Source organism: Paenibacillus sp. FSL W7-1088 (genome assembly GCF_037969855.1).
Lineage (GTDB): Bacteria > Bacillota > Bacilli > Paenibacillales > Paenibacillaceae > Paenibacillus.
Window position 1 is genome coordinate 4783277 of sequence record NZ_CP150216.1, and the last position, 115343, is coordinate 4898619.

The window sequence follows — 115343 nt, forward strand, 5'->3', positions numbered from 1 at the left end:
GCATCTGAGCCAAAGAGGCCTCTGCGATCAGTTCCGTCACATGGGTACCGATCATATGTACACCCAATATATCATTCGTCTTGGCATCCGCGATTACCTTCACGAACCCATCCCGACTTCCATGAACCAAAGATTTTCCAATCGCCTGGAACGGAAACTTGCCTGTCTTCACTTCATAACCACGCTCTTTGGCCTCGCGCTCCGTGAATCCGATACTCGCTGCTTCCGGACGAGTATAGACACAGCGCGGGATTCGATGTGATTCGACGGCATGTACCGTTTCACCCGCCAGATGATTCACTGCCAAAATGCCTTCATGGCTCGCTGCATGCGCCAGTTGTAATCCGCCGATGACATCGCCGATTGCATAAATATGTCCCTCACCCGTTTGCAGATGTTGATTCACAGCAATAAATCCGCGTTCGAGTTTGATATCCGTATTTTCGAGTCCGATATTTTCGACATTGGCCTGACGCCCAACCGACACCAGCATCTTGTCCGCTTTCAGGGTCTCTTGCTTCTCATCCCCCAGCTTGACATCAATCTGAATACCGTCTTTCTGTATGCTATATGTCTCTGTCAGAACGCTAGCGCCTGTTAGGAAGCGAACACCGCGTTTCCCAAGCAGTCTCTGCATTTCCTTCGCTACATCTTCATCCTCTGCTGGCAATACATGAGCAGCGGCTTCAACAACTGTAATTTCGACGCCAAAATCATTCAGCATGGAGGCCCATTCGAGGCCAATCACGCCACCACCAACAATGATCAGGGATGCCGGTAATTCGTCCATTCGCAAAGCTTCATCACTGCTCATGATGTATCGGCCGTCTGGCTCAAGACCCGGCAATACCCGCGGGCGAGACCCGGTAGCAATAATGAGATTGGTTGGCACAACCGTATCCATCTCGCCATCTTCAAACTCGACAGCCACTGCACCGCTCTGAGGAGAGAAAATGGAAGGTCCGATCACGCGCCCTTTGGCATGTACGACCTGAATTTTATTTTTTTTCATTAAATACTGCACACCTTGATGAAGCTGCTCCACAATTGCATCCTTGCGCGCCTGAACCTTCGGAAATACAAGTGTCGCTCCAGCTGTTTCAATTCCATACATTTCGCTCTCTTGGATCTCTGCATACACTTCCGCACTTCGCAGCAACGCCTTGCTCGGAATACAGCCACGATGCAGACAGGTGCCTCCGAGCTTATCCTTCTCGATAATAACAACCTGTTTTCCTAATTGTGCGGCACGGATGGCAGCAACGTACCCTCCCGTTCCTCCTCCAAGAATGGCAACATCACATGTAATTGGCATCTTTAATGTTCTCCTCTATCCATATAATTTCAATACAATTTCAATATATTTGTAAGATGATAATTCAAATGATTCTCTTTTTCATAGACGTTATCTATATTCCATTGTACTCCCCTTGAGCAGTCAACTCAAAATTTGAGCCTGAAACGCATGGACAGCTTCTGGAAACCAAGCTATGATGGAATCAGGTATGACCTGTAAGCGCAACCTTTATTTTACGTCAACCTCAGGCAGAAGGAGTTTAATGGTGATGAATACTAGACTGATCTTTGCACGATTTGTGGCGATTATTGTTCTGGTCATTCCCGGGTTAATGGCAATGAAGGGTTTTCTGATGATGAAGGACGCCCTTTTCCTGTATTATGCCGAGCATGGGAACGAGCAGATCTCACCAGGTTTTCAATGGCTCTCCTTTGGTGGAGGACTTGTCCTGTTCGCCGCAGGCATGAGTTTTCTGGGAGGCTGGATTCTGTTCCGTGACCGCAAGCGTAATTATGTAGGCCCCCGTTTTCGTTCAAAAAGCGCACCCTCAGCCGACAAAGCAGAGACGCCCGGTACGACTTCCTGAGTCCGGGCTTTTTGTCATTTTTTCTGGCTACGCAACATTTCAACTTCCGAACTTTACATCTGCCTTTATATACGGTACTCGATCAGGTATAATGCTTATTTATTCAAACACGTATTTTGCATAAATTCAGAGTTAGCATCTTGAATATGCACAATGCCCACTCTTCCATAGACAGGATGGATCAACATGGTCTCATTTATCATTACGCTAAAAAGATTGCTTAAAGGCATTTTTCATGCCTTCAAGGACCAGAAGTTCCTGGCTCTGTTTGTATTAACTGCGGCGACACTTCTCTCGGGCACGTTATTTTATACCCGCGTTGAAGGGCTGCACTGGATTGATGCCCTCTACTTCTGCGCAGTAACGCTAACCACGGTGGGACATCCGGATTTTGTACCATCAACCGGATTCGGCAAGGCTTTTACAGTCATCTATATGTTTGCAGGTATCGGCCTCACCTTCGCCATGATTGCCAGAATTACAGCAGGTATTCTATTTCCCCGCAAATTGCAGACAGAAGAGAACCCGGAGTAGTCCCCGGGTTATTCGTATAATGCATCCCGCAGCTTTGTAGACATACGCGACTCTTTGGAAGAGGACTTCAGAATCGTTCTGCGTAACGTCAGATTACTGGCTTGCAGCCGCTCCGCTTCAGCGAACAAGTCTGCAAACAACGCCTGCGCAGCTTCGTCCAGGACTGACTGTCCTTTCAAACGTTCATATCGTTCTTGTAATTCGGATAATGCTTCACTCATCGTTAACACCTCTTTTCAATCGCTCCTGGCTTATGCACTACACTGCCGTAACCAACAGCTTAACAATCCATATAGTAACACAAAGCTGCTCAGATTAGTTCTGGCTCTTACTAAAGATTTTGTGGTACTCTGTAATGGTCGCTTTTTTTTGTTGAATCCCGTATGTGAGAGGAGTAGCAGAACTGTGCAAACAGGACGAATTACCGTAATTACAGGACCTATGTTTAGTGAAAAATCCGGTGAACTCATTCGCCGTTGTCAGAAATTAATTCAATTTGGCCGTAAAAAGGTCGTTGCTTACAAACCTGCCGAAGATGATCGGTTTGCCCAAGACGAGATTGTTAGCCGTATCGGCTATCGTCTGCCTGCTCATTCCATTCCCCGGCAATTGACCCCGGAATCCGTAGAAATGATCCTGACTCAAACCAAAGATGCTGATGTTGTTGCCTTTGATGAAGTACAATTTTTCAGCAGTGCCATCATGGAACTGGTCTCCGAGCTAGCCTACTGTGGCAAACATGTCATTGTGGATGGATTGAATATGGATTACCGTGGCAAGGAATTTGGATATGTAGGCGGTTTGCTCGCCATGGCGGATGACATTGAGAAACTGTCGGCATTCTGTGCCGTATGCGGAAGCCCGGATGCGGCTTTCACCCAGCGTATCGTTAATGGAGAGCCTGTAACGCTTGGACCAGTCGTCATGATTGGCGATTCAGAAGCTTATGAGCCGCGCTGTCGCTGCTGCTTCATTCCTCCTCACAAAGTTGAATGCTGAGCTGATTCAGTTTTTCAATGATCAATCTATAGGTTCTGATCGGCGGTATCTGCTGCTACAGGTTTCCTGAGATTTCAAAAAAAGCCCCTGAGGGCTTTTTTTATTATATCTCCATTTTACCAGCATACCCTTAATATACCTCTCCTTATCTTCGTCATTAGCCCTTTCTGTGTACACAAAAAAGCACCGCCTCACAGCGATGCTTCCCATACCTCATCTCCCGCTAGTCCCGGGAAACAAAATATTTGTTGGTCATGTAGTAAGCGTCGCCACGCGACGTTTCTACCATTCCTTTTTTGGCATCCAAAAATACAATTTCTTTGCACTTGGTGCAATACCATTTGGTGCGCTTATATGGAGATTCCGTAACATATGCCGTGCCACATTTGCAATCAATCTTCATTAATAACTCAGTTGATTTATATGCGCTGGACAAACGTTCCATGTTATCCTGCTGCTGTGTAGGCATAATCGTCTGCTGATAATCCGATAAATGATTCTGAACTTTGAAATCTGCTACCAACCCTGCATTCAATCCAAAAAACTCCTTGCCGATTTCGGTCACGAAGCGCTTCTCATTTCTGTAGCAATCCAGCCACTCAATAATCTGCTTATTTGACAGTGGAACCGTACCCTTGATACCGCTGTTTAAGGTGTAGGTCATGATGTATAAAGTATCGTCTTGTCTACCTGAGTACATTAGAATCCTCCTTCGAATACATTTGCTAATGTACTACAAAAACGCTCATAAATCAAAGCAATGTTATTTCCTGAGCGTATCTCTTCCTTATTAAAGGGGCAACATTCCTCGATGTTCCGCCAATGATTTACAAGAACTGCATACACCTGTAACATTTCCCTGGGAAGTCGCATAATGCACAATAGACTTCACTTTTTTACTACAGATGGAACAATAATACCTCCTTTCCTTCCTGGGAGTATAGTCGGATAGGTTTACTACGTTTGAGGTTGATTTGAACCTGCACATAAAGTTGAGCCATTTCATCTCTTTCTCTCTCTTCCTTGTTTGCCTTCTAAGGGGTGAATTGCTTATGTTTAGGCAAAAATTGATCCTGCATTGGTTATGTATACGATTCCAAGTTGTACATGCCTATCTCATATTCTATTCGACGTTTTGAGCCTTTTTCCTGTTTTTGATCTCTATGCATACAAAAAAAACCGACAGAACCCGCCCCTTCCTCTTGTAAAAGTAAGGAACTTCCGTCGGTTAACTAGCCTTATTTATAAAACGTTCCAAGAACCTCCAGCGCGGGTGAGCGCTCAATTCGAAACGGATAGATATATCCCTGATTCAGCTTCACAAACTTTCGGCTCCACAGATCAAGTCCAGATGTAAACTGGTACGCCTGATATATAAATTTGGAACAATAGTTTCGTTCAATGCTGCGCAGATTCGTCTGCAATCGATAGAATTTCACCTGCTTATAATGATCATGCACCCACTGCGCTGCCTTCACACCAGCCTGATTCAAACGGGAACGAAATACAATGAAACGGTCCCCCTCATAAAAGCGGGTAACGTACCATTCCAAGGAATCGGCAAACACAGGTCCATAAGGGTGTACGTGATACACTTTACCGTCGAGTCCAATAATCCCCATATGCCCGGCGTAATAAGTCGATTCCGAACTTGGCGTATATAAAATATCTCCCGGCTCCAGCTTCATCTGGCCCAAAGCGATAATAGGCAAATCCTGATGCAGCCTTCTGGCTGCTGAACGTACGCGCCGGCCTTCCACCAGAAGTCGGTGCATTTTCCCAGCAACAGCGAGATAGACTTCCGACCATTTGATGCGTTTTTTCTCAGGGCCTTTGAACCACCGATGAATGAATGTGGATATACGTTGAATTTCTTTTTTCATAATTGTGCACTCCACTCTAATCTGTTTAACGTTTCTTGATGTTTCTCCTCACTTCTAAGGCTCATTATAGACAGTTGATGATGCATGTTCAATTCCGGTGCCTGTTCTATGTTGTGCAATTTGAGGAGGTTCATACCGAAAATGGAAACAAAAAAAGCAGTTCCGACATCAGCCAGAACTACTTCGTTTGATTTGAACAATTGGAGTTGAATTATATGAAGAGATTCTATTCTTCCACAACACCAAGTGCTTTATTTTTCTCCTTGAAACGGCTGTTATGGGAAGACACATAGGCAACTTTCTCTGCCTCAGGGTCCATATACAGTTTTGCACTGTTTACCGCGAGGGCCGCATCCGTAAATGTACCAGCAATCAGATACAGTTTACTTCCATAATCTACAAAGTCTCCTGCAGCGAAGACGCCTGGAATATTCGTTTGCAGCTTCTCTGTTGTGGTGACATGCCATTCACCAAGATCAAGTCCCCAATCCCGGATCGGGCCAAAATCACTCTTCATGCCATGGTTGACGATAATCGCATCCACATCAAGAACTTCACTCTCACCTGTCTCAACATGGGATATCGTCACCTGTTCGATGATCTCCCCACTTTGACTATGTAGGGTATCAACGGCGTATGGTGTCCGAATATCTACTGAGGATTCTCTCATCCGCAGTACATTGCGCTCCAATCCACCAAAGCGGTCACGACGATGCACCACCGTCACTTGTTCTGCCAGTGCTTCAAGCTCATTGGCCCAATCGACAGCGGAGTCACCCCCACCAGAGATCAGTACCCGTTTGCCACGGAAAGGTTCAAGCTCCTGTACTGTGTAGTGAAGGTTCGTAACCTCATAACGGTCAGCGCCTTCAAGCTCCAGTTTGGCCATTTTATATATACCATACCCGATCGCCAATATGACGGTACGTGTCCAGTGTTGTTCTCCTGTATGCGATGTCAGCAGAATTGTGCCATCAGGCTGACGTTTGAATCCTTCAATTTGCTGTTCGAACACAATCGTTGGCTCAAACGTTCTCGCCTGTTCTTCCAGCTGTTTAATCAAATTTTCACACAGAATCGGGGTAACGCCGCCAACGTCCCAGATCATTTTCTCTGGATAAAAGAGCATGCGACCACCCAATCTATCCTTCGCCTCAATCAACTTGGTCTTCATATCACGCATCCCGCTGTAAAATGCAGAATACATGCCGGCAGGTCCCCCGCCGATAATTGTTACATCATATAATTCCAAATGCTGATCCATGTAGTTACCTCCATCAGTTCGATCCAAACCACTCGACTATTTGATATCGATTCTCATTATCACTCTTTTCCTAGTCTAATGGGAAACTTATCAAATTACAATGGCTAAAATTCAAACATTTCTTATACAAAACTACCATCGGTTTGATTATCTGTTGATTACTTTACTTTGGGAGCTGCGAGTAGATGCTCGACAACAAAATCGATTTGCTTGTTGATGGAATAGATATCCGAGTAATAGAAGAAATCAAAATCAATCTCGATTAGACGGCCTTCTTTGATAGCGGGTATGCTATTCCAGATTGGATTATCGTTAAGGTTATCTGCCCCTTCATATACCGAACGAAACACGTAGTCTCCCATATACTCAGGAAGAACTTCCATGGACAAGGTCGAACCTGCAGCGTCGGAAACGGCGTCAATTTTTTTCTGGACCGCTTCAGGTGCTTTCATTTCCAAGTACTCGTATATAGCCTGAGATCCTCGGCCGTATTGCTTACTTTCTACAATGACCATCTCTTTCAGCCCACCCTCGACGATGGAGGCCGTTTTGTCCAGTATACCTGCATCAGCAAGTTTTTTCTTGCTCTCTTCAACTTTACTGTTAAGATTGTCGATTAAAACGTCTGCTTCCTGTTCTTTGCCGAAAATGCTAGCGATACTATGAAGTCTTTCTTCCGTTGTCATTTTCTCATATGGGACATACACAGTTGGTGCAATATCTTTTAATAGCGTGTAAGTCTCTTCTGAAGGAACAATGATCAAATCCGGGTCCAGATCAATGACAGCCTCAGGGTTTGGTTCGAACCAGGTGCCTAGTGAATTTACCCCTTCAAGCTCATTCTTATATGCAGCCCCATCAAATACGTCAGACGTCGCAATAGGCTTAATTCCAAGCGCTACAACATCTCCTTGAAGATAAAGTACAACCACCCGTTTAGGATTTGCCGGGACAACAACATCACCTTTAACCGTGGAGACCGTGCGTGTTCCATTTTCATTGTTCGTTTGACTACCTGAATCTGATGATGAAGATGCGGCTGTGCTCGTAGATGAGTTCGTATTCGTACCTTCCCCCGTAACTGTTGTTGTTGCAGAGCCAGCGGAGCATGCCGATAAAAGCATTGTGATGCTTAAAAGTGCAACCAAAATCATGCTGGAGCTTGTTTTTCTTCTTTTCATTGATGTAGACCCTCCGTCTATATATTGATAATGATTCTCATAATCAATATATCCTCGCTTCCATCTCCAGCCAATGGATGATTCGGAGAATTGTAATGGACGATCCTCTGCCAGGGTCTGGTTCCTTATTTTCTGCTGATAGAGTGTGGGGGACAGGCCCACATGTTTTTTGAAAATACGGCTGAAATAATACACATCCGTGTATCCCACTTCTGCCGCGATTTCGCGCAGGGTGGCATCGGATCGCACAAGCAGATTCCGGGCCTTGGTCAGTCTCGTTTGAATGAGATAATCAATCGGACTGTGTCCTGTCTTTCTTTTAAATTGCATAGATAAATGACGGGAGCTGTAGTTGAATTGTTCAGCCAGAAAATCCAGAGTCACCTGTTCCCTATAATGCTCCTGGATGTAGCGAAGTGTTTGCTCAATAGGGTCTGGAAGCACTGTTCTGACTTCCTGCTCTGCCAATTGAAACAACAGCTCATGAATAAATTGGTAGAACAAACTTTTTACTTGTAGCAAGTCCAGTCTGCTCGCCTGATCCCACGCTTTCTCCAGTTCTTCAAAATAGCGCAATATAGCAAGAGGATTGCTCGGCGTAAATCCATATTGCAAAGAGAAAGGAGCAATCTGAGGAGGTTGTGACAACCGCCATGTTTTACGATGAGTTGGGAACGCAAGGAATGCCCTGTAGAACAGCAAGTAATATTCAAACTTTTCGCTCACCCGAATATCCAGTGATGATCCTTTACCACCATGGAGAATATAGAATCGCCGTGCTTCGTGTGTTTTGCCATCCAATTTAAGTTGAGCTGCACCCCGAATGCTGTAAATAAAAGCGTTTGCCGGAAGCAAATAGGATTCCTGTATCTCCCCTGCCTCCAGGACGATTCGGCGTATATCCAGAATTTTAACAGCCGCGTGATTCCAGCTATTCATCTGTTCGTTTAATTGCATCGATTACTCTCCAATCCCAGTCTTACCAGGAACAAAGACCTTGTACAAGTCATTATTCTGCCAACCATCCTTAACTGAAGCGTTATGGTGGTTCACTATTATTCCTACATTATAGTTGATAATAATTTTCATTATCAACTGTATTTTGACCAGGACTCAATTTCACCAACTAGTGATCCGAAAGATTTACTTTTTTTCCGTTGTCTTTGTAAACCAAGCTGCCAATTCCTCGGTCTGATCCAACGTTGCAATGGGGTCAAAGTACCATGAACGATCCGGGCTCCAGATAAACACACGATCATTCTTGACGGCATCAAGCGAACTCCATACCGGCTTGGATTTCAATTCCTCTACAGTCAGGTTGTCTGCCGTAAGAATAATGTAATCACCAGCAAATTCGGGTATGGATTCGGACGAGACTTCAACAAGCTGATCTTTCATTAAAATCTCTTTTTTGTCAGCCGGAGGATTCAATCCGAGAGCACTGTACACAGCCTGACCTCCACGCCCAAAATTATCACCAAAGGCTAATGGTGCTTTATCATAAAATTGCATAACTGATACTTCTGCATCTGCGTCGATTGCTTCACTTACACGCTTCTTGGCATCCGCAATTCGTCCGTCGTAATCGGCCAACCATGACTCAGCCTCTTTTTCTTTGTTCAACGCTTTACCGAAAAAAGCGATCTCTTCATGGGTATTTTTCAACTCTCCATAAGGAACAACAAGCGTAGGCGCAATTTTGCTAAAAGAATCAAACAAGTCAGGATCACCCGTGACAATCAGGTCTGGTTGAAGTTCCAACACCTTTTCAAGAGAAATGGTTTCGTATTCACCAATATTCTCTACGTCCTCAAGTGATTTGATAAAATAGGGATTCTTCAGATTCATTTCCGGTGTACCGACTGGTTTGATTCCCAAAGCAATCAGACTTCCCAAATATAAATCCACCACAATTCGCTTAGGTTCAGCCGGGACCGTGATATCTCCTTTGACCGTCGAGATAATCCGAGGCTCGGAAGTGCTCGATTGGCTGTCTGCCGTTACTGTGCTGGTGGCACTCGAAGTCCCTTTGCTTCCGGCTGTTTCTCCTCCAGAATTACTAGTTGCCCCTGTCGAGCAGGCACTCAGCAGTAAAGTGAGACTTAATAAAATACTAAGCAGCATTCCCGTTCTTGTCTGTCTATTCATGTACAATGACCCTCCGTGTTTATATTGATAATGATTATCATCATCGTTATAAACATACCTTCCAGCTCTTCCACTGGAAATGTCATTTCGCGCCAAGGTCGATGTCAGATCAGGCCATTTTAGGGTTACAGATGTTTTCTCCTTGAACTGAAGCGGAGAAACACCTGTATGTTTTTTGAACATACGTCCCAGATAATATCCGTCCGGATAACCGATGCCTGCTGCAATCTCATCCAATGTAGCGTCGGTATGCAGCAGCATCTCCTTGGCCTTGAACAAACGGAACTGAATCAAATAATCGATTGGACTATAACCCGTGGCCTGCTTAAACTTGCGGGACAGACTTCTGGGACTGCTGCCAACCTTCTCTGCCAAAACATGCAACGTCAATGGCTCCGCATAAGATGATTCCACAATTTCGATGACTTTGCTGACCTGATCCGTAACGGAATAGCGAGATGCAGCATGAGGAATTTGTGCTGATACTTGCTCTACAAAAGGATAAAACAGGCTTTTTGCCTGAAAATGATGTATGGGGTTCTTTTGATTCCATAACGTGTATATCTGTTTTACTTGCTCATACAGCACAATTGGTGACTTGGGGGCAAAACCATAGGTTAGCTGAAATGGGTTCATGTGCTCCATCATGTTGCCCAAATCGGTTCTTCCTCCACTTGGCAGACTTACTTTGTACATAAGGTAAAACAGGTTCAATCCGGATTGTCCAGCTTCAATATGCAGCACGCTTCCCTTTCCACCATGGAGAATATAAAAACGACTCACTTCATGCTTCTGGTCGTTTATGGTCACATAGGCTTTACCCTGGATGGTGAACACAAATGTGCTCGCAGGAAATTTATAGGTTAGCTCCTCAGTTGGCCTTAACTCCATATAACGTATATCCGCAATACTCACAGCAGCATAGTTCCAGAGTATGTAATAATTATTCCACATTTCATTAACCCAACTCCGTCTAATAAATTGACTAAACAGTCCTTCACTCATTGATAACCATTATCATTTATTATTAACAAGTAAGCAACACACAAGTGAAAGTCAACTTATTCGTCAGGGTATCTTCATTTGCTTCTCGTAACATTTCATATATGTAAGTAGCCACGATATAACTATGAAAGGGAAAAGATTATGAATTCAATTTGACCTGCCTCCAAAAGCAGCTTCACCTCAGGGAGTCAAGTCTCCAGTAGAGATAAGGAAATTCAGGGACTTATGAAACAAAAAATCAGGCTTAATGAAGAACTGCAATCTGTCAAATCTAATGATCAGTTGGACTCCATAATTTAGGCAGAACGAGTTAAATCTATAACGAGTTTCATCCAACAGGTCGATAATCAAATCGCTCAAATCAAAAGTGAGGAGATTACAAGAAAAAATAAATTGAAACAGTCTGAGCAACCCAATTAACAACAGCCTCAACCCTCTGAGCTCACTGACGAAAATCAGGCTCCGGCAATGGGGCATCTAATCAAACATAGCCAGACTTATGATCAGTTAGGCAAACTGGTTGGTTTGCGTGATCGCATGCACGGGTCCATTCAAACATTAGAAGGAGAAACCCGCTTAGACCGGATCGTTCTCGATTATGACACAGGAAACGACATGGGCATGTCGATGATGCTGGAGAACGCAGAACAAACTGTTTTTCAAATGAAACGTGAGATGGTCCAAGAGATTGATTCTCAAATCCGTAAGGTTGGTTGATCAGTCTATCGGGGAAAAATTAAAAGAAATCAACCAACCGGTACCAACAAAAAGCTATCCATTCTACTCCACCATCTCATGCAGATGAAGATCAGGAAGTAAATAAAGAGAACAAAGCTGAAAATAAATCGAAGATTTCCAATGCTATGCAGAATGATAAAGACCCAGGAAAAATTCAAGAGACTCAATCCAATGCATCCCCTGTTCCATCCTATACATCGCTCGGCATTCGGGTTTAATTAGATTACATAATGGATAACTATTCTCCAATAAAAAACCGTTATTTACAGGTCTCTTCTACCTTTAAATAACGGTTTTTTCCGTATCTAATGTTTTTCCCGACATTACTGGTTATACGGCTTCCTCATTCCCACAAATAATGCTGCCATTTACCGATTTACATACTTTTTTAATCCGGGTCGCCTCACTTACAATTTGATCAATGTTTTCATACTGTTTTCTACGGTTCGTGACCACAGCGATCGACACCGATACAAGCGGGATAGCTCGGTTCAGTCCAGAACGCCCTTCGCCCAAAACATACTGTTTATCCAAGTCCTCCTGATTGTAAAACGCTCCCTTGATCTGCTCAAAACCTGTTATCACCTCTTCACAAACGTGCCTAAATTCATGATGATTTAATATCACAATAAAATCGTCTCCACCGATATGGCCAAGAAAAGCCTCTGGAAAAACAAAAAGCTTCCGGAGCAGGTTAGCAGTAGCTTGAATAAGCTGATCCCCCATTTTGAACCCATAGCTATCATTGTAGGATTTAAAGTGATCCAAATCTATGTATAGAACACTAAAATAATCAAGCTGTAGTAACTGATCCAATCGTTCATCTATAATTCGGTTACCTGGAAGACCTGTCAAGGGATTCATGAATATCGCCATCTCGGCTCGAACATCCGCAACAGCAAGCAGCAGACGCCGGATACTAACTGCTCCATACAAAACGCCTTCAGCTGTTATAAGCACTAGATCGTATAACTCTTCTTCAGATCGATTCATAGCCAGAACGCTTACGTCCGTAATCTGTTCAGCGTAATCGACAACCAGTGCCCGCGCGTTCATAACCAGTTCCACCGGGCGACCCATATACAAATTATAGCCGTACTGTGTACCAATCTGCTGGAAGAAACGAGCTCGCATCATTAATGACACCCCTTGTTCCCCCATAACCGCCACACCTTCCAGATTGGGATTTGATTTAAAAAGATTGTAGACGATATCACATTTTGTTTCAGGCGCTACTACAGGAATCGTATCGGCTATCTCACCTATTTGCGTAAATATACCATTCGCCTCCTCTATACCTAGCCATACCATCTACTTTTTAAATCCTTAATTACCCGGGAAAAGATAAGGGAGACGGCCTTAATACTGTATCAGGTCTTCCGAGTGCGTAACCCTGACCGTATTCGATACCTTCACGTCGCAAAAATTGAATTTCCTCGTAACGCTCGATGCCTTCCGCAATGATACTGGTCCCCGAGTCGACAGCAAATTGTTTAAGAATCCTTACAATGTGCTGCTGATCCGAATGTGTGTCCACTCGACTAATCAGCGCTCTGTCCAATTTAATAAAATCAGGTTTTAGACTTACAATCGCCTTCAGACTGCTATACCCGGAACCCGCATCATCAATGGCAATCCGAAAGCCCTGTGAGCGATAATTCGAGAGTATGCGTTCGAATTCTACATAGTCCTGGACTGCCTGTTTTTCGGTTAGCTCGAAGACCACTTGCTCAGGGGATAGACCATAACTGTTCAATAGACTGATTGTTTCTCCGCTGCGGTAAGTAGAATCCGCTAAAACTTGAGGATGTATATTTAAAAAAACAACGGTACTGTCGGGATAACATTCTGTAGTTAAAGAGTCTCTGAATCTTTCAATCGAAATCTCACGACAGAAGCGTTCAAATGTGAACACCTGATCCGTATGACCAATGAATTGATAAAAAGATTCTGCATTTGGAAAAAGATCAGATATGGGAGGACGGTTTAATATCTCGTATCCAAGACATCGCCCGTCCTGCAGATTCAAAATTGGCTGAAAATATGTAGTAAGCATTCTATTACGCATAATTTTTTGCAGTCCGGTGAATTGTCTGTAACTAAGCATAGAATGTTGAAGTGATTTATGTACATATTTCAGCGAATTGTATAGTTCATTTATGTAGGCACAGAAAAAAGTCGTTCTCTTCATATAATTCATCCTTTATACCTATAATGTGGATCTTGTCAGTGGTCACATCGTACCACTTTCTTGCTGAGAAAGCGTTAACTGCAAGTAAAAGTTTGTAAAAAATTTCACCATTCAAAAATTTATATCTGAGAAAGCCTCACTACAGCCACTCCTGTTTAATAAAGATTGCTTCATTTTTCTAAAAAGGAATTCCATATTATTCGCGCAAAAAAACACCACGTTCTAATGGTCTTGGAAGACTCAATAAAAACGTGGTGTTCGCTTATGTGTAAATAAGTATTTATTGGGTTCAGGTGATCGTTATTCCTGATCCTTTCAGGACACCTTATGCTCAATTCTCAGCTTGTCAGCAACCATCGCGATGAATTCGGAATTCGTCGGTTTCGACTTGCTGATGTTGATCGTATAGCCAAACAGGTGGCTGATGCTGTCGATGTTGCCACGTGTCCAAGCCACTTCAATGGCATGACGGATGGCTCGTTCGACGCGAGACGGCGTTGTTTTGAACTTTTCGGCAATCGCTGGGTACAGGGTTTTGGTGATGGCACCCAAAATTTCGATATTGTTATACACCATGGTGATGGCTTCGCGTAAATACTGATATCCTTTAATATGCGCAGGAACGCCGATTTCATGTATGATGGACGTAATGCTTGCATCCAAATTTTTGTGTTTACCCATCGGTACTACGTTGGACTTGTTCATAAACATCGATGAACCGCCACCACCACCTGTGGAGATCGTAGTTTGCGTGCCCACCAGTTGACGCACACGATTCGCGAGCACTTCCATGTCAAACGGTTTCAGGATGTAATAAGAAGCTCCGAGTTGCACGGCACGCTGCGTGATATTCTCTTGTCCGAAAGCCGTAAGCATAATGACTTTGGGCTGTGGAGACAGATTCAGGTTGCGCAGACGCTCCAAAACACCAAGTCCATCCAGGTGAGGCATAATAATATCCAGAATGAGTACATCCGGTACATCGCGAGTCTGCTCCAGCAACTGCAGCACTTCTTCTCCATTGTATGCAATTCCGGTTACTTCCATATCTTCCTGTTCGGATATATATTCGGCAAGCAAATTCGTAAATTCACGATTATCATCGGCCAGCAATACCTCAATTTTTTGCAAAACGGTATCCTCCTTTAATTTAAACATCGTTTCGTACATTTCCTTACAGGTTAAATTTTCGACACAGGGGAGGAAATTCCTTCTGTCGAAAATTATTTTTCTTTATTTTTTTTTCGCATTGCTATATAATAAATAATTTATTTCATTATCCGATATTATATGTTTCCATTCGACAAAAAAACCTTAAGGAGGTTAACCCGCCTTAAGGTTTTTCGCATGTTCCTTTTTCATCATGACTCCTGCATCCTGTAGCATCCACTCAATGAAGCAGCCATAACCTGATTTCGGATCATTGACAAACACATGGGTCACAGCACCAATCAGTTTACCGTTTTGCACAATGGGGCTGCCGCTCATGCCTTGCACAATGCCTCCGGTCTTATCCAGCAGCTTCGGATCTGTGATTCGAAGCACCAGGCCTTTGGTTGCCGGTTCGGATTGGTCTGCTACGTGTACAATATCAATCGAGAATCGTTCCACCTGCTGGCCCTCAACGACAGTGAGAATTTCCGCAGGACCTTCTTTTACTTCATGGGAAAAAGCAACGGGAATGCCTTTTGAATACAAGCTATGTTCAGGATTACCGGACATTTTACCAAAGATACCAAAAGCCGTATTACGTTCAATATTGCCCAGAATTTTGCTTTCTTTCAGGAAATGAGCTCGTTTTTCCCCCGGATCACCGGACTCACTCTTGGAGATCGATGTTACATTAGACTGAACAATCTGACCACTACCAACAACGATGGAGGTCTGTGTGTTCATATCCGTAATAACATGTCCCAGAGCGCCATATACGCCCTGATCCGGAGCATAAAAGGTTAATGTCCCTACACCTGCAGCAGAGTCACGAATGTACAATCCCAGCCTCCAGGCTTTGTCTTCGGCATCATAAGCCGGTGTCAAACGCGTCTTAACTGTTTCTTTGCCGCGTTTTAACACCACATCAATTCCTTTTTTGCTCTTGCCTGCAAGCTCAACAGCTTCAGCTACGCCCGATACACCATCAAGACGTTTACCGTCCATATGAGTAATCAGGTCCCCGAGCTTAATCCCTGCTGATTCTCCAGGGGATACACGTTCATCTTGTCCAGAACGGACCAGATGGTGCCCCACAACCAGAATACCTGCAGATTTTACTTTGACGCCAATGGTTTGTCCCCCGGGTACTACACGCAAATCCGGAATCACGTTTACGTTAACCGTTTTCACCGGAATTTTGCCCCACAACTTCAACGTTAATTTGGCATGTCCCGTTTGTTGGGGATGAAGATGCAAAGGTTGTTGCTTCGTTACATGGACCGCAGTTTCCTTTCCATCAAAACCAATGATGTCAGGACGGTCCACAACAGCGCTTGAAGCAGCCGGTACAGCGAGATGAACGTCAGCTTGCCTGCCTGCAAATACCTGAAGTTCATCAGGCAATGAAGCATAACTTTGCACAGGCTGAATGACCTGGCTGATCACACATAGAAAGAAGGCAAATAAAAGACCTAGCAATTTCTTCCTGAGGGGGGAATTCAATGGCTGTCACACTCCCTTTGCTTCTTTCGCTTGACGAAAGGTGGTCGCCAATTGCGTACCTATAAGATAACCTCGCCCCCAGGCTTTTATTACTGTCAATCATTACGCCAGCCGCTCGTTTCACCCTTTTTTGGCTTCCGCCAAATTCAACATTTCCTGTGCATGATGCAGCGTTTTTTCTGTAATTTCCACTCCGCCCAGCATACGTGCCAATTCCTTCACTCTGCCTTCGTCTGACAGCGACTCCACTTGTGTCATCGTGCGTCCATCATACACATGCTTTTCGATGAGATACTGATGATCCGCCATACAGGCGACCTGTGGCAAGTGAGTAATAGAGAATACTTGGCAAGTGGAGGACAGGCGATATAATTTCTCCGCAATGGATTGTGCTGCTCTTCCGCTTACCCCCGTATCCACCTCGTCAAAGATCAACACAGGAATCCGGTCATGACGTGCGAAAATACTCTTCATCGCCAGCATCATTCGGGACAACTCACCACCGGAAGCAATCTTGCCGAGCGGACGTAAAGGCTCACCTGGATTCGGAGAAATCAGGAATTCTGCATTATCTGCACCCTGACGCGTAAGACGAATGCGACGCCCATTCCATTCAATCCCTTTTGCATCTTCAAAAGGCGTAATCTGAACGCGTAACGTCGTTCTCTCCATCTGCAGATCCTTTAGCTCACTCTCCACCTGCGCTGCAAGTTCCTCGGCACATTGTTTACGAACCCGGCTGAGCTCCTCCGCAGACTCCATGACTAATTTGAGCAATTTGTCACGTTCATTACGCAGCTTCTCCAGACGTTCATCCTTGTTCTCCAGCTGGTCGGTCTCATGGCTAATTTGTTCATAATAATTCAAAATAAGTTCCACACTGTCGCCGTATTTCCGTCTGAGGCCAGAAATCAGATTCAGCCGCTGTTCCACTTCTTCCAATCTACCCGGGTTAAATTCGATCTTCTCCCGATAATCACGCAACTGAAACGTCGCGTCCTCCAGCTGATAAAATGCAGACTGGAGCTGTTCAACAATAGGCTGCAAGCCTTTGCTGTCATATCCTGATATATCTTCAATTCGTGACAATGCGATACTTACAGCTTCTAACCCACGTTGACCGCTAAGCAAATCATATGCACCAGCAACACTGTCCATCATTTTCTCGCTATGGGATAGTTTGACCCGTTCTTCTCCGAGTAATTCATCCTCACCCTGCGTTAGAGAAGCCGCTGCAATCTCTTCAAGCTGAAAGCGATACATGTCCAGCAATTGATACGCACGTTGACTGGATTCCTGAAGTGCACGCAGTTCTTTTTCCGCCGTAATAAATTTACTGTAGCGTGCCTGATATTCCGTTTTGACTGGACCGATGATTGCTGCCCCGTATGTATCCAGAAGCCCCAGATGACTTTCTGCGCGCAACAAACTTTGATGTTCATGTTGTCCGTGAATATTAATTAATTTCTCTCCAACTTCACGGAGCATCGTTAAATTGACCAATTGGCCGTTAATACGAGATGTACTTTTGCCTTGGGTATTCAGTTCACGGCGAATCACGAGATGCTCCTCCGGCTCACAATGGATACCAAGCTTCTCCAGCGTTTCCCATACCGGATGGCTTGGCTCCATTTCAAACAGAGCCTCCATCTCGGCCTTCTCACATCCATAACGGATCAGATCGGCAGAGCTTCGTCCACCTGCAATCAAACCCAGGGCATCAATAATAATCGATTTACCTGCTCCCGTTTCACCAGACAAGACATGGAAGCCCGGGTGGAAAACCACATCAACTTCTTCTACAACAGCCAGATTACGAATCGACAATGTTACTAACATCTGCAAAAACACCTCCGGATGACTCACTCAGAAATTATGTTTTTGAACCATTATATTCTAGGAAATATAACCCATAATCCGCTCGATTACGGTCACACTGTTACTTTCCGTCCGGCAGATAATGAGTATCGTATCATCTCCACAGATGGTGCCCATCACTTCAGTCCACTCAATATTATCGAGCAAGGCAGCAATGGAGTTAGCTGTGCCAGGCAAACACTTCATCACGACCAGATTGTTTGTATGATCGATGTGTAAGAAGTTATCCACGAGGGCCCGTTTCAGTTTCTGAATCGGATTATATCGTTGGTCTGTAGGCAGCGAATACTTATATCGTCCATCATCCATCGGGATCTTGATTAAAAGAAGCTCCTTAATATCCCGTGATACCGTGGCTTGAGTCACCTGAAATCCGGATTTCCGCAAAGCTTCAACCAGATCATCCTGGGTTTCAATTTCGTTTTGACTAATGATTTCACGTATCTTAATGTGTCGTTGTCCTTTCATACATGCCTCCAGTTAAAAGTTCAATGTATTGCATCAAATGACTAATTCTAATTTCCTTAAAGTTTGCCATCCATTATTCCTCATTCGTTATATAAACAACTTTCAGGCTCCATAAGTACCCTTAGTCCAGATCATCTCCATCGTACACGTCTTCCTGATAGTCCATGAGTCTGATGACCTTGATATCCAATTCCTCCATGTCCACATACAGCAGCCCTTCACAGCCGGGATATAACAATAAATAATACAGGAAGCGATCGCGCAGGGAGGGCCCAGTAAATTCAAGAGGTTGCCTGCGACGGGACGTCTTCACCAGATATCTCTCATCATCACGCTCGGCTACATAATCAATGAACAGCCTGCTGTAATAAACGGATTCATCCGCTTCAATAGCTAAAGGAACTTTCATTTTACCTCCGATGACTTCATATCCTTCCGCTTCAAGCAGATCGACTGCCGGTGAATCCTGAATTTCTGAATTCAGTTGCATACCCGACAAGCTTACCGGAATCGGACGATTAACCCAATTACGAAAGCCAAAGAACAGCCAAATAATCAAGCAGACAGCAAGTACACCAATAACCATTGTGTCATATTGCCCATCCATCATCGCTCACCTCGAAGACATATTCGAGCTTCGACAACCGATTTCCTTTTATAATGTCACCTTTCCAGCGAAAAGAAACCCATCCTATGATGAGTTTCCTGTAAAAGTATGGGCAGCTTCCATTGCAACTTGATCTGCAAGTGCATCAAGTGAAGCCTGAACGTTCTCTTGTAGTGTTGCTTCTGGTTCTTCCAGACGCCAGTGAGCGAGAAATTCGATATTGCCTTCTCCGCCTGTAATCGGCGAAAATGTTAAACCGTTCAGCTTTAATCCAAGTTCATTGGCGAAACGAAGCATCGTCTGCAAAACGTCCTTGTGAACCTTAGTATCACGAACAACACCTGACTTGCCAACTTTCTCACGGCCTGCTTCAAACTGGGGTTTAATTAAGGCTACAATGTCTGCCGGTTGCTTCAGAAGTGCCAGCAACGGTGGCAAAATAATTCTCAGCGAAATAAAAGATACATCAATACTGGCAAAATTCGGCACAGGTCCATGTAGATCTTCTGGAGTCACATAACGAAAATTGGTTCTTTCCATTACAGTAACCCGTTTATCATTACGGAGTGACCAATCCAGCTGATTATAACCTACGTCGATGGCATATACATGAGATGCGCCATGTTGTAAGGCACAATCGGTAAATCCACCAGTGGATGAACCGATATCGAGCATCACAAGTCCATTCATGTCGAGATCGAAGTGACGGATCGCTTTTTCAAGCTTTAATCCGCCTCTGCCGACATAGGGATGTACTGAACCCTTTACTTTCAGTTCGGCTTCCCGTGGAATCTTCATGCCCGCTTTTTCAATCCGCTCATTGTTGGCATATACCAGACCAGCCATGATTGCAGCTTTTGCCTTCTCACGACTTTCGTAATATCCCTGCTCAACCAGCAGAACATCAATTCGTTCTTTCGGGAGTGACATGTCTTTCTCCTATCATCTAGTAATCCTAATTAATCAATAATGTGTTCCAGTTTCTCTAATTGTTCCTGTTATGAAGGGAACCGAGTTCTGGACATACCAAATGAAGATTGGGCTGCCATGCTGCGCAGCTCCGAACTCACATTCTCAACCGTGAGTCCCACTTCAGCTCTTTGATCCTCAATACTGCCATGTTCAATGAATCGATCCGGAATGCCCATCAGTTGCACATGAACATCATGCAGCCCTTGTTCTGCGTAAAACTCCAGAACTGCACTGCCCATACTGCCTGCTTGGGAAGCTTCTTCAAGCACAATTAACTTCGTGCCTCGAACTGCCAGATCACTCAGCATCTGCTCATCAAGCGGTTTAAGGAAACGAGCGTTAATTACACCAACCGTAATCCCTTCTCTTTTAACCGTTTCGGCAGCTTCTTCAGCAAGCTGTACCATTGATCCCGAAGCGATAATTGCATAGCCTTCTGATGGACGAAGCTGTTCCCATGTACCGATTGGAATCGGAATGAGTTCATCGTCAAGAGGCACCCCTACAACATTGTTTCGTGGATAACGATAAGCAATCGGGCCTTCGTTATATTCAAGCGCCGTCTTCATCATATGGCGCAGTTCATTCTCATCCTTAGGCATCATCAGTACGATATTCGGAATATGACGCATAAACGCTACATCATACACACCTTGATGTGTTTCACCATCCGGACCGACAAATCCGGCACGGTCAATGGCGAACATGACATTGGCGTTATGACGACAAATATCATGTACAATTTGATCATACGCACGTTGCATAAATGTCGAATAGACCGCAAATACCGGCTTTAACCCTTCCATAGCCAGTGCTGCACACATGGTTGCTGCATGCTGTTCGGCAATACCCACGTCAATCATGCGATCAGGGAATTCATTACTGAAAGGAATGAGACCCGAACCTGTTGGCATGGCCGGTGTTACCGCTACAATTCGTTTATCCTGCTTGGCAAGATCAATCAACGTTTTACCAAAAACTTCCGTATACATCGGTTTGCCCACAGCTTTGAGTACTTGACCTGATTCAATTTTGTACGGAGAAATTCCGTGCCATTTGTGTGAATCGGCCTCAGCCGGCTGATAGCCTTTACCTTTGGTTGTCAGTACATGAACCATTACAGGCCCATCTACGTTATCCGCCTGTTTGAACGTTTCAATCAATTTCGGAATGTCGTGTCCATCAATAGGTCCCAAATAGGTGAAGCCCAGCTCTTCGAACAGAACCCCTGGAACCATCATATATTTGACACTATCTTTAATCCAGCTCGCCGATTTGGCCAAACGATCCCCGATGGCAGGAATTTTTTTGAGCATTCCTTCCACGTCATCCTTGGCTTTCAAATAATGGCGATCCGAACGAATTTTGCTCAAATATTTATGCATTGCCCCAACATTCGGAGCAATGGACATTTCATTATCATTGAGGATAACCATCAGCTTTTTCTGTTCATGACCAATGTGATTGAGAGCTTCAAAGGCCATACCACCTGTAAGCGCTCCATCCCCGATCATAGCGATAACCTGATTGTTTTCACCCTTAAGATCACGGGCAAGCGCCATGCCCATTGCAGCAGATAACGATGTACTGCTGTGGCCCGCTTCCCATACATCATGTTCACTCTCGTTACGTTTAACAAATCCGCACAAGCCATTATGCTGACGCAGTGTATCGAAGCGATCCATCCGCCCCGTTAGAACCTTGTGCACATAAGCCTGATGCCCTACATCGAAAATCATTTTGTCCACTGGACTGTTATAGCAATAATGCAGGGCTACCGTGAGCTCAACCACTCCTAAGTTGGGTGCGAGATGGCCCCCTGTAACGGACAGCTTCTCAATCAGAAACTGCCGGATCTCTGCCGACAAAAGAACAAGATCATCCTGAGACATCGACTTTAGATCACTGGGTTGTTTAATTTGTGGAAGCAGCACGAGAATCTCCCCGCTTTCCTAGATTGTTTGATTTGGTGTAATCCATATATACACAGTTTATTAAATAACATTAAAACATTATAACATAAAAGAACAAGAATCATAATTTACGGCACTTTACTCCAGATAACGAGTATTTTCGCCAGCATGGTTCGTATGATCTTCCTCAATATGTATTCACATACCTACTTGGACCAACCCTTCCTCATGAAGCCCAGAAAAAGCACATTAAATTGATTACACGATTCCGAATGATTTGAAACAGTTACCCTCAACCAAAACTAATGATCTCGACTCATCAGATAATCTGCGATCTCCATCAGTCGGGAAGGGTCAGGTAACTCCGCTCTAACAAGTGCATCTTTAGCTGATTGCGTCAGGGACTTCACCTCTTGAAGAGAGGCATCCATGCCAATAAAATAGGGGTATGTGACCTTCTGCTGATTCACATCACTTTGCGTTTTCTTTCCCATTTTCTGCTCGTCACCCGTCAGGTCCAGAATATCGTCCTGAATCTGGAATGCCAGCCCCAGGTCTCTGCCAAATACACGCAGCGCCTCCAACTGTCCTTCTGTCGCACCACCAATACGAGCGCCAGCAATGAGGGAAAACACAATTAAATCTCCGGTCTTGTGCAGATGAATATATTGCAATTGGGCAAGATCTGTCATGCCCTGCTCGCCTTCCATATCGGCCACTTGTCCGCCAACCATGCCTCTTGCTCCAGCCAGTTCGGACAAATCCTCCACAATGGACAATAATGCGTCTGCTGACACACCACTGTGACGACCTGCCTGAACGATACTATAAAAAGCATGCGTTAACAGTGCATCGCCAGCCAATATAGCAGTCGCTTCACCAAACACTTTGTGATTCGTTAATTTTCCCCTGCGATAGTCGTCATTATCCATAGCAGGCAGGTCATCGTGGATCAACGAATACGTATGAACCATCTCCACGGCGCAGGCTACCGGCAATGCAGCTGTACGCTGTGCACCGAAGGCTTCCGCCGCAGCAACGACCAGAAGTGGACGAAGGCGTTTGCCCCCGGCCATAAGTGAATACTGCATCGCGTCAACCAGTGACTGAGGCACATCCCAGTGAACAGGAAGAGCCTGCCTCAACTCTCCCGTCACTTCAGCTGTAACTTCCTCAAGATACGTTTCAAACGAAGGACGATTACTCATTGACTTCACCGCTTTCGTCGACGGCAGCGCCGAACGGTTTCTTGCGAAGTTCCCCATCCTCTTCTACGATCATCTCGATCTTACGTTCCACTTGTTCCAGCTTCAAACCACAAAGTTGGGAAAGCTTCATTCCGCGCTGAAACAAATCGATGGCCTGTTCCAGTGGAACATCACCATGCTCAAGCTGACCTACGATGTCTTCCAATGCCGCCATTGCCTCTTCAAAATTCAATTCCGGTTCATTCGCCATGGGTATTGTCGTCCTCCTTCATTCCCCAAACCTGACAGTCCAGCTGTCCGTCTGTTAATTTAATCTTTATCGAATCTCCAGGCTGTACATCCTTCATCGATTTGATCAATCGTTGCTCCTGCTCGTCGTATACAAGGCTGTATCCGCGTGACATAACTTTGAGCGGGCTTAGCGCATCCAAATGACGTACAGATGATTTCCACTGCTGCTGCTTCGCTCTCGTGATGGATCGGATTGCAACCTCCAGCTGACGCCGGGCTGATGCATTCTCACGTCTTGCAGCATTCACCTGTTCACGAGGATTGAACCGCTGCAGCGCTGCACGCAAACGCTCCTGTTTCTCGGTCGTCCATTTCATACGTGTATCTACAGTTCGCAGAAGACGCTGCTGCAGCATATCCAGCCGCTCCGTATGCTGCATTAAGGTACGTCTGGGATGCACAAGCACAGGTGATCGTTGCAATCTGGCCAGTCGCTCCCGATTATGAACAGCACGCTGACGTAAACTGTGCTGCAGCTGACGCTGGCGCTGAGCGATCTGATCAAGCAGCTCAGCTCGATTGGGTACTGCCAGTTCGGCAGCAGCCGTAGGTGTCGCCGCCCGCAGATCAGCAGCAAAATCGGCAATCGTAAAATCCGTTTCATGCCCAACCGCTGAAATCACAGGAATGGCAGAACCCACAATTGCTCTTGCCACGATCTCCTCATTGAAAGCCCATAGCTCCTCCAGTGATCCGCCGCCTCGTCCAACAATCAGCACATCGACTTCTCCCATTCGGTTAAGGTTATTGATGGCCTTCACAATGGATGGAGCCGCACCTTTACCTTGAACGAGTACTGGATATAGAATCACTTGGGCAGATGGATATCTGCGCTGCAATGTAATCATGATATCCCTTACCGCAGCACCTGTAGGTGAAGTAACCACACCAATCGTCTGTGGAAAACGGGGAATCGGCCTTTTCCGTGATGCAGAGAACAGCCCCTCGTCTTCCAGCTTTTTTTTCAGCTGCTCATAGGCCAAATACAGACTTCCAATACCGTCCGGTTGCATGTGTGTGGCATAGAACTGATATTGTCCATCCCGCTCATATACCGAAACATTACCACGAGCAATAACCCTTGCACCCTCCTTCGGTACAAAGGGCAATCGTTGATTATGGGAAGCAAACATAATGGACTTAATTCGGCTGTCCTTGTCCTTCAATGTAAAATACATATGACCGCTGGAGTGATGTGTAAAATTGGAGATCTCTCCGCGCAGCCATACATCCGACAGTACCTGATCCGATTCCAGTTTCATCCGGATGTATCGGTTCAGGTCTTTGATGGAGTAGATCTTTTGATCTGCCACAGACAGTTACCTAGGCCAATCCGTGAGCGCGTTTGGCTGCGATCAGTGTATTTTGCATCAACATGGTAATTGTCATTGGACCAACGCCACCAGGAACTGGAGTAATTGGGCCAGATACCATCTTCACGCTTTCGAAATCTACATCCCCAGCCAGTTTGCCGTTATCCAAGCGGTTCATTCCCACATCGATTACAACAGCACCCGGTTTGACGAAATCGGCATCCACAAAGTTTGCACGACCGATAGCAACCACAAGAATGTCTGCCTGACGGGTGATCTCTTTCATGTTCGCTGTACGGGAATGACACATGGTTACCGTTGCGTTCTCACGTTGAAGCAGCAAGGATACCGGTTTGCCCACAATATTGCTGCGACCGATAACTACGGCATGTTTGCCTGACATTTCGAGACCCGTACGCTTGATTAGCTCAATCACGCCCGCAGGCGTACATGGCAACAAACTATCGTCTCCAATGACGAGGTTCCCCACATTAACCGGATGGAATCCGTCCACATCCTTGTCCACGGCGATTGCATCAATCACCGCTTTCTCTTCGATATGTTTCGGCAATGGGAGCTGAACCAAAATACCGTTAATGGATTCCTGTTTGTTCAGCTTGTCCACCAACGCGAGCAGATCCTCTTGGGACGTGCTTGCATCCAAACGATGAACTTCGGAATAGAAACCGAGGTCATGACATGCTTTTTCTTTGTTACGCACATATACTTGGGATGCCGGATCTTCCCCGACGAGCACAACAGCCAGGCCAGGTACTACCCCCTGTTCGCTAAGCTGTTTCACTTCTGTTGTCATGCTTGCGCGCATTTCTTGGGATACTTCTTTTCCGTTAATAATAGATGCTGTCACTGTACTCTCTCTCCCTTATGTGAACATATTTTAGAGGTTGTTCAAAAAGTCAGCTTTTGATTACGAAGGATGCCTATCGGCATCATCAGCATCGAATATGAAATTCAGCCGAAATGTCCGTTGCTCACGTAGTTTTCCCTACGCTCCGCTACTCCATTTCTAGCTTCATCCCATCTTCTCGGTACTGAAAATCGGTCTTTTTGAACACGCACTGTAGTTAATTGTAACTTAAGACAGTTTTGCTTTGATGGTGCTGACTTCCTGAATCATGCGCCCAAGTACGCCGTTAACGAACTTACCCGATTCATCTGTACCAAAATACTTGGACAATTCAATCGCTTCGTTGACAGATACTTTTGCCGGAATATCATCACGGAACACCATTTCATACGTGGAAAGCCGTAAAATCTGGCGATCTACACGTGACAGACGGCTAATCTGCCAGCCTTTCAAATAATCGACCAACAATCCGTCAATCGCTTCTTTATTGTTCCATGCGCCCTGTACCATTTCGGTCACGTAGGTACGCATTACATCTGCATCATGAATAACCACTTCAGTTTCATTGTCTTCAGCGGCTTCATTGATCAGCATATTCACGGCTTCAGCTGCGCCCACTTCATTCATTTCCATCTGATACAGACTTTGTACTGCAATTTCCCTTGCCAAACGTCTTTTCATGTCCTGCCTCCTGCAGCGCTCCCTGTGGAGCGTCATCATGCTTATTTTAAAATATAAAATCTTTGATGGAATCAGAGATCTTATTATATTGTTATCCCTTTTCACAAAAAAACCTGCAATCGTTTCCTCCAAAAAACGGGCAACCTAAACTACAGCTCTATTTTCGGAAGAAACATATTGCAGGGTTCAGGTGGCTCACTTAAAGGGACGCCAGCGATCACCAAGCCATTGCCCCCATTCCCTCCAGGGAATGAACGAGCCCAGCTTCGAGTCGCTTCGTCTGCCTAACGTATAACCGATGAACACCAAGAGTGCAAAGAACAACATATCCCAAAAACCGATCCATACATAAAGAAATCCAAAAAAGATGCCGCCGACAATTCCAGTAATTCGGCCTCTGTGACTATCCCAAATCTCTCTCCACAGCATCAGTGAAACTCACCTCATTCCACTCGACTCTTGTAGTTAGGCGACTGGGTAACGTTGGCAATATACACGGTGACAAAAGAAACCGGGATACCCGTAATCTCCTGTACATGATCATGTATTGCCTTCTGCAGTTCGGCTGTCAGCGTCGGGATTGGCGTCTCGCCATCCACTACTGCACGGATCATAATCTCCAGTCCGGATTCAACCACACGAATACGAGCTTTGACATCACGAACTCCCCGGAAACGGGAAGTTGCTTTGAGACAGAGATTTTCAATCGTTTCCATCGAAATCTGCACATCACCATACTCAGTACGCTGATCTACAGATGGCAATGAAGCACGATCACGCCGAACCGAGATGTAGAAAAATCGCAAACTCAGGATAAACAAAATCGCTGCTGCAACTACCGCCGCAATAATGACGTTTTGTTCCTGCTGGTAATTCAATTCGTAAGGCAGCACACCACTGATAAGAAGTATGACTGCTGCCGATATTGCTCCAACGCTTATGCTGTATATAAACAACAGAAGCCGATCCAGTATTTTAGCCACGAACTGCACAGCCTCCCTTGCTCACTAACATGGCTTAACCTGCCCTTTGGCAAAAGGATAACCCTCAGGTGCAAGCTTACGCTTATTATGAAGACCTGTCCAAGACGGGATAACCCCCGGCAGTGATGCCGGGGGAATCTGTCTTCTTTTATTTTACGCGCTGACTGTTCAGGTCGATTTCTTCCACTTTCTCGGTGCTCTTGAACTGAACGTCATGAATGTGCACATTCACTTCATTCACATTCAATCCTGTCATGTTCTCAATGGAGCGCTTCACGTTCTGTTGAATTTCGGTAGCCACCTGTGGCAGACGGTAACCATATTCAATAATAACGGAAACATCCACAGCAGCTTCACGCTGACCTACTTCAACCTTAACGCCTTTGGAAAGGTTTTTGCGACCAAGCAATTCAGCAAATCCACCAGCGAATCCACCGCTCATGCCTGCAACACCTTTAACTTCAACTGTAGCCAGTCCAGCGATCACTTCAATAACTTCAGGTGCGATCTGGATTTCACCGATATCCGTTCGTTCAAATTCTGTCGGCAGTGTACTCATAACTGTTCAACACACCTTTCGCGAAATAAGTTTGCGGCCATCCGTCAGGGCGCTGGTGCTCAGGCCTACCTGGCCTTCAGAACCCTTCCGGTCCGGCTTTACCGGAACTCCTGCAACTTCATCCGCGTATGTGCGGCGGCGTTATCCTCTGCAGGAGACATGCGCTCTTATTATTACATACTATATCATTTGGGCTACATTATGACAAACAAGCCCAATATACCTTTTAAATCTCATTTTCCTCAAGAAATTTGATATCAAAGTCCCCACGAACAAACGTTGGATGCTCCAGCAATTTCTGATGAAAAGGAATCGTTGTGGAAATGCCTTCAATCGCAAATTCAGCCAAAGCACGCTTCATCTTCGCGATAGCCTCTTCACGGTTTGCTCCCCACACGATCAATTTGGCGATCATGGAGTCATAATAAGGAGAGATCGTGTATCCCGGATAAGCTGCACTATCTACACGTACACCCGGTCCTCCTGGTGCAAGATAGAAACCAATTTTGCCTGGTGACGGCATAAAATTACGGTCCGGATCTTCTGCGTTGATACGGCACTCAATGGACCAGCCATTGATCACAACATCTTCCTGACGGAATGAAAGCGGATTGCCTTCAGCTACCGAGATCATTTCGCGGATCAAATCCACGCCAGTAACCATTTCAGTTACAGGGTGTTCAACCTGAATACGTGTATTCATTTCCATGAAATAGAATTCACCGTTAGGGCTGAGCAAGAACTCAAGTGTACCTGCTCCCGAGTAATTCACCGCAAGCGCTGCCCTTACTGCGGCTTCTCCCATCAATGTACGCACATCTTCGGAGATGATTGGACAAGGTGCTTCTTCCACCAGCTTTTGACGTCGACGCTGAACAGAACAATCACGCTCGCCCAGATGCACTGCATTTCCATGTTTGTCTGCAATGATCTGAATTTCCACGTGCTTCATGCCTGTCAGGAATTTCTCCAGATATACTCCGGCATTGCCGAAAGCTTTCTGTGCTTCCTGCTGGGCAGCTGTAATTTGTTTGATCAGCGCCTCTTCATCTTCAGCAATACGAATCCCTTTACCTCCACCACCAGCGGTAGCTTTGATAATGACAGGATATCCAATATCTCTAGCAATCATAATGGCTTCATTCATATTTTCAACCAAACCGTCGGATCCCGGAATGACAGGAACACCTGCATCCTTCATCGTTTGTTTGGCGACAGCCTTATCACCCATTTTGGTAATGGCTTCTGGAGAAGGGCCGATGAACGTAATATTGCAGGAACCACAGATTTCTGCAAAATCAGCGTTCTCTGCCAGGAATCCATAACCTGGGTGGATCGCATCACATTCTGTCAGTGTAGCTACACTCATCAGGTTGGTGAAGTTTAGATAACTGTCTTTCGAAAGTGTAGGCCCGATACAATACGCTTCATCTGCGAGACGAACATGCAGGGAGTCTTTATCCGCTTCCGAATAGACTGCTACCGTCGAAATGCCGATTTCACGACAGGCACGAATAATACGTACCGCAATTTCGCCACGGTTCGCAATCAGTATTTTTTGAAATTTCATTTCGTTATTGTCCTCCTTCGAAGCTCATGCAGTTGCCGTTATGCGGTTATAACCGTTATTCCGGTTTCACCAGGAACAGGGGTTGTCCATACTCAACCAGCTGTCCGTTCTCAACCAGCACTTCAACGATTTCTCCCTTGATGTCAGCATCAAGCTCGTTCATCAGCTTCATCGCCTCAATGATACATACCGTTGTTTTCTCAACAACTTTATCACCAGCGCTTACAAAAGGACCCGCTTCCGGCGAGGAAGCTCTGTAAAAAGTACCCACCATCGGGGATACAATTTTATGTAAATGACTTGTAGTATCGACTTGAGGAGCAGCCTCAGCCACCACTGCAGCGGGTTGCACCTGTGGTGCAGCAATCATTTGCGGTTGAATAGCAGCTGCCTGAACATACTCGGTTTTACCCGGTTTGCGAATCGACAACCGTGATCCTTCGTTTTCAATTTCCAACTCTTGAACGGAACTTTCATCTACCAGTTTGATCAGCTCTTTGATCTCACTCAATTTAAACATTTCCATTATTCACTCCTTCGGCATCATGCCAGTCTCACTAGGACGGTCATATGGCTTTATGTATTATATCATAATCATTAAAAATGGAAAGAGCCCGAGATCTGATCCAGTTCTCGGGGCTACTTTTCCATTTTTTAGATTACTGTTCTGTCACGTATTGCACGCTGATTTTATTTTGGGATACAGCCAGTTCTTTCATCACCAGATCCACAATGGAAACCGCCTGTTTTACATCCAGTTTGTCACTGAGAACAACAACTTTATACTTGTCGGCATCCTCCTGAACGATGGCATTGGCAAACTGTTGTGACAGGGTTTCTTCGATGCCATTGATTTTGGCTTCTTTTTCTTCCAGCGTACGAAGCTGCTCTGTTGCTTTGGCATTTTCTTCTGGTGTTTTGCTCAGATCACCCGCAACGGTCATAAGTTCTTCATACTTGCGATTGTTGCTCTCCTCACGCTGCCACTGGTAGTTCTGGAACTGGCTGCTCGCAGACGCTGCCGTATTCTGCTCCTCCATCTCTTTGAGAACGTCCTCATCGGTTTTCGTTGCGCTGCCTTCTGTTCCAGTACTTGTCTCAGGGGTGGTTACTGCGCCTTTGTCTGTACCTTTGTCTGTACCTTTCTCGCTGCCTTTACCCGCTTCACCTTGTTTCTCGCCGGATTCCGCAGCTGGTGATTTCTCGGTGTCTCCAGCTTCTTTACCGTCTACAACCGCAGGATTATCCACAGATTCAGCTGCCGTTTGATCTCCTTCAGTGCCTGTAACTTCGCCGCCATTCACCACTTCATTCACAACCAGACCTTCTGTCGGATCAAGGATTCCAGCCGTTTCCTTCGCTTCTCCTTGCTTCATACCATCCACCTGGGTGCTGTCAGCTACAGGCGTATTAATCGGACCGGAATCTTCAGTGAACAGGTAATAGGCGGACAAAATGACCATCAGACTCAGCATGGATACGAGCCATACCGTTTGACGTTTGTTATTCATTAGAACTTCCTCCTCGAATTGGCTTCATTCTTATGACAATCAAATTTTGTGATACATGTTCTGGACTAATCCTGCTTGCGCGGAACAACCGAAATCCGGTAGGCCGCAACATTCAGTCCTTTTTCCACAGCATCTGTAATCAGGTCCTTCACAACCTTGTTCTCTGCACCTCTGGCAACGACAAGCACGCCCCGGATCTGCGGTTTGAGCTTTTTCGTGACAATCGGTGTCTGATCCCCTGATATTTCATACGTTATAATTTCGCCATCCCGGGTATATTGCGTCATATGTCGCTTTCCCCCGTTTGCATCCGTTTCTTCGGTGAGCTGCTGCGAATCCTTCACATTACGCTGTACAACAAGCTCCTCTGTAGAATCCACGGTCACCATCACATCAACAGTTCCCACACCAACGATATTTTCCAGCACACCCTTGATCTTGTCCTCAAATGCGATCTCTATCGCCTGAAATGGATTCTGATCCGTCGGATCCGCCTGTATGGATGCCATGGATGTAGCCGGATCAGGAGGCTCGCGACCGATATTTTCGGAATCAATCTTTTTGACATTGACGAAAGAGTTGAACAGCATAATTCCGACACCGATCAAACCAAGGATAATCAGCCAGCGAAAGGTTTGACTGCGCCGCTGCCCGCCTTCTCCTCCGCCGAGCCAGCTTTCCATCTTTTTGAGCCATTGCCTCATCGGATACCCTCCTTCTTACAGCGCCGAAGCGCTTTTCTTTTCTTTCACCTGTACTTTGTTGGCATCGATATCCCACTTCTCTGTCAATAGCGTAATTATTTGTACTGCTCGTTCAGATCGGGAGGACGTCTGTCCTTGCTGAGAGTTTGTCTCTGCCTGCCCACCCGACACAGGTGTGGAGTCAGCTCCCTGTCCATTTTGCGGTTCGCCAGAGTTACCCTTACCCATGCTACTTTCATGATTGCTGCCACTGTTCACCTCGATCTGTACATCAGGGACCTCAATCTGACCAATCTGGATTGGCTCCTTTACTGGAGGTGATTCAGTGGCTTCGGATTCCGGGTCAGATTCGAATATCGGTGTTGTCGTTGCCGCTGCTTCCTGCTGATCTGTGTTGAGGCTGACTTTCCCCGCTGCTGCCTCACCTGTCATCTCCACCAAAACATACTGGATCACCGGAAGTTCCACCGAGGAAGTCAAGTCCGTCTCCGGCTTAGTAGTATTCATGGCGAGCTTTACCTCAACAGACTGCACTCGCTCCCCGGTTGTTTCTTCAATTTGCCCTTTCATTACGTTAGCCAGCTCTTTGGCTGTCCATTGCAGCGATTGTTCCTGTTCATTGGATTGCAGCCGCCTGCCCTGAGCCAAAATCTGTTCAAGTGTTGCATTTCCATCAGATGGCGAATCCATGGCGGTCATCGCTCGCTTAAGCTCGCCAACAGGATCACTTTTCAAGAGCTTTGTTATAGGCGATAACAGGGTTAGCAGGATAAGGAGGCTCAGCACAAGCTTGACATAGCGTTCCATGGATCTGTTGGGCAATAACATATCCACGAAAGTCGCCAGCAGAACGATCATGATCAATTCCCGGAGCCAGCTGCTCAGCCACCCCATCCTTCCAGCCCCTTTCTATCGAGCATCCCCTCATCTCATCATGACGGTCAGATTGCCTGCGGTTAGTAGGATCGTGATTGCCAGAAAAAACATCAGTCCGACAGCAGCAAGTGCTGCAAATACGTAAAGCATGCTTTTACCTATCGCTTGCAGACATCCTACAATCGGCGTATCTCCTAACGGTTGCATGATCGCGCCAGTTATGTTGTAGATCAGGGCTAACGTCAGAATTTTAAGTGCAGGAAACGCGCATAAAAACAAGATGATGATGACACCCGTTAGTCCGATTGCATTTTTCACCAGGAGTGACGCTGTGATCACCGTGTCCGTTGCATCCGCAAACGTTCTGCCGACAATGGGGACAAAGTTGCCTGCGATGTACTTCGCCGCTTTCAGACTGACACCATCTGCCACGGAGCCCGATGCCCCCTGCACCGAAATTACGCCCAGGAACATCGTAAGCAGTATACCGAGCAGAGCTACACTAATATTCCGTAAGAGATCTGCCAGCTGTGTAAGCTTGTACTTGTCGGACAAGGAACTGACGAGATGTAATACGGCTGAGAAAAAGAGTAGCGGGAACACCAGCATGTGGATCAATGTACCGACCAGATGAATCATGAAAATGATCAGCGGATGAGTCACAGAAACGGTAATGACATTTCCCATGGAAGCCAGCAGTGTAAACAACAGGGGCACCATGGCCATCATAAAGTTGATCATGCTGGCAATGGCATCCTTGGCGTATCCAATCGCCACACTGAAGCTGTTTATGGCGATGATAATAATGACCATGTAACAAATGGAATAAGCGATTTTGCTAATATTGTTTTTCTCAAAAGCGGTCTGCAACGTCTCCAGAATCATGCTCAGCACACTCAGCATCACAATCGTGACCAGAAGCTTGCCGTTATATAAAATTTCATGCAGCATGAAGGTTCCAATCGCTATAAACACTGACTTCAGGCTAAACCCTTCATTGCCGGGCACTAACATATCCATAAAGGAAGGCGTTTTTCCTTCCGGGAAAAAACCACCGTATTGTTGCATGAGTTGGTCCCAATACTTTTCCACCTGATCCTTGGGAAGCTGGTCAGCCTGCTGCTGCATCCACTCTCCCGAGGGAGAACCAGCGGCCACCTGTCCCATGATGGCAAATAGAAAACACAGCGTCAGCACGAAGGTAAGGCGCCACTGCGGCTTGTGATGCATCATTTTCATATGAAGTCCGCACGCCTCCCTCTATACCGGCATCAGCTTCATGACGGTTTCGATAATAATGCTGATGATGGGTATCGCGAGTACAAGGATCAGCACCTTGCCAGCAAGTTCAATTTTAGAAGCAATGCTCTCCTGGCCTGCATCCCTGACAATCTGTGCGCCGAATTCAGCAATGTACGCTATGCCTATAATTTTCAGTACAGTTTTCAGATAAATGCTCTCCATGCCTGAATTCTCGGCAAGCCGTTTCAACACCTCGATCACCGCGCCAATCTTGCCAATCAGCAGCATGAAGATCACGATGCCGGTAGCAGCAGCTATCAGAAAAGCGAACATCGGCTTCTGTTCTTTGATAACTAGAATGAGCACCGTTGCGATGAGCGCCAGACCTACAACTTGGATAATTTCCACAGGTCACCACCATCCCGGCTTCATGACCGTTTTCATTGAAAAAGAAATATCGATTTGATCTCTTGCAGCAGGCTGTCCAGCATTCGGACCACCATGAACAATACAACGACAAATCCGATCACGGTCACCCAGTGAGCCATATCTTCCTTTCCCATTTGTTTCAGCACCGTATGAATCATTGCAATGATGATTCCGATGCCCGCAATTTGAAAGATTGCGTTCACTTCTAAATTCATGACCTTGGCACCTCACTATCCCGGCTATTTCAGAAGATCAGAATGACGATTAACGCTCCGACAAGCATCCCGAGACTGCGGCACATTCGTTCATATTTCATTTGATCGGCTTGGGCGCGGGATTCCTCATGCATTAGTTGCTGAATGGCTAACGAGATGTGCTTGGTCTGATCCTGACGATCGCTGGTGCCAAGGCTGAAGCTCAATTGCAGCATGACCTCCCGCTCGTCCGCCTTCATGGCTGATCTTCCCCATGCCTCTTCTATACCAGACTGAAGACTCTCACGAGCAGTGTGTCCATGAGGTGGCTCCATCTGCTTGGCTGCGTGGAGGAACAGCGTCCGAACAGGCTCTTTTGTCTGGGCCCCCATTTTCCCCATAGCATCAGGCAACGGGGTCAGCCCGTAGTTAATCTCTGTCATCAACCGCTGAAGAGCAGCGATTAATTCTCGCAGTTGTCTTGGCCTCAAGGCATACTGCCTCGCCTTGTAGAATCCGGCTAGGGTACTGGCCAGCAGAATGATGACGGCACCGAGCATGTTAACCAAAGGCCTCACCTCCCACTTCTGCCTGCTGGAGACCGCGCATTTTGCCATCGGCCATTCGAAAGGTCATGCCCCGGCTCGTCCGTTGCAGCTGTACATAACGCTGGAACATCTGCTCGACGATCAGGGTTCTCAGTGCAGGTCTGGAAGAAAGCTCGGCCAGATCACGACCATGCGCAGTGGCGATGACCGATACGCCTGCATGTAGTGCTTCCATGACCGCCTCCGCATCTTCCGGTCGGCCTATCTCGTCCACGATCAGAACATCGGGAGACATGGAGCGAAGCATCATCATCATGCCCTCAGCCTTTGGACAACCGTCCATGACATCGGTACGAGGTCCCACATCAAATCCAGGTACGCCCTTGTAGCTTCCAGCAATTTCGGACCGCTCATCAACGATGCCAACCTTTAGACGTGGACGCATGCCCTGAACAAGTTCATTGACACCCGTAAGTTTGGTTCCACTGCTAATCTGTCTTGCCAGATCCCGCAGTAATGTGGTCTTGCCTTGCTGCGGAGGTGAAAGAATTAAGGTGTGCATGACCTGTCCACTTTTCATGTCCAGCAGATATGGCAAAATCCGATCAGCGACTCCGTGAATTTCTCGGGCCACCCTGACATTGAATCCATTGATGTCGCGCAGGTATTCGACGCGGCCTCCACTTAGCACTGTTCGGCCAGCCAGTCCAATCCGATGCCCGCCAGGAATAGTGATGAAGCCTTTACGCAGCTCCTCTTCCAATGTATAAAGCGAATGATTGCTGATCAGATCCAGCAGCCTGTGTGTTACCTCTTTTAAAGGAATATAGGCTTCATCAGGCTTCGAAGTCGGACTGCCCTGGGGTGTGAGGAAGTGATAGGTGTCTCCTGCATTGATTTCCAGTGGTCTTCCTTCACGGATACGTACTTCCTCCACTTTATCTAATAAAGCGGGCGGCATTCTTCCCAGAATGGTTCGAATCGGTTCCGGAAAGAGATCCTTCCAGTTCACCATCATGAATAGGCCCCTCCAACCTTGAATTCGGTTTTATTGCGTTCCTGGTGCTTGTTCATATCTCAAGTTTATGTGTGTACATTGAATTTATGACGCTGAACTCTATCATTTTCTTCAAAATAGGGAGGAGAGTTTAAAAATCATAGATCAGACTACTGTTCTTGTTCTAGGCACCCGTCTAGATCCAAGTGCATATAGTGCTTGCAGACAGGTGATATTCATTCCGGGATAAAAAGGACAGAACCACCTATCCCCAAATACAGAAAGGAGTTGTGGGGAGTGCGAGTCGATGTGGTAGGTAATGTGAATGAAGTTCGAAGAATGGATATTGCAGGACGATGTGTGGTTGTCATCGATGTGTTGCGAACGACCAGTACCATCGTTACGGCACTGGCATACGATGCAGCGGACGTCATTGCTGTAGAAACTGTTCCTCAAGCGAAACAATTGAACGTGCAGGATGCCATTCGTGGTGGGGAGCGTTTTGATAAAAAAATTACAGGATTCGAGGTGGGCAATTCCCCCTATGAATATATGACTCCGAATATTGCGGGTAAAACCATTATTCTGACTACGACAGATGGTACACGTGCCCTGATCAAGGCATCCAAGGCTAGACATGTGTTCGCAGGCTCATTTCTCAATGTGAAGGCTGTCGCGGATGTTCTGTGCGAGCTGCGCCGGGATATCTTATTGTTATGCGCCGGGGATCAGGATGAGTTCGCGCTGGAAGATGGTTTATGTGCAGGCAGCATTATCGAGGAGTTATACCGACAATCCACTTTCCCCATTAGGCTGAACGATTTGGGCCTGGCGCTCCATCAGGCTGCCTCTCATGCCGAGGATAAATTACCCGATCTTGTTAGAGTATCCGCTGGTGGTCGAAGGCTGGAAAGGCTAGGGAGGATACATGACATAACGTATTGCACCCAATTGAACTTGCTGGACTGTGTTCCAGAGATGGGTGAAGGGAACCGGATGCAACCATTCAGAGGAACACGTAAGGAACGGCTGTTTAAATTGCTGTGAACAACCTAAAAAGGTGTACTGCGATCCCGAATGGGAATACACAGTACACCTTTAGTGTGTCTTTACAACTGTATTGTTTTTATCTGCGAACTTGCGGTCCGCCAATGACTGCCTGCTCAGCCGTATCCAGATCATATGCTGTATGCAGCGCCTTAATTACGTCATGAAGCTTCTCTCCGTCAATAACACAGGATACCTTGATCTCGGAAGTGCTGACCATCTTGATGCTCACGCCTTCGCCCGAGATGACTTTGAACATCTTCGCAGCAACACCCGGATGGCTAACCATGCCTGCGCCAACGATGGAGACTTTCACCAGGTCTTCTTCAGAAGTAACTTCACGGTAAGGCAGGCGGCTATGGAGGGCTTCAATGACACGCAGTGCGTTCTCCCGGTCAGACAGCGCAACAGAGAACGAGAAGTCTGCTTTACCGTCCATCACACCACTCTGAACGATAATGTCGACATCCAGCTGTTCTGATGCAAGGGCACCAAACACTTCAGCGAGAACCCCCGGTACGTCTGGTACACCCAGAATACTGATGCGAGCCACATTTTTGTCATAGGCAATTCCACTAACTACCACGCCTTGTTCCATTGTTGCTTCCTCCTTCACAACCGTTCCTTCATTATGGTTAAAGCTGGATCTTACAATCAAAGGCACACCGGAATGCTTCGCGTATTCAACAGCACGCGGATGCAATACCGCTGCTCCCAGGTTGGCCAGTTCCAGCATCTCGTCGTACGAAATTTCCTTAAGCTTGCGTGCAACCTTCACGATCCGCGGATCGGTGGAATAGATACCATCTACATCCGTGTAAATCTCACAAGCATCCGCCTTAATAGCTGCTGCCAAGGCTACTGCTGTTGTATCCGATCCCCCGCGGCCAAGTGTCGTAATCTCGCCGTCTTCCGTCATTCCCTGGAAACCTGCAACGATTACAATGTTGCCCTCAGCCAGCGCCTCATTCACCCGTTCCGGATGAATATCGTTAATCCGTGCTTTGCCGTGTACCGGCTCTGTCCGGAATCCCGCTTGCCAGCCTGTAAATGAAATGGCTTTGCGTCCTAGTGCCTGAATCGCCATGGATAACAATGAAATCGAGATCTGTTCTCCCGTAGTCAAAAGCATATCCATCTCACGTGCAGGCAGTTCACTGTTCAGCTGTTTCGCCTGATCAATCAGATCATCCGTGGTATCCCCCATGGCCGAAACCACGACTACACACTGATGTCCTTCATCCGCTTTTTCTACAACACGTCCGGCTACACGCTTCATGCGCTCTGTATCTCCGACCGAGCTGCCCCCAAATTTCATGACGTACAATGACAACGCAAATCCACTCCCTACCTTGTGCAGTATGCATAATTGATGTCCACCGTCATTATTCTCTCCGAAAAATGACTTTAACCCAGTATATTACGAAAGCGTCTGATAGGCTAATCTTTTTTCGAAAAAACCCTTTGCCAGAGAAACGGCAAAGGGTTGAATTAACGCTTTATTAAGCTTACATTATGCGAACGTTACGCGCGGGAAGAGTATTTACCTTCACGAGTATCGATCAGCAGAACATCGCCTTCGTTAATGAACAATGGCACTTGTACGTTCAAGCCAGTTTCCACTTTTGCGTTTTTAGTAGCGCCTTGTGCCGTGTTACCTTTTACGCTTGGCTCTGTTTCGATAACTTTCAACTCTACGCTTGTAGGCAAGTCGATTCCGAGGATTTCACCTTGGTAGCTAACGATTTTTACGTTCATGTTTTCTTTGAGGAAGTTCAATTCCCATTCCAATTGGTCGCTTGTCAGTGTGAACTGATCATAAGTTTCGTTGTCCATGAACGTGTGCTCTGTACCACTAGCATACAGGTAGGATACGCCACGGTTTTCGATGATGGCACGTCCAATGGTTTCACCTGCACGGAATGTTTTCTCAACGGTGTTACCGTTGCGCAGGTTTTTCAGTTTGGAACGTACGAAGGCAGCGCCTTTACCTGGTTTAACATGTTGGAAATCAAGTACGGTATAGATGTCGTTGTCTACTTGTACGGTCAAGCCTGTTTTAAAATCGTTTACTGAAATCACAAAAAATCCCTCCTGATATGGTTGAAAAGTAGGTGATATAAGACGATGCGTTAATTTAAAGGTGGGTTCATTCTGAATTGATGATCATGTGCAACGTGACCGTTACGGGTTCGGATCGTTCTTCCGATCGCTGTTGTCTCCTTATTTTCCCGATTAGACTTTAATAGGGTTTAAAATGAGGAGACAAAGGCGAGCGCTTCGCTTCTTCAGAATCGATTCCGCTCCCTTCACTACTTTTGCAATGGTCCATAACAATCAGCAATAACCTGTACCTATAAATTAAAAATCGTCTTATATCACCGTTGGCTGTAATTTAGCCGATTACGGTGAACTTCTTGTCCGAATTCGTCAAAATGTGAATACCTGTCTCGGTAATCACCACGTCATCCTCGATACGCACGCCGCCAAGGCCGTCAATGTAGATACCCGGTTCAACGGTTACCACCATGCCCGGTTTCAATACATCGTCGCTAAGCTTGGACAAACGAGGAGCCTCATGGACTTCCATACCCAGACCGTGGCCTGTGCTGTGTCCAAATTGCTCTCCATATCCGTGTCCTGCAATGATATCACGTGCCAATGCATCTGCTTCCCGTCCGGTCATGCCCGGTTTCAGGTTCGCCAGCGTATGTAACTGGGCTTCCAGTACGATATCGTAAATTTTACGCAGTTCAGGTACAGGTGTGCCTGTTGCGATGGTACGTGTCAGATCTGAACAGTATCCATCCAAAAGAGCACCAAAGTCAAATGTAATTAACTCATTTTGTCCGATGACTTTGCCACTTGCTACACCGTGAGGCATAGCAGAACGTTCACCCGATGCCACAATGGTGTCGAACGAAGAGGAAGTTGCTCCATGTTTGCGCATGAAAAACTCCATCTCCAAATCCACTTCACGTTCAGTCATACCCGCTTTTGCGAATTGCAAAACGTGACTGAATGTTGCATCTGCCAGATCCGCAGCTCTTTGCATTACAGCGATCTCATCTTCGTCCTTGAACATGCGAAGTTGCTCCACTATACCGGATACAGCTTTCAATTCAATGGACTGAAGCGCTTCAGCATAAGCAGTATGCGTACCATAGGTGACATGATCCTGCTCAAAGCCGACCTGTTTGATGTTTGCCGATGCAAGCAATTCGCGTACGGATTCCAACGGTTTTGGTCCATGTTCCACAACGGTAAATCCTTTGGCTTGTTGCGGCGCCTGTGTCATGTAACGGAAATCGGTAAGCAGATAAGCTTCCTGTTCCGTAATCAGCACATATCCTGCTGAACCTGTAAAACCCGTCATATAACGACGGTTAATCGGATTTGTAATCAGCATAGCTGTGAGTTCATGTTTATGCATGGCCTCACGCAACTTATTTACTCGTTTGTTTTCCATCGGTTACCCTTCTTTCTCTCACATTCCCGGGTCCCCGGCTCAGGTTTGTTTGTCCAGATGACGCACGAGAGCCAGCAGCCCCAGTTCATAGCTTACTTCGCCAAATCCGGCAATTTGCCCGATTGTTTCTGCAGCAATTACTGAATGATGTCTGAATGCTTCGCGTGCATGAATGTTGGATAGATGTACTTCTACTGTAGGAACTTTTACGGCATTGATGGCATCACGCACAGCATAGCTGTAATGGGTCAGTGCTCCGGCATTCAGCATGATTCCGTCTGCATCGCCCATCGCTGCATGAATGCGATCAATGATGTCCCCTTCGTGATTGGATTGATAAAAAGCGATGGAGACACCAAGCTCCTCCGCCTGTCTGCGAATTTTGTCTTCAATATCCTTCAGACTAAGCGTTCCATAGATGCCGGGTTCACGTACACCGAGCATGTTCAGGTTCGGGCCATTGATTACAACAATCCGTTTCATAGCTGCTCCACCCTTTCTGCAAATAACCATCTGCTATTTTAACACAGCCATTGCCGGATTGAGAAGCTTTTTTGCGGCTATGCTCCCGCTTTCTCTGGCTCACGTTTCCGTTCATCCGTAAACTCCATGGCTACGGTGTAGCCAATAAACAGTCCCCACAACAAAAAGAAGCAAAATTCGGTAATGATTGAATCCCAGGTTAAGCGGTTTAAAGGCTTCACCATATCCAGTTTGGGACCTACCAGAACAAAGATAATGAGCCACCATAAAATCCCGTATCCCATGCCTGGAATCGGTCCTTTCCATTTTTTCAAAGTGAACGTGTAAATCAGGGAGGTGAGGACCGAAAAGACAATAAAAAATAGCCAGCCGGTCAAATGCCCAGCTGCAGTATAGATAAAATTGTGCTTGAAAAACGGTTCAGCCAGAAATCCCAGTGGCACAATCGTAAAATGAAGCAGATAAGACAGCCAATGCAAACCTCCCCAGATAAAACCTGCGAAGAAACCTAGCTCCACTGCAAATGGGAACGGTTTGGTGAAATAATGTGACTGGCCTTGTCGCTGGGTAGGACGTTTCCCGCGGTCCTTTTCCTCCCCTTTGTCAGCACGTCGATTTTCCTTATGGGATGTGCGTTCACCCGTGTATTCAGTCATCAAAATTCTCCTTCATGTTCAGTTTGCAAAATTGCGAATAAATCTCCATTTTCGTCCTAACTCTATCGGGTAGTATGTACAAATAAGGACAAAGATAACAACATCATCAATGGATCGACTCGTAAACTAGAAATTGCTCTCAAAATTCGATACAATAGGGTTATTAAACTGCCTTCGACCATGAAGGCCGAGAACAGAATAGGAAGGTGAATAATTTGCCTCAACAATCCAAGCCTGTCAGCTACGGGGGGCAAGCTGTCATTGAGGGCGTAATGTTCGGCGGTAAACATGTCAACGTTACAGCTGTGCGAAGAAAAGACGGCGAAATTACGTATCTGGAAGTTCCCAAGCAAGACAAGTCCTGGGTCATGAAATTGCGGCGGATTCCACTACTGCGCGGGATTGTCAGCATTATAGATTCGAGCGTCAAAGGAAGCAAACACCTCAATTATTCTGCTGACGCATACGCTGATGATGAACTGGAACCTGAAGAAAAAGCAAAGCAAAAAGAAAAAGAAGGCTCAGGTTGGAGCCTTAGCATGATTATCGGCGTCACCACAGTAGCTATCCTTTCGTTCCTCTTTGGTAAAATAGTGCTTACCTTGTTGCCGGTTGTTATTGAGAATTTTCTTTTCAAAAATGCATTCGACAATCAGTTTTTGCATAATTTACTGGAAGGCGGAATTAAGCTGATTCTGTTGCTTGCCTATCTGTGGCTGATTTCCCAGACACCGATGATTAAACGGCTGTTCCAATACCATGGTGCAGAACACAAAGTCATTAGTGCTCATGAAGCCGGAGAAGAGCTTACACCAGAGAATGTGCAGAAGTATAGCCGTCTGCACTACCGCTGCGGAAGTAGTTTTATTATGTTAACTGTCATTATTGGCGTATTTTTGTACTCGCTCTTCACATACGATAACCTCTGGGAGCGTATGGGACAGCGGCTGCTGTTGTTGCCAGTCGTACTCGGTATTTCATTCGAATTGTTGAAGTTGACCAACTCGGTACGTGACATCCCTGTACTTCGTTATCTCGGATACCCGGGGCTGTGGCTGCAATTGCTGACAACCAAAGAGCCAACGAATGAACAGGTAGAAGTATCCATTGCTTCGTTTAACCGTATGCGTGAATTGGATGCCAAACTCGCAAACGTATCCGCCACGTCGGAAGTTCCTGTTGCAACACTTGATCCTGTGAAAGGGTGAATGATATGAACAAGCAGGCAATCCTATTTTGGACGTTCATTGCACTCGCTGCTATTGGAATCTTGGCTAGGCTGGGAAGTGGAGGTTTATCTCAAATTATCATCCCCCTCGTCGTGTTCGGAGTTGTGTTCCTGCTCTATAAATATCCGCCCCGCCGTTGGGCACGCAAGGCATCGTCACCGAAGATTAAACCATCGGCTAAAACCATGGCTAAAGTTAATGCGCAGTCTAGCACTCGAAAAAGTAGCGGTTCTACCAAAAAACGCAAGGATTATCCTTTCCAAGTGATTCAGGGACAAAAGGGTAAAAGTGATGAGGACGTACCTAAGTATCACTAAAGCACCAATATCGGTGAAATACACAGAAAAGCAATTCTCCAAACATGCGGAGAATTGCTTTTTCATTTTTATACAGGAGTCAGCGGTGGGGTCTCCGCCTGTTTCTTTCTTAACTCTCGTTTCTGTTTGTCCAGCTGTTCACTGTATATCTTGGTATTCCATCCACTGAAAAATTCAGTACCAGCAGTGACCCCAGATTGATATAAAGCAGTACTGTCCTGTACGGAAAGGTTAAATTCTGTAGGTTTAATTCCAAGGGTAGGAATTTTCACAGTTCGGAAACGATTAACCTGTTCGATATATCGCTCGTCATGAGCAGTAAGCATCGTTTCAACCAATGCCTGAAGCATACTTAGAGGCCCTCTGATTCTAGCTGGCTCTCCTTCGATTTTGCCAACCATTTTAAAACCGACTACAGGGATGAGATCTCCTCCACGTTCTGTACGCTCTCCATCAAACAACCAGAGTGGAAAATTGCTCAGCAATGCTCCGTCGACGATGTAAACAAACTGGTCCGCAAAGCGTAATCCTTTGGACAGGATCGGGGATCTGCGAATGGCAACCGGGTCGAAAAAATAGGGGATACTGCAACTCATACGTACAGCCTTGGCTACTTCCAGTTTCGAAGGATCAATTCCGAATCGTTTGATATCATCTGGAAGCACCAAAATAGTGCCGTTGGAAATGTCCGATGCAATGATTAGCAACTTACCTGGAGGCAAATCAGCAAACGTCCGCACTCCCTTTTTTTTCAGCATATCCCGAATCCAGCATTCCAGTGCTTCCCCAGAATATAACCCTTTCTTCAAAAACAGCCTCGCTGCGGGTCCGATCCACTTGGTATCAAATAGGGGAGAACGTCGCAGCAACGAAGCAAACGGCGTATTCTCGATAATGACTTTCATCTCTTCCGCCGAATAGCCCGCGGCCAGCAAAGCAGCTACGATGGAGCCCGATGACGTGCCCGCTACGCGATTGAACTCAACACCTTGATCCTCCGCACCCTTTACGGCGCCAGCCAGCGAAATCCCCTTAACGCCGCCACCTTCAAATACTCCATTAATCAACACAAATAAAACCCCCGTTCTCCAGGCAGTCCATGCTACTACTGCCACTGTATGAGAACAGGGGTTGGTCATATGACGTTAAATTGTTTTACAATCCATAATAAGCTTTTAATTTGGCGATCAAGCCGAGCGGATTTTTCGTCAGGTACTGTGAGCTGAAGAAAATGTCCCCTTTCACCGTGTCATATTTCTCATTATACATAAGCTGATCAATGATTTCCTGTGATGTCTGCCACCCGATTTCCGGTGTGCCGAGCTTATAAGGCGAGTGACCAATATACAATTTCACATCCGTATTAGCTACTTCATTAGCCCACCAGTCAACCACCTTGTCATATCGTGCTGCGCTTAGTGTCATGCTCCAGTACACTTGGGGTGCAACATAGTCGATCCACTCCTGCTTAATCCATGTCCGTACATCCGCATTCATGCTGTCATAAGCGGTTACTCCTGCCTTTGTATCAGAACCTGTCATATCAACTGATTTATTACGCCATACACCAAATGGGCTAATGCCATATTCAACGCCAGCTTTCACCTTGTGGATGTTCTCTCCAAGCTGCTTGACGAATTGATTGATGTTGTCCCGGCGCCATTCTGCACGGTCACTCGTATTCAAGGTGTTGTATGCTTTGAAAGCCGCATCATCATTAAACGTTACATTGGAAGGATAGAAATAATCATCCAAATGTACGCCATCAACATCATACTGATTAACCACTTCCATAATGGAGTCAATAATATGCTGTCTCGCTTCCGGGATGCCTGGGTTGATATACAGCTTGCCTGATGCGTTAACAATCCAGTCCGGGTGAAGCTTGGATACATGGTTGGCAGCAAGCCCGGTTGTCGTTGCCGAATTGGTAGCCCGGAACGGGTTGAACCAGGCATGGAACTCAAGACCCCGTTTGTGAGCTTCCTCGATCATAAATGCAAGTGGATCATATCCGGGGTCTTTCCCTTGTGTACCTGTCAGCACACTATTCCACGGTACAAGACCTGATGGATAGATCGCATCCCCATTCGCTCGCACTTGAACAAATACAGCATTCATTCCCATATCCTTCAACGTATCAAGCTGCTGAATGAACTCCAGCTTTTGTTTCTCCACATTTCCTTTGGCACTAGATGAAGGCCAGTCGCCGTTTACCGTTGAAATCCAGGCTCCTCGCATCTCATCCGTATTTGGCGTAGTTCCTGTCCCTCCAGGCTCTGCTGGTGTTACTGGATTAGGATTAGGGGCATTACCTGTGGTCAGATTAATCGTCTGCTCAGACTGGTTCCAGGTGACCTGAATCCCCAAGTTCTCACTGACGAATCGAATCGGTACCATGACACGACCTTGCTTCAGTTCGACCGATGCATCAAGATCAACCACGGTACTGTCCACTGTTGCCTGCTGGCGTCCACTCGTCATCGTAATGACTGAATCGGATTTCTTGATTGTAACTGTGCGCGTAGCCTGTGACCAAAGCACAGATGCACCCAGTCCTTCGCTAATCACACGCAGAGGAACCATCGTTACATTTACCTTGGGCAAAATGTAAGGTGAGACATCCGATTCCAAACGTTGACCATCCAAATAAATGACAATTTCCTTTTGACTAGCTGCCTGCGCCGTCAGTCCCGAGGTTTGTAAACCCAGAACAAAAATGAGCAGCAGGATCAATCCTTTACGAAGCTTCATCAGTGCAATCCTCCATAATAATTATAAATTCGCGGCAAATTCTGCTAGTTTAATAGACGCTCCTAATGATTGTTAAGTTGCGAATAATCGCCAAATTTTGGTCAAGAAAAAGCAAAAGGACGCAACCTACCGTTTTAGCGGCAGGTGCATCCTCTGATTTTGATTGGATATTCATTGTGATTTTCCAGGCGAGTCTGGCTTTTGAAGGCTTAGGATTCTGTATTGCTCATGACTTCCTGAATACTTTTAAGATCACGCAGTCGATTCTCATCCTGGCGGAAATATTCAACCAAAGATTCGATGCAGGTAATGGAATCCCAGCTCAGATGGTGTTCAATTCCTTCAACATCCTGGTATATATTTTCCTCTTGGACACCAATCGTCGTCAAAAATTGTTCAAGCAGATGATGGCGCTCCATCAGTCGTTTGCCCATCTTTTTGCCTTTTGGCGTAAGTACCAGCCCGCGGTACTTCTCATAGATCAGGTACTCGTCTTTGTCCAGCTTTTGGATCATCTTCGTCACCGATGAAGGATGTACTTCCAAACCTTCAGCTATATCAGACACACGAGCATAGCCCTTTTCATCAATTAATTTGTATATACGCTCCAAATAATCTTCCATACTGGGCGTTGGCATCTGCTTCCCTCTCTTCTCTCTGACCGACAATATTCTTGCCTGGTCCCTATCTTATAATGATACATGTTATCAATACGCATTGGCAAGTCCTGCACAATTCATTCACTATTTCCTGTCCTTTAAATACTTCTCAGGGTTCAAATCCGTTACCATTACGCAAGTATTGGCAAGGGTGACCTATCCCGAAACGAGGCAAACTAAGCAAGGTTCCGTATTGAAAGGAGTGATTTCGTGAGTACAAGTGTAGCGCATCCACCCGTTCGCAAAGCAAAAGGCACTAAACCCTTTATTCCCGATTTGGTGTATTTTGAACCCGGTGCGCTGGAATATGAGAAAGGTAAACGAATTATGGAATGGGTTACTTCTAAAGATATCCCATATCAGATGACGACATCCCATAATCGAATTACCAATCTCCCTGGTGAAACAGAACAGGAAAAGTACCGAATGGCGAAGCGTACCCTTGTCGTAGGCGTACGTAAAACACTCAAGTTTGACCAATCGAAGCCTTCGGCCGAATATGCTATTCCCATCTCCACAGGCTGTATGGGTCACTGTCATTATTGTTATCTTCAAACAACACTTGGGGCCAAGCCCTATGTCCGCGTCTATGTAAACACCGAAGAGATCATTGAGGCTGCCAAGGGATACATTGAGGAACGTGCACCTGAACTTACCCGTTTTGAAGCAGCGTGTACATCCGATCCCGTAGGTCTGGAGCATATTACGGGAAATCTCGGTGACCTGATTCGTTTTATGGCGGATGAGGAGCATGGGCGACTTCGCTTTGTAACCAAATATCATCATGTCGATCCATTATTAGACATCAAACATAACGGACACACTCGTATCCGTTTCAGTGTGAATTCCGATTATGTGATCAAAAATTTTGAGCCAGCCACCTCACGGTTTGAAGAGCGGATTGAAGCTGCAGGCAAAATAGCTCATGCCGGTTATCCGCTCGGATTCATTATTGCCCCAATTATTTGGTACGACGGATGGGAAGAAGGATATAGTGAGCTTTTACAAAAGCTTGCCGTCACACTTCCCGAAGAAGCAACCAAGGATCTAACCTTTGAAATGATCCAGCATCGTTTCACCAAAACAGCAAAAGCCACCATCGAGAAGCGATACCCCAAAACCAAGCTGGAGATGGATATCGAAAAGCGGAAAATGAAATGGGGCCGCTGGGGACAATATAAATATGTGTATAAGGATGATCAGCAGGATGCCCTGCGCGAGTTTATAACCGAGCGCATATTCGAGCATTTCCCACTGGCCAACATTGATTACTTTACCTAAACAGCAAAGCCGGCATTAGCAACTTTTGATAAGAGCCATTGATTAAAAAAGCAGGTTACATGGTCCCAGAATTGTTCTGGTTCCCATGTAGCCTGCTTTGTTCTTATTTAAAATAACCCTTGAGTAAAACAAAAAGCGTCGTTACTCTGCGCTAGATAATCATCCAGTCTGGTGTAATTTGCTGTAGCCAGATCGTAATTTTCGTCATCTGATCCGTGAATAACAGCACGCCGAGGAACAACATTAATGCGCCCCCGGCTTTCATCATGATATTGGAATAACGCAAGATCCAGCGTGTAGAACCGATGAAAAAAGCCAGAATGAAGAACGGTAACGCAAATCCTGCCGTGTAACCCGTAATCAAAGCCAACCAGGTGGTTGGTTCGCTCGCAGCCATCGCGATGATAGCAGTCAAAATCGGTCCAATACAAGGCGACCAGCCTGCCGAGAAACCAATGCCAAAAATAAATGAGCCCAAGTAACCCGCTGGTTTCCATTTCATATCCATCTTGCGCTCTTTCATCAGAAACTGAGGTTTGAACAAACCAAGCAAAAATAAACCCATTAACATAATCAAGATTGCGGATAATTGACGAATAAGATCACGGTTATCATTGAAAAATTGACCAAATAATCCGGCTCCCAGCCCGAGCGAATAAAACACAGCCGAGAAGCCCAAAATAAACGCCAGCGTGTGAGTCAATGTCTTGAAGCGGACTTCACGCTGATTGCGTTCATCCTTCAACCGTTGTACCGTCATCCCCGTAATGTAGGAAAGATACGAAGGATACAGCGGAAGACAGCATGGCGATATAAACGAAGCTAATCCTGCTACAAAAGCCAGCCACACATTAACATCAGGCATGAAGCGGATGTCTCCCTTCCCTGGGGCTCACTTGCTCACGTTCAGACTCAGGCTCGGAACCCTTTTTTTCCAATCATCGTAAGAATCAGCATCATGATAAGCAAAAGTACAATCGTTGCTCCCGGTGCAAGGTTCCAGATCCCGGCCACAACCAGTCCAATGACCACAGCAATTTCGCCAATGACCACGGACAATATAATCGCCGATTTGAAACTTCGTGCCATTAGCAAGCTGACAGCTACCGGAATGGTCAGCAATGCGGATACTAGCAATGCGCCGACGATTTTGATCGCCGTACTAATAACAAGAGCTGTCATCACGGTAATCAACATGTTAAGCACTTTCACGGGCAATCCGGTAACCGCTGCGGCATCCTCTTCAAAGCTGAGCAGGAAAAACTCCTTATGTAACAGCGCTACAACGATGACCACGATCAGCGTGACCACACCAACCAGCTTCAAATCCGTGGAGTCTAGTGTATAAATACTGCCGAACAGGTAACTCATAACATCTGTATTATATCCTTTGCCCAGTGTGAAGAACAACGAAGCCAGCGCTACTCCACCGGACATGATAATCGCAATCGATAACTCGGCGTAACTTTTGTAAGCCTTGCGAAGTTTCTCTATCGCAAATGATGCGAGCACGGCAAAAATAAGTCCCACCGCAATCGGATACACTTCAATCAGGAATCCGAGTGCAACCCCCGCAATCGTTACATGTGACAGGGTATCCCCGATCATGGATAAACGGCGCAGCACCAGAAACAATCCGATCAACGGTGCGGTGATACCGATTAACAATCCACCCGCCAGCGCCCGCTGAAAAAAATCACTCATTAAAATTTCCAAAACACACACGACTCCTTCGGCCTTGCTCTAATCTGGTTGCGCACTCGCGTCTAACGAACCTGGGTGGTGGTATGCTGCAAATTAGTCTCGGCACAGTCTTCCACCTCATGGGAATGACGGACATGGAAATGAATCTTTCCGTTCGTCACCGCTGCTTTGGAACCGAGATAACTCTCCATCCGATCCATATCATGTGACACCATCAGGAATGTCATCCGGTGATGTTCATGCATATGGGTAATCAGTTCGAAAAAGCTGGCCTGGGATTCCGCATCAATGCCCACCGTCGGTTCATCCAGAATCAACAGATCAGGGTGATTAATAAGCGCCCGTGCCAAAAATACACGCTGTTGCTGTCCGCCGGACAGTTGTCCAATTCGTTTGTTCGCTAGATCCTCGATCCGCATCACTTGCAGGGCATCTGTGCACTGCTGCTGACATTTACGAGACATGCGGCGGAACATATTCTTGTTGTTGTACAAGCCGGACATCACGACTTCCCGTACCGTCGCAGGGAACAATGGGTTAAACGCATTTTTTTGCGGAACATAACCAATCCGTTCCCAATCTTTAAAACGTCGGATCGACTGTCCGAATAGCTTGATATCTCCCTCGGCTGGAGGTAATAGTCCAACCAACATCCGCAGTAATGTCGTTTTGCCCGCCCCGTTTGAACCGATAATCCCGACAAAATCCCTTTCCTGGACCATAAAATCAAGATTTTCAATTACTCGCTGGTCTCCGTAGGAAAATGAAAGTTTCTCGATCTCTATGATTGGATCATGACACAATGGCATGATTTGCTGCATGGCAAAGCCGCCCTTCATTATATATAAGGATCGCAAACGAATCCTTCAGTCTATCTTATTTTAATGCGATCAGCAGATTTTGCAAATTTTTCTCCATCAGGGTGAAATAATCATCCCCGTTGGTCGCCTGTTCTTTGGTTAAACCTTCTACCGGATTCAACACCATGGTCTCTACACCCGCTTCATTAGCAAGGGTTTTCGCCAGTTTATCAGACACCAGCTCTTCGAAGAAAATGTATTTAATCCCTTCATCCTTCACCAACTTGGCCAACTTCACAATATCTTGACCTGTAGGCTCCGCATCTGGAGAAAGTCCCATAATAGCATGCTGGGTCAACCCATAATCCCGTGCAAGGTACCCAAAGGCTTGGTGTGATACGACAATTTCCTTGTTTGGTACGTTGGACAATTCATCCGTAAAATGCTGATCCAGTGCTTCCAGCTTGGTCCGCAGCTCTTCGTAGCGTTGTTCATATCCTTCTTTATGTGCAGGGTCTACTTCAACCAGGCTGTTTTTGATATTCTCGGCCATTACCATTGCCGATTTTGGACTTACCCATGTATGTGGGTCCACATGATGGTCTGCAATGTCCTCTGCGTTCGCTTCATCTGCATGTTCGTCGCTATGTTCATCCACCTGTTCTTCACCATGACCGTGTCCATCATCACCTTCAGCAGTCAATAGAGTAACCCCTTCACTTACTGCAACTGACTTCACCTTGGTATCGCTATTCAGTGACTTCAGGAAGTTGGGGACCCATCCTTCCAGTCCTGCACCATTGTATAGAAATAACTGGGCTTTGGATGTATTCACAATATCTTGACTCTTCGGCGTCCAGTCATGTGGTTCAACACCTGTTGGCAGCAAATTAATGACATTTGCATCTTCTCCGCCAATTGTCGCCGTAAACGCATAGACAGGATAGAAGCTCGTGATCACATTCACTTTGCCTTCCACCATCTTGGCATTCTCCGAATTGTTCTGACCGCATGCCGACAATATGAGCAAACTAAGAACAAGCAGACCGCTAAGCAACCATTTCATATGCCTTCTTCTACCTGTCGCTAAAGTCCGGTTTACCTGGTCTGAATTTCTTCCATAATAAAGTTTCACTAGTATTCACTCCGCATCTCTTAATCGTAAACATTACTGAAAGAATTATAGGTAACCTGCTCGAACTTGTCAAGCCGCTCTGTCCTATTCATTCTTTCCTTGAGCACGGAGTTCATAACAGTATATGCTTGTTTTCTTCGTCTTAGATGCGATGTCATCCCAAAATAAAAAGTGACCCGATTCTCATCGAGCCACCTTCTATTACAACAAAATATAAATCAATTTCTTGATTACACAGTCAAAGCCCTATTTCACTTGTGCGCCATTAGGCATATTGTCCGGTACCGTTGCCAGTGTAAGCTGGTCACCATGGGATGCGGCCAGAATCATGCCCTGGGACAGTTCACTGCGCAATTTCACAGGCTTGAGGTTCGTCACACAGATGACTTTGCGTCCAACCATATCTTCAGGTGAATAAAACTTCGCGATTCCCGATACAACCTGACGTTGCTCATAGCCCAGATCCAGCTGCAACTTCAGCAATTTATCAGCTTTCTTGACCGGTTCACAGGCAATGACTTGAGCGACACGCAGTTCCACTTTGGCGAAATCATCAATACCGATCTCTTCTTTGCCTTCTGGTGCTGTGACGGGTTGAGCGGGTTCAGAAGAGCCTCCAGCATCAGCTTGAGCTGCCTCAGGCTGCGCTTCAACTTTTTTGCCCCCAGTCATTGCTTCAGCAATATAAGCAATCTCCTGTTCAGAGTCCAGACGTGGGAAGATCGGATCACCCTTCTGCAAAGCGTTGCCAGCCGGAATAACGCCCCATTGCTTCGCTGAATCCCAAGCCGTCAGTTCACCTTCCTGGATGCCGAGTTGTTCCCAGATTTTGCGCGGAGCACGTGTCAGGAACGGCTGCAAGAGGATGGAAGCGATCCGCAAGCTTTCAATTAAATGTGACATTACCGATGCCAGTTCATTGCGTTTTGCTTCATCACGAGCCAGAGCCCAAGGCTGAGTCTCGTCAATGTATTTGTTGCTGCGGCTCACAAACTGGCTGATCGCTGTCAACGCTACGGAAAATTGCAGATTTTCCATGGCTTGCTCTACTTTCTCCACAGCAGCAAGACCCGCTTCTTCAAGAGAAGCATCAAATTCAGTCACACCGGAAGTAAACTCAGGCGCTTTACCTTCGAAATATTTGTCCACCATGGCTACCGTACGGTTCAACAGGTTTCCAAGGTCATTGGCCAGGTCGGAGTTCACACGTTCTACAAAGCTTTCTGGAGTAAACGTACCATCTGAACCAAATGGAACTTCACGCAGCAGGTAATAACGCAGTGCATCCAAACCATAACGGTCAATCAGAGTTACCGGGTCAACAACATTGCCTTTTGATTTGGACATTTTGCCGTCTTTCATCAACAGCCAACCATGAGCGAATACTTTCTTCGGTAAAGGCAGATCCAGTGCCATCAGCATAATCGGCCAGTAAATCGTATGGAAACGAACAATTTCTTTACCTACCAGATGCACGTCTGCTGGCCAGAATTTGTTGTAAAGTGTTTCGTCGGATGATCCATAACCCAGAGCTGTAATATAGTTGGATAAGGCATCAATCCATACGTATACAACGTGTTTCGGATCGCCTTTAACTTTGACGCCCCATTCGAAAGTGGTCCGGGATACGGCCAAGTCTTCCAGACCTGGCTTGATGAAGTTGTTGATCATTTCATTTTTGCGGGACTCCGGCTGAATAAAACCCGGATTCTCTTCATAATATTTCAGCAAACGATCAGCATACTTGCTCATCCGGAAGAAGTAGGATTCTTCTTTGACCAGCTCCACCGGATGTCCGCTATCCGGACTTTTAGCCGAGATAATCTCGCCTTTGTCATTCTTCTCCACATCCACCAGTTGGGTTTCCGTGTAATAGGTCTCATCCGGGATACTGTACCAGCCTTCGTACTCACCCTTGTAGATATCCCCTTGTTTCAGCAAACGGTCAAAGATATCCTGAACCACTGTTTTGTGGCGCTCTTCCGTCGTACGAATGAAGTCGTCATTGGAAATGTCCAGTTTGTTCCACAGTTCCTTGATGCCAACTACGATGTCGTCTATAAAGGCTTGTGGTGACTGTCCTTTCTCTTGTGCCTTGCGCTCAATCTTCTGCCCATGTTCATCGGTTCCTGTCAGATAGTGAGCATCATAACCGCGTAGACGCTTGTAACGAACCATCGCATCTCCTGCCACAGTCGTGTAGGCGTGCCCGATATGCAGTTTGTCACTCGGATAATAAATCGGTGTTGTCAGATAAAATGTTTTTTGATCAGCCATAGATGACTTCTCCTCCTTCATATGGTCCTGCTTTTTCATTGCTTTTGCCTAAAAAAGAACACAAAAAACTCCCGTCCCTATATGGGACGAGAGTTGCTCTCACGTGTTACCACCCAAATTCCCCGTGCTTTTCGCAAACCACAGGCTCTGCCGGTCCTTCGACCGCCCATTAACGCTGGATCACGCCTCAGCCTTACGACAGCCGTTCTAATCAACGTCTGCACGCTCGAAAGAGGTTCCTCCGGGACCATATTCCATCCTCCTCCCAGACCGGTTCTCAGCTCATCCGGCTCTCTGCACTGGGGGTGTGTCTGTACTTATCCCTTCACTGGAAATCATTATACGAAAAATATACTGAAATACTGCCTCCTTTGTCAAGTGGACAGCAATCTTAAATCAACTCAAACCGGCAAAACGACCATTGAATCGTTAATCCGATACCATCACAGACTTTTCAGCCTTCGGCGGCACCAGATCCACTCCGCCTGGATGAAACGGATGGCATTTCGCAATACGCTTTGCCGCAAGCAGCGATCCTTTGAACGCACCGTGCACCTCAATCGCCTCCATCGCGTAAGCCGAGCAGGTAGGATAGAAACGACATGTCGGCGGCTTCAATGGAGAGATATAGCTGCGATACACCCGAATGGGAGCCTGAACCAGTCTGCGGGATAACTTCATCGTCAGTGCTTCCCGTGAGTGTGCTGATGTCCGGATGACACTTTGGCTGGCATATATTCTACACAGTCCTTACAGTACCCGAAAACTTCAAATTTATGATCGACAACCTGGAATTGCTCTGGCGCATCTGCAAGCTGCATCGGGCAAAAAACGATGGGATATGTCTTCTGGCATTTCAGACAAATCATATGGTGATGATGGTGATCCTCGCTGCAATGTGCTCTGAACTTCACCCCATCTTCAAAGATGACCTGTTCCAGCACACCCAATTCCTGCATGACACGCAAATTCCGGTACACCGTGTCAAAACTCAGTCCGCTGTAGGTTTTCCCCATATATTCATAGACGTCCTTGGGTGTTAAATACCCAGGGGATTCGGCAAATAACCGGGCCAGTGTTTTCCGCTGATCCGTAATGCGGAGCCCCTGCGAGGACATGGTAGTAATAATCTGTTCTGTCGACAGCATGACCTAAAACACCTCCTGTCATACGAGCATTCTGCATACATCCAAAGAGCGACTGCAATCCAGCAATCCCTAGATCGGAGTGGTTCTAATTGTCTAGGTATTGTACCCGTTAGCGTGTGGAATCAAAATATGCAAAATGCTGATACTTATGCTTGATTTATATACTTCTAATAATGCCTTAAATGAAGTTCATAGTCAACGAAAGCGCTTAGATACCGCTAATTACAAGCTGAACTAAAAAAGAGCTGCCCCCGTCACTTGCATGACTTGGGACAGCTCTTTCTTCTGACGGTTCAGAAGTTTAATCCTTCGGGCGACTTTTGGGGTGACAGGATATATAGCATATTAACTTTCACTCCAAACCGTCCGTTCCTGGTGACAGGAGAAGTAATTACTTCTCTGTCGGAAGCGGTGTGAACAGCAAGTTGACAGGAAGGTTGCTTCCTGGTGCCGCCGAGAACACAATCGTTACAGCTTCGCCGTACGAACCTGTGCGATAGAGTACACTTTGTTCATTTGGTGCACTTAAGGATTTACTGCTATTCGAAATCTGCACAACCTGACCATTAACGAGTGCCACACCCGAGTATCTACCACCACGAGGGTTGAATGAGATCAGTGTGCGCGGAGCCACATTGTTCAGTGTAATTTTGTAAAGTACGCCGAAGTTACCCGCGTTAGAAGCTTCCGTATAGGCCATAGGGTCTGTGCCGACCAGATTCGGGTCACTTGCATTATCCCCAAGCGGCAGACGAGCAGGCTTCGAACCTACTTCTTGGTCATACGTAATGACACGTGTTGCATTCGGATACGTTCCACGGTTGTGTACACCATCACGATCCAGAACAGGCAGTGTGGACCATACGGCCATCGGATCTTTATTTTCTTCGATCATGATAATGTTGTAATCCAGCCTGTAGTCGCTGAAAACATCAGAATACAGCGAAATAACTTGCCCTTGCTTCATGGGAAGAGCATTGAGTTCAGTAAGAATCAATTTGCTTTCTCCTGGCTGCAGTACAACATTCAATTTTCCAGTGCCATCTTGCATAGACTGGAACCAACGTTCAATTGATAATCTTCCGGCTACTGTTGCGAATGGCGAAGGACCTGCGAAGCCCATATTTTGCTGCTCTAATGTTGCTGCATACATATTATTATTCGTAGCAACAACGTACATTTTCACGTTCTTGCCGGTGTTATTTACATGGTGAATCATGAAACGGGTCTGACCGATTGAAGTCTCTTTGTACACAATCCCTTCCGAATTAACGGTTTCCGGGCTGTTACTGCGAATCAGCACACTTTGTTCATCGTAATAAGTGTACGGAACTTTCTCCATGGCAGGAACTTCACTGCCGTTGAAGCTGAACTTGTCACCTACCGGCGTGAACAACTGATTAAAATCAGAGATAGTATACAGTGTTTCATTGGTGATATTGACATTCTTGGTATAACTGTTACTAGCACCATGTTTGTCCGTAACCGTAATCGTTACTGTTTTCGGTCCCGGAACAAAGAATGCCAGAGCATTGTTTTCCCATTCAGTTTTCACAATAGCATTTTCGTCATCGGTGCTTTGATCAATGTACGTGATCTTTTCACCCATTTTGTATTCTTCCTTGTCCGTCATAAACATCGCTACAGGAGGAAGATTGGGTTTCTGTACCTGAATCGTAACAGAATACGGATCACTCCATTGCCCGCTCGAATCCTGGACAGCATACGTTACCGTATATGTACCTGGTTGGTCAAACGAATCCTGACGACCAGTCCAGCGCTCGTCGACGATGTCCAATCCCTTGGGAGAGCTGGATTTAGTGTTGTATGTCACCGTGTCTCCTACAAAAATCTCTTTTGGTACCGTGAAGCTGGCTACCGGTTTGGTATTCAGGTTCAGTACTACAGTCTTCGCAGACTGATTCACTTTATAAGTAATGTTGAGTGCCTGAGTAATCGACGTCAGTGGCACCATGAACGTATTTTTTTGTTGATAGGCAGGGCCCTTCATCGTTCTGGATTCACCGTTAACTGTGTAAACGCTACTATTCGTTTTGAAGCGAAGCTCATCTTCGCCACTAATAATAATGGTTTCTTTGGTTGTATTATCATATTTCACTTCATAACCAACCCGATCAACCAGTGCGCGGATCGCTACATAAGATACGCCATTTTTAACAGCCATCGGCTGTCCGGCAAGATAGGTTTTGCCGTCTTGCACCATTTTGTTGCTGTTCATATAAAGTGTCAGATCTCCGCCTTTACTTCCGGCTACAGATTGACCGCTTGTAGATGGTTGCTCAACCTCAACTGGAGCTGTTGGAACAGTTGTTTCCTCTCCCGCATCCTCTTCATCAGCAGGATCTATAACAGGGTCAACCGGAGTAACGTCTGTACCTGTTGGTTCATTGGTCACCGGGTTTGTTCCTTCGACTTCATTGTTATCAGACTGTTTTGAATCTGACCCGGACTTTACATCCGATTCCGCGATCGTTTGTTCTTTCTTCACAACCTCCACGGATTTAACATTGGCTGTATTCACTGTTGTTGTATCGCTTTGATCGGCTGCCAGTGCATTCGCTGGAATCGCTGCAAACGCTTGGAATACAGCTAAAGCGGTAAGTACGGATAATTTCTTCTTCAAATTCATTCTTTTTCTTTGGCTCCTTCTGCTCCCATTTTATAAATATCCCCCTCAAAAAGTCATACTATTAGACGCTTACTACCGGGAAAAGTTGCTAAAAATATTTGATAACGATTGTAAACTTTTAATCGAGCGAAAATACTATGAAAATAGTTATCTATTAAACTTTCGTTTTGGAGTGAAGCCAGTTTAAAAACCAGCCACAAATTCCAATAAAAAATCCCTCCAGAACATGGTTGAATAAGCACCATGCCACAGAGAGATTTAGAGATTAAGAGATTTCGAACGTGCTAACGCAAACTAACGGGCAAGCGTCCGGTTGGCTGCAATTCACCTGTTAAGACGTGGGACAATGCGCGAACCACTGCAGGAGTGTTCTCGTAGGTACATACGTAACTTCCCGGCTTTGGAATCTCCAATAGATCATATGGATTACGCAGAGCAACGACAATCAGGGAATGCTTCTCACTAAGTTTTTGAACCAAATAATGTTGCCCTTTCGGAAGATGGCCTGCGGAAGTGTACGTACATACGATGATTTGATCTTCCTCCGACACATCCTTTAGGATCTTGTCCGCTTCATCATAAGTGGGCTGTGTCGTTATTTTGTGCTCCCGAACTCCGCTTCTCAGCTGCGATAACGCCACACCAAGCGAATCTGTGTGAGACCATGGTTCATCCACTTCTGTGCGTTGCACAACCTCCGGCCAGATGACATACACATTCTTTTCAGTGTCTAAGGGAAGCAATCCATCATTCTGAACTACAGTAATGCTATTGGAAGCAATCTCATCCAGCCTGGATTCGATGGAGGCCAGCGACCTTGATGATTCATCTTTCACTTTTGTTGAGAACGTGATCCCGTCCTCATCAGATCCATTCGACACAGCATCATCCTCTTCCATGGAGACAAACGTATGCTCCCACTGACCACAACGTGCTGCCTTCCATGAAATAATACGTTCCAATGCCTGGTTAATGGTGGCTTCATCCACTCGTCCAGTACGAACGGCTTCCACAACAGCTTCCACAGCAGAGATTTGATCTTGCAGTGTGTGACTGACCAGAATTAGATCAGCACCTGCCTCAACGGCAAGAACGGCTGCCTCGGCCACACCATATGGCTTGGCTATCGCATGCATTTCCAGACAGTCTGTAATAATAATGCCGTCAAAGCCCATTTCTTCGCGTAACAGCCCCGTCAATACTTTACGGGACAATGTAGCTGGAATCGGCTCCGGTTCAATTGCCGGGAAGATGACGTGAGCAGTCATGATAGCATCCACTCCGGCCTCAATAGCGCGATGGAACGGCAGAAGCTCCACCTGATCCAGTCTGTTCCGGTCGTGAGGTACAGTGACCATACCCAGATGTGAATCCACCGCTGTATCTCCATGTCCCGGAAAATGTTTGGCTGTCGCAGCAACACCTCGGGATTGATACCCTTTGATGGCTGCGGCACCATGAGCAGCTACGCTCTCCGCATTCTCGCCATAGGAGCGCACGCCGATGACCGGGTTAAGAACGTTATTATTCACATCCAACACTGGAGCGAGGTTCATATCGATACCGATGCTTTTTAACTCATGACCTAGAATTTGCGCACATTCCAAGGTATAGTCGGGATTCCCCGTTGCTCCAAGCGCCATGTTTCCAGGTACCTGGGTCACTCCCTCTTGGTCAATCCGGGCCACCATCCCGCCCTCCTGATCCACGGAGATCATCAGGGGTAAATCTCCGGCTTCAGCCGCGATCGCTTGCAAGTCGGCAGACAGTCGTTTTAACTGGTCTACGCTTTCCACATTCCGTCTGAAATAGATGACGCCTCCAACATGATAATCATGGATCAATTGATTGATCTGTTCATCCGCATGCTGTCCATGGAATCCACACATAAACAGCTGTCCTACCCGCTGTTCCAACGAAAGCTGATCGATCGAATTCATACGCATGCTTTCCTCCCCATTATGAACCTGCTCTTTGGTTCGACCTGAATTCGGATGGTTTCATGTGAAAATGTTTATGAAATACTTTGGAGAAATATCGCCGCTCCTTATACCCCGTCGCTTCTCCAATGGCTGTAATACTCCATTCCGTGGTACTCAATAATAAAGCTGCACTCTCCATCCGCTTATGGGTCATATATTCAACAAAGGTTACACCCATCTGGTTTTTGAACAGCTGACAAAAATAACCTGGACTGATCCCCAGCCAGTCAGCTACCTCATCAATGCCCAGATCACATTCCAGTCTGGCGTTCATATACTCGCACGCAGAACTGATCAACTCAGACACAGAAGGGCGAGGAACACTTTTCTTGTCATGACAAACATAAGCAAGTGCCTCTGCCAGTTCGATTAATTCCTTGATGGAGGTTGCTGAATGCAATGCACTCCAGAAGTGTATTTCGTCCTGTTCAGCCATGACATGTACTTCGCGCAATTCACGAAGCATATGTACCAGCAGAAAACGCAGACTATTTTCGGCTACGCCATCCAGCGTACTCTTATGCTCGCTCATTCGATGTTTGAGCCTCACTAGCAGGTCTATCAATCCTTGTTTATTTCCCTGTCTGATCCAGCGGGTGATCAAGTCTAAATCCTCTTTTGTAATCCACATTGTTGTCCTGCTGGAAGGTTCTTTGGATGACATCATAGAGTGCTCAGCAGATTCTTGTTCCAGCGCATCGCTGCGCTGATTAGAATCATTCATGATTAGTAATCGCTGACAGTGCCGGTATCGCTCAGCCATCTGATCATCCAGTTTCACAGGCATAACATCCTGAATGACCCTTGTCTTCATGCCTGAACCTATCTCAAATGTCATATCTAGTTCCAACTGAACCTGTTGAGCCAGTGCATCTGCTCGCAGTCTCCATTCATCTGACGCCTCCACCAACATGCACCATTCTCCCTTACGGGCCGAAATCAGCAGAGTTCCTGCACAAATCCGGTCTGTAATCTCCCTAAGTTTGGAACGGATCATTCCATGCCAGCTTTGATGCCGAGCCCCAGACCATCCGATCGAATGTTTAAAATAACCCGACACATCGATAAGCAGCAGGATATATCGTAACGAAGATGCCTGTGGTTCGGGGGAAGAAGGAGGGGAAGAATATAATGAATCTTCCTCTTTTCGTATCAGGTCAATGATATGTTTGTGCCTTACCCATACTTCCATCTCCGATTTGCGGTGGCGTTCGGCCTCCACTTCCAACCGTTTCTTCTGAATCTGACTAGCCAGCTCACGTAATTTCTGTTCCAGATCCAGATAATCGATTGGCTTGCATATGTAATCATGGACATTGTGACGAATGGCTGTACGAGCATACTCGAACTGCTGATATCCTGTCAGCAAAATAATCTCGCAAGTTTCACCTTGCTCACGTAATATTTGAATCAGTTCCAGACCATCCATAGATGGCATGCGAATATCACATAACATGATGTCAGGGTGACATTCTGCAACTTTATCCAGTGCTTCGGACCCGCTTCTGGCCGTACCTACAATTTCAATGCCCATGTCTTCCCATGGCAAAATAAAACTCAAATTCTCCAAAATCGGCAGCTCATCGTCAACCAACAACGCGGTTAGATTCATTCATCTTCCCCCTGCTCATATTGTGGAATAATACATTGAATGATCGTACCATGTCCCGGAGAAGAACATATAAACACTCCGTATCCGGCCCCATATTGAATCCTTATCCGATCTGCAACACTTCTTAAACCCAGCCCTCGACGCTCTGCCATTGAAGACAGCTGCTTCGTTCCCTCAGCCATGATGTATTCAGGCGGGTCTTCTGCCATGTATTCGAATCGAGCCAACATTTCCTGGGGAATACCGATACCATTATCCTCAACTCGCAGCACCAAGTTATTCCTTTCCACAAATGCACTGATCCGAAGTACACCCTGATATTCAATTCCCTCGAACCCGTGCTGAATACTATTTTCCACAAGGGGTTGGAGAGTAAGCTTGAGTATGGAAGATGTGTACAGATGAGACGGAATGTCGATCTCATACCGGAACAAATCACTGAACCTGTAATGCTGGATCTCAAGATAACTCTGCAAGTGCCTTAGCTCCTCACTGAGCGAAATCTCCTCCTGATCCTGGATACTGATCCGCAGCATATTGCCAAGACGTGTCACCATTTCACTTACTTTACGCCCTTCTCCCCTCATGGCTAGTCCGTTAATAGATTCCAGCGTATTAAATAGAAAATGAGGTTTGATCTGGGCTTGAAGTACGCGTAGTTCTGCCTTAGCCTTCTGTTCCTGCTCTGCACGCACACGTCGGAACAGACCTCCGATCCGATCCAGCAATTCATTGAACCCTTGGGCGAGCAGCTGCATCTCGTCAAAACCACTTCCTTCGACCCGGGCATTAAAATCCCCGTCATCTACACGTCTCATGAATCGTACGAGCACCGCAATATTGCCGGTAATCCGGTTCATGAAGAACACATTGAAAACCATCGCAGCAAGCAGACACAGCAGAATGATAATAATCGACCAGCCTGCGAACACATTCGTCTCTGCGGATAATGCTTCCCATGAAGCAACACTGACCAGACTCCAGTTATAGTTTTTCAGATGATATTGTGAAATGATGCTTTCACTGCCATCGAACACTGCTCTGGTGCTGCTGAATCCCGGTCCGTAAATTCCAGATCGCACACCCAGATTCTCCATCTTCTCTCCGCTGTAGCGTCCGGAAGGATCGTATACGATCAGACCCTCTTCATTGATCAGCAGGAACGAAGTATCCTGTGCAGAATCACTTATCTGCAGATGGCGGAAGATGCGGTCCATCTCCCCTTTTTTAATCTGAACGACAAGGACCCCAATATTCTGAAAATAACTAAGTTCCTTGACTAACCGAATCTGAGTAAAGACAGGCTCTACGCCCGTCAGTTCAGGATATTCCAGAGGGGCCAGCCATTTGGGCACGCCGTTGAGCTCCTGGATTTCTTTGAATATTGGATGAACCTTAAATTGTTGAAAAGGTAGTGCTTGAAAATTTTCCTTCGTAAATATAGAGACAATCTGGTTGTCCTGGGACGAACGCGGACGCAAATCATACAAGAAGGCATAACTGATGAATGGGTAGTTGTATAAAAGGGAACGGAAATTACGCTGACTGGCATTCAGCGACAATTGATTACCGATTCCAAGATCCTGTTTGCTCGGATCTTTGGCGTTCAAAGCCATCTGGAATACCGATGTGGCGATGCCATTGTCCGTGACATTGTTGATCTGCTGAAAAACATTCTCGATATTATAGCTAATCGCCTGGAGTGCATATTCAGACTGCTGATTGTATTTTTTCTCAATCGTATGTGATGTGACCAAGAACATGCCGATTCCAAGCGTGCACATCGGTACAATGATGAGCAACAGAAATGCCATGGCCAGCTTCATCCGCAAGTTCATTTCCCGTTCTCCCTATATAACGCATCGTTAATTAACCTTTAACACTACCTGCCGTTACACCTTCAATGATTTTCTCCTGCAATATGGCGTAGATTACAACAACCGGTACAACACTATATACAATGCCTGCTGACATCTGGGCATAATTCATTTGATACTGATCACGAAACTGGACCATGCCGACGGGCAATGTACGCAGTTTATCAGTGGATAAGAAATAGTTGGCGAGTAAAAATTCGTTCCAGTTGCCGAGGAAATTCACGATAAACACCGTAACAATGGCTGGAACTGTAAGGGGTATCACTATTCTAGCAAAGATACCCGGAGCCCTCAACCCATCCATAACAGCGGCTTCCTCAATTTCTCCAGGGAGCGACCGCATAAAGGCTGCCAAAATAATAATCGTGAACGGAATTGCATTCGCAACATAAGGAATGATCAGCGCCAGATGAGTATCCAGAATGCCGAGCTTGCGGACAAGCAAGTAAATCGGCAGCATGAGCGCATTGTTTGGAATCAGCATACCCGCCAGAATGAGACTGTACAGAAACATGCTCCATTTGCGGTGTCTCATCCGCGTTATAGCAAAAGCAAACATGGCACCAAGTATAATGGTTCCAACTGAGGACAAGACCGAAATGTACATACTGTTCCAGAAATACGTTCCAATCTTGGCATTTACCCAAGCCTCCACGTAGTTATTAAACACCCATGTGGAAGGCAGACCGAACGGATTCAGTGCGATCTCATTGTTATCCTGCTTAAATGAAGAAAAGATTACGAATAAAAAGGGAAACAGAATTGCAAGTAGATACAGCATCAACAAAACATGAGGTATACTGCCTTTTATGCTCTTTGCCATCAATATTCCACCCTTTCGTTGCGTCTCGCCACCAGCAACTGATATACCGCGGTGAGCACAAGCGTCAGAGCAAAGATCAGAACCGCAATCGTATTACCATAGCCGTATTTAAAATTGGTAATCGCATATTTGATCATATACGTAGCAAGCACTTCAGTAGAGCCTGCAGGCCCACCTTTGGTCATAACCAGAACAATATCAGCTGCCTTCATCGCCCCCGCAATGGACAGCATGATGACGACGGAAATGATAGGTCTGATAAGTGGCAATGTAATTTTGAATGCTCTTTGTACGGCTGTTGCACCATCAATGGCTGCCGCTTCATCCAAATCCTTGGGAATAGCCAGAATGGCTGCCAAAACCATAACAATATAGAATCCCGTCCACTGCCAAGCATTGGTTACGAGAATGGATATCATTGCGAACCGATTATCGGACAGCCAATAGACCGGCGAAATTCCTACCGTTTCAAGTAACTGATTCAGCAGGCCGATGTTAGGCTCATAGATGAAGCCCCACAGAATACCGATGACGGCCGTTGACATAATGGACGGCAAAAAGACGGCTGTTTTGTACAAACCCTTCAATTTCTTTACGTTCGCTATGAGCAGGGAAAACAGCACAATGATAGGTACCTGGATCAAAACGGAAAATGCGATAAAGAAACCGTTATTGCGAGTTGAAATCCAAAAACGTTCATCTGTCAATGCCTTTGCATAATTGGACAGTCCCACAAAACGCGGCTCTGCGGATACCCCATTCCAACTGGTCAGACTGTAATAGAGTGAACTGCCGATAGGATACAGGAAAAACATGATAAACAAGATCAGTGCAGGCAACACAAACAACGTATAGATCAGCGGGCTGCGGAGTGAAGTGTTCATGATCTACCTCCTTCAGTGACTTCAACTTCTTATGCTCATGTATAGAGCAGATTCCTCAGCAGTGTAATTCTTTAGAAAGGACCAAGGGTTTTACCCCGGCAGAGTTCCAACCGGGGTAAACCAGCATGGTGTTAGCAGTTACGTTTCTTTGCTTGAATGATCGTGTATTGTTTATTCTACTGAAGCATTGGCCTCTTCCTGAACCTTTTGCAATTCTTCGGCCATCTTCTCTGGCGTCGTTTGTCCACCAATCAGCTTCTGAATTTGCAGATTGCTGATCTCTGTCGTTACATCAGCCTGAACGAGCGCATCAAATGCCGGGAATGAAGTCTGGGACGCATTCAGAACAGCTACAATTTCTTTCATCAAATCGTCGGTGATGCTGTCTGTCAGCACTTTTTCATCCAGTTTCATGGCTGGTAACACACCATCTTCTACGAGTCCACGCACTTGCATATCTTCGTTGTAGAAGTTTTTGATAAAGGCTTTAACCGCTGCCAGCTTCTGAGGATCATCCGCAACCGCTGCGGAGAAGCCGTATCCGTTATTGACGTCACGCATCAAGGCTGTTTGATCTCCTGCACCATTCTCTACCGGAGGCATATTGAAGAAACCAACCTTGCCGATGAGCGATTCACCGCTCTGTCCTTCCTTAAATACGGATGATTTCCATGTTCCGTCGTACATCAGAATCGCTTCACCACTCGTAAATTGAGTTGTATATTCAGCATATTCAAAGCCAAGCTCACCTTTTTTGAAGTAACCTTTATCCACCCATTCCTTATGCTTCGCAAATCCTGCAACAACGCCTGGATCAGTCCACTTGGCTTCGCCTGTTGCAAACTTCGCCGTAATATCAGGACCAGCGTAACGGGACCACAGATGGTTCGTTAACATGAGTGGAACCCAGCCTGCTTTGGAAGCAGAAGCGAGTGGAACCTTGCCGTCAGCTTTGATCTCAGCGAGCATATTATCCAGTTCAGCCATTGTTGAAGGCGCTTTCCAACCCTTTTGTGCAAAATACTCTTTATTGTAGAAGAATCCTTCACCCGATCCACCAATAGGCAGTCCGTACACTTTGCCTTCATAGGTAAATGGTTCAAGTGATGAAAATTGGTCCTGGATGCCCAGCTCTTGCAAGATCGGTGTGAGATCCAACAACATGCCCTCTTTAGCATATACTTTAGAATCCGGACTACCGAACAATTCGAAGATATCCGGCGGATTGCCCGCTGCCATCTCTCCACGAAGTTTCTCCTTGCGGTTTACATCGGATTCAACTCCGTCCAGTGTAAAGGTCAGGTTGGGTACTTCGCTCTCCACTTTGGCTACAACGTCCTGCAGAATGGCCAGCCTTTTTTGTTTGTCGGCCCCCACCTGGGTGTGACGGAGAAGCATCTCAACCGGTTCCTTGCTTGTCTCCGCAGGCGCATTGCCTGCTCCCTGTTGCGGTTCGTTACTTGAGCTCGAACAACCTGCCAATGTCCATGATGTGATAAGTAATAATGAAAGCAGTAATGTCATTCCTTTTTTCATTCGTATGACCCTCCTCAAGATATTGAGCATTTGGCTTTACACTCTGATTATAAAAAGTTGTAGCTTACATCGTAAGGATGACAATTCATCAATGGAGGGATAAAATCCTTCACTGGACAAATAATCATGCATTTACAATAGATAACAGCAAAAAACAGCCCCTGCGAAACATGTTCGCAAAGACTGCTTGGTTGGAAGAACTGTATACAACTGTAGTTACTTATTGGAGCAAGTCATACCCGCTGTTTCCGCACGACCTTGTTCAATCAAACGATACGCCCGCTGCACTTCCTCATCACTTGGAGAAGGAACGCCATCCAGCGGATAGGCCTTCCCCATCGCCTGCCATTTGTAAATACCCATCTGATGATAAGGCAGGATTTCGAACTTCTCGACTCCATTTAGCGTTCCAATAAACCGCCCCAGATTGAGCAAGTCTTCTTCCTCATTGTGAATCCCTGGCACATACACGTGGCGAATCCACATTTTTCGTCCATTGTCCGATAACCACTGTGCGGTGCGCAATGTTCTCTCGTTAGATTTGCCTGTCAGCTTGATATGTTTTTCATCATTGATGTGCTTTAGATCCAGCAAAACCAGGTCTGTGTTATCCAACAAATCATGAATCCGATCAGGTTCATTAAAACCGTTACTGTCCAGCGTAGTATGCAATCCCCAGCGGCGTTTCGCTTCTTTGAAAACCTCGGCTACAAAATGAGCCTGTAATGTTGGCTCCCCGCCGGATACCGTAAGTCCTCCGCCGGAACTGCGGTAGTAGGACAAGTACGGCTCGATTTCAGCCAGTACCTCCTCCACGCTCATTTCCCTGCCACCATCCAGTGCCCATGTATCCGGATTGTGACAATACTGGCATTTGAGCAGACATCCTTGCATAAAAAGCACGAAGCGGATGCCTGGGCCGTCAACCGTCCCGAAAGTTTCGAGTGAGTGAATATGTCCATTAACCATGCTGCCTCTTCCTTTCTGTATCGCATCCGCTGTGCGTTTAATATGGAGGTTCTACTCCTATCTCCTATGAACTGTTAAGCTAAGCCCGAGTTACATGGAACCGTGGAAGGTCCGGTTAATGACATCGAGTTGTTGCTCACGTGTCAATTTGATGAAGTTAACCGCGTAACCGGATACCCGTACAGTCAGCTGCGGATAATTTTCCGGGTGGTCCATCGCGTCAATCAACTGCTGACGATCAAATACGTTCACGTTCAGATGGTGTGCTCCTTGACCAAAATAACCGTCCATCATGGCTACCAGATTGGATTTACGTGTGTCTGACTCTTTTCCGAGTGCTTTAGGCACGATGGAGAATGTATTAGAGATCCCGTCAAGGCTGTGTTCGTAAGGCAGTTTGGCTACTGAGCCAAGGGATGCCAGTGCACCTTTTTTGTCCCGACCATGCATTGGGTTCGCCCCTGGAGCAAACGGTTCGCCTGCTTTACGGCCATCCGGTGTTGTACCTGTTTTCTTGCCGTAAACCACGTTCGATGTAATCGTCAGTACAGACTGTGTTGGGATCGCATTACGATACGCTTTGTGTTTGCGAATCATGCCCATAAAGCTTTCCACCAATTCAACTGCGATGCTATCGACACTGTCCTCATTGTTACCGTAACAAGGGAATTCACCTTCAATTTCAAAATCAATTGCGATGCCTTGTTCGTTGCGGATCGGTTTAACTTTGGCATATTTGATGGCACTCAGAGAGTCTGCTGCAACCGAGAGACCAGCGATACCACAAGCCATCGTACGTACGATATCGCGGTCATGCAGGGCCATTTCAATACGCTCATAGCTGTATTTGTCATGCATGTAGTGAATGACGTTGAGTGAGTTCATATACAGTTTGGCGAGCCATTCCATCATCGGTTTGAAACGTTTCATCACTTCATTGTAATCCAGCACTTCGCTTGTAATCGCCGGATATTCAGGTCCAACCTGTGCTCCCGATTTCTCGTCACGACCACCATTGATTGCATACAGCAATGCTTTTGCGAGGTTGGCACGAGCGCCGAAGAACTGCATTTGTTTCCCGATCTTCATCGCAGATACGCAGCAAGCAATACCATAATCATCTCCGTAGATCGGACGCATCAGATCATCATTTTCATACTGGATGGAGCTCGTTTCGATGGATACTTTGGTACAGTATTGTTTGAACGCTTCCGGAAGCTTGGTGGACCAAAGTACCGTAAGGTTCGGCTCAGGTGCAGGACCCAGGTTGTTCAGGGTGTGCAGGAAACGGAAGCTGTTTTTCGTAACACGGGTCTCTCCATTTACGGACATGCCACCGATGGATTCCGTTACCCATGTTGGGTCTCCACTGAACAATTCATTATAATCCGGTGTACGCAGGAATTTGACGATCCGCAGTTTCATAACAAAATGGTCAACCAGTTCTTGAGCCTGTTCTTCGGTTAGCAAACCTTCTTGCAAATCACGTTCGATGTAAATATCAAGGAACGAAGAAACACGTCCCAGGGACATCGCCGCACCGTTTTGCTCTTTGATCGCAGCCAGGTAACCGAAGTAGAGCCATTGGAACGCTTCTTTCGCGGTTGTCGCTGGCAAGGAAATATCGAAACCGTGCATTTCACCCAGTTGTTTCAATTCTTGCAATGCACGAATCTGCTCGGACAGTTCTTCACGCAGGCGAATGACATCTTCATCAATCACGTCGACTTCAAGTGCATTCAGTTCGCCTTTTTTATTTCGAATCAGGAAGTCCACACCATACAGAGCTACCCGGCGATAGTCACCGATGATCCGGCCACGGCCGTAAGCATCAGGCAGACCGGTAATAATCCCTGCTTTACGTGCTGCACGCATTTCAGATGTGTAAGCATCAAATACGCCCTGGTTATGTGTTTTGCGGATGTTCGTAAATATATCAATGACGCCTTGAGGCATTTCAAAACCATAAGCTTCACAAGCATCAATCATCATGCGAATTCCACCGAATGGCTGAATGGAACGTTTGAATGGAGCATCTGTTTGAACACCAACAATCTGCTCTTTGGATTTATCCAGATAACCTGGTTGGTGAGAAACAATCGTCGCTGGCGTATTTACGTCAACATCGAGTACCCCGCCGTTATCGCGCTCTTTTTTGGTCAGATCAGAAACGATATCCCATAACTCTTTCGTATTCTGAGTTGCACCTGCAAGAAATGCTTCGTCGCCATAGTAAGGTGATAAGTTGCGTGCCAGAAAATCATTCACATCTACGGATTTCGTCCATGTTCCTTTGGTAAAGTTTCTCCAACCTGTTTGTTGTTTGACATCTTTTTCGATCACCGACATAGTAATCCCTCCACAAATTTGGATTTCCGGACACATGACAGAATGCTTCACTCGTCTCATCTGTGCCCAGAGCCGCGATTAATGTGATAAATTTCACATGTGAGCCGGAACATGTTCTCTCTACTTGGGAACCGGAACCGCGGATGAATGTTTTTCTTACATTTTCAGTATACGTCTTCGTTCTTTCATCATCTGTGATTTTTATCACAAAGTTTGTGACCATCCTCACTTCACCTGTGCTGTGTCAAAGTGAACCCTGCAAAATTCACACTTATCCACTGCGCGGGCAGAACAACTTCCGATCGCTGTTCAAATCCGATTTCCTGGATTGAACAATATAATTTGAACGAAAGGATATGTACACTAGCCACTCCGAGGATAGAACAACCTTCCGATCGCTGTTACCCCCAGATTTTGTTGATTCCCTTTATAAAAGGTAAAATCAGGGGATAAAGGCGAGCGCTATCGCTTCTTCAGGTTTTTTCTCTCCTCTCCGTTATCGTGTACATGTAAGGTTCAAACTATATTGCATAGAAGGTTAAAATCGTGCTTGAAGCAAACGCTTCGCTTCTTCAGTTTTTTCTGCCCTCTCCGTTATGGTGTGATTACCTGGTTCAAAAAGTAACATCACGGATTCCGTGTAACCTTTTACAGAAAAGACGGCAATCGGGGCTCCCCTTTCGGGGAACCCTGACTATACCTGCCTAAATCCTGCTGCTGCTTTAGTTGTTATTCAAACTTGCCGTAGAAAGCGTTGCGGTATACATCTGCCAGTTCGGTCACCAGCGGCAGTTTTGGATTGGCTGTTGTACATTGGTCCTCGAATGCGCGGTCTGCCAGATAATCCACATGTGCCTCAAAGTCTTTGGCGTCGAATCCGATTTCCTGGAACGACTCTTCAATCCCCAATGTTTTGTTCAGTTTGCGGATGGCATTGATGAGGCTGGTAACCCCTTCTTCTGTCGTACGGGCAGGCAATCCCAGAATGCGGGCAATTTCGGCATAACGCTCATCTGCAACAAAGTGCGAATATTTCGGGAACGATGCAAACTTCGTCGGTTTTTTCGCATTGTAGCGAATGACGTGTGGCATCAGGATCGCATTGGTACGTCCATGTGCGGTGTGGTACTGACCGCCCCATTTATGAGCCAAGCTGTGGTTAATGCCCAGGAACGCGTTGGCAAAAGCCATACCGGCAATCGTCGAAGCATTATGCATTTTCTCACGAGCCAATTTGTCACCTTGCAGCGCCGATTGCTCGAGGTATTGGAATACCAGTTGAATCGCTTTGATCGCGAGACCATCCGTGTAATCATTCGCCATGACGGATACATATGCTTCAATGGCGTGAGTCAATACGTCCATACCTGTATCCGCAACAGCGGTTCTAGGCAGAGAGTATACGAATTCCGGGTCTACGATGGCTACGTCTGGTGTTAACTCGTAGTCTGCCAGTGGATATTTCGTATTGCCTTGATTTTTGTCCGTGATGACCGCGAACGATGTTACTTCCGAACCTGTGCCCGAGGTTGTCGGGATCGCTACGAATTTCGCTTTCACGCCGAGACGTGGATATTTGTAAATCCGTTTGCGGATATCCATGAATTTTTGCTTCAAATCGTTGAAATCTGTGTCAGGATATTCATAGAACAGCCACATCGCTTTGGCAGCATCCATCGGTGATCCCCCGCCGAGTGCGATAATGCAGTCTGGCTGGAAGCGGCGCATCATTTCCGTACCGCGGTCTACCGTTGTTGTGGACGGATCGGGTTCGACATCAGAGAACACTTCAATCGCTACCGGCATTTGACGTTGACGCAGATAGTGCTCCACTTTTTCTACATAGCCGAGTTTGACCATCATCGCATCCGTAATAATGGCTACGCGTGTGATGTCCGGCATTTTGGCAAGATACTGTGTTGCACCTTTTTCGAAGTAGACTTTATTCGGCACTTTGAACCACTGCATATTCACGGTACGGCGAGCCACCCTTTTCACGTTGATTAAGTTCACAGCGGTTACGTTGGAAGAAGTCGAGTTACGTCCATACGATCCGCAGCCCAATGTCAGTGACGGCATGTTGGTGTTGTAGATGTCACCGATGGCGCCGTGTGTGGATGGAGAATTGACGATAATCCGGCCGGTTTGCAGGCGATCTGCGAATTTGCCAATGACTTCTTCGTTCGTCGAATGAATAACGGAGGAGTGACCCATGCCGCCAAAAGCAACCACTTCCGCTGCGCGCTCAATCCCTTCAGCTGCCGTTTTCACTTTGTAGCAAGCCAGTACTGGACTTAGTTTCTCAGCCGACAATGGGAACTTCGTGCCTACCCCTTCTATCTCGGCTACGAGAATTTTGGTGCCAGCAGGGACCTCGATACCGCACATTTGCGCAATACTGACTGCAGATTGACCAACAATCGCCGGGTTCACCGCACATTTCTCAGCATTAATCGCACCTGCGGTCAATTTTGCGGCCTCATCCTTGTTCACGAAGTAACAGCCGTTCGCGATCATTTTCTTTTTCACCTGATCGAAGATCGGTTCTTCGATAATGACTGCTTGCTCGGAAGCACAGATCATGCCGTTATCGAACGATTTGGACAAAATCAAATCCGTTACCGCTTGATTGATATCTGCACTTTTCTCAATAAAGCAAGGTACGTTCCCTGGCCCTACGCCCAGTGCCGGTTTACCACAGCTGTATGCCGCCCGTACCATGCCTGATCCGCCTGTTGCCAGAATGAGCGCCACATCGTTATGATTCATGAGCGCGTTTGTGCGATCCATGGAAGGATCATCAATCCACTGGATACAATCCGCTGGAGCACCATGCTTCACCGCAGCATCAAGCAGGATTTTGGCAGCTTCCCGGCTACAGTTCTGTGCAGATGGGTGGAAACCGAAGATGATCGGGTTACGCGTTTTGATGGAAATCAGTGCTTTGAACATCGTGGTGGATGTTGGATTGGTTACCGGGGTAATCCCCATGATGATACCGACAGGCTCCGCAATTTTCTGGAAGCTTTCGTATTCGTTATCTTCAATAACCCCTACTGTTTTGTCATATTTGATGCTATGATACACATATTCTGTTGCAAATATATTTTTGGTGATTTTATCCTCATACACACCCCGGCCTGTTTCTTCCACGGCCATCTTGGCGAGCATCATATGTTTGTCCAGACCTGCCAGCGCCATCGCTTGCACGATGCGGTCAATCTGTTTCTGATCCATGGACATGAATGCTGCATGTGCTTTATTCGCTTTGTCAATTAACGTTTGAATATACTGACCTGCTGTCGGTTCTTTTACTGGGGCGACTTCGTTCTTTACAGCCATCTCCCTCATCCTCCTAAAGGTTTCGTATTGGTTTGTCTCTCTTCTTTACATTCACATCGTATCATGGGGAAAGAGTTAATTATGTGATTTTTTTCACAAAGTATAACAAATTTAATTTAAGTTTTTTACTGTCTTTCACTTAGCCATTTACACTTCCTATTTAAACTATAGGGCTGTCAGATTCATCCTCCCCTTCCGAAAGTGAATTTAATCACAATGTTTGAAATTTCGCCATTTTTGCCCCCTTTCCATGCCCCTCAAACAGCAAGATAAGGTATATACTGAACTTAAAAATTGAACCACCGCAATTTGTACCGTCCTTCCCGGCCGAGAGATGACCCTGATCAGGACGGCAACGGTTTGCGGCGAACCACGGGGGCCAGTCCAAGCTGCAGAAGGCCGCCCGATGGACACAAAGGGGAGATAGACTTATGAGAGAACAACTGAGTGTACTGGAAAAACGCGGAAATACCAACTGTTTCTCGGAAGCGAATTTCAACCATCTGCTCGTAACGATGAAGGACAGAACCTATCCGGAAGGCACCCATCTGTATTGGGAAGGAGATGTCTCTGACAAACTTTATTATATGAAACGGGGCCGTGCTCAGATCACCAAATCCACGGATGAAGGCAAAGAACTGATTATGTACATGTATCAATCCGGAGATATGATTGGGCAGGCTGATCCGTTCTTCGGATCGAAACACAGCTTTTCGGCGGAAGTACTGGAGGACAGTGAGATCGGTGTACTGGAGCATAAAGACCTGGAGATGCTGATCTGCCAGCATTGTGACTTTGCGATAGACTTTATGAAATGGATGGGTATTCATCACCGGTTAACCCAAACCAAATTCCGTGATCTGATGTTATATGGCAAACCGGGCGCTCTCTGCTCCACGCTAATTCGATTGTCCAATTCCTATGGCGAGCCTCATGGAGAGCATGTCATGATTCATAAAAAAATAACACACACAGATCTGTCCAATATGATTGGAGCAACCCGTGAAAGTGTCAACCGTATGTTAAGCGATCTGCGTAAAAAAGACGCCATAGAATACGACAACGGCATGATTGTCATCAAGGATCTGCACATGCTCCAGGGCATCTGTCACTGTGAACTGTGTCCTAACGAGATTTGCCGAATCTGACGCTTTCCCCGTCTGATATTCACCTGATATGCAGATAAAAAAAAGCCCTTCTTCCGAGACGAAGATTGGGCTTTTGTTATGCTTAAGATACAGTAGTCAACTCCAGCTTTACTGCATCACGAGGATTCAACTTCATGTCCAAACCGTTTTCCATCAGTTCCTTGTCATTCACCATGATCATCCAGCGTTGGTTCATCCGGGGAGTCACATTTTCGACTGAAACGACAAATTTGTTGTTCTCCGACATTCTCACAATGCCACTGGACTTTAATACATCACGCACCGTACATTCCTGAACATACACCCCGGCATATTGACGATTGAGATTCGGCATAATATTTCCACCGCTCACCTTGAGCAATGTTGTTTGATAAACAACATCGTCTCCCCCACTGTCAGCGGCTTTTACATATATGATCACTTCATCTTTGACATGAAGCTCCATATCCCAATTTTCCGGGTCAATATCCTTGCCATTCAGTTTGACTGCCCAGCTAAGTGAGGAGTCCAGCGAAACTTCCCCTACGGATTGGATCCGCTTGCCATCTGCTGTAAAATCGACAAGTCCACTGTTCAACAGTGCTTTCTTGAGCGTCAGACCTTCACTAAAATCTCTCTTAATGGACTTCGTTGCGTCAGGCAAAAAGGTACTGCCATCCACTGCCACAGTAATTGTATTCTGCGATTCGGTCTCTTTGACGATTGGCTGTTCGGAAGGCTGTGTCTCGCTACACCCGGCTAATATAACCAGAATAAGCAGACATATACCTATGTAACCGGGGATTCTCTTCTTCATGTAGGTAACACCACCCTGCGTAAAATCATTCACCCTGTTGTCCATAACCTCTATTATGGCACAAAATTCATGCAAAAAAAGTGTCAATGCCGTTACTTTTCATCCAGCAGCGTCCATAACTGGTTTGTACAGCACAAAGAGCCTGCAAGCAGGCCCTTTGGCTCCTAATTATCATTAAGGTCTTTGGAGTAGCATCGTTACTGGACACAAGCCTGCATGTAGGTACGGCCTCCGTCTCCATCCTTCAGATACGGATTGAGCCCAAAGAACTGTTCCTCCGACACATAAACGCCTGTCAGCAAACGCCCTTCAAGTAAACCACCGTCCACCTGCACACAGAACGAAGGTGCATCCACATATTCCTGATAGAGCGGAATCTGACCCGATGACTGGTGTACCTTGGATACCTTGCCCTGCTCATGCAGCGGTCGTTCGGAGAAATAGGTAGGTACAATATAACGGGCAATCACATCCAGCTCCTGCACAGTGTAGAAGGTGTCATCACCCAGCCAGGGCGCAAACAGGCGGATCTTCTCATACTGTGACCATACAATCGCCTGAATCAGCATCTCCGCTTGAACAAAACGACCTTCGCCCACATCCAGATACATACGTTCTTCATGAAGGGTGGCTTCAGCCTGACCCCCGTTGGAATCGGGTTGTCTCAATTCACATCCGATACACTTCCAGCCTCTTGCTGTCTGAATCCATTTTTGCAGCACCGCCGGAGCCGTTCCCTGACCATTGCTATTCGTAGAATGAGTCTTCTCTCCTGCAACATCATCATCCTTAACCGACGGGGAATATGAAGTTCGTTTAAATAGCTCCGCAGCTTTTTTGTAGATTAAATGTACCTGGATGGATGCGCTCTCAAGTTCTGCAATATCTTGCTTGCCGTAGCGTACTTCACGGGATAAGCTTTCTTCTCTCATGACAAGTGGCCTCCTCGCTCCGGCCGCCTGCGGCCATTTTATTTACAATTATACTACAACTCGCGACAACATGTGCAGAACCCTGAAGACAAAAACTCCTGATTTCCACTGGAAACCAAGAGCCTTTATGCCAACAGTTCCTTTAGTTTGAGCCGGGGAAGCTGTTACTACTCAACCCACTGCTCTGCCCAGTCTTGAATTTGATTCATAACGGGCTGTAGCGCCTTGCCTTTCTCTGTCAGTTCATATTCAATACGAACTGGCGTCTCCGGATAGACATGACGGATCAGAATTCCTTCGCTTTCCAGATCTTTCATCCGTTCTGACAACATCTTATCACTCATGGATGGTATCAGGTTGGAGATATCCTTGAATCGCTTCGAACCACTCATCAACGTTTGAATAATCAGACCGTTCCAGCGCTTACCCAAGAAAGAAAACGCCGTCTCAAAGCGCGGACACATCCGCAGATCTTGGCCTTCCACATTAATCACCTCTTTAGAGATCACTCAACTTACGTTTAGTTAGTATATTTCATAATAACATATTTAAGTCTCAAAGAAAACGTCTGCCGCTAAAAAGTTAAAATTTTAGAGGCATAACCCAACTTCGATGATACAACTCAGTATACATCACATGGGACAGCGGAACCATGGGAAAATATCGTCTAACTCCCATGTAGCTATCTTACCCAAAAAGTTCCTTTTATTAACCAAAAAAACCTTGCTGCCTCAGTCATACTTGACTTGGAGAAAGGTTCTTTGGTATATCGTTTATTCTATGCGTTCACACAGCCAATTTGCAGCTTAAACCAGCACGTTACCAAGTGATCTTACAGGTTCGCTGAAGCCATATTCCGGCTTAACGTTACGCGTAGGATATGCCCACTTCACACCATTGCTGATCACTTTTAAAATTTCCGGATTGTAGAAGGTCGGGTATGTTTCATGACCTGGACGGAAATAGAAGATTTTTCCCGAACCTCGGAGGAACGTACATCCGCTCCGGAATACCTCTCCGCCTTGGAAATTGCTTACAAACACCAGCTCATCCGGCACTGGAATATCGAAGAATTCCCCGTACATCTCTTCTTTTTCCAGAATTATTTTGCTATTGATGCCCTCAGCAATGGGATGGGACGGATTCACACACCAGATAATCTCCTGCTCATTGGCTTCACGCCATTTCAGATCACAACTTGTGCCCATCAGCGCTTTGAATGGCTTAGAGAAGTGACCGGAGTGCAGCACAATCAACCCCATACCATCCAGGACCCGCTGTGCAACCTTCTGTGTAATCTCGTCGCTCACACGATCATGCGCCATATGTCCCCACCATATAAGCACATCTGTAGAATTCAGCACCTCATCACTTAATCCGTGCTCAGGCTGATCTAGTGTTGCAGTGCGAATGGCGAAGCCTTCGCCTCCCAGTCCGTTTGCCAACGCCATGTGCAAACCGTCAGGGTAGACTTCCCTTACTTCATCGTGAATTTTCTCATGGACAAATTCATTCCAAATGGTGACGTTAATCATATTCAATTTCCCCCTAGTGTAACTCTAAACCCACCACATATCTCCCAGCGGTTCTTCAATCAATACTTGTTGGAGATTTTGCACAGCTTTAGAGAATCCTTCTTCTACCGACATCAGACCATCTTCGTGTTCAATACTTACGACATAATCATATCCAACCAGACGCAGAGCGCTAATAATATCAGCCCAAGTTTTGTTATCGTGACCATAACCGACCGAGCGGAATTGCCAAGCACGATCAAGCATGTTTGTATAATCCTGCATATCTGTTACACCATATTTATTCACGTTAATTGGATCAATAGTTGTATCTTTCGCATGGAAGTGATGAATCGCGCCTTCACGTCCCAGAATGTGGATCGCTTGCACCGGATCAATACCTTGCCACCACATGTGGCTTGGATCCAGGTTGGCGCCAATCACTTCGCCTGCTGCTTCACGCAGTCTCAGCAAGGTCGCTGGTGTATGCACGGAAAATCCACCGTGCAGCTCCAGTCCCACTTTCACATTGTGATCTGCAGCGAACTTGCCCCACTCTGTCCAGTAAGGGATAACTTTGTTGTCCCATTGCCATTTAAGAACTTCCTGGAAGTCATTCGGCCATGGTGCAACAGGCCAGTTCGGATATTTGGCATCCTCATGGTCTCCCGGACAACCAGAGAATGTATTTACAACAGGCACTTCCAGTTTCTCAGCCAGTTCTACTGTCTTAACGAAATCATCGTGGAATCCTTTCGCAATATCCTTTTGTGGATGGAGCGGGTTACCGTGACAGCTCAATGCGCTGATAGTCAGACCACGGGATTCTACTGCATTTTTGAAATTTTTCAATGCTGTTGGATTGCTCAGAAGCTCATCCGGTTTGCAATGAGCATTTCCGGGATGTCCACCAGTTCCGATTTCTACTGCTTTCAAGCCTTTGGATGCAACATAGTCAAGTGCATCCTCCAATTTACGTCCTCCGAATAGTACCAAAAATACGCCGAGTTTCAAGTGCGATTCCTCCCTAGATTAAATATCATATTATTTGCTGGTTTTATGAACAATGAACTGCATAAAAATACCGTTCAGATCACATGATTGTATCGTTATTGTGGAAAATCAAGAGCTATTCTATCCTGAAATTAAACGTAAGAATACTGGTTATTTCATTGGAAATGACATCCGGTCGGTTTAGTCGAAATAAACCGCTTTGCCTGTCTGAGCAGACTCGTAGATCGCTTCAAGAATCTGAGTAACCACGATGGCTTGTTCAGGTTTTACAACTGGATCCTTGTCTTCTATGATCGCTTCAAGCCACATTCTAGCTTCACGATCCGCTTCATTTTCTGCACTACCGGAATAAAAAGCGACTCCGCCTGCGTCCAGATCTACCTTGGTTTCAAACAGACGGCTGCGTTTCTCGCCATTGATACGCAGACCATCCTGCATATCCGCGCCACCTTCTGTTCCACAAAGCAGTGTTTTGGCTTCGCCAAATTCAGCAACGTTCAGCGCCCAGCTGGATTCGATAATAATTGTAGCCCCATTCTCCATCGTCACAAAGCCGAATGCAGAATCCTCTACCTTGAATTGTTCCGGGTCCCACGGCCCAAAAGCATTGGCCGCATTCTCACGTTGACCCAGCTTGTGGAACGTTGATCCCATTACACTCTTCGGTTTGTAATTATCCATCAGCCAAAGAGTCAGGTCCAGCGCGTGTGTACCGATATCAATCAACGGTCCTCCACCCTGCTTTTCCTCATCAAGGAACACACCCCAGGTAGGCACAGCACGGCGGCGAAGTGCAATCGCCTTACCGAAATAAATATCGCCCAGCTCGCCTTCTTCACACATTTGTTTCAGGTATTGGCTGTCATTGCGGAATCGGTTCTGATACGCAATGGACAACTTTTTGCCTGTACGTTGTGCGGCTTCCAGCATAGCTTGCGCTTGTGCAGACGTCTTCGCCATTGGCTTTTCACACATTACATGTTTGCCCGCCTCAAGGGAAGCGACCGTGATCACGGAGTGGGAGTCGTTTGGTGTACAGACGTGTACCACATCAATGCTCTCATCCTTCAGCATCTCGTGATAATCCGTATATACTTTGGCTCCCTCAGCACCGAATTCGGCTGCTGCCTCCTCCGCACGTTCTTTCACAATGTCGCAGAAAGCGACCATACGGCCCTGAGATTGTTTGGACAGGCTGGGCATATGTTTACCTTTGGCGATTCCGCCACAACCTACGATGGCGATATTAAGTACTTTAGACATGAACAAGTCCTCCATTAGCGGCATATTTTCTAATCCAGTTCATACTGCTCTCGATGCTTTGCAGTGGAGGATTCTGACATACATCCTGTTCCACAACAAGCCACTCGGCTCCCGCCTGATCTGACGCTGTAGCTACAGCCCCCAGATTTACCTCGCCTTGGCCGAATTCCACTGTCAGGACTTGGCCTTCTGAACGGCGCATGTCTTTCCAGTGAACCAGCGGCAGACGTCCCGCATACTTCGCGATGACTTCCGTTGGCGGATATCCTGCGGCGTGAGCCCAACACGAATCCAGCTCCACTTGCAGATGGGAAGCGGTTACGGTATCATACATCGCGTATAACGCCGGCTGACCCTCAACCTGCTCTGTAAATTCAAAATCATGATTGTGATACATTAACACCATGTCCTGCGCTGCACACTTTTCGCCAATCTCATTGAGGGAAGCAAATACGTTATCCCATTGCCGTTGTTCTTCCGACAGGTAAGGGACAATCAGGTTTTTGTTTCCGATGGCTTTGTGATAAGCGATCACCCCATCGAGATCCTCAAGCAGACTATTGTACTGAACATGTGTACCCACGATCTCCAGACCGAATTCATCCAGAATGCCCCTTACTTCTTCAGGACTATGCCCGTAAAAGTTGTGGAACTCAACGCCTTGATATCCAAGCTCTGCAACCTTGGCGAGTGTGCCTTTGAAATCGCGCTCCAGTTCATCACGTACCGTATATAGCTGTAATCCAACCTTCAACATCTACCGGCTCACCTCACTTCGAAATCAATTAGTGTGACTGTACAGCCTCTGACTGATTTTCATCTGTATTGTTTTCTGCTGCTGCTTGATAAGTGCTCTCCAGTTGAATGTGTTTGCCCTCAAGCGAGGAGCGCTGGAACGCATGCATAGCTTCAAGCACATGGTAGGCGAGCTTGCCACTGGCCTTGTGTTCGCGTCCGGCTCGAATGGATTCAACCATTTCGGTAACGCCGATTCCGCGCTCGTTCTGTCTGCTTTCAAAAGCAGGCGTCACCGTCTCCCATGTGTCCTGACCGAATCTGCGCAGCTTCACTTCCCCGTTAAAAAAGTTGGGGTCCGGTATGCTCATCGTGCCTTCGGTACCGTAGATTTCAATCCGTGGCAAATCCGAAGCACCCCGGATATCGAAGCTGGTGATCATTGTTGCAATGGCACCTTCCTCAAAATCAATCGTTCCTGCCAGATGTGTTGGCGTCTGTACTTCAAGAGGTGTACCTTCCTTCGGCCCGGAACCAATAACGCGATCTGTGATCTGTACACCTGCTGAAGAACTGATTCTGCGAATCGGTCCAAGGAGGGTGATCAGCGCGGTCAAATAGTAAGGCCCCATATCAAACATCGGTCCGCCACCAGCGACATAAAAGAACTCTGGATTCGGATGCCAAGCTTCCGGCCCTCCACCCATGAAGAATGAAGTTGCCGCAATCGGTTTACCGATCAGTCCTTCTTCAATAGCCTTGCGGGCAGTCTGAATGCCTGATCCAAGGAATGTATCCGGTGCCGAACCAACATACAATCCTTTTTCCTCAGCCAGTTCAATTACCTTGCGACCATCCTCAAGAGAAATTGCCAACGGTTTCTCGGCATACACATGTTTGCCTGCTTCAAGCACAGCCAGATCAGTCAGGGCATGACTGCCAGGAACCGTGAGGTTTAGCACAAGCTCAATCTCCTTATCTTGCAGCAACTCATCTACATTGTAAACGTTTGCGACATTGAATTCATCAGCTCGTTCTTGTGCCCGTTCACGGATCAAATCCGCAACAGCCACCACTTCAATGAGAGGATTATCTTTTAAATTCTCTAGATAAATGGCGCTAATGTTACCGCAACCAATAATGCCCGCTTTCATTTTCTCCACAGTGATGTTCATCTCCTTATGAATGGTGAGAACCTGTAACTTGCATATTTGTAATTGAAGGTTTTGCGCTTGAGTGTTGCACTTGAATTTAATACTATGGTATTCCGTTTCGGCATCAATTAAAATGAATAATATGATCGAAACATGAACTATCTGGTCATAATTTTCAAATTGCAAGGAGTATGCCAATGCCGACTGATTATTCCTGCCAGGTTCTTACAGCAGGCTTCTCGTTTCATCGCAAACCTTATATAGGCTTGCATCCTGAGGGAGTAAAGAATTACCTGATGAGGCTCCAGACGGACGGACGTTGCCGAGCCCGTATAGACGGCGAGATGTCGCTTGTTGATGCGGGTGATCTGCTTCTGTTTAGTCCAGATGAGCCATATGAACTGAGAATAGACAAAGAGCAAAATCCGATGGGCGAACGACTTGTGGAGAGTGGTGATTACCATATTTTCTTCAATGGGGACTGGGTGGATGAGTGGTGGAAACATCACAAGAGGCCGAACCGGATCAAGGTGCAGCTGACCGAAAGCCTGCTTACCCTGTTTCGTCAGCTCGTACTGGAGCAGCGCCGTATTTCCAATCCTTACCCAGAAATCGCCAGTTATTATATGCGAATTCTTTGTCTTGAAGTGGATCGTATGCTCGCGGAGCATCCGACGATTACTAATACCAACTATGTGGCATATGAGATTAAAAGTTACATCGAGGAAAACGCTTCTTCTCTATTCAAGCTTGAAGATATAGCTACCCATATTGGAATCAGTGTTTCAAGGGGAGTTCATCTCTTCAAAGAAGCGTTTGGTAAAAGTATTATGCAATATACACTGGATGTACGACTGAACATGGCCAGGGAACGGATCATTTTTAGTCCAATGACACTCGAACATGTAGCCGAATCTTCCGGCTTTAACAATTATACGTATTTCCACAGGGTATTCCGCTCCCGGTTCGGCATGTCGCCCAAAGAATTCCGCGTCATTCACCGGGAACAGATGTAATCGCTTCATTAATACGTATACGTATTATCCGTAACCGAAACTTATTTGCGCGCGGCAATCGCCTCGGATACAACCATAGCCAGATCTTCATTGCCAAACATGGATAACACGCCCAATACAGTGTCGTCCGGAATGTCACCGGCTTCCTCCTTGGATACAACTAGCTTCAGCACCTGCTGCAAACGCTCGTTGCTCAGTTGTTCCGGGTAGGCTTGCTGGTACATCTCTTCCGGATCAAGTCCATGATTGACACACCACTGGGCAAATACCAGAATCATCATTTCCTCTTCCTGTTTATACGTCTCAATTACAGCTTCCTCAATCTGTTTGTTGCGTTCTTTTTCATATTCATCCATGGTATTATACTTCCTCCAATATCGTTTAATGAATCATTGGTGCGGAAGGCTTCAATCACACTCCCGCACGACCTTCTTCAAGATTAACCGCGGATAAGCTGTTCAGCCAGGTCATGACTGTCCATGACATGACTTGCACTGATGGCACAGTCATCCGGGGTTTCAAGATTTGCCAAAAATTGATCAATCGCTCCCGTGAATCCTCTTCGGGTCAAAATACTTTCCCAGCTGCCAAAGGTTTCCTTGCGTTCTTGAGCACCGCGTTCCTCATACTTCGCTATTTCCATGTTCAGCACTTCTACCGATCTTCCCCCGCCATACAACTCAAGCTTCTCCAGATCCGCTCCTGCTTGGCGTACCATATCGAATCTCCCATATGCCGTTCTGCCCAGCTTGGCTGATCCAGCCGCATGCAACAGTCGGTCCAGGTCATTTTTACGTATCCATTGATGGAGCAGATGCACATTGTGATCCGAATACCATAACATTAGGTCAAGGATATGAATCAGATCATCATAGATGGTTTCCGCAGCGGGACGATCCTGAATTCCTGTCCGATGTTTAGTAACTGTCAGCGATTCAAAACCCTGTCCAGCCTGCATCCATTCCTTCGCATTTTGATACAACGGTGCAAATCTCCGGTTAAAACCTACCGCCAAAAGAAGACCCTGTGCTTCAGCAAATGCGGTCATTTCTTCCGACTCCCGCAACGTATAGGACAGCGGCTTGTCCACGTATACCGCCAGCCCCCGCTCCAAACATTGCATGACAATGTCAAAATGAGCTTCTGTCGCTGTATGTACAAACACTGCATCCAGATCCCAGGACAACAATTCTTTCATATCCGTTGTTCCATTGTTTAATCTATAAGTATGCTGTATTTCCTTGACCGGCTCGGGAGAACGGTTCATAATCCCCGTAATTTCCACGTTCGCGTGGGCAGTCAACAGCGGCAAATATACTTTGCGCGCAATATCCCCGAGTCCGATGATCGCAGCACGGGTTCGCTTGGTTGTTTCCATTATGATCATTCCACCTTCAGATGAGTTCTATATTTCTACGTCCTATAGTGTAACCCTTCAGACACCAACATGCCAGTGATTGCAGCTAGAACCAGCACGAATTGTCCATCCTTTGGTTGAACGTGGTAAACTTTAGAGAGATAGCAATACGGATTGGGAAACGATAAGCCCTTCCTGGTCTGAAAGGAGCGTTTGGGATTTTGCGAAAATGGTTATGGCTCCTCCTATATGTTTTACTTGCCGGAGTCACGTTTATTTACAGATATGAACTGCTGGCCTGGACCGATCTGCATCAGTCCATACCACTTTTACTCGCCATGGCAACGTTGTTTGCTCTTGTACCCGTAATTCCGTACAAAATCGTCATTATTGCCTTTGGCTATAGTTACGGTACCGCAACAGCAGCCTGGATATGCTGGCTTGGCACTACGCTTGCTGCACTGCTTGTATACACTGGAGCAAGAACGATATTCAGAAATCAGGCCAGATCCTATCTCGAACGCATTCGGGTTTTGAATCGATTCACAACATGGATGGAAGCTCATCCCTTCATGGGTATCATGTCTATGCGACTGCTGCCCATCGTTCCCCAAATGGCGGTTAATATCTATGCAGGCATCACCTACACCCCATTCTGGGTGTTCATGGTTGCGACAGCGATTGGCAAATTGCCTGCTATTTTTGTTTTTGCCTATGCGGGTTCACAAGCAGAATCATCAATCTGGGTGAGCCTGTTAATCCTTTCCGGTTATCTCGTGTTCATGACGATAATATTGTTCTTGTTTCGCTTGCGCTCTCGTAAAAAGTCTAATTCGGAATAGTCAGAAACATTTCAGACTCATCCTCTTTACGATCCTGCTTGGTTGGCTTGCCAATTCGGGATATAATAGAAGAGTAAGCCAAAATATCATTCTTCATCAGAAATGGAGTGACTATAGCATGGAACAACATACTAGCGAAAAAGCAACTTTTGCAGGCGGGTGCTTCTGGTGTATGGTATCCCCCTTCGAGGAACTACCCGGTATTCATAAGATTGTATCGGGATATACAGGAGGGCATACGGAGAACCCCACATATGAGGAGGTCTGCTCGGAAACGACAGGTCACGTAGAGGCCGTTCAAATTACCTTCGACCCTGCCATCTTCCCATATGAGAAACTTGTTGAATTGTTCTGGCAACAGATCGACCCAACGGATACGGGTGGACAATTCCATGACCGTGGATCATCCTATCAGACAGCCATCTTCTATCATAGTGAAGAACAACGCCAGATCGCAGAAGCTTCCAAAGCAGCTTTGGCACAAAGCGGACGTTTTGACAAACCAATCTTCACACCGATTTTGCCAGCGAAAACGTTCTATGAAGCAGAGGAGCATCACCAAGGTTACCATCACAAAAACCCTGCTCACTATAAACGGTACCGTAAAGGTTCTGGACGTGAAGACTTTATCGAACGTAACTGGTCCGGCAAAGTGGATAAAGACGGCCTGAAAGAGCGTCTGACGCCGCTGCAATATGAAGTTACCCAGAACAACGCAACTGAACCTGCGTTTCATAACGAATTCTGGGATCACCATGGTGACGGAATTTACGTGGACATCGTATCCGGTGAGCCACTGTTCAGTTCCACCGACAAATACGATTCCGGCTGCGGCTGGCCAAGCTTCACCCGTCCACTGCGGGACTACAATGTGAAGGAAAAAACGGATCTCAGCCACTTCATGATTCGTACTGAAGTGAGAAGTCGTGAAGGAGATTCCCATCTGGGTCACCTGTTCAACGACGGCCCTGCCGAAGCTGGTGGAATGCGTTATTGCATCAATTCCGCTGCCCTTCGTTTTGTACCCAAAGAAGACCTTGAAAAAGAAGGATATGCCGAATACGCTGTACTGTTTAAATAAGATAAGATAACATTCACATAGAATTACCTTAAAGAGCAGCGGAAATTTTCCGTTGCTCTTTTGGTTGTATATTTTGCCCATTCTCCGCTGGGATGTAAAGAGTTCTTGACATACGAATGATCAGTCATATAAAATCCAGGTGTAAAGAGTTCTTGACACAATTGAGTTCATCGTGCCATGTAAAGTGAGGTTTGTGGATGCAAAATCGGATAAAAGTACTGCGTGAGCTGAAAGACATTTCACAAGGCAAACTTGCCGAACAGTGTGATGTCAGCAGACAGACGATTAATGCTATTGAAAACAACAAGTATGACCCCAGTTTACCACTGGCTTTTGCTATCTCAGAAGCACTGGAGGTCACGATTGAACAGTTATTTATGTATGAGAGGAGAAAATCCTGATGAGGTCAAGAAACTGGATAATAGGAATTACAGGTTTATCGGCACTTCTTGTGCTTGGAATGGTGATATATCGGACAGCTTTTGGGAAATCCGTTGGACTCGGCGAAATGGTAACACTTGGGGCAATCATGATGCTTTTCATGTCAACCGTGACATGGGGAACAAAGGCAGATCAAGATCATGTTCGTGAAGACGAGGAATTGGGTAGAAAAATTACGGAACAGAGCTCGAAGCTGGGGTATTTTCTACTGACATTCTTTATTCTTATCGCTGTTGCTATAGACCATTGGATGCATGAAGAACCCAGTCTTCTGCTTCTCTCCTTACTAGGGCTCTCCATGGTGATCCTACCCTTTCTTGAATGGATTCAGATGCGAAAGTACAGATTATCGGAGTAATTCCGAGATCCTCTTTTGACTTTTGCATTCCTACTCTATCACATCATACTCACAATCCAGCCGATCCAGTAAGCAAATGGAATCAATAACAACTGAGCCAGCAATGTGCCAAATAAACGGGATACAAGCATACAGCCATAAATCTGATTCATTCGATTCAGCCGAATTTCACCACGCAGAGATTTGTCGCTAAGCAGCGAAATACGAGGATCAATCAGGATGGTTAACAAAATGGTCGCTACTCCATTAATGAGTCCGGTGGATTGCGAAGCAGCTACAGCCTGCCCTGGATAAAGATACGCAGCGTACAGACTGGACAGGACTCCAGTCGTATAGATTGCTGTCACCGCTATGTTCAACGTCATAAGACGTCTCGGCATTCCGTTGTGTACCAACAGTTTTGCCATTTTCCATGATGGTGGAGTAATATAATACATCGCGTTTTTGATCTTGCTGCGTTTTAGCAGACCTCGAACCATCGAAGGAATTGATCCTGCCTCCTCAAAATGAACGACCATTCGGGAAGCGAGCTTGACCATCGTTGGAAAACTTATAATCGCCAAGGCTGTTCCAACCGTAGCCGCGCCCATCAGCCAGTGCAGTTGCGCTGCAAAGTGTGGGTTCCCTCCATTCGTCGCCGTATCCACGAGATTGCCTACCATCGGTCCTTGGGCCATATTGGAGGTACGCGACACCAGCAGCAAAATTCCGGACAGGGACAAGGCCAGCGCGATTCTGCGAGTACGCAATCCCCCAAGACGCAGCGCATAGGACAGACTGTCAGCCGCATGTATAAGCATGGTAAATAACATAGGAATGGCCAGGCTCAAACTAAACATATGTAAAACTCCTTATCTATTTCCTAATGTGCTTCTATCTGTACTTTCAAGCTTGGAAGTATTATACTCCTCATCCACATAAAAGTATAGAAAAGCACTGAAAAGTTGAACGGTATAATGCACCAAAACTACACCATCCGCTTAAGGGTTCTCCACAAATAATCGTTTATTCATCCGGGTAAAGGGTAATATACAAATAACTTATATTGTACAGGAGGGAATCAATATGCCGTGGAACAAACAGGATTATCCCGTTTCCATGAAAAATCTGGAGCCTCGTGTCAGAGATAAGGCCATTGAAATCGCCAATGCACTGCTGGATGACGGTTACGAGGAAGGACGCTCCATTGCAATCGCTACTGCCAAAGCGGAAGAATGGGATGAGAATCATCCCACATCGAAAAGTTCGAAGCAGACTACCAAATCTTCATCAGACAGCAAATCGGACCATGGAAAATCTTCCTCTCCACGCCGTCATTCCGAACCTGTCTCTTCTTCCAAAAGCCATGATAATATTCATGTCGTTCCTACCGATTCAGGCTGGGCCATCAAGGAAGAAGGTCAATCCAAATCTCTGGCTACGTTCCGAACCAAAGCAGAGGCTGTAGATGCTGCCAAAGAAAAGAGTGAAAAACAGAACATTCGAGCTATTATCCATAATGAAGATGGACAAATTGCCTCTTCTATCAAGCCTTGAGTAATCTGTTCTAAAACTTGAGTAAATCTGTTCTAAAATAGGATATATCGTAAATGTACACGTCAATTTTTTACTTAAGGCAAGCAAAAAAGCCCTTTCGCCGCTAATGGAATAATTCCCATCAAGCATGCAAAAGGGCTTTGTGTTTGGTATGAGGCAAGCCCACCTTACTCGAACAACATTCATTACGAATAGGGGGATCTTTACGTTTAATGCGAAACCCCTCTAGCCACCGGAGCTCGTTGTGAGGCACCGCTGACTACTTTGGCTGCAGTCGATACAGGCAGCTTCACAGCTGAGGTCGTAACTGTCCGGCGAGCCGGGAAACTGACCATGTACGTAATGACTTTACTAGCAATCCATACAGCCAGAATGGTATATAAAGTTTCTTTTACCGGTAGAAAGAAAAGCGACAATCCGAGTACAAACGCATCGCTGACAAAGAAAACCGTTCCCAGCTTCCAGCCCTTCCAACGGCTAATGAGCACCGCCAGAATGTCATCTCCACCTGTCGCGCCTCCGAATCGAAGCACCATACCAGCTCCCACGCCCGTGATAACACCGGACAGGACTGCCGGAATCCACAGATTACCGTGAAATTGAATGACCAGGGTGGAGTACCGCTCAAACCCGTCATAGAACAATGAGAATGCGGCCACACCCAGCAGCGCCTGAATCATGAACTTCCAGCCCTTGATGAACCAGGCCAGAATCATGACTGGAATATCCAGCAGCAGCATGCCGATCGCAGGTGATAAGCCTGTCGCGTACTTTCCAAGCAGGGCCAGACCGACAAATCCGCCCTCCGATAAATGATTCTGAAAATTAATGTGATAGTAGGCAAATGCCAAAATAAATGTTCCGAGCAGCATAATGGCGAACTTTCCCGCCTCTGTCTTAACTTGTTGTAAGGTTAACGATGTTCTCTTCATTCAGGTTCCCTCGCAGTTTGTAAAGGTTGGTTTGCACCGACCGTACCCTGCAAAAGGCAAGCCTGGAAGAAATCATCGTATTTGTCCTTCGAATAGTATTCATTCCAATCCCCTCTTTCGCAGAGTCAGCCGTTTTTTTTCTTTACGGTGATGTACTCTACAAGGGGCGCTAAGTGTAAGAGAGATCGTAACGTTTCCAGATCGTCCTTGGGGAGATTATCCTTCGGGAACTCATGGTATCCTGATCCTTTCTGTCTGTTGGTGGTTAGCTGTGCCAATTAAACTGATGAATATTACACCTTGCATAAGACCATATAAACTTTACACTTAACCACTTCGATTGCAGTACCCTCTTTCGATCGCTGTTATCCCCGGATTTTTTGATTCCCTTTTCCAAAGGAGAAAATTCGTTGAATAGCTTATGCTTTCGAAGCAGCTTTCTTTCAGAAAGCTTTTAGGCGAGCGCTTCGCTTCTCCAGACGGGTTCTGCACTCTACGTTCTCGTGTAAAAATTTAGTTCACCTTATATAGACATGTGTAATGTTCAATTCAGTTTAAAAATCTAAGCTAACTTGCTTGTTCTTCTATTATATAACACCGATGTGATTGGGTCGAAACAGCAGATCCTTCAAATATGCGCAAAAAGCACACTCTGGCCTGCTTGAGCCGTCAAACAGCCACACCAGGACAAGCTTCTCTACCTAATAGTGCTACCTGCTCATTCATTCTATGACTGAAGCTTCCAAATATAACTGTCCAGTCACCCAACTGTGACAATTTGGGTCCATTTTTTATTTTTCCGCGGATTTTAAAGGAATCATTCCCCTCTTGCACATACACTATAGCAGATGTAATCGGCTTTCTTGGTTCAGCTAAACGTTTCCAGACTTACTCTGCTGTTTATGGTATAATATAACAATTGATTCCCACTACGGTTTAAGCGAGGCGGATTGATGAAAACGTTAAAGCCAAGAGTCTTTATTGGCTGCTCGCTGGAAGCGAAGCCGATTGCAGCCGCAGTACACGAAAACTTGCGTTTCTCGGCCGAAGTTACCCCTTGGTACTCCGGAGTTTTTAATCCAAGCAGTTATACCATGGACGATCTGGAAACAGAAGTGCGTACGACTGACTTTGCCATTTTTATTTTTCATCCGGATGATATATCTAAAATTCGCGGGAAGTACTATGCCTCTGTCCGTGATAATACAATGCTGGAAATGGGTTTGTTTATGGGTCGACTAGGACGAAAGCGTATTTTTTTCATTCTCCCTGAAGATATTACGGACATCAAGGATGCCACAAAAGTTGAAGGGCTGCGGATGCCCACCGATCTACTAGGTTTAAATCCGCTGGTTTACGAAATTCGTTCAGATGGGAAATGGGCGCCAGCCGTCTCGGTGGCCTGTTCCAAAATCGCCGACAGCATCGAAGAACAGGGACGATGGAGCGATCCCGAAGTGGAACAAATCATTGAGAAGCACAAAAGGTCTGAGGGCGAAGCCCGGTTGCAGTTGCTCAAACTGCTGCGATTCTTCAGGGAGTTACTGCGTACCCGCAAAGCAGATGCAGTTATGCTGGAGCGAATGAGCGATGCACTTCGAAGTGCATTTGTCTCCCTTCCTCCATTTGCCGTGCGCGGGACTGCCATATACCGTACAGATGACAGTGGTCATATTGAACAATTATGTGGTAATGTTGGGGAACCGGGGAGAAAATATAACTTGTCCGCCAACGACGACAAACAGCCTGATGATCCGAAGCGAATTCTGGTTATTGATTCTTACCTGGAGAACAAAATCAAGATCAATCTCTACGACGACTACCTTGAGAAAGAGTATCTGCTATGCTATCCTGTAGCCAAGAGGTATGTAATCACAGTCCATATTATTGGACATATTGAAGCGGATGAGGCGATATTTCAGCAGATGGATTTGGAGAATCGTCATCTGTTCAACGCCATCAACGATTTGTTAGGAGGCGAACCGGAATGAAACCGGAAACGAAAAAAATAAGCAAGCGCTGGGGCAGCGACAAAAAAGTACGCCTCAGTTCTGCGCCCGAATCATCACGACCGGTTCCGGAACCCAAGGAAGAAGATCGTTTCCACAAACCGGCCGTACCGCTGACTACGATTGGCCCTTCGCTGAAGGGTAAGGAAAGACCTTACAAAGTGATTCTGGAAAAAGAGGCTCTTTATGAGAAACCTCAGTATCTGGCTTAACCGCTTCATGCTCATATACAACTCTGCCGTCTGGTTCGGCAGATCATCTAGCCCCGCCGCCCAAGGCAGGGGCTTTTTTGTTGCAACACTTTCGCAATCCTTCATAACCTTCCCTTTATCAACGGACCAAAAGCTCTCTACCTCTTCATCTCACCCTTTGATGCATTAAGTCGATTTCTTTATGCCCTTAGGTTTCCTGCAAAACCCAAAAATTATACCTTATTTTGGAGAAGGCTTGTCCCTATTTCACCTCCTCAAATCTCAGCATAAATCGCATATGGACTGCTTCCAATATTTCTCGGTTGTATTGTGTATCATCATTGCATATATTGATTATAATATAAGAACATACGTTCTGTAAATAAGAACATGTCCGAATTCAAGGTTAAGGAAGTGAAAGTATGTCATCATCCCCTTCCGCCCCATCCCCTGCGGATGAAGACCACCGATTGATTAAAAGTATGGTTGTACGCACCCTGCTGCTGGATGTGCTTGAACGGGATATTCGCACACTGGATACGTTGCAGCTGAAAATGCCAGAGGTCTACATTCTGTCTCTAACCCGCATTCAGAATGATGTACTTAAGGAAATGCTGACGCTTCGCAAACAGATGAGAACTCGTGGTGTCAAGGTTCTGGAGGAGAAACGGCAAGTCGATGGAATCGAGACCCAGTATCTGTGCAGAGGATATTTGCAGCGGTTCTATATGCTGTGGACGTTTGCGCGGAATGAAGTCAAAAAAGAGCTTAGCCGGCATCTGGATATGGATTTGACCCAGCCGTTATAGCTGATTCATCTGCTTAATGTACCCGTTTTCGTTTGAATTCACATTTCTTAGTCCACTTAGTTCGCTTACTTCTCAGACTCCCCACCCTTCTGCCTAATCGAAACAGGTTGACCCCGGGAGGCTGCGTTCATTAAGATGGAATAGACTTGTCTGTACATTCCGTTCAGACTTGTAATGAAAATGGATTCCTATAAGCAAACAAGCCTGCCTGCCATTAATGGCGGACAGACTTGTTCATTGGAATTGCTTTTAAACGTCTTATCAATCAAGGAGTTGTACTTCATGGACTTGAATTCGCATTTAATTAAAAATCAACCACCCGCACATACAGGCATTGCCGCAGATGTTACCGAACTGATCGGCCAGACACCTGCCGTTAGACTGAACAGACTTACGGGCAGCGACTCCGCTGACGTATACGTCAAGCTGGAATATTTCAATCCCAGCGGAAGCGTCAAAGACCGTGCCGCCTACAACCTGATCCTTCAGGCGGAACGGGCAGGACTGCTGCTTCCCGGCGCAACCATTATCGAACCGACCAGCGGAAATACCGGCATCGGTCTGGCGATGAATGCTGCTGCCAAGGGATATAAAGCCATTCTGATCATGCCGGACAACATGTCCAAGGAACGCATCAATATCCTGAAAGCCTACGGTGCAGATGTCATACTTACCCCTGCCGCGGAACGAATGCCTGGTGCGATTCGCAAGGCCAGAGAGCTTCAAGCGGACATTCCAGGAAGCTTCATTCCCCAACAATTCGAGAATCAGGCGAACCCGGACATCCACCGGATCACCACGGCACCCGAAATTATGCAGCAGATGGATGGCAGGCTGGACGCCTTCATCGCTACGGCGGGAACCGGCGGAACCATTACTGGCACCGGGGAAGAACTGCGCAAGCAGTTGCCCGGTATCCGCATCTATGCGGTGGAGCCCAAAGGTTCTCCGGTGTTGTCCGGTGGCGAGCCCGGACCCCACAAGCTCGTCGGTACAAGTCCGGGGTTCATTCCGGACATTCTGAATACCGACGTGTGGGATGCCATTATCCAGGTGTCCGATGAGGATGCACTGGATACGATGCGGCAGCTTGCTGCCCGGGAAGGGCTGCTGCTCGGCCCTTCCTCTGGCGCTTCGGTGTGGGCCTCCCTGCGCATCGCGCGGGAACTGGGGCCGGGTCACCGGGTGCTCTGCATTGCACCTGATACCGGGGAACGGTATTTGAGCATGGGTATTTTTTAACACAGCTACAATCGTTGCACACCAAAAAGGGACTTTCCCCTAAGTCATGAGCATGACAGAGAACACCCCCTTGTTAGCGCTCATCGGTTCTAATGAACCTGACACACGTTATTCGCTCTCATTTATGCAGGTTTGACGTGTAACGAATCACAGCGACGTTATTTCTCCAAATTCGGTCGATTTACAGGCTCAAAAGCCATTTTTGGGGGAGATAACGTTAATGGGGTTCGTTAAAGTTTTCATTACTTGAGTATTACCTTAATAAGATGCCGCAGGTTCGTTAGAATTTTGGAGCCATTTGAAGCGAGGGGAAATCCCTATCCATACATTACCTTGACTCATAGAGGAACGTAGGGAAGGAACAAAATGATTCGGAGAAACACAGCGTTCGCCTATAGATCGAATCCTTCCCTTGAAAAAAGGCACGAGAAGAAAATTTGAGGATAACGAGAAAATAAGCTCTTGCTCACATACGGATGGTGAGTCCGCAGAGAACAAGAACTTATTTTCGGTAAGAAGCCTTATCATCACAATAAAGCATGAACATTTAACGTAAGCTGATTAGTGTGTCAGGGTTGTCCATTCTACACCTTCGGGAAGCAGAGCCGCAATGCGGTCTTTGGCTTCCTTTTTCGTATACAGCGATTCATCGAGAATGACCGCAGAACCGGAGTCCGTGCTCGTCCGAATCAGACGTCCAAGACCTTGCTTTACACGCAGCAGCATGTATGGAAGATCGATCTCTTCATAAGGTGCCGCTGACGCTGTGCGTTTTGCATTGAATACAGGGTCCTGTGGTGGATACGGGAGCGACCAGATCATGACATTGGATAATGACGGTCCTGGAACATCCAGTCCTTCCCACAGATTGACGGAACACAGCACACTTTCCTCATCCTGCTGGAACGCCGCGATCAGGTCACTAATCTCCCGATCTCCCTCGTACATAAAGCGTAACCCTTGAGCCTCAGGCATATGAACGATATCCTGCTTGAATGCACGCAGCTCTTCCATCGTACGGAACAGAATCAGGGCACGACCCCCACTCTCCTGAAGCAGCGTCACGGCGTCACGCAACCGATTTTCATTTTCAGGGTGACCAGGTACGGTTTCATCGGTAATCTTCATCTGCATTTTGTCCGCGTAGTCATATGGAGAAGCCACGGAGAACGATACAAAATCATCAATCCCCAGACTGTCTGCCACATAACGGAATGAACTGTCCACAGATAACGTTGCGGATGAGAAGACAATTGGAATGCCTGTATTGAACACACGCTCGTTCAGAATTTCCTTCACGGTACGCGGCATGATCGATAAGGTTGTCTCGTCTTCGCTCTCTTCAGCCCAGCAGATATACCCATCTTCCTTACGGAACAACGCAAGGGCAGACTGAATCATGTCCAGATGTTCTTCCACGACACGCATCTGATAGCCATCCAGCGAGAACAATCCGCTCTCAAATACCAATTCTTCGCCGATCGCATCCAATACGCTGTTCAGACGTTCGATCTCACGCAGCAGCGGCGGTTCTACCCGCACTTCTTTTCGTTCCGATCCCGGAATGGCTACCGTATACGTATCCAGCAGCGCAAACAATCGTTCACTGCTCTCAATCGCTTCATCCACACGCTCCGCGAGGGATTCACGAATCTCGCCTTCAAGCAGACGAGTCACCAGTTCCTCGAAGATGCGGTGTTTCAGTTTGTAGCTCAGTGCATTCAAGGCCGCTTCTTCCAGCAAATGTCCTTCGTCAAATACAACCGAGCTATGATCTGGCAGCAGTGGCAATTGTCCCTCGCGTTTGCGCGCTTCATAGGTCCACACATGCTCCATGTAGTAATCATGGGAACAGATGATAATGTCCTTGGAACGACGGTAATGGTCACGTGATAGCGTCAGACCACAGCGTTGACGTTTGGGACAAACAAAGCAGTCTTGAAAAGGGTCCCAGTTAATTTTGTTCCACTGGCGATCATTCAGATGTGGATACTGTTTGCGGTCACCATACGGATGGAAGGCCTGAAGCGTACCCGGCGTATTCACAAAATCCGGAAGGCTCTCATGCACTTCTTCAATAACAGGCGCATCCTCATCGGCGAATCTCATCGCACTTAATTTGTTCAGACAGACGTATTGGTCAGGTGACTTGCCCAGACGTGCGTCCACTTCCAAGTCCAGATGTGCAGCCAGCTTCGCAATATCTCCGCCCGGTTTCACCAACTGTTCAATCAAAGACTCATCGGCACAGGCAATCACCGCCGGTTTACCCGTATAACGTGCATAACAGACCGCGTAGAGCAGATAAACTAACGTCTTGCCTGTTCCCACTCCAGCCTCAGCCATAATGGTCTTTTTATCTCCATAGGCCCGTTCGAGCTGGTACGCCATAAAAATCTGTTCATCCCGTACCTCGAAGCCGGACTCTGGCAAAATATCGTAAAAAACATCGGCAACCCATTCCCCTAGACGGGATACAAAGGGCTCTGCCGGATCATATGCAAAAGGATAACGTTGTGTAGACAATCCTAGGTCAGCCTCCATTCTTAGACAAGCGGTCCAAATTTCATTTTCCGTTCAAAAAAGGCCGCTGGGCAAAAGTTAATTATCCCACGCCATGAGGCGGGTGACAAGCTTTTTTTAATGAAAACGATGTATAGAACCGACTTGCAGGGAAAATATATATTCGAATCCATCAAAAGGAAAGGCGGTGCTCCATGAATCATCAGTCTTCACAACCTGAGCATTCCTCAGACAAGGCACCTGAGACATTAACGGATCGGCAAGGCCATCCCATCACGGACAATCAGAATGTTCGAACCGTCGGCAGCCGGGGACCGACTACACTGGAGAATTATCACTTTCTCGAAAAGATCACCCATTTTGACCGCGAACGTATTCCGGAACGGGTAGTCCATGCCCGCGGCGCTGGCGCTCATGGCGTATTTCAGGCGTATGGAACGGCCGGGGATGAACCGGTATCGAAGTATACACGCGCACGTCTGTTTCAGGAAAAAGGCAAAGAAACGCCCGTATTTGTTCGCTTCTCTACGGTTATTCACGGTGGACATTCACCAGAGACGCTTCGGGACCCGCGCGGATTTGCTGTGAAATTCTATACCGAGGACGGCAACTGGGATCTGGTGGGCAACAATCTGAAAATCTTTTTCATTCGTGACCCGCTCAAATTCCCGGACATGGTACATGCCTTCAAGCCAGACCCGTTGACCAATGCACAGGATATGGAGCGGTTTTTCGATTTTGTCTCCCTCAGTCCCGAAGCTACCCATATGATTACGTTTCTCTTCTCCCCTTGGGGAATTCCGGCCAACTATCGGCAAATGCAGGGGTCGGGCGTCAATACATACAAATGGGTGAATCAGGAAGGCACTGGTGTACTCATTAAATATCACTGGGAACCGCTCAATCAAGGCATACGCAACCTGCTGCAAAAAGACGCGAGTGAGATTCAAGGGCAAAATTTCAATCATGCCACACTGGATCTCTATCATGCGATTGAACAGGGCGACTATCCCGAATGGGAGTTGTGCGTTCAGGTGATGGAGGATGGCGAGCATCCCGAACTGGATTTTGATCCGCTGGACCCGACCAAGCTATGGCCGCAAGATCAGTTTCCGTTTCTGCCTGTAGGTAAAATGACGTTAAATCGCAATCCCGAGGATTATTTTAATGAAGTGGAACAAGCCGCATTCGGGACGGGTGTACTGGTGGACGGGCTTGATTTCTCGGATGACAAGCTGCTGCAAGGACGTACCTTCTCCTACTCGGATACCCAGCGTCACCGAGTGGGGGCCAACTATCTGCAACTGCCCGTCAATGCACCGAAAAAGCGGGTAGCCACCAATCAGAGCGGCGGGCAGATGCAATATCAGGTGGATCGTGCACCGGGTCAGAATCCGCATGTGAACTACGAGCCATCCTCCCTTGGTGGATTAAAAGAAGCTACACCACGCGGCCCGGAACATGAACCGTTGGTGGAGGGCAGGCTAGTGCGTGAGAAGATCGAACGTACGAATGATTTCGGACAAGCCGGGGATACCTACCGTTCGTTTGAAGATTGGGAGCGAGACGAGCTGATCAGCAATCTGGTAGATGCTTTAGCCACATGCAAACCGGATATCCGCGAGCGCATGATCTCTCATTTTACGCAAGCGGATGCTGATTATGGGCGCCGGGTAGCGGAAGGATTATCCTCCGTCTCAACGGATGACAGTGCTACGGTTCAGCCCAAGCATGAGCCCACAGTGGAACAGGCCGCCAAGCGAAGTCATGAAGCAGATCCATATTAAGCACTGGATGGTTTAGTTAAGGCGTATTTTAAAGTAAGGGACATGTTATATAGGAAACATATGGGCTCGTTCATTAACCCTCGGTAGCAAAGACTGCTTGCGCAGCTTGCTATCGGGGGTATTTGGCGTTTCAACCTGAGCAGCCTGTGAGCTGATCACGCGAGGCTCTTCTATTTTAAATATTTTTAAAGTTGATTTCAGATGATTAGAGGTATGGATCATGCCGTTTGCCGGGAAAAGGGGCTCTTCCTACGTTCATTTCAGATGATCCCCTGTTAAATGAGGGACATGAACTGAGCGCAGGATTATGCGCTGCTCACATGAACTTCCATTTTCGACCAGTTATACGAGGCTTGTCAGCAGGTTGAGTCCATCTGATCAAATGATTATTGATGATAACGTTTACAGCATTTACCATGAACCTGTGTCCTCTAGGACTTCATTTCCCAATTACTAAGGAGGTTGGCCTAATGAAATTATTCCCTATTACTTCTGTTCATGCATCATCCCAACGTTCGCTGAAATCGAAAATGACTCACATCTGCCTAAGTGCCGCGTTCCCTCTATTATTACTCGGCGGTGGATCGGCTGGTGCGGCGGAATTGATCGATAGCGGACTGCAAAATTCCTCTGATTCCGTGGCTGCCTCCAGCACTGCACTCGCCGCAGGTGATCTATATGTCGCTCCTGGCGGCTCGGCCAGCAATCCCGGAAGCCTTGCGAGTCCTACGTCACTGGCTAACGCGCTGACCCAGATCGCACCGGGCAAAACGATATATCTGCGCGGCGGCACCTACAGCTTCTCGGAAACGGTTACGATTGAGCGAGGCAACAGTGGTACATCAGGACAGCGCAAAAATCTGGTGGCGTACGGATCGGAAAAGCCTGTCTTTGATTTCTCGGCACAAGCCTTCGCCTCCACCAATCGCGGGCTGCAAATGTTCGGAGACTACTGGCTCGTCAAAGGACTTGAAGTGAAGGGTGCGGGCGACAACGGTATCTTTATCGGGGGCAGCTACAATCGCCTGGAACAGATCGAAGCTCATCACAACCGGGATACTGGCATCCAGCTCGGCCGTTATGCTTCGACTGCGGTAAACAGCGAATGGCCTGCCTATAACGAGATTATTCGCTCCTATTCCCATGATAACTATGACCCGGATGACGGCGAGGATGCCGACGGTTTTGCTGCCAAATTGACGGTAGGTCCTGGCAACCTGTTCGATGGTTGTATCGCTGCCTATAATGTAGACGATGGCTGGGATCTCTATAGCAAAACAGATACTGGCGCCATCGGCGTCGTGACGATCCGCAACAGCATCTCCCATCACAACGGGCAGACTTCGGATGGTACATCCACCTCCAACAGTGACGGTAACGGCTTCAAACTGGGCGGCGAAAAAATCGCAGTGAATCATATTGTCGAGAACAGCATTGCTTTTCAAAATAAAAAGCACGGCTTCACCTATAACAGCAATCCCGGTTCCATTCAGATAAAAAACAATACGTCCTGGCAAAATGGTCAAAGCAACTTTGCCTTTGATGTAGGCACACATATCTTCACCAACAACCTGTCCTTCGAAGGCGGCGCCAGCGACAAAACCAGCGGAACCGACGTCAGCAGCACCAACGTCTGGTGGAAGAACAAAAAGAGTGTCAACGACAAAGGCCTGCTCGCCAGCGCAGCCGACTTTGTGTCCCTCGTGCCTTCGGTGACACGCAGTGCGGATGGGACGCCTGTGCTGGGCAATTTCCTCAAGCTTGCGGGTGGTAGTGATCTGATTGGGTCTGGAACGCCAGCGGGTACGAATATTGGGGCAAGGTAGGTTATAGTTAGACAGATGTAGGTAAATAAGTGCAGGATTAGGCACAAAATCCCCTTTCCATGCCAGCCTGATTGCTGGTGATGGATAAGGGGATTTGTGGTTTTTTGAATGACCGGGCAATCAACAGTTAATGCTGGTTGCTTATGTTTTCGAATATTTTAGGGCTGGTTTTGAAAGGTTACATCTGCCCTGCTCGCGTATAGGTTGGGTTAATCGTTTGCGCTCATGCTCTGCACAAAACCTCGATCATCAGCCTACCGCCTGTGCGGAAACCTTGCTCAAACGCTGCTTCCACGTACATGGACGTCGATTGCCCGATTAAGTCTACCAATTCTTCCAATGCATCGTATTCGTTCTCCGTATGCTGTGTCTTATAGTTCTGCATCAGGTCCGATATTCGGCGATTGATCTCCTGATACTCGGCATGCTCAGGATGAATCGACTCGTCCAACCGCAGGTTTCCGTGAAACAAATCCTCGATCAGGTTTGACATGTTATCTTTCATGGTAAGGTCACCTCATGAAGATTGTATATCAAGGGAAGAGCTGAGATGGGAATTTAGCGGGAAATCCACTAGTGTTTTTTATTGATCCAAAGTTAAACCTTACCTCAAACACCAATTTTACGCTTATCTTGCTGTGGTGAACGTGTTTATGACACTGCGAACGGGATACTGAATATTCCAAAAGCTATTATTGATTAAGCTGGCTGATTATAATCAGACTAGAAGATAATCTATTGAATCGGACGGTTGTAAGGAAACCTTATCCTTGTAAACTAAAAATTCATACTTGGCGAAGAAAATGATAATGGACTCGTATCCCACGCTCATCAAGACGTTTGCAAAGCAAAAAGACGTAACTGGACTAGTCGTTCACAGGAAACAGTCCAGTCAGGTCTTATTTCGCTCAAACTTTCACTCTCTTTTTATCTTTGCATCATTTCATGGCTTAGTCTTCTCACAGGTCCAATCTGCTTTTCAAACATTAAATCCCAAATATCTAGACATTCTTGTGCTATACATTTTATCTCTGTTCTCGTATCTTCAATAGTTTCATCATATAGTCCAATAACTAATTTAGAGATATCATCATGGATACCCCATAGACCTTCATATCCTCTAGTATCATTCTGAATTAAATGACGACTCATTGATAATATTATATCTTTGAATTCAACTACCGATTTTGCCTCTTCTTCGAGATAATTTACAAATGCATGCAACGTTCTACGACTCAAATCTGAACTCATTAGTTCAATTAGAAAATCCTTATCTCTCTCCAAATCGATTAAATTATCATAAAATAATCTTGAGATCGGCATTTCTAAATCTAAAGTGCTTGTTTTAAATTTAAGAATAATATTTTTAGCTAATGCATTGTACTCTTCTTTATCAAAATACAACATAACCATATAAATAATTTCCTCAGCTTGTAATTTACTCATATTATCTACGTTTGCCATTTCATCAACAAAATCATTTTTAATGATAAACATTTCAGATAAACAATGCGCCCCTGATCTAATTAGTTGATCGTCTTCAGAATTGTAACATTGCTTGATAATATTGATTATTCTTTGACGATATCGTGGATATAACAAATAAAACATATTTCTTGTATCATGGAATCCAGCTAATCGATAATCTTGTTCATAAAGATAAAGGATTTTTTCAGATGCCCAATCCCTATCAATGTTGTATGAGGGCCATAGAGCGAATAGGCTTGCATACCTCACTGCTGGGTTTTCATCAGATACTAACTTTCCAATGGTATCTTTAAACTCACTGAAAAGATCACTTTTTTTCCATAGTAAGTTAGCTATGGCTTGAGCTGCTTCACCTCTCACACAATTTATTGCATTGCTTTGTAACATATCAAAGCTACGCATTTCTTTATCTTCATTATTGGTCACATTTGGCTTTCCAATTTCCGGATTTTTGTGTTTAATTGCAATATCCTTAAGTGAATCCAGTATCTCCTGTGACCATCTTACATCATCACTTTTCTCAATCATTGTACATACAGAATTTGCTCTATATGAAGTGAAGTCAAATGAAAATTTCAAAATCATCGATTCTAGTAGTTCTAATGGAATATTATTAAATGTTTTACTCTGAGCTACTCCATTGAATAGAGCATCAATGTAAATTTCCGGTATTGTATCACTACATGAGAGTAATAACTTTATCATTCTTTCTGGTTCTTCAGAAACGGTAGTCCTTAAGTTACTTGAAAAGGATTCTATTGAACTTTCTAGAAAACCTCCAGGAACCTCATTCCAACGCGAACCACCTTTTGTTCTTAGTTTTTGATTAGTCAATATAGCAATCCATCTTTTATCACTAAGCTTCTTCCCAGCAATAGGCGAACTTACAGAGCCACTGTGTCCGTTAGAATACATATATAAAGTAGTTTCATTTTTAAATCTTCGCCGTAACACATGAATCAGATCTTTGGCTTTTTCGCTAAGCTGATTCAATGGCAATGCTTCAAGGATTTCTTTTTGTAAGTCCCCCCAAAAACTCCAGTAAACTATCGATCCATTATTCTCTCGGTTATATTCAATTCTACGTTGATATAGTCTTCTAGCTAACGGGGATACATAACTAATAACCGTCTTTTCTAGTAACTCAAAAATAGGTGAACTACAGTGTTCAGAATGTCTTGCCAGAACTTCTTTAGCTAGTAACAGCCGATCTCCGTTACCACTAGTGTTATCGAATATGTTATTGTCAAAATCATCACATAAAAATTCAATAATAGAATCGCTATATGAATACGGTAATTTGAGCATTCCATCTAAAATAATTTCGTTGTATAGGTCGTTTCCTTTACCCATATATCCTTTATAACGTTCCCAAAATGTTTCTGGATTTGATAAAATTATTGCCGTATTTGCTTTTTTTATGATCTGAATACAAGCTCGTTCAAGACCATTTATGTGTGAATACCTTGCAGACCAATCATTAAAAGATGAAATTTCGTTCTCTATAGTTGGAACATAAGGTAGTAGTAAATTAATAACTTCGCTACCTTCCTGAATTAGAAATTCCGAATCTTCCAGTAAAAATTCTTCTTCGTATCTATACAAAGTTTGAGCATGACGCTTCAGTTTATTTTCTAAAAGAAATGCAAACACCCGTATTGTTCTCATCTCGCATTTTTTTAGCATTGCCTTAAAGTCAAGATAGTTTTCTGCCATGTTCGGATATCGGCGATAAAATTTCATTCTCAATTCGAACATCTCGTCAATATCCATATTAATATCATGTAAGAAACATCGCATGAAATTAGTATCATCTTCTTGTGATTGAAATGCATGTTTCTCTATAAATAGTGCATCTTCTACTTCATATTCAGGTGATTTACTAATAAAAAGATTAATTACCGTCTGTTTCTTCTCTGTATCTTCAAACCATCGATCAAGAATACCTTTGTTTCTAAGTAAATTAATATATTGAGGTTTGAAATTTACTACATTATTAATTATATGAGAAGCAAACATCTCATTTTCACAGTTATCAATTATATAATTTTGTACATTATGATCTAAATGTTCCAGTTGATTTAATATTTCAAAAAAAACAAACTTGACACTGTATCGGATATTCTCAGACGCAAGAATCTTTTGTCCAGCAACAAGAAAATCTGCACTGTCAAACTCCACTAAATTTTGTAACATCATCTGAACTTGATATCTTCTTCCAGGTGTTTGCTTCTCCTTGTCGCCAATAACATTTAATATGTTTTCGTTCTCATAATATTGTTTCAGCATCATCTCAGCTAAAAAGCAATCTAATATTGATTGATGAGCAAAAGAAATTTTATTTCCTTGTAACATCAGGAAACCGTTTGAAGATAAAAACTCCAAACTTGACCTGTTGACACTTAATAAATTTATAGGAATAGATATTCTACCTAATTTATCAAAATGCTTAATCAGTTGCTCCTTAGTTTCATTAAGAGATCCCTCATTAAGTCCAAATTCAAAACATCTTTTTTCTAATTGTCTCCACCATTCTAAGACCAGATGATTTGCCGTTGAACATTCATTATATTCACTAGTATTATCCAAGTGTTTCCAAATATAAAGATTACTTGGAACTCGTAATACTTCTTTCAATTTTCTTGTCAAGTTCTCATAACGATTACCGACAATAACTTTGACCGAATCATCGGGCAATTCGTTGATTTGAATCTTATTCCAATGCAAAGCTGTTTTTTTGTTATTATCGGTTTTGAAAAGAGATTTAATATTATTATCATTTTCCAAGTCATATGTTCTACATACAAAAACTACTGAAATCTTATTTTCTCTTTCTAAATTTACTCTTTCAACTTGATCTATAATTTGAGTACACACCAATAGAGCATCCCTTGAGTGTGCTTGAGTCCAACGTAGTGCATCTAACTGATCTAAAATAATCACAGCACTCTCAGTCTTGGAAACACTATGGATACAATGAACTATAGAAGATGGCAACCCTAAATCTTCACCCCATTTCTGAGCACTTACACTTGGAGTACGCTTATCTAATTTTAAAGCTATAAACGTTATAGCATTTTCTTGACAATAGTTAATAATGTCTTCTGTACAACCGCTTTTTCCTCTCCCAGCTTTTCCATGTATTATTAATGATTCGCCTGAACTTATTGCTTTTCTGCTCTCATAAAACTCCTTTCTTTCTATAAGTTTATTATTTAATGGAAGAAATAAAGAGGTATATTCACGATTTAGCTCTTCAAATCGTGGGATAATTCGTTTGTCTAATGCAAGATTTTTTAAAATCATTTTTCTTCCATTAATTAACTGATAAATTACGGATGGAGTAATTGGTTTCCCTAAGATATCTCCGTCTATAACCCAAGTAGCCAACGTTTCATATATCTCATTTTCGTCACCCAGAAAAAGGTAATTAATTCTGGATAATATCGTTCTTTTTAAATCACTATCTGAAGTCTGACGATACGATATTCTCTTCAGAAGTGAAATGCACTTTATTAAATCATGATCCACTTGAGGGATCAATTCCATTGATTTGCAAAAATAATCAAAGAAGCTTCTCAGTTCTTTACTGGCAGTAAGTATTTGAAATTGATAAAAGTCCTGAGGGGACGTGCTTGTATTATTTGCTCTATTAATTAGATCTTCTAATAGGGTAAATGCTAACGGAGATACTAATGAAACTGTGTTAGACTCATTTCTTTCTAATTGGAACTTCCAATTTGTGAAGATTCCTTTTGCATTAGCTGTGCCATAATCCCAATATTCTTTACTCGCATTTCGTCCTTTACATTGCTGTGCTTCCCTAGTGCCATTCTTTAGTCCGACCCAGATATCAACTCCTTGCTCGTCATCTCCGAGAGCTTCTAATGTAATATAATCTAGTCTTTCATCTAATACTTCAAGAATCTGATTTACTGTCCATCGAATTTCAAATTTATTTCCACTTTTATCCGATCTTCCTCCTAATTCATACGGCATACTTAACACCTCCGTTCTGAGACATTATCTTATTGAAAAAAAAGCTTAATAACTGGATTCGCTCAAAAAAGTTCCATTAAATGTAAAAAGAGACACCTTTGACTCTTTACGTAAAATAGAAGTACCGCCAACCACTCTACGCAGAGGTGCAAAAGATATGTCTCATAATTATACATTACTAACTTGTTTAACTTACAAATATTTTAAGTGAGTATTAGCAGGTATACTAAAATTCAATCTTCTTTTCACGCCATCTATTAAATTGATAGTATCCTCTTTTTCCCTCTGGATGCTTCTCCACGTAATTCTCACTGTAAATCATAAAATATTGTATAAAATTCATCATATTCTATGACTGAGATTACATCTTAATCATAGCTAGAGACTCTCCAATAAAACACACTTTCTGATCTTCCTCTTATGGAATCATCAATTATCTCTTCCTAAATATTAATCGGAATGCAGGATCAACATTCTTTATGTTCCCTTTGTCATCACTTAGAAATTAGTCTTTGGGATTTTTATAACACCAATCCGGGTCGTACGGTAAAGATTTCAGTTTTTGTATGTCCTCCCGGCTGTATACCCAATCATTGTCTGCAATCCAAAAATAATCATCAGGATTCAGCTTGAGATATTCATAAATAAAATGAAGTATTAACTCTTGATTACCATAGATATCCTCAATGTGCCCGACCTGGCATAGTGATTCGTTAGGATCTAAACCTAAATCTTCGTGATAATAAAATTCAGTGCTTAGGCTACTAATGCTGTGAATATGGAAAATCAATGAGGATTCATTGTCCCCTGTAAATGACTTATGATTAATATTCAGCGTTGTATACAAAAATTCTCCTTCATTTGTATATGTTTTATTGTTATAGAAATAAAGAGCTGCGTCCGCATGAAAAGCTGCAACAATAGTATCAGCTAGAAGCTGCTCTGGAGAATATTTATCTTTCTTTGTTAAAATAACAGCTGAAGTCCCCATGTTTTACTTCAATACCCCCTTGAGTTCATCTAAAGAGTTCACAATAGTAACACCTTTAGATTTGATTAATTCCAATTTTATCAAATCATTCGGATGTGGATTAGTCAACGGCTTGTCAATATATAAAATAACTTTTTTCTGATCATAGTTAAAGAAATCTTGGTGTTTTACATTAACATATTTATCAAACTGTTCCACATCTGTGATGGCTTTCAATGATTTTTTAACTTCAATAATCTCATGTTTAGTTACTATGTCAAAATCTCCTGCAGGATTACCATCAGCTCTTTGAATTTTTTGGCTGAAGGCTGTAACTTCCTTACTTTCTCTTACAGCGTAAGCAGCTTTGGCTTCAGTTGCTTTTCCTGAGTCCTTACTGTTTAACAATTGATCAATGTCTCGATTAATATTTTTGGGATGCTGATCATCCCAATGCAGCACATTACCGACTGGATTGGTGTATGTCGTTTTGTTTCCTTCTTTAACTATACTACCGATGTTAGAAGCTTGCCCTGTGACCTCAGAACCCTTCTTTTGCCCATTCGCTTTCCTTGATTCAGCCGCTTCCAAATTCTTTTTAATCTTCGCAACAGCTGGATCAGAAGCAGGCAAACGAAACGGACCTTTGCGACCTGGCATACTTCCGCGAACCATCTGAAAAGCCATAAAGATCTGGCTGAACTTCAGAGAAGTCAGCATCATCTGAGCATACCTATCGGATACAGGCTCGCCTGTGAAAGGATGGATTCTATTTTCAAAAGCTTTAATCTGTAAAGCATTAAGATCTTCCCCCGGCTCTTCCGCATGACCTGCTTGCATCCGGTTGATATCCAAATGCCCCTGATCCTTCTGATATGCCTGCAGAGAGGCCTGATCGGGAACACCATTCTCGTTTACTGGCATCCACATCAGCCGACCATAGATATTGATTTGGGCCATCTGGTAGCCCTTATCACCCGAACCCGCATCACTCCCTGTGCTCTTCATCATTGCTGCCGCACCAACAGCACCAATAACACTACCCAGACTGCTCTTCTCCGCATCTGCATGCTCAAACCGTGTCGCAATATCCTTTAACTCTTTCGAAGTATACACCATGCTCTCCAGTGCTTTCTGTAGTACGGGACGTGACCGCGCAAAATCATCATAAAAACGCTCCTGCGTCACACCCATCCACATGGCTTGAAGGAACATAATCTGCCTGGAGAGATTATCTTGGATATGCTCCAATTGTTGCCTCGCCTGATCCACCTGACTTGATACGTGATGTAACTGCTCAGGTGTTACTTTGATTGTACTCATCCGTTTTCACCGCTCATTTAATATGGGATAAAACTATGTTAGCAGAAGTTTAATGGCAATTTCATCCGGCTAACCTCCTGATTTCAATTCATGAATCCACTCTCTCAATGTTGAGCTTCCATACTATGGTCCTACAGTTTAATGGGAACATCGTTTCCGTCCAGATTAATGCTAATGATCCCCGGCTTGTCTAGTCCCTTGCATGTTCGATTCGTCTTAGTTTCTCCGTATCTCGAGCTGGAGATAAACCGAAGAAGCGGGAATATTCGCGATTAAACTGCGAGGCACTCTGATAGCCAACCTGATATGCAGCACTGGCTACTGCATAACCCTCAAAAGCAATGAGGTTCCTAGCCTCCAAAAGCCTTAATTGCTTTTGAAATTGAATAGGACTTAATCCCGTTGCACTTTTAAACTGACGATGAAAGGTATTTACAGCCATACCCGATTTTGATGCTATCTCACCGATGTCTATGGGCCTCATAAAATTATCGCGAAACCATTTTACAATTTGAGAAATCTTGGCAAAGTTACTTTCCCTCATACCCAGTTGTTTCAGATACCATCCTTGCGGTCCCATCAGAACGCGATAAAGGATTTCACGTTCATAAGCCGGTGCAAGAGCGGGAATATCTCTGGTTGACTTAGTTAATCGCAATAAGCGTAGCCATGCCTCCATGAATTCAAGATCCATCTCACAAGCTGCGAACTGCGCAGAAGAAGTTGGGATTAGATTTTCAGGTAGATCTCTTAATAAGCGCTGGAGAACATTCTGATTTAACGCAAGACCAAGAGACATGTAAGGGCCGCCATTCCTATCTGGATGCACACTCGCCGTTGCAGGAACATGTACCGGCAAAACATAATATGAGGGGCCTCCCAGTGTAGTTCTGCGCTCCCCGATTGAAAGCATCTTTGTTCCTTGAACCGTAAAACCAATCATCGGCTCGTAGAGTGCTGCAAGCTGATGAGCAGGAATATCTCCCTTAATCATGCTCAGCCCTGGAACTTCGGTTTCAATCGGTCGAGTGCCTGCACATTTCATTAATTCGATAATTTCATCCATAATTTTTCTCATGCACCTATTTTATCAGATGAATGTGTATCCCTCAACACAGCTCTGAAATGAAGAAGCATTTTTAGGCTTTTCTGATGTTATAAAAGAACGATATTATCTGATCATTACAATTACACGTGGTGTTTTTAGGCAATTTAAAGGTGTGATTAGATCTATATTATTTACGCAGAGAATACTAAAATAAAGTCCAGATCGATCACAAGAAAGGGTGGATATTATGAAAATTGCAATCGTAACAGGTGGAAGTAATGGCATTGGAAAAGCAACGGCTCTGGAGCTAGGCAAGCGCGGAATTAGCGTGATTCTCACATACAATTCCTACAAGGACAGAGCAGAAGCGGTCGTTAAGGAAGTGGAAAAAAATAGAGGAGTTCGGGCTGTAGCACTGAAGTTAAATCTGACCCAGATATCAACATTCGAAGGTTTCGCCTTAGAGGTCAAGCAGTACCTCAACGATATCTGGGACAGAACGACTTTTGATTACTTAGTTAATAATGGCGGTATTGGCGGACCTATGATGTTCAATGAGATGAGCGAAGAATACTTCGACAACATTCTTGATACGAACTTTAAAGGACCCGTTTTTTTAACACAACACCTTGTGCGATTTATGGATGATCATGGAGCCATTGTTAATACTACGAGTTCATCCAAGAACCAATCATTTCCAGGATACTCTGCCTACGGCTCGTTAAAAGCAGCATTCTCCACATGGACTCGTTATATTGCCAAAGAACTTGCCCCACGTAAAATTCGGGTCAACGCCGTTTCTCCCGGTCCTACGCACAGCAATTTCGGTGATGGCGTATTCGATAAACATCCCGAATTCATCAAACCACTGGCTGAGCAATCTGTATTTGGCAGAATAGGCCAACCAGAAGATCTTGCGAAGGTCATTGTGAACATATTGTCCGATGATTTCAGCTGGGTCACGGCTCAAGACATCGAAGTATCTGGCGGACACTTGCTCTAAGCGTGTGAGAACGACATGGGGGGGGCGCCATCTTGAAGAAACGCCAGAGGCTAAACATTGACCCCAATCCAACTCTCACATATTTTTAAAAATCGAGAAAACAAAGATTACATTTCTAGCTGTATATAATACGAAAAACTGCCCACTGTAATTCTTGTTATACTCCCGTCATAGTAGACAGTAGAAATAACTCTACTATGATGGGAGTTTTGTATGCCAGAGGAAGCCAATGTCATATGAAATCAAGATTCATGTTGTACAGCGTTTTGATTAACGACAATAAACCACTCTTCTCATATATAATTGGCACACTAATGACTATTTTCCCTCTGAATATATAAATACATAATTCCCTTCATCCGACTTCTCTTCTGAGAAAACAAAACCTAACCGATCAAAGCTTCTGATATCCTTCACATCTGTGATCTTCCGCTCTGCCATATAACGTACCATCTCACCTCTGGCCATTTTGGCCCGTGTTGCCTTTTCAACAAGCTTCCCATCGACCATTTGTCCGAATACACATGTAATGAACCGGGTTTCCTCACTCAGAAACGGGAAAATATTTTTACTATACTCTTTGGAAGCCAGATTCAGAATACAGTTGCTTTCCGCTTGAAGCTGATCTGCCAACTTACTACCCCAGAATTGATAGAGTGATTTGAAACCTGGACCTTGCAGCTTGCCCTGCATCTCCAACCGATAAGGGGTCACCCCATCCAAAGGCCGTAACATGCCATAAAAACCGGATAATATGCGCAAATGCTCCTGAAGATACGCCAGTTCCTCATTTTGAAAAACACCTGGCGATATATACTGATACTGAATGCCTTCATAGGCATAAATGGCTGGCGTAAGATTTGCTTTTATATTCATACTCCGAATCCGCTCCACGTTCTGTTCGGCGATTGCATCGTTACACTTCCACATCGCTTTTAGTTCGTCATAGGATAACTTTTGAAGCAAACGGAGTAGCTGTTCTGACTCTTTTATAAACTGCGGCATCTGCGCAATAGCCATATGATCGGTATCGATCTTCATCTTTTTAGCTGGTGATATAATAATTCTCATCGTCCTGATCCATCCTTAATCTACCGTTGTTATTGTCGTTATTCATTGTAAAGGATTGATCAGGTGTATCCAATGTTAAACCCCTTCACTTGTCATGGTCCTTTGAAAAGACTCAAACACGAACAAACCAGCCCGCTAATGGACTGGCTTGTTCATTACATTTTGAAAATTCAAGTTCAAAATTTATTTGTACTTTAAATAAGAATTAAGGATTAGTTGCATCCATAGTATAACCTTTGAAACGTGTGAGTACCTGAATTTAATCAATTCGCATTCTTCTATCGACTATAGACCAACTGTGTTTTTATGCTGATTCCTCTTTCAAAAAAGAAATTTAGGTAGTTGTTAAATTAACAATTGAATTGTATCTTCCCTCCGTCATAAAGACGCCAGTAATTCGTTCATTAATAAACCTAATTACATCTAGTGAGTCATAATCTTCGTAACATGTATCTTCCTTATAAATAAGTTTAACATTAGCCAATCCACTCTGAATTAATAGTTTTCCTTTATCCATTTCTCCATTTTGTAAATAATAGCTTCCTAAATCAAGCCAATTCATTACAAGATAATCACATGTTTTAATTGATTGATCAACAAGAGTAACAAACATATTTTTGTTTGTAGATTCGTAATGCCATGCCATCAAATACAATATAATGGCTTTCGTTTGTGTATCACTGGAGTTTTTCTTTAATTGCATTAATTTTTCAAGTTGGAAATCATTCATTCCACCCATAAACCATTCACTGAAAAAACTTGAAAGTATTGTGAAATATGAAACATTATCATTGTACTCCATTGCCGAATCTAACAATGATATAGCTCTTTGATAATCTCCAAAAGGAGGTAATGTTTGCAATAAGACTACTCTTGCCCATGCATCTACGTCCTGAGGAAACTTATTTAAATAGTCAAGAATTAACTTCTCTGCTTCTTCCATGGACTCTTCAGTCGACTGATTCACTAACCCATTGACAATATTCTGAATGGACAAATCATTCATCAAAATCCTCATTTCTAATTAATTTGGTTACCAAGAATACGAGTAGTCTTGCCCATAAAGGCATCTACATTAATTATGGTGCCGTTCTTGTCAGCAAAAAACCTAATTGTTACATCGTGACCGTTGATTTTTGTAAACATCTGGTTCGAACCTATTTTAATTTTACTAGGATTAACTTGCCCTATCTTACTAGTTACACTGTTAAAAATAGACAATCTATCTTTCCCGAGTTTCATGATCCCTTTTTTAATGTGATCCTGAGAAAACACATGGGATTCATACCGTTTAAAGTAAACGGATTCTGACCCGTCGAGGTGATCACAGCTGTATAACCTGAACCTACTGATAAACCACTAGTAGAGTCCATATTTTCGCCCATGATGCTGCCATCTGGTCTATAAATAACGTAATCGTATGCACTACTTCTTGAGGTCGCCGCATTCGTACTTAACGATCTTGTCGCACTTCCGTTATTCGTGAACGTATAGGAATCTCCAGGGCTCATGGTCAAAGTTTCGTCTGCCATGGCCATAGCTTGAGGAGAGAAAGAGTTTTCCCCGTATGTATCATCAGTTACTGTCGGCGCATCTTCTACATCTTCAACGTCCTCGTCTACACCTTCCGGTTCTTCATGGACGTCTGGATCAATACCATCCAGATATTCGTCGTCTGTTAAAACTGATTCCTCCATAGTAACATCTTCATTCCCCGCGCTACTTTCAGTTGTTATTATGGTATCCGATTGATCCGAAAGCGCATAACCGCTGGTCGGATACATGGTTCCAATCAACAACAAAGCCATCAGAAAAACAATAAAACCTTTTCTTAAACTCATGGAATTTATATTCCTCCTTTATGTTTTTTCTCCATTCCCTTCCTAAACAGATGTGTAAATGGAGTCTAATAAATCATTATCATCATTTTCCTTATTTTAGGACATAGTTAATTAGTACCTACTTTAAGGGACTTTTTTCCTTTTCCCTTTCAGATAACAGTTAATATAACCTGTAATTATCTTGATTCGAAACAGAATAAAGATAGATGCAGTTCAAATGCTTTTTCAATTGAGTTAACCTTTCCTATTTTGATTAGGACTTAGAGTTATTATCTGAATAATAAAAAAGCCGCCAGTTGGCGACTTTTAAGTGAAATGAAATAGTTATCATTCTGGTACATGATCAGCGGACATCTAGCTACTTTACCTCTGCTTGTATGAATACATACGTGCTCTCGTCAGATCGTTCTTCCGAAAAGCCAAAATTTAACCGATCAAAGTTTCTTACGTCTTCCACATCTGTAATCTTATGCTCCGCCATATACCGTACCATCTCACCTCTGGCCATCTTGGCCCAGGTGGCCTTTTCAACCAGCTTCCCATCGACCATTTGTCCGAATACACATGTAATGAACCGGGTTTCCTCATTAAGAAACGGCAAAATATTTTTGCTATACTCTTTGGAAGCCAGATTCAGAATGCAGTTACTTTCCGCTTGAAGCTGATCTGCGAGTTTGCTTCCCCAAAATTGATAGAGCGATTTGAAACCTGGACCTTGCAGCTTGCCCTGCATCTCCAAGCGATAAGGGGTAACCCCATCCAAAGGCCGCAACATGCCATAAAAACCGGATAATATGCGTAAATGCTGCTGAAGATACGCCAGTTCCTCATTTTGAAAAACACCCGGAGCCATATACTGATACTGAATACCCTCATAGGCATAGATGGCTGGCGTAAGATTTGCCTTTATATTCATATTCCGAATCCGCTCCACGTTCTGTTCGGCGATTGCATCGTTACACTTCCACATTGTTTTGAGCTCGTCATAGGATAACTTTTGAAGCAGACTTAATAGCTGTTCTGATTCGTTTATAAATTGCGGCATCTGCGCGATAGCCATATGATCGGTATCGATCTTCATCTTTTTAGCTGGTGATATAATAATTCTCATCGTCCTGATCCATCCTTAATCTACCGTTGTTATTGTCGTTATCCATTGTACAGGATTGGCTAAGTGAATCCAATGTCAAGGCTAACTGATTCCACTCATAGTACCTTTGAAAACACTCAAAAAAGAACAAGTCAGCCCACGATTGGACCGGCTTGTTCATTAGCATTCAACACTTTAAATGTGAAAGCAAGGCATGCATTTCAAACCTCTAATTAGGGAGATACGCTTCCCGCCCCGCTGTTTTGCTCTGTTTTAGTACCCGGCAATTGAATCATTGGCGTGTTGGACCCACTTACATATGGAAGGGCTCCGTCCCATTTCTTGATGGTTTCATATTCAACGAGTTGACTCGATAAGGATTGTTGAAGCTCTTTATTGGCTTTTGCCTGGCCTTCTGCTTCAATTAATAGTTTATCTGCGTTACCTTGCGCTTCCACGCGCTTACGTTCTGCTTCTTTCTTGGCGATCTCCAGTTCAGTCGTTTTACGTTCCAGTTCTTGAGAAGCTTCGACACGCTTATCGATGGCTTCCTGAGTCTTGGCATCAGGTTGAGGAACACCTACAGTAACGTTGGATACAATAAAGCCTAACTCTTTAACGTCATCAGAAAAACGTTGCTGGACGTCCACTCCTGCGTCGGATGACTTTTCACCATACACATCAATGACTGTAAACTTGGAGATACCTTTACGAGCTGCGTCACGGAAACGTGTTTTGAGATATGTATCCTCAATTTCTTGAATACTAATTGGCCCAAATGTATTAAATATAGAAGATACTTTACTTGGTTCTACCTGGTAGTTGTAAGCAAAATCAATGGTGATGTTTTTCCCGTCAGAAGTTGCAATCTGAATGTCTCTGTACTCAACCGTTTGAATTCGGATCGGATATTTCGTTACTTTATCAAACGCTCCAACGAATTTCCAGCCTTGACTCAGTGTACTATCTTTTACCCCTCCATTGGGTGAATATACGACCCCAACATATCCGTTAGGAATTCGTGTGACAAAGAAGGTTACCAGCAGCACTCCCACAATAATAACAACCGCAACCGCAATAGCCCCTACTTTAAACGTCTTTGAATTTTCCATCACCATTCTCCTCATGTTTGAATTTATTGTATTTTTTCAACAATCTATTACCTATTTTATTGAATAGCGGGAACATTAATGACCATAGAATAAATGCTAGGATAAAGATTATAATGATTCCCCCAATAAATGGCATATTCGTCCTCCCCTCTATTTCGCAAAATGCTGTGACTTTTCTACACTTGTTTAAATATTACTTCTACCAAATCTATAACTAAAAACAAATTATATCCTCATTTATATATACTTTGTAAATTCATATTCGGTTTCAATAATAACCAGCCCTTGAAATACTATAAGGTGAAGTAGCGGAGAAAAGGGTGAGTAAGTATGACAGACGTTACTAGAAACTGAAGGAGCCATGCGGAAATACCCCCAGTTAGACCAATTCTAACTGGGGGTATTAGCATGACCCTCATTTCAAAATATCCTAGTTGCCGCAGCCCGCCAGAAAGCAGGTCGTTGTGTGAGGCAACATGACGGTGGAGGACTACCATAAGAGATTCGTTGGTAAACCGAGGTAGTTCATCGCGTAAACACAACTAGCAGTTTTCCAGCATCAACGTTGCTGAATCCAGAAGTGCTATCCCCGTTAGAACCGCCTGTTGTGCATCTC

At 45.3% G+C, this 115343-nt stretch carries 105 protein-coding genes (2 of these 105 running past the window's edge); 22 read left to right on the forward strand and 83 right to left on the reverse strand.

Annotated elements, in window-relative coordinates; translation table 11 throughout:
* Positions 1 to 1315, reverse strand: the 5' portion of a protein-coding gene (gene lpdA / locus MKY42_RS21580; protein ID WP_109998534.1) for a dihydrolipoyl dehydrogenase. The gene continues 110 nt to the left of window position 1, outside the view; the window shows 1315 of its 1425 coding nt (coding positions 1–1315); it begins with the start codon at positions 1313 to 1315; its stop codon lies beyond the left edge, outside the window.
* Positions 1316 to 1559: 244 nt separating this feature from the next.
* Between lpdA and MKY42_RS21585 the strand changes: the two genes are divergently transcribed.
* Together MKY42_RS21585 and MKY42_RS21590 are read left to right on the forward strand one after the other, a co-directional pair.
* The gene (locus MKY42_RS21585) at positions 1560 to 1883 is read left to right on the forward strand and encodes a DUF2627 domain-containing protein (protein ID WP_064636780.1); all 324 of its coding nucleotides are present in this window, start codon (positions 1560 to 1562) and stop codon (positions 1881 to 1883) included.
* Between the two features lie 186 nt (positions 1884 to 2069).
* Entirely contained in the window at positions 2070 to 2417 is a 348-nt protein-coding gene (locus MKY42_RS21590) for a potassium channel family protein (RefSeq protein WP_024630972.1), read from the forward strand.
* A gap of 8 nt (positions 2418 to 2425) precedes the next feature.
* Here MKY42_RS21590 and MKY42_RS21595 read toward each other — a convergent pair whose 3' ends face one another.
* Positions 2426 to 2638, reverse strand: coding sequence for a hypothetical protein (locus MKY42_RS21595; protein ID WP_064636776.1), 213 nt, complete (start codon positions 2636 to 2638; stop codon positions 2426 to 2428).
* A gap of 184 nt (positions 2639 to 2822) precedes the next feature.
* On the opposite strand from MKY42_RS21595, the gene MKY42_RS21600 reads away from it, so the two are divergent.
* Positions 2823 to 3416 (forward strand): thymidine kinase, encoded by a 594-nt coding sequence (locus tag MKY42_RS21600; protein ID WP_024630974.1) that lies wholly within the window; start codon positions 2823 to 2825, stop codon positions 3414 to 3416.
* A gap of 223 nt (positions 3417 to 3639) precedes the next feature.
* On the opposite strand, the gene MKY42_RS21605 is transcribed toward MKY42_RS21600, so the two are convergent.
* From MKY42_RS21605 to MKY42_RS21625, 5 genes are all read right to left on the reverse strand, one after another.
* Positions 3640 to 4116, reverse strand: coding sequence for a hypothetical protein (locus MKY42_RS21605; RefSeq protein ID WP_024630975.1), 477 nt, complete (start codon positions 4114 to 4116; stop codon positions 3640 to 3642).
* A 538-nt stretch (positions 4117 to 4654) separates the two neighbouring features.
* Positions 4655 to 5299, reverse strand: coding sequence for a hypothetical protein (locus tag MKY42_RS21610; protein ID WP_339844548.1), 645 nt, complete (start codon positions 5297 to 5299; stop codon positions 4655 to 4657).
* Positions 5300 to 5525: 226 nt separating this feature from the next.
* Positions 5526 to 6563 (reverse strand): NAD(P)/FAD-dependent oxidoreductase, encoded by a 1038-nt coding sequence (locus tag MKY42_RS21615; protein ID WP_090900749.1) that lies wholly within the window; start codon positions 6561 to 6563, stop codon positions 5526 to 5528.
* Between the two features lie 158 nt (positions 6564 to 6721).
* The gene (locus tag MKY42_RS21620) at positions 6722 to 8683 is read right to left on the reverse strand and encodes a helix-turn-helix domain-containing protein (RefSeq protein WP_339844552.1); all 1962 of its coding nucleotides are present in this window, start codon (positions 8681 to 8683) and stop codon (positions 6722 to 6724) included.
* Between the two features lie 204 nt (positions 8684 to 8887).
* Positions 8888 to 10897: an AraC family transcriptional regulator gene (locus tag MKY42_RS21625; RefSeq protein ID WP_339844555.1), complete on the reverse strand. Its 2010-nt coding sequence runs from the start codon at positions 10895 to 10897 to the stop codon at positions 8888 to 8890.
* 468 nt (positions 10898 to 11365) lie between these two features.
* Here MKY42_RS21625 and MKY42_RS21630 point away from each other — a divergent pair, with 468 nt between their 5' ends.
* Positions 11366 to 11614 (forward strand): hypothetical protein, encoded by a 249-nt coding sequence (locus MKY42_RS21630; protein WP_179264012.1) that lies wholly within the window; start codon positions 11366 to 11368, stop codon positions 11612 to 11614.
* A gap of 351 nt (positions 11615 to 11965) precedes the next feature.
* Here MKY42_RS21630 and MKY42_RS21635 read toward each other — a convergent pair whose 3' ends face one another.
* From MKY42_RS21635 to spoIIIAA, 27 genes are all read right to left on the reverse strand, one after another.
* Positions 11966 to 12946, reverse strand: a complete 981-nt coding sequence (locus MKY42_RS21635; protein ID WP_257031346.1) for a GGDEF domain-containing protein — start codon at positions 12944 to 12946, stop codon at positions 11966 to 11968.
* A 19-nt stretch (positions 12947 to 12965) separates the two neighbouring features.
* Positions 12966 to 13835 carry an EAL domain-containing protein gene (locus MKY42_RS21640; protein ID WP_339844560.1) on the reverse strand — a complete coding sequence of 290 codons (870 nt, stop codon included), beginning with the start codon at positions 13833 to 13835 and terminating at the stop codon, positions 12966 to 12968.
* Between the two features lie 306 nt (positions 13836 to 14141).
* On the reverse strand, positions 14142 to 14957 hold the full coding sequence (spo0A, locus tag MKY42_RS21645) for a sporulation transcription factor Spo0A (RefSeq protein WP_076291888.1): 816 nt from the start codon (positions 14955 to 14957) through the stop codon (positions 14142 to 14144).
* 192 nt (positions 14958 to 15149) lie between these two features.
* The gene (gene spoIVB / locus MKY42_RS21650) at positions 15150 to 16481 is read right to left on the reverse strand and encodes a SpoIVB peptidase (RefSeq protein WP_090900763.1); all 1332 of its coding nucleotides are present in this window, start codon (positions 16479 to 16481) and stop codon (positions 15150 to 15152) included.
* Positions 16482 to 16601: 120 nt separating this feature from the next.
* Positions 16602 to 18320: a DNA repair protein RecN gene (recN, locus tag MKY42_RS21655; RefSeq protein ID WP_090900766.1), complete on the reverse strand. Its 1719-nt coding sequence runs from the start codon at positions 18318 to 18320 to the stop codon at positions 16602 to 16604.
* Between the two features lie 57 nt (positions 18321 to 18377).
* Entirely contained in the window at positions 18378 to 18827 is a 450-nt protein-coding gene (gene argR, locus MKY42_RS21660; RefSeq protein ID WP_063565708.1) for a transcriptional regulator ArgR, read from the reverse strand.
* A 121-nt stretch (positions 18828 to 18948) separates the two neighbouring features.
* On the reverse strand, positions 18949 to 19437 hold the full coding sequence (locus MKY42_RS21665; protein WP_256222170.1) for a hypothetical protein: 489 nt from the start codon (positions 19435 to 19437) through the stop codon (positions 18949 to 18951).
* Positions 19438 to 19518: 81 nt separating this feature from the next.
* On the reverse strand, positions 19519 to 20364 hold the full coding sequence (locus MKY42_RS21670) for a TlyA family RNA methyltransferase (RefSeq protein ID WP_179264008.1): 846 nt from the start codon (positions 20362 to 20364) through the stop codon (positions 19519 to 19521).
* Positions 20365 to 20432: 68 nt separating this feature from the next.
* Positions 20433 to 22340 carry a 1-deoxy-D-xylulose-5-phosphate synthase gene (dxs, locus tag MKY42_RS21675; RefSeq protein ID WP_339844565.1) on the reverse strand — a complete coding sequence of 636 codons (1908 nt, stop codon included), beginning with the start codon at positions 22338 to 22340 and terminating at the stop codon, positions 20433 to 20435.
* Positions 22341 to 22621: 281 nt separating this feature from the next.
* Positions 22622 to 23527 carry a polyprenyl synthetase family protein gene (locus MKY42_RS21680; protein WP_339844568.1) on the reverse strand — a complete coding sequence of 302 codons (906 nt, stop codon included), beginning with the start codon at positions 23525 to 23527 and terminating at the stop codon, positions 22622 to 22624.
* Complete coding sequence (gene xseB / locus MKY42_RS21685) at positions 23520 to 23777, reverse strand: exodeoxyribonuclease VII small subunit (RefSeq protein WP_063565703.1); 258 nt, start codon at positions 23775 to 23777, stop codon at positions 23520 to 23522. The genes MKY42_RS21680 and xseB overlap by 8 nt, the downstream gene beginning before the upstream one ends.
* On the reverse strand, positions 23767 to 25131 hold the full coding sequence (xseA, locus tag MKY42_RS21690; protein WP_090900782.1) for an exodeoxyribonuclease VII large subunit: 1365 nt from the start codon (positions 25129 to 25131) through the stop codon (positions 23767 to 23769). Before xseA ends, xseB begins: the two co-directional genes overlap by 11 nt.
* 10 nt (positions 25132 to 25141) lie before the next feature.
* On the reverse strand, positions 25142 to 25999 hold the full coding sequence (folD, locus tag MKY42_RS21695) for a bifunctional methylenetetrahydrofolate dehydrogenase/methenyltetrahydrofolate cyclohydrolase FolD (protein WP_339844571.1): 858 nt from the start codon (positions 25997 to 25999) through the stop codon (positions 25142 to 25144).
* Positions 26000 to 26227: 228 nt separating this feature from the next.
* Positions 26228 to 26680, reverse strand: a complete 453-nt coding sequence (gene nusB / locus MKY42_RS21700; RefSeq protein WP_063565701.1) for a transcription antitermination factor NusB — start codon at positions 26678 to 26680, stop codon at positions 26228 to 26230.
* Between the two features lie 195 nt (positions 26681 to 26875).
* Positions 26876 to 27109 (reverse strand): DUF2273 domain-containing protein, encoded by a 234-nt coding sequence (locus tag MKY42_RS21705; RefSeq protein WP_053784412.1) that lies wholly within the window; start codon positions 27107 to 27109, stop codon positions 26876 to 26878.
* Between the two features lie 14 nt (positions 27110 to 27123).
* Positions 27124 to 27663, reverse strand: a complete 540-nt coding sequence (amaP, locus tag MKY42_RS21710; RefSeq protein WP_090900785.1) for an alkaline shock response membrane anchor protein AmaP — start codon at positions 27661 to 27663, stop codon at positions 27124 to 27126.
* Between the two features lie 148 nt (positions 27664 to 27811).
* A complete protein-coding gene (locus MKY42_RS21715) occupies positions 27812 to 28222 on the reverse strand; it encodes an Asp23/Gls24 family envelope stress response protein (protein WP_024630996.1) in 411 nt (136 codons plus the stop codon).
* Between the two features lie 226 nt (positions 28223 to 28448).
* Positions 28449 to 29792, reverse strand: a complete 1344-nt coding sequence (gene accC / locus MKY42_RS21720; protein ID WP_090900788.1) for an acetyl-CoA carboxylase biotin carboxylase subunit — start codon at positions 29790 to 29792, stop codon at positions 28449 to 28451.
* Between the two features lie 55 nt (positions 29793 to 29847).
* Positions 29848 to 30312: an acetyl-CoA carboxylase biotin carboxyl carrier protein gene (gene accB / locus MKY42_RS21725; RefSeq protein ID WP_063565765.1), complete on the reverse strand. Its 465-nt coding sequence runs from the start codon at positions 30310 to 30312 to the stop codon at positions 29848 to 29850.
* Between the two features lie 139 nt (positions 30313 to 30451).
* Entirely contained in the window at positions 30452 to 31303 is an 852-nt protein-coding gene (locus tag MKY42_RS21730) for a SpoIIIAH-like family protein (protein ID WP_179264000.1), read from the reverse strand.
* Positions 31304 to 31368: 65 nt separating this feature from the next.
* Positions 31369 to 32007 carry a stage III sporulation protein AG gene (gene spoIIIAG / locus MKY42_RS21735; RefSeq protein ID WP_090900793.1) on the reverse strand — a complete coding sequence of 213 codons (639 nt, stop codon included), beginning with the start codon at positions 32005 to 32007 and terminating at the stop codon, positions 31369 to 31371.
* A 15-nt stretch (positions 32008 to 32022) separates the two neighbouring features.
* Entirely contained in the window at positions 32023 to 32901 is an 879-nt protein-coding gene (gene spoIIIAF / locus MKY42_RS21740; protein WP_090900796.1) for a stage III sporulation protein AF, read from the reverse strand.
* 30 nt (positions 32902 to 32931) lie between these two features.
* Positions 32932 to 34122 (reverse strand): stage III sporulation protein AE, encoded by a 1191-nt coding sequence (spoIIIAE, locus tag MKY42_RS21745; RefSeq protein ID WP_090900799.1) that lies wholly within the window; start codon positions 34120 to 34122, stop codon positions 32932 to 32934.
* A gap of 21 nt (positions 34123 to 34143) precedes the next feature.
* A complete protein-coding gene (gene spoIIIAD / locus MKY42_RS21750) occupies positions 34144 to 34533 on the reverse strand; it encodes a stage III sporulation protein AD (protein ID WP_017687586.1) in 390 nt (129 codons plus the stop codon).
* 32 nt (positions 34534 to 34565) lie between these two features.
* On the reverse strand, positions 34566 to 34769 hold the full coding sequence (gene spoIIIAC, locus MKY42_RS21755) for a stage III sporulation protein AC (RefSeq protein WP_017687585.1): 204 nt from the start codon (positions 34767 to 34769) through the stop codon (positions 34566 to 34568).
* A gap of 29 nt (positions 34770 to 34798) precedes the next feature.
* Positions 34799 to 35317, reverse strand: coding sequence for a stage III sporulation protein SpoIIIAB (gene spoIIIAB, locus MKY42_RS21760; protein ID WP_090900804.1), 519 nt, complete (start codon positions 35315 to 35317; stop codon positions 34799 to 34801).
* Positions 35310 to 36314 (reverse strand): stage III sporulation protein AA, encoded by a 1005-nt coding sequence (gene spoIIIAA / locus MKY42_RS21765; protein ID WP_090900807.1) that lies wholly within the window; start codon positions 36312 to 36314, stop codon positions 35310 to 35312. The genes spoIIIAB and spoIIIAA overlap by 8 nt, the downstream gene beginning before the upstream one ends.
* Positions 36315 to 36590: 276 nt before the next feature.
* Between spoIIIAA and MKY42_RS21770 the strand changes: the two genes are divergently transcribed.
* Positions 36591 to 37340, forward strand: coding sequence for a 2-phosphosulfolactate phosphatase (locus MKY42_RS21770; RefSeq protein ID WP_090900810.1), 750 nt, complete (start codon positions 36591 to 36593; stop codon positions 37338 to 37340).
* Between the two features lie 79 nt (positions 37341 to 37419).
* Here MKY42_RS21770 and MKY42_RS21775 read toward each other — a convergent pair whose 3' ends face one another.
* The 5 genes from MKY42_RS21775 to MKY42_RS21795 form a co-directional block, all read right to left on the reverse strand.
* Positions 37420 to 38673: an aspartate kinase gene (locus tag MKY42_RS21775; RefSeq protein WP_090900813.1), complete on the reverse strand. Its 1254-nt coding sequence runs from the start codon at positions 38671 to 38673 to the stop codon at positions 37420 to 37422.
* A 191-nt stretch (positions 38674 to 38864) separates the two neighbouring features.
* A complete protein-coding gene (gene efp, locus MKY42_RS21780) occupies positions 38865 to 39422 on the reverse strand; it encodes an elongation factor P (protein ID WP_024631007.1) in 558 nt (185 codons plus the stop codon).
* Positions 39423 to 39735: 313 nt separating this feature from the next.
* Positions 39736 to 40809 carry a Xaa-Pro peptidase family protein gene (locus MKY42_RS21785; RefSeq protein ID WP_179263994.1) on the reverse strand — a complete coding sequence of 358 codons (1074 nt, stop codon included), beginning with the start codon at positions 40807 to 40809 and terminating at the stop codon, positions 39736 to 39738.
* 39 nt (positions 40810 to 40848) lie between these two features.
* Positions 40849 to 41292 (reverse strand): type II 3-dehydroquinate dehydratase, encoded by a 444-nt coding sequence (gene aroQ, locus MKY42_RS21790; protein WP_076291868.1) that lies wholly within the window; start codon positions 41290 to 41292, stop codon positions 40849 to 40851.
* Positions 41293 to 41369: 77 nt separating this feature from the next.
* Positions 41370 to 41948: a YqhR family membrane protein gene (locus MKY42_RS21795; RefSeq protein ID WP_090900819.1), complete on the reverse strand. Its 579-nt coding sequence runs from the start codon at positions 41946 to 41948 to the stop codon at positions 41370 to 41372.
* A gap of 215 nt (positions 41949 to 42163) precedes the next feature.
* On the opposite strand from MKY42_RS21795, the gene MKY42_RS21800 reads away from it, so the two are divergent.
* Both MKY42_RS21800 and MKY42_RS21805 read left to right on the forward strand, forming a co-directional pair.
* A complete protein-coding gene (locus MKY42_RS21800) occupies positions 42164 to 43156 on the forward strand; it encodes a DUF1385 domain-containing protein (RefSeq protein WP_339853027.1) in 993 nt (330 codons plus the stop codon).
* A 5-nt stretch (positions 43157 to 43161) separates the two neighbouring features.
* Positions 43162 to 43494: a hypothetical protein gene (locus MKY42_RS21805; protein WP_090900826.1), complete on the forward strand. Its 333-nt coding sequence runs from the start codon at positions 43162 to 43164 to the stop codon at positions 43492 to 43494.
* A gap of 68 nt (positions 43495 to 43562) precedes the next feature.
* Here the strand turns inward: MKY42_RS21805 and MKY42_RS21810 are convergent, their stop codons facing one another.
* The 3 genes from MKY42_RS21810 to mntR all read right to left on the reverse strand — a co-directional run bounded on the left by MKY42_RS21810 (position 43563) and on the right by mntR (position 46886).
* Positions 43563 to 44564: a patatin-like phospholipase family protein gene (locus tag MKY42_RS21810; protein ID WP_339844594.1), complete on the reverse strand. Its 1002-nt coding sequence runs from the start codon at positions 44562 to 44564 to the stop codon at positions 43563 to 43565.
* An 85-nt stretch (positions 44565 to 44649) separates the two neighbouring features.
* Entirely contained in the window at positions 44650 to 46248 is a 1599-nt protein-coding gene (locus tag MKY42_RS21815) for a family 10 glycosylhydrolase (RefSeq protein WP_179263990.1), read from the reverse strand.
* Positions 46249 to 46457: 209 nt separating this feature from the next.
* Positions 46458 to 46886 carry a transcriptional regulator MntR gene (gene mntR / locus MKY42_RS21820; RefSeq protein ID WP_090900835.1) on the reverse strand — a complete coding sequence of 143 codons (429 nt, stop codon included), beginning with the start codon at positions 46884 to 46886 and terminating at the stop codon, positions 46458 to 46460.
* A 231-nt stretch (positions 46887 to 47117) separates the two neighbouring features.
* Between mntR and splB the strand changes: the two genes are divergently transcribed.
* On the forward strand, positions 47118 to 48188 hold the full coding sequence (gene splB, locus MKY42_RS21825; protein WP_090900838.1) for a spore photoproduct lyase: 1071 nt from the start codon (positions 47118 to 47120) through the stop codon (positions 48186 to 48188).
* Positions 48189 to 48339: 151 nt separating this feature from the next.
* Here splB and MKY42_RS21830 read toward each other — a convergent pair whose 3' ends face one another.
* The 17 genes from MKY42_RS21830 to adhE all read right to left on the reverse strand — a co-directional run bounded on the left by MKY42_RS21830 (position 48340) and on the right by adhE (position 73276).
* Positions 48340 to 49053 (reverse strand): cytochrome c biogenesis CcdA family protein, encoded by a 714-nt coding sequence (locus MKY42_RS21830; RefSeq protein ID WP_024631017.1) that lies wholly within the window; start codon positions 49051 to 49053, stop codon positions 48340 to 48342.
* A 47-nt stretch (positions 49054 to 49100) separates the two neighbouring features.
* Positions 49101 to 49904 carry a metal ABC transporter permease gene (locus tag MKY42_RS21835; protein ID WP_090900844.1) on the reverse strand — a complete coding sequence of 268 codons (804 nt, stop codon included), beginning with the start codon at positions 49902 to 49904 and terminating at the stop codon, positions 49101 to 49103.
* A gap of 50 nt (positions 49905 to 49954) precedes the next feature.
* Positions 49955 to 50731: an ABC transporter ATP-binding protein gene (locus tag MKY42_RS21840; RefSeq protein ID WP_236703697.1), complete on the reverse strand. Its 777-nt coding sequence runs from the start codon at positions 50729 to 50731 to the stop codon at positions 49955 to 49957.
* A gap of 37 nt (positions 50732 to 50768) precedes the next feature.
* Positions 50769 to 51758 (reverse strand): zinc ABC transporter substrate-binding protein, encoded by a 990-nt coding sequence (locus MKY42_RS21845; RefSeq protein ID WP_339844603.1) that lies wholly within the window; start codon positions 51756 to 51758, stop codon positions 50769 to 50771.
* A gap of 315 nt (positions 51759 to 52073) precedes the next feature.
* Positions 52074 to 54143, reverse strand: coding sequence for a methionine--tRNA ligase (gene metG / locus MKY42_RS21850; protein ID WP_339844606.1), 2070 nt, complete (start codon positions 54141 to 54143; stop codon positions 52074 to 52076).
* Between the two features lie 390 nt (positions 54144 to 54533).
* Positions 54534 to 54785: a membrane protein insertion efficiency factor YidD gene (yidD, locus tag MKY42_RS21855; RefSeq protein WP_024631022.1), complete on the reverse strand. Its 252-nt coding sequence runs from the start codon at positions 54783 to 54785 to the stop codon at positions 54534 to 54536.
* Positions 54786 to 54787: 2 nt separating this feature from the next.
* Positions 54788 to 55252: a Fur family transcriptional regulator gene (locus MKY42_RS21860; RefSeq protein ID WP_090900850.1), complete on the reverse strand. Its 465-nt coding sequence runs from the start codon at positions 55250 to 55252 to the stop codon at positions 54788 to 54790.
* A gap of 391 nt (positions 55253 to 55643) precedes the next feature.
* Positions 55644 to 57902: a stalk domain-containing protein gene (locus MKY42_RS21865; RefSeq protein WP_090900853.1), complete on the reverse strand. Its 2259-nt coding sequence runs from the start codon at positions 57900 to 57902 to the stop codon at positions 55644 to 55646.
* A gap of 284 nt (positions 57903 to 58186) precedes the next feature.
* Positions 58187 to 59848: a beta-N-acetylhexosaminidase gene (gene nagZ, locus MKY42_RS21870; protein WP_339844609.1), complete on the reverse strand. Its 1662-nt coding sequence runs from the start codon at positions 59846 to 59848 to the stop codon at positions 58187 to 58189.
* A gap of 13 nt (positions 59849 to 59861) precedes the next feature.
* Positions 59862 to 61496 carry a response regulator gene (locus MKY42_RS21875; RefSeq protein WP_090900859.1) on the reverse strand — a complete coding sequence of 545 codons (1635 nt, stop codon included), beginning with the start codon at positions 61494 to 61496 and terminating at the stop codon, positions 59862 to 59864.
* Complete coding sequence (locus MKY42_RS21880; protein WP_179263988.1) at positions 61493 to 63334, reverse strand: sensor histidine kinase; 1842 nt, start codon at positions 63332 to 63334, stop codon at positions 61493 to 61495. The genes MKY42_RS21875 and MKY42_RS21880 overlap by 4 nt, the downstream gene beginning before the upstream one ends.
* Positions 63335 to 63365: 31 nt before the next feature.
* Positions 63366 to 64196 (reverse strand): carbohydrate ABC transporter permease, encoded by an 831-nt coding sequence (locus MKY42_RS21885; RefSeq protein WP_090900865.1) that lies wholly within the window; start codon positions 64194 to 64196, stop codon positions 63366 to 63368.
* Positions 64196 to 65080 carry a sugar ABC transporter permease gene (locus MKY42_RS21890; protein ID WP_090900868.1) on the reverse strand — a complete coding sequence of 295 codons (885 nt, stop codon included), beginning with the start codon at positions 65078 to 65080 and terminating at the stop codon, positions 64196 to 64198. Before MKY42_RS21890 ends, MKY42_RS21885 begins: the two co-directional genes overlap by 1 nt.
* 171 nt (positions 65081 to 65251) lie before the next feature.
* Positions 65252 to 66616, reverse strand: a complete 1365-nt coding sequence (locus MKY42_RS21895) for an extracellular solute-binding protein (RefSeq protein WP_090900871.1) — start codon at positions 66614 to 66616, stop codon at positions 65252 to 65254.
* Between the two features lie 216 nt (positions 66617 to 66832).
* The gene (pflA, locus tag MKY42_RS21900) at positions 66833 to 67585 is read right to left on the reverse strand and encodes a pyruvate formate-lyase-activating protein (RefSeq protein ID WP_339844614.1); all 753 of its coding nucleotides are present in this window, start codon (positions 67583 to 67585) and stop codon (positions 66833 to 66835) included.
* 90 nt (positions 67586 to 67675) lie between these two features.
* Entirely contained in the window at positions 67676 to 69934 is a 2259-nt protein-coding gene (gene pflB, locus MKY42_RS21905) for a formate C-acetyltransferase (protein WP_090900876.1), read from the reverse strand.
* Between the two features lie 729 nt (positions 69935 to 70663).
* On the reverse strand, positions 70664 to 73276 hold the full coding sequence (gene adhE, locus MKY42_RS21910) for a bifunctional acetaldehyde-CoA/alcohol dehydrogenase (RefSeq protein WP_090900879.1): 2613 nt from the start codon (positions 73274 to 73276) through the stop codon (positions 70664 to 70666).
* A 431-nt stretch (positions 73277 to 73707) separates the two neighbouring features.
* Here adhE and MKY42_RS21915 point away from each other — a divergent pair, with 431 nt between their 5' ends.
* On the forward strand, positions 73708 to 74424 hold the full coding sequence (locus tag MKY42_RS21915; RefSeq protein ID WP_076291848.1) for a Crp/Fnr family transcriptional regulator: 717 nt from the start codon (positions 73708 to 73710) through the stop codon (positions 74422 to 74424).
* Between the two features lie 82 nt (positions 74425 to 74506).
* Here the strand turns inward: MKY42_RS21915 and MKY42_RS21920 are convergent, their stop codons facing one another.
* The 8 genes from MKY42_RS21920 to MKY42_RS21955 all read right to left on the reverse strand — a co-directional run bounded on the left by MKY42_RS21920 (position 74507) and on the right by MKY42_RS21955 (position 81841).
* Positions 74507 to 75220, reverse strand: a complete 714-nt coding sequence (locus tag MKY42_RS21920; protein ID WP_090900882.1) for a hypothetical protein — start codon at positions 75218 to 75220, stop codon at positions 74507 to 74509.
* A gap of 197 nt (positions 75221 to 75417) precedes the next feature.
* Positions 75418 to 76152: a hypothetical protein gene (locus tag MKY42_RS21925; protein WP_090900885.1), complete on the reverse strand. Its 735-nt coding sequence runs from the start codon at positions 76150 to 76152 to the stop codon at positions 75418 to 75420.
* A gap of 167 nt (positions 76153 to 76319) precedes the next feature.
* Positions 76320 to 76637 carry a helix-turn-helix domain-containing protein gene (locus MKY42_RS21930; RefSeq protein ID WP_024631037.1) on the reverse strand — a complete coding sequence of 106 codons (318 nt, stop codon included), beginning with the start codon at positions 76635 to 76637 and terminating at the stop codon, positions 76320 to 76322.
* 321 nt (positions 76638 to 76958) lie between these two features.
* A complete protein-coding gene (locus MKY42_RS21935) occupies positions 76959 to 77687 on the reverse strand; it encodes a ThuA domain-containing protein (protein ID WP_090900888.1) in 729 nt (242 codons plus the stop codon).
* A gap of 24 nt (positions 77688 to 77711) precedes the next feature.
* Complete coding sequence (locus MKY42_RS21940) at positions 77712 to 78680, reverse strand: sugar phosphate isomerase/epimerase (RefSeq protein WP_024631039.1); 969 nt, start codon at positions 78678 to 78680, stop codon at positions 77712 to 77714.
* Positions 78681 to 78860: 180 nt separating this feature from the next.
* A complete protein-coding gene (locus MKY42_RS21945) occupies positions 78861 to 79943 on the reverse strand; it encodes a Gfo/Idh/MocA family oxidoreductase (protein ID WP_109998569.1) in 1083 nt (360 codons plus the stop codon).
* Positions 79936 to 80700: a sugar phosphate isomerase/epimerase family protein gene (locus MKY42_RS21950; RefSeq protein ID WP_339844626.1), complete on the reverse strand. Its 765-nt coding sequence runs from the start codon at positions 80698 to 80700 to the stop codon at positions 79936 to 79938. Before MKY42_RS21950 ends, MKY42_RS21945 begins: the two co-directional genes overlap by 8 nt.
* Positions 80701 to 80728: 28 nt before the next feature.
* Complete coding sequence (locus tag MKY42_RS21955) at positions 80729 to 81841, reverse strand: Gfo/Idh/MocA family oxidoreductase (RefSeq protein WP_339844629.1); 1113 nt, start codon at positions 81839 to 81841, stop codon at positions 80729 to 80731.
* Positions 81842 to 82029: 188 nt separating this feature from the next.
* Here MKY42_RS21955 and MKY42_RS21960 point away from each other — a divergent pair, with 188 nt between their 5' ends.
* On the forward strand, positions 82030 to 82848 hold the full coding sequence (locus MKY42_RS21960) for an AraC family transcriptional regulator (RefSeq protein WP_339844632.1): 819 nt from the start codon (positions 82030 to 82032) through the stop codon (positions 82846 to 82848).
* Positions 82849 to 82889: 41 nt separating this feature from the next.
* Here the strand turns inward: MKY42_RS21960 and MKY42_RS21965 are convergent, their stop codons facing one another.
* Both MKY42_RS21965 and MKY42_RS21970 read right to left on the reverse strand, forming a co-directional pair.
* Entirely contained in the window at positions 82890 to 83204 is a 315-nt protein-coding gene (locus tag MKY42_RS21965; protein WP_090900900.1) for a hypothetical protein, read from the reverse strand.
* A gap of 83 nt (positions 83205 to 83287) precedes the next feature.
* Positions 83288 to 84226: a Gfo/Idh/MocA family oxidoreductase gene (locus tag MKY42_RS21970; RefSeq protein ID WP_339844637.1), complete on the reverse strand. Its 939-nt coding sequence runs from the start codon at positions 84224 to 84226 to the stop codon at positions 83288 to 83290.
* A gap of 200 nt (positions 84227 to 84426) precedes the next feature.
* On the opposite strand from MKY42_RS21970, the gene MKY42_RS21975 reads away from it, so the two are divergent.
* The 4 genes from MKY42_RS21975 to MKY42_RS21990 all read left to right on the forward strand — a co-directional run bounded on the left by MKY42_RS21975 (position 84427) and on the right by MKY42_RS21990 (position 86927).
* Positions 84427 to 85047, forward strand: a complete 621-nt coding sequence (locus MKY42_RS21975; protein ID WP_339844640.1) for a VTT domain-containing protein — start codon at positions 84427 to 84429, stop codon at positions 85045 to 85047.
* Between the two features lie 118 nt (positions 85048 to 85165).
* A complete protein-coding gene (msrA, locus tag MKY42_RS21980) occupies positions 85166 to 86128 on the forward strand; it encodes a peptide-methionine (S)-S-oxide reductase MsrA (protein ID WP_090900909.1) in 963 nt (320 codons plus the stop codon).
* Positions 86129 to 86325: 197 nt separating this feature from the next.
* Positions 86326 to 86529, forward strand: coding sequence for a helix-turn-helix transcriptional regulator (locus MKY42_RS21985; RefSeq protein ID WP_090900912.1), 204 nt, complete (start codon positions 86326 to 86328; stop codon positions 86527 to 86529).
* Positions 86529 to 86927, forward strand: coding sequence for a hypothetical protein (locus MKY42_RS21990; RefSeq protein ID WP_090900915.1), 399 nt, complete (start codon positions 86529 to 86531; stop codon positions 86925 to 86927). The genes MKY42_RS21985 and MKY42_RS21990 overlap by 1 nt, the downstream gene beginning before the upstream one ends.
* Before the next feature lie 38 nt (positions 86928 to 86965).
* Here the strand turns inward: MKY42_RS21990 and MKY42_RS21995 are convergent, their stop codons facing one another.
* Positions 86966 to 87766, reverse strand: coding sequence for a lipid II flippase Amj family protein (locus MKY42_RS21995; RefSeq protein ID WP_179263976.1), 801 nt, complete (start codon positions 87764 to 87766; stop codon positions 86966 to 86968).
* 226 nt (positions 87767 to 87992) lie between these two features.
* On the opposite strand from MKY42_RS21995, the gene MKY42_RS22000 reads away from it, so the two are divergent.
* Positions 87993 to 88463 (forward strand): DUF2188 domain-containing protein, encoded by a 471-nt coding sequence (locus tag MKY42_RS22000; protein WP_090900920.1) that lies wholly within the window; start codon positions 87993 to 87995, stop codon positions 88461 to 88463.
* A gap of 209 nt (positions 88464 to 88672) precedes the next feature.
* On the opposite strand, the gene MKY42_RS22005 is transcribed toward MKY42_RS22000, so the two are convergent.
* Entirely contained in the window at positions 88673 to 89395 is a 723-nt protein-coding gene (locus MKY42_RS22005) for a YitT family protein (RefSeq protein WP_339844652.1), read from the reverse strand.
* 953 nt (positions 89396 to 90348) lie between these two features.
* On the opposite strand from MKY42_RS22005, the gene MKY42_RS22010 reads away from it, so the two are divergent.
* The 4 genes from MKY42_RS22010 to cysK all read left to right on the forward strand — a co-directional run bounded on the left by MKY42_RS22010 (position 90349) and on the right by cysK (position 93646).
* Positions 90349 to 91386 (forward strand): nucleotide-binding protein, encoded by a 1038-nt coding sequence (locus MKY42_RS22010; RefSeq protein WP_339844655.1) that lies wholly within the window; start codon positions 90349 to 90351, stop codon positions 91384 to 91386.
* On the forward strand, positions 91383 to 91616 hold the full coding sequence (locus MKY42_RS22015) for a hypothetical protein (protein WP_063565650.1): 234 nt from the start codon (positions 91383 to 91385) through the stop codon (positions 91614 to 91616). Before MKY42_RS22010 ends, MKY42_RS22015 begins: the two co-directional genes overlap by 4 nt.
* 401 nt (positions 91617 to 92017) lie before the next feature.
* A complete protein-coding gene (locus MKY42_RS22020; protein WP_064636668.1) occupies positions 92018 to 92404 on the forward strand; it encodes a hypothetical protein in 387 nt (128 codons plus the stop codon).
* A gap of 282 nt (positions 92405 to 92686) precedes the next feature.
* Positions 92687 to 93646 (forward strand): cysteine synthase A, encoded by a 960-nt coding sequence (cysK, locus tag MKY42_RS22025; protein WP_218152276.1) that lies wholly within the window; start codon positions 92687 to 92689, stop codon positions 93644 to 93646.
* Between the two features lie 561 nt (positions 93647 to 94207).
* Here cysK and MKY42_RS22030 read toward each other — a convergent pair.
* Positions 94208 to 96172: an ATP-dependent DNA helicase gene (locus MKY42_RS22030; RefSeq protein WP_339844662.1), complete on the reverse strand. Its 1965-nt coding sequence runs from the start codon at positions 96170 to 96172 to the stop codon at positions 94208 to 94210.
* Between the two features lie 191 nt (positions 96173 to 96363).
* Between MKY42_RS22030 and MKY42_RS22035 the strand changes: the two genes are divergently transcribed.
* Positions 96364 to 97956, forward strand: a complete 1593-nt coding sequence (locus MKY42_RS22035; RefSeq protein WP_339844665.1) for a catalase — start codon at positions 96364 to 96366, stop codon at positions 97954 to 97956.
* A 470-nt stretch (positions 97957 to 98426) separates the two neighbouring features.
* The gene (locus MKY42_RS22040) at positions 98427 to 99782 is read left to right on the forward strand and encodes a right-handed parallel beta-helix repeat-containing protein (RefSeq protein ID WP_339844668.1); all 1356 of its coding nucleotides are present in this window, start codon (positions 98427 to 98429) and stop codon (positions 99780 to 99782) included.
* 223 nt (positions 99783 to 100005) lie between these two features.
* On the opposite strand, the gene MKY42_RS22045 is transcribed toward MKY42_RS22040, so the two are convergent.
* The 5 genes from MKY42_RS22045 to MKY42_RS22065 all read right to left on the reverse strand — a co-directional run bounded on the left by MKY42_RS22045 (position 100006) and on the right by MKY42_RS22065 (position 108640).
* Complete coding sequence (locus MKY42_RS22045) at positions 100006 to 100287, reverse strand: DUF6809 family protein (RefSeq protein ID WP_082935008.1); 282 nt, start codon at positions 100285 to 100287, stop codon at positions 100006 to 100008.
* Positions 100288 to 100709: 422 nt separating this feature from the next.
* On the reverse strand, positions 100710 to 105269 hold the full coding sequence (locus MKY42_RS22050) for a hypothetical protein (protein ID WP_109998583.1): 4560 nt from the start codon (positions 105267 to 105269) through the stop codon (positions 100710 to 100712).
* A 505-nt stretch (positions 105270 to 105774) separates the two neighbouring features.
* On the reverse strand, positions 105775 to 106260 hold the full coding sequence (locus MKY42_RS22055) for a hypothetical protein (RefSeq protein WP_109998584.1): 486 nt from the start codon (positions 106258 to 106260) through the stop codon (positions 105775 to 105777).
* 3 nt (positions 106261 to 106263) lie between these two features.
* Positions 106264 to 107562 (reverse strand): WXG100 family type VII secretion target, encoded by a 1299-nt coding sequence (locus MKY42_RS22060; protein ID WP_339844676.1) that lies wholly within the window; start codon positions 107560 to 107562, stop codon positions 106264 to 106266.
* Between the two features lie 190 nt (positions 107563 to 107752).
* Positions 107753 to 108640 carry an AraC family transcriptional regulator gene (locus MKY42_RS22065; RefSeq protein WP_339844679.1) on the reverse strand — a complete coding sequence of 296 codons (888 nt, stop codon included), beginning with the start codon at positions 108638 to 108640 and terminating at the stop codon, positions 107753 to 107755.
* 217 nt (positions 108641 to 108857) lie between these two features.
* On the opposite strand from MKY42_RS22065, the gene MKY42_RS22070 reads away from it, so the two are divergent.
* A complete protein-coding gene (locus MKY42_RS22070; RefSeq protein ID WP_339844681.1) occupies positions 108858 to 109613 on the forward strand; it encodes an SDR family oxidoreductase in 756 nt (251 codons plus the stop codon).
* A gap of 318 nt (positions 109614 to 109931) precedes the next feature.
* Here MKY42_RS22070 and yaaA (MKY42_RS22075) read toward each other — a convergent pair whose 3' ends face one another.
* From yaaA (MKY42_RS22075) to MKY42_RS22100, 6 genes are all read right to left on the reverse strand, one after another.
* A complete protein-coding gene (yaaA, locus tag MKY42_RS22075) occupies positions 109932 to 110684 on the reverse strand; it encodes a peroxide stress protein YaaA (protein WP_339844683.1) in 753 nt (250 codons plus the stop codon).
* Positions 110685 to 111018: 334 nt separating this feature from the next.
* The gene (locus MKY42_RS22080; RefSeq protein ID WP_339844685.1) at positions 111019 to 111690 is read right to left on the reverse strand and encodes a hypothetical protein; all 672 of its coding nucleotides are present in this window, start codon (positions 111688 to 111690) and stop codon (positions 111019 to 111021) included.
* A 232-nt stretch (positions 111691 to 111922) separates the two neighbouring features.
* Positions 111923 to 112525 carry a hypothetical protein gene (locus MKY42_RS22085; RefSeq protein WP_339844687.1) on the reverse strand — a complete coding sequence of 201 codons (603 nt, stop codon included), beginning with the start codon at positions 112523 to 112525 and terminating at the stop codon, positions 111923 to 111925.
* 358 nt (positions 112526 to 112883) lie between these two features.
* On the reverse strand, positions 112884 to 113636 hold the full coding sequence (gene yaaA / locus MKY42_RS22090) for a peroxide stress protein YaaA (RefSeq protein WP_339844690.1): 753 nt from the start codon (positions 113634 to 113636) through the stop codon (positions 112884 to 112886).
* A 212-nt stretch (positions 113637 to 113848) separates the two neighbouring features.
* Positions 113849 to 114727: an SPFH domain-containing protein gene (locus tag MKY42_RS22095; protein ID WP_339844693.1), complete on the reverse strand. Its 879-nt coding sequence runs from the start codon at positions 114725 to 114727 to the stop codon at positions 113849 to 113851.
* A 592-nt stretch (positions 114728 to 115319) separates the two neighbouring features.
* Positions 115320 to 115343 carry the 3' portion of an ABC transporter substrate-binding protein gene (locus MKY42_RS22100; RefSeq protein WP_339844695.1) on the reverse strand. Its footprint extends 1029 nt past the window's final position, so the window shows 24 of its 1053 coding nt (coding positions 1030–1053); the start codon falls outside the window, past its right edge; its stop codon occupies positions 115320 to 115322.

Bases quoted from the DNA above. Each gene is read 5' to 3' on its own strand.
- spoIIIAE (WP_090900799.1), bottom strand. From the start codon at position 34,122: ATGAAAATGATGCATCACAAGCCGCAGTGGCGCCTTACCTTCGTGCTG.
- MKY42_RS21605 (WP_024630975.1), bottom strand. From the start codon at position 4,116: ATGTACTCAGGTAGACAAGACGATACTTTATACATCATGACCTACACC.
- MKY42_RS21640 (WP_339844560.1), bottom strand. From the start codon at position 13,835: ATGAATTATATGAAGAGAACGACTTTTTTCTGTGCCTACATAAATGAA.
- MKY42_RS21635 (WP_257031346.1), bottom strand. From the start codon at position 12,946: ATGGTATGGCTAGGTATAGAGGAGGCGAATGGTATATTTACGCAAATA.
- MKY42_RS21860 (WP_090900850.1), bottom strand. From the start codon at position 55,252: ATGCTGTCGACAGAACAGATTATTACTACCATGTCCTCGCAGGGGCTC.
- MKY42_RS21885 (WP_090900865.1), bottom strand. From the start codon at position 64,196: ATGGCAAAGAGCATAAAAGGCAGTATACCTCATGTTTTGTTGATGCTG.
- mntR (WP_090900835.1), bottom strand. From the start codon at position 46,886: ATGCCAACGCCCAGTATGGAAGATTATTTGGAGCGTATATACAAATTA.
- MKY42_RS21935 (WP_090900888.1), bottom strand. From the start codon at position 77,687: ATGATTAACGTCACCATTTGGAATGAATTTGTCCATGAGAAAATTCAC.
- recN (WP_090900766.1), bottom strand. From the start codon at position 18,320: ATGTTAGTAACATTGTCGATTCGTAATCTGGCTGTTGTAGAAGAAGTT.
- accC (WP_090900788.1), bottom strand. From the start codon at position 29,792: ATGAAATTTCAAAAAATACTGATTGCGAACCGTGGCGAAATTGCGGTA.
- MKY42_RS21670 (WP_179264008.1), bottom strand. From the start codon at position 20,364: ATGTCACTCCCGAAAGAACGAATTGATGTTCTGCTGGTTGAGCAGGGA.
- MKY42_RS21995 (WP_179263976.1), bottom strand. From the start codon at position 87,766: ATGTTTAGTTTGAGCCTGGCCATTCCTATGTTATTTACCATGCTTATA.
- MKY42_RS21785 (WP_179263994.1), bottom strand. From the start codon at position 40,809: ATGGAAAACAAACGAGTAAATAAGTTGCGTGAGGCCATGCATAAACAT.
- cysK (WP_218152276.1), top strand. From the start codon at position 92,687: ATGGACTTGAATTCGCATTTAATTAAAAATCAACCACCCGCACATACA.
- MKY42_RS21615 (WP_090900749.1), bottom strand. From the start codon at position 6,563: ATGGATCAGCATTTGGAATTATATGATGTAACAATTATCGGCGGGGGA.
- MKY42_RS21985 (WP_090900912.1), top strand. From the start codon at position 86,326: ATGCAAAATCGGATAAAAGTACTGCGTGAGCTGAAAGACATTTCACAA.
- MKY42_RS21950 (WP_339844626.1), bottom strand. From the start codon at position 80,700: ATGTTGAAGGTTGGATTACAGCTATATACGGTACGTGATGAACTGGAG.
- MKY42_RS21965 (WP_090900900.1), bottom strand. From the start codon at position 83,204: ATGGATGAATATGAAAAAGAACGCAACAAACAGATTGAGGAAGCTGTA.
- metG (WP_339844606.1), bottom strand. From the start codon at position 54,143: ATGAAAAAGCAGGACCATATGAAGGAGGAGAAGTCATCTATGGCTGAT.
- MKY42_RS21875 (WP_090900859.1), bottom strand. From the start codon at position 61,496: ATGAATCTAACCGCGTTGTTGGTTGACGATGAGCTGCCGATTTTGGAG.
- yaaA (WP_339844683.1), bottom strand. From the start codon at position 110,684: ATGAGAATTATTATATCACCAGCTAAAAAGATGAAGATCGATACCGAT.
- yaaA (WP_339844690.1), bottom strand. From the start codon at position 113,636: ATGAGAATTATTATATCACCAGCTAAAAAGATGAAGATCGATACCGAT.
- MKY42_RS22050 (WP_109998583.1), bottom strand. From the start codon at position 105,269: ATGCCGTATGAATTAGGAGGAAGATCGGATAAAAGTGGAAATAAATTT.
- msrA (WP_090900909.1), top strand. From the start codon at position 85,166: ATGGAACAACATACTAGCGAAAAAGCAACTTTTGCAGGCGGGTGCTTC.
- MKY42_RS22040 (WP_339844668.1), top strand. From the start codon at position 98,427: ATGAAATTATTCCCTATTACTTCTGTTCATGCATCATCCCAACGTTCG.
- MKY42_RS21625 (WP_339844555.1), bottom strand. From the start codon at position 10,897: ATGAGTGAAGGACTGTTTAGTCAATTTATTAGACGGAGTTGGGTTAAT.
- spoIIIAG (WP_090900793.1), bottom strand. From the start codon at position 32,007: ATGAGGCAATGGCTCAAAAAGATGGAAAGCTGGCTCGGCGGAGGAGAA.
- MKY42_RS21960 (WP_339844632.1), top strand. From the start codon at position 82,030: ATGCCGACTGATTATTCCTGCCAGGTTCTTACAGCAGGCTTCTCGTTT.
- MKY42_RS22070 (WP_339844681.1), top strand. From the start codon at position 108,858: ATGAAAATTGCAATCGTAACAGGTGGAAGTAATGGCATTGGAAAAGCA.
- MKY42_RS21890 (WP_090900868.1), bottom strand. From the start codon at position 65,080: ATGAACACTTCACTCCGCAGCCCGCTGATCTATACGTTGTTTGTGTTG.
- nusB (WP_063565701.1), bottom strand. From the start codon at position 26,680: ATGAAAAGACGTTTGGCAAGGGAAATTGCAGTACAAAGTCTGTATCAG.
- nagZ (WP_339844609.1), bottom strand. From the start codon at position 59,848: ATGCGTATGAATTCGATCGATCAGCTTTCGTTGGAACAGCGGGTAGGA.
- MKY42_RS22085 (WP_339844687.1), bottom strand. From the start codon at position 112,525: ATGAGTTTAAGAAAAGGTTTTATTGTTTTTCTGATGGCTTTGTTGTTG.
- MKY42_RS21610 (WP_339844548.1), bottom strand. From the start codon at position 5,299: ATGAAAAAAGAAATTCAACGTATATCCACATTCATTCATCGGTGGTTC.
- MKY42_RS21595 (WP_064636776.1), bottom strand. From the start codon at position 2,638: ATGAGTGAAGCATTATCCGAATTACAAGAACGATATGAACGTTTGAAA.
- MKY42_RS21880 (WP_179263988.1), bottom strand. From the start codon at position 63,334: ATGAACTTGCGGATGAAGCTGGCCATGGCATTTCTGTTGCTCATCATT.
- MKY42_RS21630 (WP_179264012.1), top strand. From the start codon at position 11,366: ATGGGGCATCTAATCAAACATAGCCAGACTTATGATCAGTTAGGCAAA.
- MKY42_RS22000 (WP_090900920.1), top strand. From the start codon at position 87,993: ATGCCGTGGAACAAACAGGATTATCCCGTTTCCATGAAAAATCTGGAG.
- MKY42_RS21705 (WP_053784412.1), bottom strand. From the start codon at position 27,109: ATGCTGTGGAGAGAGATTTGGGATAGTCACAGAGGCCGAATTACTGGA.
- MKY42_RS22005 (WP_339844652.1), bottom strand. From the start codon at position 89,395: ATGAAGAGAACATCGTTAACCTTACAACAAGTTAAGACAGAGGCGGGA.
- MKY42_RS21680 (WP_339844568.1), bottom strand. From the start codon at position 23,527: ATGAGTAATCGTCCTTCGTTTGAAACGTATCTTGAGGAAGTTACAGCT.
- yidD (WP_024631022.1), bottom strand. From the start codon at position 54,785: ATGAAGTTATCCCGCAGACTGGTTCAGGCTCCCATTCGGGTGTATCGC.
- aroQ (WP_076291868.1), bottom strand. From the start codon at position 41,292: ATGAAACGGATTGTTGTAATCAATGGCCCGAACCTGAACATGCTCGGT.
- MKY42_RS22055 (WP_109998584.1), bottom strand. From the start codon at position 106,260: ATGGGGACTTCAGCTGTTATTTTAACAAAGAAAGATAAATATTCTCCA.
- MKY42_RS22080 (WP_339844685.1), bottom strand. From the start codon at position 111,690: ATGAATGATTTGTCCATTCAGAATATTGTCAATGGGTTAGTGAATCAG.
- pflA (WP_339844614.1), bottom strand. From the start codon at position 67,585: ATGGTTAATGGACATATTCACTCACTCGAAACTTTCGGGACGGTTGAC.
- MKY42_RS22035 (WP_339844665.1), top strand. From the start codon at position 96,364: ATGAATCATCAGTCTTCACAACCTGAGCATTCCTCAGACAAGGCACCT.
- MKY42_RS22015 (WP_063565650.1), top strand. From the start codon at position 91,383: ATGAAACCGGAAACGAAAAAAATAAGCAAGCGCTGGGGCAGCGACAAA.
- MKY42_RS21925 (WP_090900885.1), bottom strand. From the start codon at position 76,152: ATGAGAGAAGAAAGCTTATCCCGTGAAGTACGCTACGGCAAGCAAGAT.
- MKY42_RS22020 (WP_064636668.1), top strand. From the start codon at position 92,018: ATGTCATCATCCCCTTCCGCCCCATCCCCTGCGGATGAAGACCACCGA.
- MKY42_RS21730 (WP_179264000.1), bottom strand. From the start codon at position 31,303: ATGAATAACAAACGTCAAACGGTATGGCTCGTATCCATGCTGAGTCTG.
- MKY42_RS22045 (WP_082935008.1), bottom strand. From the start codon at position 100,287: ATGAAAGATAACATGTCAAACCTGATCGAGGATTTGTTTCACGGAAAC.
- argR (WP_063565708.1), bottom strand. From the start codon at position 18,827: ATGAAAGGACAACGACACATTAAGATACGTGAAATCATTAGTCAAAAC.
- xseB (WP_063565703.1), bottom strand. From the start codon at position 23,777: ATGGCGAATGAACCGGAATTGAATTTTGAAGAGGCAATGGCGGCATTG.
- MKY42_RS21920 (WP_090900882.1), bottom strand. From the start codon at position 75,220: ATGAAGAAGAGAATCCCCGGTTACATAGGTATATGTCTGCTTATTCTG.
- MKY42_RS21585 (WP_064636780.1), top strand. From the start codon at position 1,560: ATGGTGATGAATACTAGACTGATCTTTGCACGATTTGTGGCGATTATT.
- MKY42_RS21990 (WP_090900915.1), top strand. From the start codon at position 86,529: ATGAGGTCAAGAAACTGGATAATAGGAATTACAGGTTTATCGGCACTT.
- MKY42_RS21970 (WP_339844637.1), bottom strand. From the start codon at position 84,226: ATGGAAACAACCAAGCGAACCCGTGCTGCGATCATCGGACTCGGGGAT.
- pflB (WP_090900876.1), bottom strand. From the start codon at position 69,934: ATGTCGGTGATCGAAAAAGATGTCAAACAACAAACAGGTTGGAGAAAC.
- spoIIIAA (WP_090900807.1), bottom strand. From the start codon at position 36,314: ATGATGGTGAACTGGAAGGATCTCTTTCCGGAACCGATTCGAACCATT.
- MKY42_RS21590 (WP_024630972.1), top strand. From the start codon at position 2,070: ATGGTCTCATTTATCATTACGCTAAAAAGATTGCTTAAAGGCATTTTT.
- MKY42_RS21620 (WP_339844552.1), bottom strand. From the start codon at position 8,683: ATGAATAGCTGGAATCACGCGGCTGTTAAAATTCTGGATATACGCCGA.
- MKY42_RS21665 (WP_256222170.1), bottom strand. From the start codon at position 19,437: ATGATGGATGGGCAATATGACACAATGGTTATTGGTGTACTTGCTGTC.
- MKY42_RS21865 (WP_090900853.1), bottom strand. From the start codon at position 57,902: ATGAATTTGAAGAAGAAATTATCCGTACTTACCGCTTTAGCTGTATTC.
- MKY42_RS22095 (WP_339844693.1), bottom strand. From the start codon at position 114,727: ATGGAAAATTCAAAGACGTTTAAAGTAGGGGCTATTGCGGTTGCGGTT.
- spoIIIAC (WP_017687585.1), bottom strand. From the start codon at position 34,769: ATGAATTTAGAAGTGAACGCAATCTTTCAAATTGCGGGCATCGGAATC.
- accB (WP_063565765.1), bottom strand. From the start codon at position 30,312: ATGTTTAAATTGAGTGAGATCAAAGAGCTGATCAAACTGGTAGATGAA.
- MKY42_RS21715 (WP_024630996.1), bottom strand. From the start codon at position 28,222: ATGAGTACACTGCCGACAGAATTTGAACGAACGGATATCGGTGAAATC.
- MKY42_RS21945 (WP_109998569.1), bottom strand. From the start codon at position 79,943: ATGTCTAAAGTACTTAATATCGCCATCGTAGGTTGTGGCGGAATCGCC.
- MKY42_RS22010 (WP_339844655.1), top strand. From the start codon at position 90,349: ATGAAAACGTTAAAGCCAAGAGTCTTTATTGGCTGCTCGCTGGAAGCG.
- MKY42_RS21915 (WP_076291848.1), top strand. From the start codon at position 73,708: ATGAGAGAACAACTGAGTGTACTGGAAAAACGCGGAAATACCAACTGT.
- MKY42_RS21845 (WP_339844603.1), bottom strand. From the start codon at position 51,758: ATGAAATGGTTGCTTAGCGGTCTGCTTGTTCTTAGTTTGCTCATATTG.
- MKY42_RS21815 (WP_179263990.1), bottom strand. From the start codon at position 46,248: ATGAAGCTTCGTAAAGGATTGATCCTGCTGCTCATTTTTGTTCTGGGT.
- MKY42_RS21895 (WP_090900871.1), bottom strand. From the start codon at position 66,616: ATGAAAAAAGGAATGACATTACTGCTTTCATTATTACTTATCACATCA.
- adhE (WP_090900879.1), bottom strand. From the start codon at position 73,276: ATGGCTGTAAAGAACGAAGTCGCCCCAGTAAAAGAACCGACAGCAGGT.
- MKY42_RS21840 (WP_236703697.1), bottom strand. From the start codon at position 50,731: ATGAAGGGCGGCTTTGCCATGCAGCAAATCATGCCATTGTGTCATGAT.
- MKY42_RS22060 (WP_339844676.1), bottom strand. From the start codon at position 107,562: ATGAGTACAATCAAAGTAACACCTGAGCAGTTACATCACGTATCAAGT.
- MKY42_RS21795 (WP_090900819.1), bottom strand. From the start codon at position 41,948: ATGACTGAATACACGGGTGAACGCACATCCCATAAGGAAAATCGACGT.
- MKY42_RS21830 (WP_024631017.1), bottom strand. From the start codon at position 49,053: ATGCCTGATGTTAATGTGTGGCTGGCTTTTGTAGCAGGATTAGCTTCG.
- spoIIIAF (WP_090900796.1), bottom strand. From the start codon at position 32,901: ATGGGGTGGCTGAGCAGCTGGCTCCGGGAATTGATCATGATCGTTCTG.
- MKY42_RS21805 (WP_090900826.1), top strand. From the start codon at position 43,162: ATGAACAAGCAGGCAATCCTATTTTGGACGTTCATTGCACTCGCTGCT.
- MKY42_RS22065 (WP_339844679.1), bottom strand. From the start codon at position 108,640: ATGAGAAAAATTATGGATGAAATTATCGAATTAATGAAATGTGCAGGC.